Here is a 115343-nt window from a genome sequence, read left to right as displayed (position 1 = left end):
CCAGAACCTGCAATAACGCATCGTGAACTTCCGGAGTGACATCCGCTTTATGGCCATCTTCGATTTTCGCGACCAGTTCGTCCGGCTGGAACAAAGCGTCACGTTGTTGGTTCACATCAAACTGTTCGAGACGAATATCCGCAATCCGGTTGGTCAGATCTTCAGTGTCTTCGGCAGACGGCAGGTTTTGTTGCTGCTGTTGGTAAAGAATACGCGACAACAACAAGCTGCCTTTCAGAACGGCGATCTGCTCTTTGAGGTTACGTTCAGATTGCAGAGCGCGATCCAGTGTATTTTTAATGCGAATGCTCGAAGGTACCATTTCATTGGCATGCTGAGTGGCGTCAATCAGACGCTGACTCAGCTGATGATTGATGTCTAATTCCTGTTTAACCAACGGGTTTTGCTGAATTTTAACGGTATCTTCAGAGTCTATGGCGTCCTGCGCGGTCTGCTGCGTCAGTGTTAAACGCTTGCTGCTTGACGCTTTCTGCAAGAGTTGCAGCGTGATTTCCATTTGATTGATATGCGCATTGGTGTAGTCACGTTGTTTTTGCAGCGCATCTTGCAAAATAGTGTTGCCTTTCAGGCTTTCGCTCTGCTGTTGAAGCTGTGCGTTCAACAAAGCCTGTTGCGCAAGTAACAACGTTTGCTGGCTTGGGCGTAAATCTGCGGCCCCCGGCGTTACGCCATTAAGGCGGTTGCGAATCGTTTCAAGCTGAGCCGATGCCGCATTCATCGCGTTTTGTACGCGTTCAGGTTGCGTTTGCAATGAAATCAGCTGGCTGTTCCAGGTCGCTAAATCGCTTTGCGCGTTCTGCAAATTCGTCACCAACTCACTGAGGCGAGTTTCAAGCTGGCGCAGACTCAGCGCTTCAATTTCAGCCTCTTCATTGGCCGCATTAACCTGTTGGCTCTTAATCTCATTGAGTGCATCAGTAGCTTTGCGCAGCACTTTCGGCGCTTCAACTATCTGCTGATGGAGTTTTTCCGCTTCATCCTTGAGCCGGTCAATTTTATCCAGCACCTCAAGAGTTTCATTGAGATCTTGTTGGGTGAGTTTGTCATTTGGAGACAGCGTCTTTTGCTTATTCAGGGCAGACAGCTGATTTTGAATTTCATCGCGGCTCGGCAGATCGCTACCATTTTTTTGCGCCCAGACTGGCTGTGCCAGCACGCAAAGCAGGCTAACGAATGCAATAAGAAAAAAACGTGCGGATAGGCGACGTGAATAGAGTGAACACAAGAGTTGCGGCATAGTTTGACAGTGTTTGAGAACAGGCCGAAGGATGGCGAGTTAAAGACGAAATATGAGCCGCAAGATTAGCACGTCTTTTCGGAAAAACCTTGGTCAACTGTGTTCGGAATTACCCTAATAAGCATATTTTTATTGTGGAATGGATCTCATGGTTGGGCAGGTTTGAAACATTTCCAACAGAATTGCGACGTAGTCTTCGGCCTGGCCATGGAGATCAAAACTATCTGGCGCAACCAGCCAGTTTTCAATCAGCCCGGTAATGTAACTACGCAGTAAGATAACGGCGTGGGGAAGGCGCAAGTTTTTCGGTAACATCTCAGCATCAATACAACGCTGTAAACTGCTCTCAATTCTCTCGTTTCCTTCCATATAAAGTTCGCGTCTGGCTTGCTGTAAAACCGCAAGTTCTCCAACAAATTCACATTTATGGAAAATGATTTCGGTCATCAAACGACGGCGTTCATCAACAACAGTTGCTTGTAATATGTAAATTAATAACTCTCTTACAACAGAAAGTGGATCGTCAGGAAATTTTGCCCGATACTCAGTTTCTAAATCGCCAATACTGGACTCAGTTAGCTCCCAGATTTCATTAAACAAATCCGACTTATTTTTGAAATGCCAGTAGATTGCACCACGGGTTACACCAGCTGCTTTTGCGATATCTGCCAGTGAAGTTGCGGAAACTCCGTGTTGTGAAAACAAGCGGATTGCAACATCCAGAAGGTGTTGGCGAGTTTCCAGTGCTTGTTGTTTGGTTTTTCGTGCCATAAGTGGGTGAAACAACGGTAGTTAGATTTACATACATTTGTGAATGTATGTACCATAGCACGACGATAATATAAACGCAGCAATGGGTTTGTGGACATTTGATCCATTGAACAACTTTGAAATCGGACACTCGAGGTTTACATATGAACAAAAACAGAGGGTTTACGCCTCTGGCGGCCATTCTGATGCTCTCAGGCAGCTTAGTACTTACAGGATGTAATGACAAAGAGACAAAACAGAGTGCGCCGCATACCCCAGAAGTGGGTGTGGTAACTCTGAAAAGTGCTCCTTTGCAGATAACTACAGAGCTTCCTGGCCGTACAAGCGCTTATCGTATTGCAGAAGTTCGCCCACAAGTCAGTGGCATCATCCTGAAACGTAACTTCGAAGAAGGAAGTGAAATCAAGGCTGGCGTGTCTCTGTACCAAATCGATCCTGCAACATACCAGGCAGCATATGACAGCGCCAAAGGCGACCTCGCTAAAGCACAAGCAAGTGCAAACATCGCTCAACTGACGCTTAAACGTTATCAAAAACTGTTGGGTACTAAGTACATCAGTCAACAAGATTACGACACTGCACTTGCCGATTCACAACAGGCAAACGCATCTGTTGTGGCTGCTAAAGCCGCCGTTGAAACTGCTCGCATTAACCTTGCGTATACCAAAGTGACATCACCTATTAGTGGTCGCATTGGTAAGTCTTCTGTTACTGAAGGCGCTCTGGTGACTAGTGGACAGGCCTCTGCACTGGCGACAGTACAACAGCTCGACCCTATTTATGTCGATGTGACCCAATCCAGCAACGATTTCTTGCGCCTTAAGCAAGAGCTGGCGGAAGGCAAACTGAAACAAGAAAACGGTAAAGCAAAAGTCAAATTAGTGACCAACGACGGTATCACTTTCCCGCAGGAAGGCTCTTTAGAGTTTTCTGACGTGACGGTTGACCAGACCACCGGTTCTATCACTTTGCGAGCTATCTTCCCGAACCCAGATAAAACGTTATTGCCGGGCATGTTTGTTCGCGCGCAACTGGAAGAAGGTACCAATCCAAACGCACTGTTAGTTCCACAACAAGGTGTAACTCGTACACCGCGTGGTGATGCTTCAGCAATGGTCATTGGTAAAGAAGACAAAGTGGAAGTACGCAATATCACCGCAACTCAAGCTATCGGCGACAAATGGCTGGTAACCAGTGGGTTGAAGGATGGTGATCGCGTTATTGTGACCGGTTTGCAAAAAGTGAAACCCGGTGTTCAGGTGAAAGCGCAGGAAGTGGCGGCAGAAAATAAAGGCCAGGATCAAGCAGCCGCTGGCGCACAGTCTGAACAAACGAAGTCTTAACTTAAACAGGAGCCGTTAAGACATGGCTAAGTTTTTTATCGATCGCCCGATTTTTGCCTGGGTAATCGCCATCATTATTATGTTGGCGGGCGGGCTTGCGATCATGAAATTACCGATCGCGCAATATCCAACCATTGCGCCACCGGCAATTTCGATCTCAGCAAACTATCCAGGTGCAGATGCAAAAACGGTACAGGATACCGTTACACAGGTTATCGAACAGAACATGAACGGTATCGACAACCTGCTGTACATGTCCTCATCCAGTGATTCCTCTGGTTCTGTCACCATAACCATTACCTTTGATTCTGGTACTGACGCGGATATCGCGCAGGTACAGGTTCAGAACAAACTGCAACTTGCAATGCCACTGCTTCCTCAAGAAGTACAGCAGCAAGGTGTTAGTGTTGAGAAGTCTTCAAGTAGCTTCCTGATGGTTCTCGGTATGATCAACACCGATGGTTCCATGACACAGGAAGATATTTCGGACTACGTTGGCGCAACCATTAAAGACCCGATCAGCCGTACTCGTGGTGTCGGTGATGTTCAGCTGTTTGGTGCTCAGTACGCGATGCGTATCTGGATGGATCCGAACAAACTGAACAATTACCAACTCACGCCGGTTGATGTCATCGCAGCTATCAAAGCGCAGAACGCCCAGGTAGCAGCAGGTCAGTTAGGTGGTACTCCACCAGTTAAAGGCCAGCAACTTAACGCCTCTATCATTGCTCAGACCCGTTTAAAATCTGCCGATGAGTTCAGCAAAATTCTGCTGAAAGTGAATCAGGATGGCTCACGTGTTCTGCTTAAAGATGTGGCAAAAGTTGAGCTGGGTGGCGAGAACTACAACGTTGTCGCACGTTACAACGGCCAACCTGCATCTGGTTTAGGTATCAAACTGGCAACCGGTGCTAACGCCCTGGATACCGCCAATGCGGTCCGTGCTACTGTGGAAAAACTACAACCGTTCTTCCCTGCGGGTCTGAAAGTTGTATATCCATATGACACCACGCCATTCGTTAAAATCTCTATCAAAGAGGTAGTAAAAACCCTCGTTGAAGCAATCGTGCTGGTGTTCCTGGTAATGTATCTGTTCTTGCAGAACTTCCGCGCCACACTGATTCCAACGATTGCCGTACCAGTAGTATTGCTGGGTACCTTCGCTATCCTTGCCATATTTGGCTATTCGATAAACACCCTTACGATGTTCGGGATGGTGCTTGCGATAGGCCTGTTGGTAGATGATGCGATCGTAGTTGTAGAGAACGTTGAGCGTGTCATGGCGGAAGAAGGATTGCCGCCGAAAGAAGCCACACGCAAATCAATGGAGCAGATACAGGGCGCTCTGGTCGGTATCGCCATGGTTCTGTCAGCGGTATTTATACCGATGGCGTTCTTCGGCGGTTCCACAGGTGCAATCTATCGTCAGTTCTCTATTACTATCGTATCGGCGATGGTGCTCTCCGTACTGGTGGCATTGATTTTGACACCTGCACTGTGCGCCACCCTGCTTAAGCCAATCAATAAAGGCGACCACCACGAGAAGAAAGGCTTCTTCGGCTGGTTTAACAATATGTTCGACAAGAGCACGCATCATTATACCGATAGTGTCGGTAACATCTTGCGTAGCACCGGTCGTTACTTAGTGCTTTATCTGCTGATTGTTGTTGGCATGGCCTTCCTGTTTATTCGTCTGCCAAGTTCCTTCTTGCCAGATGAAGACCAGGGCGTGTTCCTGACCATGGCGCAATTGCCTGCAGGTGCGACGCAAGAACGTACACAAGCCGTTCTTGATGATGTGACCAAGTACTACCTCGAAAAAGAGAAAGACAACGTTAACTCCGTATTTACCGTTAACGGCTTTGGCTTCTCGGGACAGGGGCAGAACACCGGTCTGGCATTCGTATCCTTGAAAGACTGGGATGAGCGTCCAGGTGAAGAGAACAAGGTTCCAGCTATTGCTGGTCGCGCAAGCGCCGAATTCTCGAAAATCAAAGATGCCATTGTGTTCGCATTTAACCTGCCAGCGATCGTTGAACTGGGTACGGCAACGGGCTTCGACTTCCAGTTGATTGACCAGGCAAACCTTGGACACGAAAAACTGACTCAGGCGCGTAATCAATTGTTTGGTGAAGTCGCTAAACACCCTGACCTATTGGTGGGTGTGCGTCCAAACGGTCTGGAAGATACACCTCAGTTCAAAATTGATATTGACCAGGAAAAAGCCCAAGCATTGGGTGTTTCTATCAGCGATATCAACACCACACTTGGTGCTGCATGGGGTGGTAGTTACGTGAACGACTTCATCGACCGTGGTCGTGTGAAGAAGGTTTACCTGATGGCTGATGCGCCATTCCGTATGCTGCCAAGCGATATCAACAACTGGTATGTTCGCGGCTCTACCGGGCAAATGGTGCCATTCTCAGCGTTCTCTTCGGCGCACTGGGAATACGGCTCACCGCGTCTGGAACGTTACAACGGCTTACCTTCCATGGAAATCCTTGGTCAGGCAGCTCCGGGTAAGAGTACCGGTGAAGCGATGGATCTCATGGAACAACTGGCCAGCAAACTGCCAACCGGTATCGGTTATGACTGGACGGGTATGTCATATCAGGAACGTCTGTCTGGTAACCAGGCCCCTGCCCTGTATGCCATCTCCCTGATCGTGGTGTTCCTGTGTCTGGCTGCACTGTATGAGAGCTGGTCGATTCCATTCTCGGTCATGCTGGTTGTTCCACTTGGTGTTGTCGGTGCACTACTTGCCGCAACATTCCGTGGCCTAACCAACGACGTGTACTTCCAGGTAGGCCTGCTGACAACCATTGGCTTGTCGGCGAAGAACGCGATACTTATCGTAGAATTCGCCAAAGACCTGATGGATAAAGAAGGCAAAGGCTTGATTGAAGCCACACTGGAAGCTGTTCGTATGCGTCTGCGTCCGATTCTGATGACATCACTGGCGTTTATCCTCGGGGTAATGCCACTGGTAATCAGCTCCGGTGCAGGCTCCGGTGCACAGAACGCCGTAGGTACAGGGGTAATGGGCGGGATGGTTACTGCAACAGTCCTGGCTATCTTCTTCGTACCTGTGTTCTTCGTGGTAGTTCGTCGTCGCTTCAGCCGTAAATCTGAAGATATCGAACACACTCACGCGGTTGAGCACCACAAGTAGGTCTAAATCTGCAATTAAAAGGCCGCGCAAGCGGCCTTTTTTATATCCGCCGCCCTTATTTGTCATATTAATAAATAACGATAGTTGCTGGCTTTTTCTACGATAGGTTTCGAAATGTTGCAATAAAAAACCGATTGCACTTGAATATGATGACAAGATATTTCTTAAATTCACTGGCACATGAGGTATGAAGGCTCATACTAATATATTAGGATTATTCTCAATTGATTCCTTATTTACACCCCGTCTTAGGTTCATTGCTGCAACACAAAATTAACCTATTGAATATAAACTGCTTTCTTAAACATTCACTTAAGTTAATTTATCAGACAATGCTTTTAAAATAAGTGAAAGTCTTAATAAACATTACGTTAGAGTAAACAGCTTTGCTGTAAATGTAATTTTTCGTAATAGTGAAAGGAAATCTACTGCGGATTGATTTATAGTTAAAGCATATGGAATAATCGTTGTAATTGATTCCCACCTCATCCAGGTGTGTCCACCCCAAGGCGTTTTGTTTATCAAATTTTCTTCGATAAAAAAGGGGCTGCATTATGGACGAATACTCACCAAAACGGCATGATATCGCACAGCTTAAATTTCTCTGCGAAAACCTGTATCATGACTGCCTTACCAACCTTGGCGAGAGTAATCATGGTTGGGTTAATGATCCTACTTCGGCCATTAACTTGCAGTTGAATGAATTGATTGAGCATATTGCTGCTTTCGCACTTAATTACAAAATTAAGTACGATGATGAGAGTAAATTGATTGAACAAATTGACGAATATTTAGACGATACATTTATGCTGTTCAGTAACTATGGCATCAATGCCCAAGACTTGCAGAAATGGCGTAAGTCCGGGAATCGGTTATTCAGATGTTTCGTCACCGAGAGTCGTGCGAACCCAGTAAGCCTCTCCTTTTAGAACTATTACAAGATGTAATAAGGTGATTTTATGACTACAAAACCATTAACTAAGACTGATTATTTGATGCGCTTGCGACGCTGCCAAACTATTGACACATTAGAACGCGTAATCGAAAAGAATAAATACGAATTACCAGATAATGAATTGGCTGTATTTTATTCAGCAGCAGACCACCGTCTGGCTGAACTAACCATGAATAAGCTTTACGATAAAATACCACCATCTGTATGGAAATTTATCCGCTAATCCCCCTTAACTGTTATTACCTTTTGGTTTCAGACTGACATGCTTTTGTAATCAGCCACAATGGATTCAGAAACTCATTTAGTCACTTAATAGAGTGCTAAATAGATATTTATCCGGGCCGTTCAGCTTTCGAGATGCAAGCTGCTATCGCTCTTTCTGTAAGGCTTACTACATTGTGTCCGTCGTTCCTCTTAATTTGTGATTGTTAATAGCACACCCGGTCATGTGATTACCGTCACAAAAAGGAACTTTAGCAAAATTAATTACAAACTAATCGCTTAGGGTAACGGGTGTCCTGTCTATTTTAAAAGGCATCACCATGAGTGAAGAAAAACAGAAAATGATTGCAGGTGAACTTTATCGCCCTGCTGACCAACAGCTTCGAGATGACCGTGTAAAAGCGCGCCATTTGATTCACCGTTTTAATCACACAGCTCCAGATGAAAAGGCTATTCGTAGTGAACTGCTCGAACAACTATTAGGCCAAAGTCTGGATGCCTATATTGAACCATCGTTTCGTTGTGATTACGGCTACAATATTTTCCTCGGCAAAAACTTCTATGCCAATTTTGACTGTGTGATTCTCGACGTTTGTCCTGTCCACATCGGTGAAAATTGTATGCTGGCCCCCGGTGTTCATATTTATACTGCGACTCATCCGCTGGATGCCGAAACGCGCAACAGTGGTGTTGAGTTCGGTAAACCTGTCACGATTGGCAATAATGTCTGGGTTGGTGGGCGTGCGGTTATCAACCCAGGTGTGACTATTGGCGATAATGTAGTGATAGGTGCCGGATCCGTCGTCACAAAAGATATTCCGGCGAATTCGGTAGTTGCTGGAAACCCGGCCAGGCTAATCAAAATGGTGCCTGACACGCCACATTAACTGTTATGGTTTTTTATGGCGAAACTGTTACTTTTTTACCCTTGCAGGGCTTCTTAAAATAACAGTTCTCTGCCTGTCGCGTTCCCGTTCAGAAGGCCATCATGACTGAAATTCAGCGTCTGCTCACCGATACAATTGAACAACTCAATGCGGAAGAAAAACGCGACAATCGCCCGCGTTTTAGCATCAGCTTTATTCGCAAGCATCCGGGGTTATTTGTCGGCATGTGGATAGGTTGGTTCGCAACACTATGGGTCATGCTTGAGTCGGATACTCTGGCGGGATCTGTTTGGCTATTGGTCGTGTTGTTTGCGCTGCTAAACGGCTTTTTCTTTTTTGATGTGAATCCCCGGTATCGCTATGACGATATTGATGTGCTGGATTTACGCGTTTGCTACAACGGTGAGTGGTACAACACGCGTAACGTTCCACACACATTAATCGATAAAATCCTGCATTCCCCAGGTGTTGACGAACAACAAAAATCGCTACTGCATAAGATGGTTGCCACGAAAGGCGAACTCTCGTTTTACGATATTTTCTCTATTGGACGTCCGTAACGTTCACAATTTATAAAAGCCAAGGGGCAAAGCGCCCCTTGTCTTAACGCCGCTTCTTCCCGCCCTGCACCGCTTTAAAACGCGGGTTACTTTTGCAAATCACATACAGCCGACCTTTACGCTTCACAATCTGGCAATCTGGATGGCGCTGCTTAGCACTACGTAATGAATTCAAAACCTGCATCTTTTACTCTCCCTTGCCAAAAAAACGACCGAAACGCTGCTGGAAACGAGCCGGACTGCCTTCATTGGTGAATGTTTTTTGTTTACCGGTGTAATGCGGATGAGAGGCTGATGAAACTTCCAGTGTGATATAGGGATATGTCACACCCTCAAGCTCGATTTCCCGGTCGGTCTTGATAGTCGAACCCACTTTAAAGAACTCATTGGCGGTAGTGTCGTGGAACACCACTGTTCGATAGAAAGGATGGATGTCACGTTTCATTTTCTTTTCCAGGATACGTTATAACATAACAATAAAGTAAAATATGAATGAAAAAAAAGCAAGCCTGTTTGCCACCAAACCTTAACAACCGTTGATTGCTAAATTCTGCAAAAGCTTAGAACCCCGCAAGGCAATAACTTAGAAGATAACAATATTGGGCGGCGTGGCGCAGTTGCGGCAATGTCATTTCCACGAACAACACATCAATCCAGAAGGGATAAACCATGAGTCAGCGCTGTCGTTGTGAAAATTATTGTTGGGTTAAAAAATCAAAACGTGACGGGAAAACATCTGAATTACGTGGAGTGAAAAATGAGCAAAACAACGACCCAGGCATTGCCAATACTCGATCTCTTAGCCCTTGATGGCACCGACACCGATCGCGCAGCCTTTCTTGAACAACTACGCCATGCCGCTCGTGACATCGGCTTCTTTTATCTAATAAATCATGGTATCAGCCCGGAACTGCAACAAGCCGTTCAGGATGAAGCTCAGCTGTTTTTCTCTTTACCTGATACAGAAAAACAGAAAGTCGCGATGATTCACTCCCCTCATTTTCGTGGTTACAACCGCGCTGCCAGCGAATTAACGCGTGGTAAACCTGACTGGCGTGAACAATTTGATATTGGCGCTGAACGCCCGGTACTTTCAGTCAGCCCATCACAACCAGGCTGGCTGCGTCTGCAAGGACCCAACCTTTGGCCTGAATCATTACCCACTCTCAGGCCGACTTTATTACAATTTCAGCGCGAAATGACCGCTGTGGCATTGAAATTATTACGCACTTTTGCATTAGCATTGCAGTTACCGGCTAACAGCTTTGATGACCTGTATGGCAACAAACCCAACGAGCATATCAAGCTGATTCGCTATCCCGGCCAACAGGCTACCGATAGCAATCAGGGTGTTGGCGCTCACAAGGATTCCGGCTTCCTTAGCTTCCTGCTACAAGACAGGCAGCAAGGTTTACAGGTTGAAGTCACCCCTAATAACTGGATAGATGCAGCCCCTTTACCCGGCAGCTTTGTGGTGAATATTGGTGAGTTGCTTGAACTGGCGACCAACGGCTATTTGCGTGCCACGGTCCATCGAGTGGTGTCGCCTCCGCCGGGGCAGGAACGCCAGTCCATCGCATTTTTCCTCGGCGCACAGTTAGATGCCGTGGTTCCGGTTTACACATTACCTCCTGAGCTTGCAAGCCAGGCCCATGGCCCGGAAAGCGATCCTCACAACCCGTTACTGCGTGATGTTGGCTGGAACTACCTGAAAGGCCGCCTGCGCTCTCATCCCGACGTGGCGGAACGTTATTACCCGGATGTCTTGCGTAGCAGCACTGAACTCATCGCTTAAATATTGAAGGAAACCACCATGAAATATGCCTCTTTTAAACTGGCAGGGATTGCGCTGTCTTTGACTCTGGCTTTTAGCGCTCAGGCAGCAGATACCTTACGCATTGCAGCAGATGCTGTGCCACACGCAGAAATCCTGGCCTTTGTGCAGAAACTCGATCCTAATTTAAAGCTTAAAGTCATTGAGCTTAGTAACGGCGTAAACGCCAACGAACTGTTGGCCAACGGAGATGTGGACGCCAACTACTTCCAGCATGTTCCGTATTTACGCGACCAGGAGAAAGCGTTAGGTAAAAAATTCACCGTTGCTGCCACTGTTCACATCGAGCCATTGGGGATTTATTCACATAAATATAAAGACCTGAAATCCGTTCCCGAGAATGCCACCATCGCCTTACCCAATAACGTTACCAACCTAAGTCGGGCACTCTATCTTTTGCAGGACAAAGGATTGATCACGCTGAAACCTGAATTTAAAGATGCTGCGCAAAACCAGGCGACACCGCGCGATATCGCAAGCAATCCTAAGAAGCTTAAGATTATTGAAATCGAAGCGCCGCAACTGCCGCGTTCGCTTGATGATGTCGATTTAGCCGTGATTAATGGTAACTACGCATTGGAAGCCGGTTTAACACCCTCAAAAGATGCGCTGGGGTTGGAAAGTGCCACTCATAACCCGTATGCCAATATTCTGGTCACTAATCCAAATCTGGCAAACGATCCACGTATCAAGGAGCTGGCGAAAGATCTTCAATCACCACAGGTTGCTGATTTTATTCGCAAGCAGTTTAACGGCTCAGTGATCCCGGTTGCTACGCCACAGTCATGATAACCCTTGAGCGGCTGAGCAAGGTGTATGCCGGAGGAGGCCAACCGGCACTGGATGATGTCTCACTGACTGTGCCCGACGGCGCAATCTACGGCATTCTCGGGCGCAGTGGCGCAGGGAAAAGCACCTTGATTCGCTGCCTTAATTTGCTGGAGCGGCCCACATCGGGCCGCATTCTGATGCAAGGTATCGATATCACTACTCTCAATAACCGAGAGTTGCGGGTACATCGTCAACGCACCGGAATGGTATTCCAGCACTTCAACCTGATTCATGCGCGAAATGTGGCGGACAACATCGCCGTACCGTTAGAAATTGCGGGTCTTCCCCGTGAAGAACGACAAACACGCATCACGGAACTACTCGAGTTAGTCGGCCTTAGCGATAAAGCACAGGCTTTTCCTTCACAACTTTCCGGTGGGCAAAAACAACGTGTGGGAATTGCTCGTGCACTGGCTGCCCATCCTGATGTTCTGCTGTGTGATGAAGCGACCAGCGCATTAGATAGTGAAACCACCGCGTCCGTATTGGCACTGCTGAAGGATATTAACCATAAACTCGGCGTCACCATTGTACTGATAACCCATCAACTGGAAGTGGTAAAAGCTATCTGTGACCACGCGGCATTGCTGGAACACGGCAAGCTTATAGAAAGCGGTTCGCTGTCTGAATTGCTGGTCATCCCCAGATCTCGTCTGCGTCAGGCTTTGCTCCCTGGAGATGCTGCGGAACAGGCATTCTTACGCCGTATTGGTATAACAAGGAGTCTATTATGCGAAGTCGCCTAGAATGGGGGGATTTATGGCCATTACTGCTCGATGGTTCGCTGGATACACTGTACATGGTAAGCCTTGCGGCATTGTTTACCGTGCTTATTGGATTGCCGTTGGGGGTACTGTTATTCCTCACTCGTCGTGATGGCGTATTACCCGCTCCGCTATTCAATCAGGTCATTGGCAGTGTCGTGAATGTCGGGCGTTCACTGCCGTTTATTGTGCTGTTAATTGCGCTGATTCCTTTTACCCGCATAATTATCGGCACTACGTTAGGCAGCACAGCCGCAGTGGTTCCGATAACTATTGGTGCCTTCCCCTTCTTTGCGCGTGTAGTAGAAAACGCGTTAGATGAGGTCGATAAAGGTCGTATTGAGGCCATTTTATCCATGGGAGGAAATGTCTGGCATATCATCACCAAAGTGCTGCTCCCCGAAGCGCTGCCTGCGCTACTGGCAGGGATCACTCTTACTATCGTAATGCTCATTGGTTTTTCGTCGATGGCGGGTGTAATTGGTGGTGGCGGTCTGGGAGATCTGGCGATTCGCTACGGTTACCAGCGGTTTAACGACCAGGTCATGGTTGGCACCGTTGTCATTCTGGTCGCGATGGTGCAATTGGTACAAAGTATTGGAGATCGTCTGGTGCGCCGCCTGGCGCACCGACGTTAAGCTTTAGGATGATTGCTCAGCGAGATAAACGTTGGGCAATCAAACGTAACTCTTCAGCTATTTTTTGAATATCGCGATGTTCTTCAACCTGAGGCCCGGTTGAGTTCCGCACCACCAGTTTGGCTGGCAAGATTGATGATGAACGAAGTGTTTCGTTATCGCTCGCACTCAGAATACGTCGCACCGCCTCCCTACCCTGCAAATCTAAATCCAACGAAACCGTCGTCAGAGCCGGATAGAAAAAAGAGCTTTCATAAGTATCGTCATAACCGATAACCGACTTATGCCCGGGGATCGACAATTGATTCTGGTGAAAAGCACTAAGCACGCCAAGCGCCATCTGGTCATTCGCGACCAGCACCGCACTAAAGTTGGGGGTTTCACGTAACATTTGCAGCGCGCCAACATAACCACTTTGCGCATCCCAATTACCATGAATGACACTCACCGGTTTTAAACTGTAACCCTGGAGAGTTTCAAGCCAGCTCTTCAGACGTAGATTCGCCGAAACCGACGCCTTTGGCCCTGCCAGTAATGCAATGTCCCGATGCCCTAATTCATAGAGGTATTTAACGCTCGCTCGGGTGCCATCTGCTGGGTTAAACGAAACGTTAAACACGGAGCTGTAGGGGTCAACATCCAGAAATAAACAAATGACATCTTCATTCTCTGCCGCGATTCTCTCTGCCTCATCAGTCTCCAGGGGGACGTTGATAATCACCTTATCTACCCGCTGAGACTTGAGTTCATTGATGGAGTTTTGAATGCTTTGTTTTACGCTCTCATCAATCATGGAAATCAGCACCTGATAACCTTCAATATTGGCATAGTTTTTTACCGCCGCCGCGACTTGCGAAGGCGCGTGTAGTGCCAATGAAGTGGTGACCAGCCCCACTGTCATACTTTGCTTGCCAACTAACTGTTGCGCAACACGGTTAGGTACGTATCGCAACTGCTCTATGGATTGTTCAACCTTGCGGCGCGTAGCCTCCGAAACATTGGCTGATTTATTCAGCACTCTTGAAACAGTCTGGTAAGAAACCCCTGCATGGCGGGCAACATCTTCTAAAGTGGCGCTTTTCGACTTCATAGTCAGGTTCCCAGTAAGTGTTCTTCAATGATTGTATCAGGGCAATAAATTAAATGACTAATCGCCCAATTCGACCTCTCACCCGACAAAACAATTGTACTACGATCACATATCAAAAACTGGTGAGCCCCGTCACTTATTGTTACAAATAACGCTGATTTATTTGCACTAAATCACAATAAACCAACTAACCAATTGCTTGAAATTATGTTTAGGCATTTTATTGCACCCGTTATGTGAACGTAATACAAAACTATAAAGGGGATAACATGAAAACCAGCTTACGCACTTTGTCCGTCGCGTTAGCCGTTGCGCTGACTTCACCATCTGTATTTGCAATCGAAAAAATTGACTTCCACGGCTATCTGCGTTCTGGCGTAGGTGTATCAAGCGATGGAGGGCTGCAAGAATGGCAAAAGAACAAAGTAGGTCGCCTTGGTAACGAAGCGGACACATATGGCGAGCTGGAGTTAGGTTCTGAGGTTTATAAAAAAGATGATGTTAGTTTCTACCTCGACAGCATGATCAGCATGGTGTCCGACGGTTCTAACGATAGCGAAACCACCTTTAATGACGATGCACAATTCGGCCTGCGCCAGCTAAACCTGCAAATTAAAGGTCTCGTTCCCGGTGATAAGAATGCGGTTATCTGGGGCGGTAAGCGTTACTACCAACGCCACGACTTACATATCATTGACACCAAATACTGGAACATTTCTGGTTCTGGTGCAGGTATTGAAAACTATACCGTTGGCCCTGGTGCTGTATCGCTTGCCTGGATTCGTGGCGATGCCAACGATGTTGATTACCGTGTTGACGGTGACAATGACGTAAATATCAACTACATCGACTTGCGTTATGCAGGCCTGAAACCATGGGCAGGTTCGTGGGTCGAAGTGGGTATTGACTACGCAATGCCTAATTCTACTGATAAACAAAAAGAAGAGTACGGCGGTTTATATGATGCCGACAATGGTGTCATGCTTACTGGCGAAATTAGCCAGGATATGTTTGGCGGCTACAATAAGACCGTTCTGCAATACGCTAATAAGGGACTAGCCCAGAATATGGTTTCTCAAGGGGGCGGTTGGTATGACATGTGGAATATGACCAACGATGCAAAAGGCTATCGTGTTATTAACACAGGTCTTATCCCTATTACTGACAAATTCTCTATCAACCATGTTTTGACCTGGGGTTCTGCCGATAATATTACACAGTACACCGACGATACTAGTCTGTTCTCGCTTGTAGGCCGTGCTCAATATCAATTTACGCAATATGTTCGTGCAATTGGCGAAGTAGGTGGTTTCTACCAAAAAGACAATTACAAAGACGGTTCTAACTATAAGCAAAGCGGTGAGAAATATACCATTGCTTTAGGTTTAGCTGATGGCCCAGACTTCATGTCTCGTCCAGAACTACGTGTATTTGCATCTTATTTAAATGATTCAGAAAATGGCAAGCCATTCAACGACCGTACTGCTAGCGATACCTGGAACTTCGGTGTGCAGGTCGAAGCATGGTGGTAATGCCATTACTCATATTGCAGTAAATAGTATCAGGGTTGTATCTCCAAAGATCATTGACGAATTTATTACCCATTATTGCCACTCGTCACTTAGTGCATAATATTATTTATGCTTTGGCTAAACTTTGTGATAACCACCAAAAGTGGTTATCACTTTTTATTTTAAATGGTTATTTTTACGACTTAGAAAAATGCTCATCCATTATCTTTCGTAAATTATCAGACTGCTTACCAAATATTGCATGAACTTCCTTCCCTAATATCACCACACCTAGCGCACCTGTTTTCTGTAATGCATCAGTATTCACTTTCGATAAATCATCTACAGTGACACGCAGGCGAGTAATACAAGCATCAATATTTTTAATATTCGGTTTCCCACCAAAATATTGAAGTAATAACTCAGCTTGCTGCTCCTCATCTTCAGTTAATGACGCTACTGGTTTGGGGTGGGAAAAATAATGCATAAACGATTTCAGGCTGATCATAACATCCACCTTGAGTAAGTTAATTTAGGGTATAAAAATGCCCACTCGGATGAGTGGGCGGATAAAGCTATCGACCTCAGGCGAGGCGACGGTTTAGAACACGGCTTCCCCATGGTGCAAGAGTTAAGTTTCCCTGGACGGTTTGCTTACCGACCATATCGAGGAACTCTGCAGGCAGTGTCACCGACTGCTCCAGGGCACTGTAATTCTGTACGACAATAAACTCGCTCTCGCCATCGGTACGGCGATGGGCAGTCACCCCTTGCGGGAATGTACAATCCAGGGCTCGAGGCAAATTGAGTTCGTTTACAATGTTGTTAAAGAAATCGCGCTGGAAGGCTGCATCATTACGAGATGCCACATACCAGGCTTTACCTTTGCCGACATGATTCACTGTCACCGCCGGATAACCCGCATAGAAATCATCACGATAGTGAGCTAAAACCTGGGCGCCTTCTGAATGAATCAATTCACACAGATGGCGCACCTGATATGGCCCTTGTAGGCCTGCATTATTTCCGCTCAATCCCTGGACAATGTTGCTTTCGCCATCAGCCAGACAGTCAATTTCCTCGGCCCAAATACCCAATAATGGGCGTAGTGGGCCAGGGAATCCGCCGAGGTGACATAAATCAGTCTCATTCACCACACCGCTCCAGTAGGTGGCAACAAACTGCCCACCTTGCTCGACAAAACGAGTCGCTTTTTCGGCAAAACCTTCGCGTACCATATACAGCATCGGCGCAATAACCAGTTTATAACCAGAAAGATCGCAATCAGCGTTAATCACATCAACAGCAATACCCTGCTCCCAGAATGGACGGTAATGATCGACGACCGTCTTTTCATATTCCATGCCACAGTTGCGCGGGCCTTGCGCATCATCCATTGCCCAACGGCTTTCCCAGTCGAAAATAATTGCGACTTGTGCTTCAACACGGCTCCCCGTCACCGGTGCCATTTGTTCCAGAATACGTCCAAGCTCGCTAACTTCACGCCCTACACGGGTGTCAATATGTCCGACATGGTCCACGATAGCGCCATGGAATTTTTCGACCGAACCGCGGCTTTTACGCCACTGGAAATACTGTACGGAATCAGCACCGTGCGCCACAGCCTGTAACGAGGAGAGAATGTGCATACCCGGTTTCTTCAACTTGCTGGTAGGCTGCCAGTTGGTAGCACTCGGCGTAGACTCCATCAGGACAAATGGTTTGCCTTGTTTAAGGGTGCGCATCAAGTCGTGATACATCGCGGTGTAACACGCCAGTTGTGTTTCATCTTCTTCACGATGCCACATCGGGTAACTGTCCCAGGAGATAAAATCAATCGCCTGAGCCAGCTTCCAATAATCGTAATCGTAGAAATACTCCATAAAGTTGGTAGTGGTCGGCAATTCAGGATTAGCCGCCTTTAGCGGTTTAGCCTCCTCGGTGCAGAACTCGGTGACTTGAGCGGTATTAAAACGACGCCAGTCGAGATTCAGACCATGAATCGACACTTCCCCTTGCGGAGCAGGAGACTCAATTTGCGACCAATCCGTATAAGTATGGCTCCAGAAGGTACTCCACCAGGCTTCATTAAGTTTTTCAAGAGTCTGATAACGGTCCTGTAGCCACAAACGGAATTTTTGCTGGCAGCGGTCACAATGGCACTCGCCACCATATTCATTAGAAATATGCCAGCCAATAACCGCGGGATGATGAGCATAACGCTCTGCCAGTTGCTGGTTGATCTGTTGCACTTTTTTGCGATACACCGGCGAAGTCATACAGTGGTTGTGTCGCCCACCGTGTAACGCAGGAACTCGGTCACGCCCGACACGCAATACCTGCGGATATTTTTGCGACATCCACGCAGGACGGGCTCCGCTTGGTGTTGCTATAAAAACATGAATTCCCGCGGCATAAAGCTTTTCAACTATTTCATCAAGCCAGGCGAAGTCATATAACCCTTCATGAGGTTCAAGTTTCGCCCAGCTAAATATCCCCACAGACATAACATTGCATTTCGCTTGTTTCATCATGGAAATATCTTTATCAATAATGCCCGGATAATTCTCCCATTGTTCCGGATTATAATCAGCGCCATGCAATAACGCAGGAAGCTTTGCGCTCAGCGGTGGAAATTTAGACATAAAAAATCCTTAAATAAAAAATATATAGGGCCGCACTGAATGGCGAAACTAATTAAAAACTTTCACAGAAGGTAAGACTTTTCCTTTACAGTCGAATAGCGCCTGATTTTCGCGAGCATTGCCCGTTTTCCATTTATCATGGGTATATTCCATACCGGCAGGCGTGGCCCAGGTATTTCCAGGCACGGCAATCCAGGTCGGTTCCCAATAAAATACGCCCTTCCCTTTTCCTTGAGGAACATCAATAACGCTTTGCATCAGATCATGAATAAAGTTTGCTTGCCCCTGAACGGTGCCAGGATATCCCCCATCCTTTTCTTCTTTCTCTGTAAAACTATTTTCCGCGTTATCACAATTCTCCAGGGTATAAGCGTAAGCAGCTTCAACTACGATGACATCTTTTTGATAACGTTGACTGATATCGTCCATATTGGCTTTTAAGGCGCTAATTGGCCCATTCCAATAGGTGTACATCGACAGGCCGATAATATCGAACGGGACATTACGTTTGGTTATTTCATCAAACCACCAATGGAAGGTGTCATTTTTAGTACCCTCGGCCAAATGCAGCATGATTTTTACATCTGTTGGCGATGCCAGGTTCTCACGCAAGCCGCTAATTGCTGCATTTAAAAGCCCCGCCAGACGGTCAAACTCGCCTCCACCTTGCCCCCAGCTTTTCCCTTCCGGCCACAACATACCGCCATTAATTTCATTACCGATTTGCACCATTTCTGGTAATACACCCTCTTTTTTGAAGGTGGCAATCGTGTCACGCGTGTAGTCATGAATCGCCGTTTTAAGCTGGTCGTAATTCATGTTCTGCCATGCTTTAGGCTTGAATTGTTTACCCGGATCGGTCCAGAAGTCGCTGTAATGGAAATCAAGTAGTACCTTCATTCCCTGTGCTTTTGCGCGCTTAGCCAATTCAAGAGTGGTAGCCAGGTCGTTGCTTCCGCCACCAAAAGTCTGCCCGGTACTGTCTTTCGGATCGACCCACAGACGTAGACGAACATAGTTCACGCCATTGTGTTTCAGGATAGCAATCGGATCTTGTTGAACATTTTGTTCATTATAGAACTTGCCCCCCTGACGCTCGACCTCAGCGAGTGTCGAAATATCAGCACCTTTAATAAAATCTGCCGGTGCATTTTTTAAAGGTGCAATTGTGATGGAATCAGCTGCGTGAGCCACATTCATCATGCCAAGTGATAAACAAACAGCCAGTAAAGCGGGTTTAAACATTTTCATCGTCTTATCCCTTAGTACTTCCTGAGGTCAGCCCGGAAACAAAGTATTTCTGCAATGCCAGGTAGAGAATCGCTACTGGCACGGCAATTAATACCGCTCCTGCTGCGTAAGTGGTGTAACTCGCGCCCATTTTTTGGGCGACCAGGTTATACAAACCAATTGGCAACGTATATTTATCAGGGGTGCGCAGAATGGTGCTCGACAAAATAAAATCGCCCAGCGGACCGGTGAAAGAGAACAGCGCAACCACCGCAATTATCGGTTTTGAAAGCGGCATAATAATTTCGATAAAGATACGGAAATTGCTTGCCCCATCCATGCGTGCAGACTCATCGAGATCTTTTGGAATCGCATCGAGATACCCTTTCATCAGATAAGTATTCATCGGAATCATGCCGGCCACATAAATTAAGACCAGCGCCAGGTGGCTGTTAATCAATCCCAATAACTGTGACAGCACAAAGATGGCAATCAATGCAGAAAACTGTGGGATCATTTGTAGCAACAGGAACAACATCAACCCATTCTGGCGCCCTTTAAAACGAAAGCGTGAGAATGCATACGCCGTAAAACTGACGCTAATTAAGGTAAAGAACATGGTCAGGAAACTGATTTTCATCGAGTTCCAATACCACGTCATATAATTAACCTGGCCATTAAACAGGTCGGCATAATGTTGGAATGATAAGTTCTCAGGAATTATTGACGTACTGAGCAAACTGTTACCCGCATTCAATGACGCCCCAACTGTCCAGATCAGAGGGTAAATAATGATTACCGAGACAAAAATAATAACTAACCAGGAAAGTGATAAACGAATCCACTTCTCTTGTTTAATACTTTGTGACTTAGCCATGTTCTCGTTCCTTATGCCATATCATCATTTTTAAATGATTTCGTTGCACGGAATTGCCACAACGCCAGGCCAACTACAAAAATGGAAAGCAAAATAGTGATGGTTGCTGCTATCGCATATTGTGAAGAGGACATGGTCAATTTATAAATCCATGAGACTAATATGTCTGTGCCACCGGCATTTGACCCCGCTACGGCTGGGCCACCGTTATTAAACAAGTAGATGATATTGAAGTTATTAAAGTTAAAGGTGTATTGGGTAATAATAATTGGCGCAATTGAATACAGTACCAATGGCAGTGTAATCGTGCGTAATTTAGTCCAGGTACTCGCGCCATCCATGGTGGCTGCTTCATACAAATCATCAGGAATCGCCTGTAATACTCCCGTCGTCATCGCAAAGACAAAGGGGAAACCAAGCCATGTTTGCATCATTATCAACGCCGTTTTCGTCCAGAACGGGTCTGTCATCCAGGCTTTTGGCGCTATGCCAAAGAAAGCCAGAATCGCGTTATTGATGACACCGAATGAGTCGTTAAACATCCCGGCAAAAACCAGTATTGTCACAAAGCCGGGTACTGCCCATGGCAGAATGAAAATAGTACGAATCAGCGGTTTAAAACGGAGATCTTTTTGGTTGACCAAAATCGCCAACATGACCCCGACCGTACATTGCAAAGTCGTAGCCAAAAGTGTCCACACTACAGTCCATTGCAATACATCAAAGAACGTGGAACGCCAGATAGACAGGGTGAAAATATTGACGAAGTTTTTAAATCCAACCCAGTCAACCAGCTTCGCTGGTGGCGTGTGATATAAGTTGTAGTTGGTAAAAGCAATAGAAAAGCCGAACAGAATCGGGAAAATCACAGCGAATACCAGCAGGATAAATCCTGGGGTAATCATCAAATAGGGAAAGCCCTCGCTTAACAGCAATTGGTACTGTTTACGTACGCTATTAAGAGGAATGCCAGCATCGCGTTTCTTCCCATTAATCCAGGCATCGCGGAATGATAAATAATAAATTGCCACTCCAAATCCGATAATCAACACACTGATTATCCCTTCGGCTAGCAGGAAAATTGAGTTATCACGCGGAACTTGTTCGCCCAGGGTATATAAACCCCACAGCCCTTCTTTTAGAAAATCATAAAACACACCAATAAAGCTGCTTATCAGAACGAGAAAGATAAGCCCCTTGACCCATTGGCGATGATAAAACTGACCAAAACCAGGTACGATTGCGCATAACACCGCGCTAATGGCATGGCGACCAGACTGTTTCGTTACCGCTACGTTATCGCCGGAACTGATAATCACACACTGCTCCTTTTTCCAACACTCTTGAGACTGCCCACCTGGCGTTGATTTTCATAACCAGTTTGAACCCAGCCCCTTGTCACATTTGACCTGAATTCAAACTGACTGTGTTTACCCTGCGGGTTACTGATTGCTGGCCTGCATTGCTTCAATTTGCATATTGATTTGCTTAACTGCATTGTCGAGCGCGGCTTTCGGCTGTTGCTTGCCGGTTACGCTAAGTTCCAGCGCGGCATTAGCAGGGCCCCACACTTCACCCATTTCAGGAATTCCCGGCATGGCTGAAGCACGGCTTGCCTGGATAGCGACAGCACTGGCTTTCTCGTCGTTTTTAATCACAGGGTCATCAATCATCGCAGTCAGCGCTGGGATCTCTTTCGTAACCTGATAGCGAGTTTTCACATACTGTGGCTGGTTGATGAATTCAATAAATTGCTGAGCCAGCGCTTTATCTTTGCTCCAGGTTGAAACCACATAGCCTTTAACACCAAGGAAGGAACTCATCTCTTTACCATTAGGAAGCAGTGGCAAAGGTGCAACACCATAATTAACGCCTGCGGCTTCATAAGGCTGGAATGCCCAAGGTCCGTTAATGACCGCCGCAGCTTTTTTCTCGGTAAACAGTGAGTCGATAGCATTGAGGCCGTTATCACCAAGGATCCCTGTCGGGAATAAGCCATCGGCATAGAATTTCTTCAGATAAGTTACCGCTTCAACAGCACCTGGTGTATTCAGACCTACGTCATCCGCTTTCAGGCCACCCTTATCGTTTTTGCCAAAGATATATCCGCCCATTGGCGCGATAACACCCCAGCTGTAATAAATTTGATCAAACTTAGCGAGCAGACCGTACTTGTTTTCTGCACGCTGCTTTTTAGAAAATTCAGCATATTCATCAAGCGTGGCGAGAGGTTTTGGCAACAGGTCTTTGTTGTAAATCATTACCAGAGTTTCTACCGCTTTTGGTAAGCCATAGAGTGTGTTGTCCATGGTGAAGGCAGCAATAGACGTTTTGGTGAAGGAGTCGGTTATCGCCGGAGCAACGCTTAAAGGTGCGACCAGGCCTTGCACCACTGCACCACCTAACTGGTCGTTAGGAATCACGAGTACATCAGGGCCAATTCCAGCCGGGCCATCCAGACGTAGTTTCTCAATCTGCTGAGCAAAAGGCGTTTCCAGCACGTTAACTTTAACCTGATGCTGTTTTTCAAAATCCGCGATGGCTTCTTTGATACCAGCCGATTTCTTAATGTCTTCCCAGACTGTTAGCTGCTGAGTCGCAGCATGGGCAGCCATGCTGGCAAATTGGGTTACCGCTAATGCAGTTAAAACAAGTGCAGTGATTTTATTGGTTTTCATTATCGCTCCTTGTGAAGGTATAACATTTTTATGTTTAATTTTCTAAATCAAACGAACCCACGACGTACTGAAATCTTGATTGGTGGCGCTTGTAGTACATTCACACCAGTTATCTTACAATGTTATACGCTACGCTTTGATGCCTGTTAACTCTATAAAAATCTCCCTATTGTGTGATCATGATTGCAGAAATGAAATCCAGCGATAGGGGCATAAATAGAGCGAAGTTATAGTCTTTACACGCTTTTTCATCATCACGCATACTTACTGTGAATTGTTATACGTAATACATAAAATCAAAAACACGTCCTGTAAAACCATGTGATGACCCATGACTGACAATTTTCGAGGATGACCGGATGTCCAGTATTAGACTGAGAAACGTGACCAAACGCTTTGGTAAAACCGAAACACTCCACAACATCAATCTTGATATTGAAGACGGAGAATTTGCGGTATTCGTCGGCCCCTCTGGTTGTGGGAAATCAACGCTATTGCGCATGATTGCAGGGCTTGAGGAGATAAGCGGGGGCGAGGTGTTGATTGGTGATGAAGTGATGAACGATGTCGCTCCTTCCCATCGCGGGGTGGCGATGGTATTCCAGTCTTATGCACTTTATCCACACATGACTGTGGCCGAAAACATGGGCTACGGGTTAAAAGTTAATAAAGTACCGAAAGAGCAGATTCGCCATCAGGTAGAGATGGTTGCGAAAACCTTGCAGCTTTCGCATCTATTGGATCGCAAACCTAAACAATTATCCGGTGGCCAACGTCAGCGTGTCGCAATTGGACGCGCCATCGTTCGTAACCCGCGCGTATTCATGTTTGATGAACCGCTTTCTAACCTCGACGCCGAACTGCGTGTAGATATGCGTCTGCATATCGCCAAGCTCCATCAGGAAATGAAAACAACGATGGTCTATGTCACCCACGACCAGGTCGAAGCGATGACACTGGCCGATAAAATTGTGGTGATGAACTACGGAAAAGTTGAGCAAATGGGCTCACCGATGGCGCTTTATTACAACCCGGTAAACAAGTTTGTCGCAGGCTTTATTGGTTCACCTAAGATGAACTTCCTGCCAGCGAAAGTTGAGAGCTGGCAGCCTGATGCATTAATGGTGACCGTCGATGATCACCACTGCCTGACGCTTGCCGTTCGCACTGCGCCGTTGCAGGCGGGAGAATCCATCACATTGGGTTTACGTCCTGAACATCTCAACGTGGCAGGCGCAGAAGAGACGTCGCAAACGCTGGACTTCCATTGTGAAGTGGTAGAGCGACTGGGGAACAATACCTATCTGTTTGGTCAGTGCCATGGTCATGATGGCTTTAAAATGTTGCTACCCGGTGATGTTCATTTCAGCCCATACCAGAAGCTTAAGCTGAACTTTGAGGCGGGACATTGCATGGTGTTTAACGAGGAAGGAATGCGGATTAGTAAAGAAACGCCTGTGCCTCACGAATAACTGGCAACTGATTTAAACCAACGGGGGCAAATGTCCCCCTTTTTATTCCTTATTCATCGAAAATATAACTACCTGAGACACTCACTTTCACAGCTTATCCCACCATCGAGGCAGGAAAACATAACATCGCCTATGCATGTGAGATAGACTGTTCTCTTCTATCAAAAACCATTATAAAAACTCACTTCTTAACTGGGTCTTAAAGAATGACATCCCGAAAGCTCATCAGCCTGGTAAGCGGTGTACTTATTTTGGCAGTTTTGCTACCTATTTTGTTAAGCATTTATCTTGCTCATCGTAATGCCGAACACGCATTTCACGATGAATTAGGTGACTTTGCCGATCATGCATTGCTACGCACCGGCACAGTCATCGACCAGGCTGTTTCTGCGATTAATGATATTAACCGCTTTAATGACAATACCTGTTCGCAAGCACACGCAGAAGCCATGCATCGAATCGCTCTTGAATATCGCTATGTGCAAGAAGTGATGTTTCAGGAAGATGAGCATATTTTGTGTACTTCACTTGAGTCTATTACTCATGCTGCGACATTAGGTAAGCCAGACCGTCAGGGCATTCATGGTTATAACGCATGGTATACCACTCCACCGATACCCGATTTTCAGCGCAAAATGGTCTATATAGGTAAGGACCCCCATCTTGCTTTAATTGACCCAATGTCATTTATTGATGTTCTCCCCTTTGGCAATTACACATTAAATATTGCAATGATTGGGCTGCATAATAATCAGCTTATTGCCAGCAACAGCCGATATATCCCTGAAACATGGCATGAAGCACTGGAACAAGGTACGGACGAATTTCAAAGCAACAACAATTTCTATGTGATACGCCGGGATAATAATCTTGGCCTGGCCATGATTGCCTGGGCGTCAATGGAACCCCTGACGACCGCATGGTATCAGCAATTGTTTATCTGGTTACCAGTGGGGTTAATCATAAGCCTCGCCGCAGGTGGAGTCTTAATTCGTATTTTGCGTCGGTTGTTATCGCCTCGTAACAGGCTGATGGATGCTATCAAAAACAATGAATTTAGCGTGGTTTATCAACCTATTGTTCATCTTCAAAGCGGCGAGATTGTCGGTGCGGAAGCCTTAATTCGTTGGCAGCAACAAGATGGCTCAATGTTAAACCCGGATGTGTTTATCCCACTGGCGGAGCAAACAGGGTTGATAACACAATTAACAGAGCAGGTCATTAAGCGTATATTTCATGAGCTGGGCGATTGGTTAAGCAAGCATCCTCATCATCATGTTTCTGTGAACATGGGGGTTCAGGATGCACGTAGCCTGCATATTCTTGATTTCACTCGCCCGTACCTGGCACGTTATTCAGTTCATCCAAAACAAATAGCATTTGAGATTACTGAACGTGGTTTTTCTGACCCGAAAATTACAGCACCTATTATTGCGCAATATCGAAAAGCCGGGCATGCCATCTATATTGATGATTTTGGAACCGGTTATTCCAGCCTGAGTTATTTACAAGACCTCGATGTTGATATCCTTAAAATAGATAAATCATTCGTTGATGCCCTGGAATATAAAAATGTCACTCCGCATATTATTGAAATGGCAAAGGCTCTGGGTATTTTGATGGTGGCCGAAGGCATTGAAACCCCTTGCCAGGCGGCATGGTTGCGCAAACAGGGTGTGCAGTACGGACAGGGCTGGTTCTTCAGTAAAGCCCTGTCTAAAAAAGAATTTATCGAGTGGGTAGCAAGCTCTTATGCCAGGAAATCAAAAATCCCCTGAAACTACTACTTCACACCAAGACGTTTCGCCAGGCGGTGTAAATTAGCGACATCCAGCTGCAGTTGCCGGGCACTCGCAGCCCAATTACCCGCATTAGCCTCCAGCGTGCTGATAATAATCTGCCGCTGGAAATCATCAGTCGCCGCACGCAAGTTATCGATCCCCGCCATTTGAGCAACAGGCGTACTGGCAGGTTTAACCTCAGTATCCGTCAATTGAAAATGCTGCGGCTCCAGCCAGATTTCGCCATCTGGTTTACCCGAGCGCGCAAGCACTGTAGCGCGATAAAGAGCATGCTCCAGCTCGCGAATATTTCCGGGCCAGTCGTATCGACGCAGTAATTCACGAGCGCCATCCGTCAAGGCGACCTGTTTCAATCCCATTTTTACGCGGCTTTGCTCGCAGAAAAACCCAGCTAATAGCGTGATATCATCGCCCCGTTCACGTAGCGGTGGCACATGCAGTGGAAAAACGCTCAGGCGGTGAAACAGATCGGCCCGAAACTCACCCGCCAGTACATGCTGCTTTAAGTCACGATTGGTCGCTGCCAGCACCCGCACATTTACCCTTTGGCTGCTGTCATCGCCCACCCGCTGAATATCGCCGTACTGTAAAACCCGCAGCAGTTTGGATTGCAGCGTTAAAGGCAATTCCCCTATTTCATCCAAAAATAGTGTGCCGTTATCAGCCATTTCAAATTTGCCGGTTCGGTGGTGAATCGCGCCGGTAAAAGCCCCTTTAACGTGGCCGAACAGTTCACTCTCCGCCACGCTTTCCGGTAAAGCGGCGCAGTTCAGGTAAACCAGCGGATTTGCGGCACGTGCCGAACCACTGTGAATTGCACGCGCCACCAGCTCTTTACCGACCCCGGTTTCCCCGGTGATAAGCACATTCAGATCGGAACCCGCAACGATCTCTATCTCTTTCTTGAGCTGCATTATTCCCGCAGACAACCCGACCATTTCGCCGCTACCTGTCTTGGCCATGATGGGAGCTGCGGTCACCGCAGATGTTTGATTCTCAAGCTGTTCCATTAACAAAGCGTTATTGAGTGCCCCCGCAGCTAATACGCTGATTAAACGCAGTTCTTCATCACTGAAATGGTCGAACTGCGCGGGATCCATGCCATCCACCGTGAGCGCGCCGATCAGGTTCTGATCGGCAAACAATGGCAGGCCCAGACACGCATGGACTTTCAGATCGGTGTGATCGGGAATCAGGCCATCGTAAGGATCGGGCAATTCACTTTCTGCCGGGAACCGCACCACGTCACCCGCACGGGCAATGGCTTCCAGGCGCGGGTGTTCGTCGAGATCAAAACGCCGCCCTAGCACATCGGCCGCCAGGCCATCAATTGCCAGCGGGCGAAACTGACGTGATTCATAACGCAGTAATGCCGTGGCGTCACTGCCTAAAAGCTGCCGCAGTGTACGAATCAAACGAGCAAAACGATCCTGATGGGAAATACCGCTTTGCAGGTCGATAGCGATATTGGCAAGAGAGGTAATTGAAAGGCTCATAAAAAGCTCCAGAAACAGATGCAATAACTGTAGCTTTTGATAGTCAAAAAGACAATCACATTGTTAAATTGACACTATTCAACACTGTCTTTTTGACTATCAAAATTAATCATTATTTATAAAAATCATTATAAATCAATTAAATAAAAAGTTGGCACACCGTTTGTATTATGTCAGGTACGAGCATCATTTTTTAATTTCTTCTTGAGGTACTGACAAATGGCTATTTTAGTTAAAAACAACATTCAATGGGTTGGTCAACGTGACTGGGAAGTACGTGATTTTCACGGTACCGAATACAAAACATTGCGCGGCAGCAGCTACAATAGCTATTTGATTCAGGAAGAAAAAAACGTGCTGATCGATACTGTCGATCACAAATTTAGCCGCGAATTCGTTCAGAACCTGGCGCGTGAAATCGATTTGAGCAAGATTGATTACATTATCATCAACCACGCAGAAGAAGATCACGCAGGTGCGCTGTCCGAACTGATGTCCCATATTCCGAACACGCCCATTTACTGCACCGCGAATGGCGTGGATTCAATCAATGGTCACCACCATCATCCAGAATGGAACTTCAATGTGGTGAAAACCGGTGACAGCCTGGATATCGGTAACGGTAAACAGTTAATCTTCGTTGAAACGCCAATGCTGCACTGGCCAGACAGCATGATGACTTACATGACCGGCGATGCGGTACTGTTCAGTAACGATGCTTTCGGCCAGCACTACTGCGACGAACACCTGTTTAATGATGAAGTCGATCAGGGTGAGTTGTTCGAGCAGTGCCAACGCTATTACGCCAACATTCTGACGCCGTTCAGCCGCCTGGTAACACCAAAAATTACCGAAATCCTCGGCTTCAATCTGCCTGTGGATATGATTGCCACTTCCCATGGTGTGGTATGGCGTGACAACCCAACGCAAATCGTTGAGCTGTATCTGAAATGGGCGGCGGATTATCAGGAAGATCGCATCACGATTTTCTACGACACCATGTCCAACAACACACGCATGATGGCAGATGCTATCGCACAGGGCATCACCGAAGTTGACCCACGCGTAGCGGTGAAAATCTTTAACGTCGCTCGCAGCGATAAAAACGAAGTTCTGACCAATGTATTCCGTTCTAAAGGCGTTCTGGTTGGTACCTCCACAATGAATAACGTGATGATGCCGAAAATTGCGGGTCTGGTTGAAGAGATGACCGGCCTGCGTTTTCGCAACAAACACGGTAGCGCGTTTGGTTCCCACGGCTGGAGCGGCGGCGCGGTGGATCGTTTGTCTACACGTTTGCAAGATGCTGGTTTTGAAATGTCCCTGAGCCTGAAAGCTAAATGGCGTCCGGATGGCGAAGCGCTGGAAATCTGCCGTGCACACGGTCGTGAAATAGCTCGCCAATGGGCTCTTACTCCACTGCCCGTTGCGACGACTGAAGCAGCTGCACCTCAGGAAACCGTTGCAGAAGTCAAAACCTGCACTGATTTAGGCCCAAGCATGCAGTGCAGCGTTTGCCAGTGGATCTACGATCCGCAAACCGGTGAACCAATGCAAGATGTTGCACCTGGCACACCATGGAGCGACGTACCTGATAACTTCCTGTGCCCGGAATGCTCACTCGGTAAAGACGTATTTGACGTGTTGGCTACGGAGGCAAAATGAATCATGGCATTGTAATCATTGGCTCGGGCTTCGCCGCCCGCCAACTGGTCAAAAACATCCGTAAACATGATGCACAGGTACCTGTGCGCATGATTGCCGCAGACAGCATGGATGAGTACAACAAACCCGATCTCAGCCACGTTATCAGTTTGAATCAACGCGCAGAGGATCTCACCCGGCAGCGTGCCGGGGAGTTTGCTGAACAATTTAATCTGACGCTAAACACCAATACATGGGTGTCGGACATCGACCCACGTGAACGCATAGTTAAATGTGGCAGTCAGCAGTTTTCATACGACAAACTGGTACTGGCAACGGGCTCAAGCGCCCTGCTTCCGCCAATACCAGGCAAAGAGCTGATGCTGACGCTAAACAGCCAGCAGGAGTACCTGGCATGCGAATCGTCACTGCGCGATGCACAGCGCGTGATGATTTTAGGTGGCGGCCTGATTGGTACAGAATTGGCGATGGATTTTTGCCGTGCGGGTAAACAGGTGATTGTGGTGGATAACTCCGCAAGCCTACTCGCCTCACTGATGCCTGCTGAAGTGAGTAGTCGCCTTCAGCACCGCCTGAATCAAATGGGTGTGGAACTGTTATTTAACCAGCGTCTGGAGTCCCTCAGCAAAACGCCACAGGGCATCAGCGCAGCATTAAGCAACGGGAGAATTGTCGGTGTTGATGCGGTTGTAGCTGCCATCGGACTGCGCCCTAATATCAGTCTTGCGCAGCATGCCGGGATTGCAGTAAGCCGGGGTATTCAGGTTAACCGCCAGTTGCAGACATCGGACGCGAATATATACGCTCTGGGCGACTGTGCAGAAATTGACGGTAAAGTGCTGCCATTCCTGCAACCGATTCAGTTTAGTGCCATGACGCTTGCTAAAAATCTGCTCGGTGCCGCCGATGGTCTTGCGCTTCCGGCAATGCTGGTCAAGGTGAAAACACCTGAACTGCCATTGCATCTGGCGGGCGAAACGCAGCGCACGGATTTAAGCTGGCAAATCACCGCAGATCCGCAGGGTCTGATTGCCAAAGGTTTTGATGAGGCACAGCAGTTGCGCGCGTTTATTGTTAGTGAAGCGCATATGAAACTGGCATTTGGTTTACTGCGGGAATTAGTACTGTAGATTTTGAATCAATCACCCTCACCCTAACCTTCTCCTGCTAACCCTCAGGGAGCGGGTCGGGGTGAGGGTGACCTTATCAGTAGTCTAATCATTCATCCAGAATTGGCGCAAAGCCACCATAGATCATACGTTTGCCATCAAATGGCATCGACTCGCCAAACTCTTTCATCCTTGGGTCAGACATCATCTTCGCATTCGCGGCATCCCGCACTTCTTTAGATGGGTACTCAATCCAGCTAAACACCACTTCTTCGCTCTCCTGGGCTTTCACCGCCATGCGAAAATCAGTGAGTTTGCCGTCAGGCACATCATCAGCCCAACACTCTACGACGCGTATCGCACCAAACTCTTTAAATAACGGTGCCGCTTTTGCGGCTAACTGCTTATATGCTTCTTTATTGTCTGCGGGTACCGCAACAACGAAACCATCAACGTAACTCATTGTGAACCTCCACGGTGTGGGGAATACGGGCAGATAATTTCCACCCGTGATGATTACGATTGATAAGTTTAGTCGTTAAGAATGGATACTACCCGCTCATAATTTGAGCAGCATCTCATATTGGGTAATGGGATCCTGCCTGTAGCCACTGCTCAAATAAAGTGGTGCCAGCTGCTCAGGGATAGCTGTAGCGGTATATAACCCAGGGAAACGTTCACGCAGTAACGTAAGCAATTTTTTCGCCTGACCTTTACCACGCGCTAGCGGGTCAACATAGAGCATACGGAGTCTGTGCTGCGGGGTTGTGGCAACCATTGCGTATGCAATGTCGTTCAGAACGTAGGCTTTACCCGGTAATTTATAGAGCGTTTCAGGTGCGCTTAACCACGGCAAATTCAGGCTGTCATCCGTCATCATTTTTTTCGCCATCACCAGCGGGTCGATTTCCTGCAATTCGCCGGTTTCTGTAAATTGCGGCGACTGAGTAGTACCAAACCCGACCAATGTCTGCTGGCGAACAAAACCCATACGTTCATACAGTGACACCCCACTCTCGTTGCCAACAATAACTTCCAGCCAAAAGTTACGGTCACCGCGCTCGCGCGCACCATCAATTAATTCCTGCATGAATAGTTTGCCAAACCCCTGCCCACGCAATTCCGGGCGAATGGCGAATGCAGCAAGGCGACAACTTTGCCCACGGCGTGTGATTAGCGCCAGTGCTTTTGGCTCACCATTGTGCGTCCAGACTTTGCTGTCATTGAAACTGATATCTTCAGCGCTAAAACGTGAAGCAAAAGTTTCACCATCAATGGTGAAAGGGACCAGATATCCTTCAAAACAGTGGGAAAGAATTTCAGCCAACTGATGGCTACTCCAGTGCGCCGCCGCGTTGCTGATAACCTTGCTATTCATCGCTACCTCATCCAATGGGGGTTTGGCTTCAACATTAGGGCACGATCGTCGGTTCAACCAGGTTTTTTTGTGCATGCTTTTGAATGCGGAACCACGGCAAACAGAGCTGAATCAGCGGGCCAATTGCCAGCGCGTAGAGCACCGTACCTACGCCAAATGTGCCTCCCATCAGCCAGCCTGCCAGTAAAACCGTTAGCTCAATTGAGGTTCGCACACTACGTACAGACCAGCCAGTACGGGCGTTGATTCCGGTCATCAAGCCATCACGCGGGCCAGAGCCAAAACCCGCACCGATATACATTCCGGTAGCAATGGCATTCACCAAAATAGCAGCAAATAGTAAGAAACTTCGTGCCACCAATGATTCAACCGGCGGCATTATTGCTAACGCGGCATCAGCGGCAAGTCCCAAAACAACCACGTTGCTTATCGTGCCAAGACCTGGTTTCTGGCGCAGTGGAATCCACAGCAGCAGTACCAACGCACCGACCAAAATCATCACCATGCCAATATTGAGGGAGAAGATCTGAGCAATGCCTAAGTGGAATACGTTCCAGGGATCAGCACCTAAATTGGCACGTACGAACATAGCCGTGGAAACGCCGTACAATACCAGCCCGATATACAGTTGCAGCAATCGACGAGCGATCATTATCTTCACCTCAGAGATCTTTTGTGGCTTTACTATTATGGAAAATGGTTACTATATTAAGGTCCAGTTAATACAAAGTGGATTGCTATGGCACAGCGCAGAACGGGTTCAGTATCTCTGGTAAAACTGCTGGGGAATTGGCATCAGGATTTACCGCGTACTCCGGTGTATCGGCAACTGGCGGATGGATTACGGTTATTGATTCTGGATGGACGCTTACCGCTGGATAGCCGACTGCCGGGGGAACGTGAGTTGGCAGCTGCACTGCGCGTAAGCCGCACAACGGTCGCCACTGCGCTGGCACAATTACGTGATGAGGGATATCTGGCAAGCCGCCAGGGTTCCGGTTCCGTCACAATGTTGCCGGAAGGCAAGCAAACCGTTTCGCCACTCCCCGGGCGTGCCACAACCCTGGATCTTTCAACTGCAGCACTTTCCGCCGGGCCGGAAATTCACCAGGCCTATGCTAACGCGCTGATTGCATTACCTGAACACTTGAGTAGCACCGGTTACAATCAACAAGGTTTAGCTGAATTACGTCATGTCATTGCACAACGTTATGTCGAGCGTGGACTGCCAACAAATGCCGATCAGATTATGATAGTTAATGGTGCGCTTAGTGGTTTTGGCCTGGTTTTGCGCCTGCTGACAGGCCCAGGCGATCGCGTAGTTCTTGATCACCCCACCTACCCTATGGCACTCACAGCCATTAAAGGCGCTTCATGCCGGGCCGTTCCCGTAAGCCTGACCGAACATGGCTGGGATACCGATGGGTTCGCGGCAACCATTGCACAAACCTCACCCCGTCTCGCCTATTTACTTGCCGATTTTCATAACCCAACCGGGCACTGCATGGATGTTGCAACACGTTCAGCCATTGCTGATATTGCCGCAAGGACACGTACCACCATAGTGGTCGATGAAACCATGGTAGACCTGTGGTATGACAATCCACCACCGCCTCCACTAGCCGCTTTCGACGAAGCGGATCGGGTTATCACGCTGGGCTCTGCCGGGAAAAGTTTCTGGGGAGGCTTACGATTGGGTTGGATTCGCGCCAGCTCGCGCACCATTGCTTCGTTGATTCAAATTCGCGACTCGTTGGATTTAGGCTCGCCAATACTCGAACAGCTCGCCGCCATCAATCTGTTTAATGAGGCCGAAAACTTCCAGCCGCAACGCCGCGAAATGCTACGTCAGCAACGTGATGCCTGCTCGGAGATCGTTAAAGAATTATTCCCGGACTGGAAAATGACGGTCATACCGCAAGGCGGTTTATCCTGGTGGATTGAACTACCAAAACCACTGGCGACGGTTTTTGCAGCAAGCGCAGAGGCTATCGGTATCCGTATTGGCGCAGGGCCACGCTTCGGCGTTGACGGGGCGTTTGAGCGTTATTTACGGCTACCGTTCACACTTGAACCTGCACAAATGCGTGCCGCACTTGAACGATTACAGCCTATTTGGGAGCACCTGACACAAACAGGAAGTTATTCAGGCAGAGGGATTGTGGTTTAGAAAGTATGTGGTTGTGTATGAGTAAAACGTTTGGGAGGATTTAAGGCTGAATCTTTGATACCCAGAATTGGGTGGGGGCCCTGCCAGCTACATCCCGGCACACACGTCATCTGCTGCGGCTGCTTCCTTCCGGACCTGACCGAATTCACAAATTAGTGTTGCGGGAGAACCAACAGGGCCCCCATTGAGAGCGCTAGTTACCTAACGCGCTGGCGCATTATCCATGTTGCCCTATGCAATTGCAAGCAAGGAGCGGTCAGGTGTTGCTTTCTTGCGCAGCCTCCGTTTTTCTTTTCAGTTTAGCCTACGCCGATTATCCTTAGCGGCATCCTGCTATGGAGTTTTCTATGGATAATCACGACTCATTCCCACAACGCGTTTACCAGATTATCGCCGCTATTCCAGAAGGGTTTGTCACAACATACGGTGACGTAGCACGCCTGGCGGGTTCACCACGTGCCGCAAGGCAAGTGGGGGGCGTTCTCAAACGTTTGCCCGAAGGCAGCAAGTTACCCTGGCATCGCGTGGTCAATCGGCATGGGCAGATTTCCCTCACTGGCCCGGATCTGCAACGCCAACGGCAAGCCCTGCTTTCAGAAGGCATCATGGTTTCTGGAGATGGGTATATTGATATGGAACGTTATCGCTGGAATGACTAAAAAGCGCCTCCGCAGAGGCGCATTCGATCAAAACTGCGTCGGCGCAGGAACCGCTGAAGAAGGGTTTACCTGAGTCGGTGAAGTTAATGGCACTGTTGTTGCCGCTCCGCCACTAGTCTGAACTGGGACCGCCGTTTGCTGAACAGGAACCAGCGTCAGATCCACTTTTGTCCCACCCTGATTCACTGCCGGCTGAATGGTATCGGTGATAAACATCAGTTTATCGTTCACGGTGATGGCCGCACTCAGGATAACGCGCGCGTTTGGCTGTATATCAGCCGGGTTAAACGGCAGCACAAAACTGAACGGAGACTGTTTCCCTTCGGTACGCACCGCTTTTTGCGCCAGCACTTTTGACGGAGCATCCGCCAAAGAGGCATCAGATAACGTTACAGTGAGTACTGCATCAGGCGGCAATGCGACTTTCTGACGAATCCAGACCGTACCAGAAACGTTAGGCTGTTTAATATCAGACTGAGCCGTTGCCGCTGCGGATGAGGTCGTTGCAGCAGGTGCAGGCGTTGGGATATCGGCACTTTTCTGCGCGCATCCCGCCATCGCAACCGCAATGGCTAAACCACTTAACGTGTGCACAAGTTTCATTGATTTGTTCTCCTTATTATCAATGCACCCGCAAGCCTGAGGCCTACGAGTAATGAGTGGTTAAACATGCTTATCACGCTAAGTGTGGCACATATAACTGATTTTTGCCCAAAACCGAAACAGATCATCAGGTCGGGCCACTACGTGGAGAATGTTGGAAACCTGTTATAATCAGGCCAATTGCACGATTTAAATTTCTTTTATTGAGGACCTTTTATGAGTCAGGCGCTCAGCAATTTGTTGGCATTACTCAATCTGGAAAAGATTGAAGAAGGTATTTTTCGTGGCCAGAGCGAGGACTTAGGTTTACGTCAGGTGTTTGGTGGGCAAGTCGTTGGCCAGGCGTTATATGCCGCTAAAGAAACCGTACCACTTGACCGCCTGGTGCACTCATTCCACAGCTACTTTCTGCGTCCAGGCGATAGCCAAAAACCGATTGTGTATGACGTTGAAACGCTGCGCGACGGCAATAGCTTCAGCGCCCGTCGGGTGGCGGCAATTCAGAATGGCAAACCGATTTTCTACATGACAGCCTCTTTCCAGGCGCCAGAAACAGGCTTTGAGCATCAAAAAACCATGCCTGCGGCCCCCGCCCCGGAAAACCTGAAATCAGAAACTGAAATCGCCATGGCGTTTGAAAAGCTGTTGCCTCAGACGCTCAAAGAGAAGTTTCTGTGTGAAAAGCCGCTGGAGATTCGCCCGGTGGTGTTCCATAACCCAATGCAAGGCCACGTTGATGAGCCGGTGCGCCAGGTGTGGATGCGGGCCAATGGTCAGATGCCAGCCGATTTGCGCGTACATCAGTATTTGTTGGGCTATGCCTCAGACTTCAACTTCCTGCCGGTCGCGCTTCAGCCTCACGGCGTAGGCTTCCTGGAGCCGGGCATGCAGGTTGCCACCATCGATCACTCAATGTGGTTCCACCGTCCGTTCGATATGAATGACTGGCTGCTGTACAGCGTGGAAAGCACTTCGGCCTCCAGCGCGCGTGGTTTTGTGCGTGGAGAGTTTTATTCCCGTGACGGTGTTTTAGTTGCGTCGACGGTGCAAGAAGGGGTGATGCGTAAGCGCAGCTAACCTGCCGTTTAAAAGCAAAAAGGCGGTGCACATGCTCCGCCTTTTTTATTATTGAATGATTTATGCGTTGTAAGCATTTTCGCCGTGGCTGTTAACGTCCAGACCTTCGCGCTCATGCTCTTCAGGTACACGCAGGCCCACAGTCAGATCGGCAACTTTGAAGCCGATGAATGCGACTACCGCAGACCACAGAATCGTCACACCGATACTTTCTAACTGCACCAGCAGTTGATGACCCATAGTCACGCCTTCTGCGTAACCCACACCGCCAAGAGATGGCGCGGCGAAGATACCCGTCATGATGCAACCAACGATACCGCACACGCCATGGACACCGAACACATCACAAGGGTCATCTACACGCAGCCATTTTTTCAGCAGCGTCACGCCCCATAAGCCAGCCAGACCTGCAACGATACCGATAATCAATGCACCGCCGACACCAACATAACCACACGCTGGAGTGATACCAACCAGTCCTGCGATAGCACCGGAACACGCACCCAGCAAAGACGGTTTGCCGCGCAATGCCCACTCACCAAATACCCAACCGAGAACGGCTGCCGCTGTTGCAACAACAGTGTTCACAAAGGCCAATGCAGCAATTTCGTTAGCAGCACTTGCAGAGCCTGCGTTGAAGCCAAACCAGCCGAAATAGAGAATTGCTGTGCCGGTAAATACCATCGGCAGGTTGTGCGGTTTGAACGCCTCTTTACCGTAACCGACACGCTTGCCAATCAGGTACGCACCCACCAGGCCTGCTACGGCGGCGTTAATGTGCACCACTGTGCCGCCTGCAAAGTCCATTGCGCCATGCGTCGCCAGCAGACCACCACCCCATACCATATGTGCAATCGGCAGGTATGAAAGCGTCAGCCAAATTACGACAAAGATAAGTACAGCCGAGAAGCGAATACGTTCAGCCAGTGCGCCAACAATCAGGCCAACAGTGATACAGGCGAAGGAGCCCTGGAACGCAACATGAATATATTGGTAGAAAGAGCCTGTCAGCGCAGTGAGCTGAATGTTCTTCAACATTACCCAATCGAAGTTACCGAAGAAGTTACCACCGGCACCAAAGGTTAATGAGTAACCGTAAACTACCCACAGCACACAAACCAAGGCAAACGTAACCGTAATCTGAGTCAGCATTGACAGCACGTTTTTAGAGCGAATCAGGCCGCCGTAAAACAGTGCCAGTCCCGGAATTGTCATAAACAGCACCAATGCGGTGCTAATCATCATAAAGGCGTTATCTGCTTTATCGACCACAGCCGGTGCCGCAAGGGCAATTGATGGCGCTAGTGCCAGGGCTACAACGCCTAAGATAGAGGCTAATTTTTTCATTTTTTCCATCCCTTCACGAGTGGCAAGACGATTACAGTGCAGCTTCGTCGGCTTCGCCGGTACGAATGCGGACGACCCGTTGCAACTCAGCAACGAAAATTTTGCCATCGCCAATCTTGCCGGTATAGGCAGCTTTGCTAATGACATCAATAACTTCATCGAGTTGATCATCGGCAATTGCCACATCAATTTTCACTTTAGGCAGGAAATTGACGCTGTACTCAGCACCGCGGTACAACTCTGCATGACCCTTTTGGCGACCAAAGCCTTTCACTTCAGTCACGGTCAGCCCTTGAATACCGATTGAAGACAGCGCTTCGCGAACGTCTTCGAGTTTGAACGGTTTGATAACCACGGTAACCAGCTTCATAGATCCCCTCCAGTCAGAATTGGGTAATTGCCTCTGCGATACGAATTAGATAAAGCAAAGGCCATGCCAAATTTGAAAAACAGCTATTTTCAGCGCGTTAAACCGCGCCAAATGGGGATTTTCAGGAGAGAAATTACGATGACTGGGATTAAGAAAGTTCTTAGAGAATAAAAACGCACCACTTTAGTGCATGGTGCGTTTCGCTTCTGCACCAATGGTGATAACCATTGGTTTTATGCGTGATTTTGGTGCATCACGCGGTTGTGGGTTCTTCACGCGTGGCGGCGGCTAATTCTTCACCAGCCAGTTGCAGTTGATACATCTGCCAGTAACGTCCTTGCGAAGCTAACAGCTCGCCATGAGTGCCTCGTTCAACAGCCTGCCCGCGGTGCAGCACCAGAATCGTGTCGGCATCGGTAATAGTCGATAAGCGGTGCGCGATAACGACAAGCGTGGTGTGCTCACGGACGGCTGCCAGTGCTTGTTGGATTGCCTGCTCGGTGCCAGAGTCGATATTTGCCGTTGCTTCATCAAGGATCAGAATCTGCGGCGCATCCACCAGCACTCGCGCCAGCGCCAGTAACTGTTTCTGGCCAACGGACAAATTATTACCCTGCTCGCCCAGTCGTGTATGAATTCCATCAGTCATGGTGCGAGCCAATTGTGCAAGTTGCACCGTTTCCAGCGCTTGCCAGACGGCATCTTCGCTGATGTCACGTCCAAGCGTAACGTTGGCAAAGAAGGAGTCCGCCAGCACTACCGGGTCTTGCTGAACCATCGCAACCCCATGACGCAGCACGCTGTGGCTTAAGGTATCCAGCGGGCGACCATCAAGGCGGATTTCACCGTTGGTGAGCGGGTAATAGCCCATCAGCAAGTTGGCAAGCGTGCTTTTCCCGCTGCCCGTGTGACCAACTAATGCAACGAAACTGCGCGCCGGGACATCCAGATTAATATTTTCCAGCACAAGGCGGTCGCCGCGATAGGCAAACGACACGTTATCGACTTCAATATGGCCACTTTCGAGTGGGCGATTGTCGTTACCATAATCCTGGCGCTTGCCATCCATTAGCTCGAACACGCGCTCACCCGCCACCACCGCCTGTTGCAGCATGGATTGTTGGGTCGTGAGTTCGATTAACGGCTCGTTAAGACGCCCCAGATAGTTGATAAATGCGTACAAAACACCAACTTCAATAGTGCCAACCGAGGTAAAACCAAACAGCATCAGCAAGCCGCACAGCACCATGGCAGAGAACAAGCTCAATAACGGGCGCAGTAAAAAGCCATCCAGGCGTAGTGTTTGCATACGTGCCATATAGTGCGACCGGCTCGCTGCATTCATACGCTCACCAAAACGGGCCTGCTGGCGGAACTGCTGGATAACACTCATGCCATTAATGACTTCGTTAAAGCCATCGTTGATATCAGCCAGGTAACTGCGCACGCGGCGCACAATCGGCGTGCTGTAACGCTGATAAATAAACATCACAATAATCACAGCCGGGAAGATGCAAACCGCCACCGACGCCATGCGCCAGTCGAGACTGAACATCGCCACCAGCATCGCACCAATTAATGCCGCGCTGCGTAATACCGTGGCAACGACCGTTACGTAGAGATCACGGATCACTTCGGTATCGTTGGTGACTCGCGAAATGAGTTGCCCCACCGGTTGGGTATCAAAAGTGCTCAGTGGCTGGCGCAGTGCAGCGTCCATTACATCGGTACGTAATTTTTGCACTACGCCAACGGCGGCCTGGTTAAACAGCAATGCCTGCCAGTAGTGCAGGCCAGCGGCGGAAATTGACAGCAGCAAATACGCAGTTGCAAGCCCTGCCACTGCGGCAACCGGCAAGCGATGTTCAGACACCATATTATCAATGAAGTAACTCACAAGAATTGGGCCAGTCACTTCAGCAGCCGCCGCAATCCACAGCATGACAACCGCACCAGCCAGTGGTTTACGCCACGGGGAGCCATAAGCCAGCAGGCGTTTTATGGTCGGCCATTGCTGTATTGATTTACGCATTGGCGGCCTCCTCGTCTGCCGTTGTTTCTGGCGCATCATCTAACGCCGCTTCCAGCTGTTGATAACGATACATGTCGCGATACCAGCCAGGTTGACCCACCAGCGCATCGTGATTGCCGCGCTGTGCAACATGGCCGTGTTGCATCACCAGGATTTCACTGGCTTCTGTCAGGGCTGACAACCGGTGCGCACTGATGATCACGGTGCGGTTTTCACCCCACTGGCGCAGGTTATGAAGAATTTGGTGTTCTGTACGCCCGTCAACAGCAGAAAGCGCGTCATCAAGAATCAAGATCTCCGCATCAAGTAATAATGCGCGGGCAATCGAAATACGCTGCTTCTGGCCGCCAGATAGCATTACACCGCGCTCGCCCACTTCGGTTTCATAACCTTGCGGCAGGCGCAAAATATCGTCATGTACGCTGGCAAGTCTTGCGACGTGTTCGATCTCTTCCTGCGTAGCATCCGGTTTACCCAGCGCAATATTGCTGGCGACTGTGTCAGAAAACAGGAACGGCGTCTGGTTAACGACCGCCAGGCGGCTACGCCAGGAGTCGAGCCGCATTTGCACCAGCGGAATACCGTGGAAACAAATCTCGCCCTGGTCGATATCAAAATGGCGCTGGATCAGAGACAAAATGGTACTTTTCCCGGCACCGGTCGGCCCACAAAGGCCAAGCATTTCACCTGGCTTTAGCGTAAAGGAAACGTTTTCAAGAGTCGGTCGCGCCGTTTGCGGATAGTGGAACGCCTGAATATTAGCCTCCACCGAGCCGCGCCCGGCAGGCGCTTCTTGCTCGCCATCTTTTACTGACGGCGCTTCAGCGAGCATGCTGCGAATACGGCTGTAGGCCGCACTACCACGCTCAACAATATTGAACATCCACGCCAGCGCCAGCATCGGCCATATCATCAGGCCGAGATACATCACAAAGCTTGTGAGTTGTCCAAGCGTCAGCGTCCCCTGAATCACCATCCAACTGCCGCCGCCAATGGCGAGCAAGTTAGCCGTGCCGATGGTGATATAAATCGTCGGGTCAAAACGGGCATCGACTCGCGCCACGCGCATGTTTTTCGCTCCGGCATCTTTAGCTTCGGCAGCAAACAACGCAGACTGGCGATCTTCCAAACCAAACGCTTTGATCATACGGATGCTGGATAAACTTTCCTGGGTGCGGTCATTAAGCGTGGAAAATGCAGCCTGCGCCAGTTTGAAGCGCTGGTGCAACTGATCACCATAGCGTTTGATAACCAATGCCATGACCGGCATCGGCAATAGCGCGAGTAACGTCAGCTCCCAGCTGATTTGCGTCGACATTACAATCAACACCGCGCAGCCCATTACCAGCGAATCCACCAGAGTTAATACGCCCTCGCCTGCGGCGAAAACCACCCGATCGACGTCGTTTGTTGCCCGCGCCATTAAATCTCCGGTGCGGTGACGCAGATAAAATTCGGGGTGCTGGCGGCTTAACTGGCGATAGTAGTCTTCGCGCAGTTCGACAGCCAACTGATAAGACGCACCAAAAAGCAGCACGCGCCAGACGTAGCGCAGGATATAGACCGCCACCGCGATAACAATCATCAAGCCAATCCATATCAGCACATCTTTTCCTGAGAGGCGCTGCTGGGTGACACCATCGACAATAATGCCCACGACTTTCGGCGGCACCAGTTGCAGGATGGCAATGATAATAAGCAAGGCAACCGCCCCGAGATAGCGTCGCCACTCGCGGGTGAAGTACCAGCTTAATTGAGCAAATAATCGCACGCAGTCAGATTCCTGAAGTACTGTCTGCCTGGCAGGCAGAAAAATGAAAAACTAATGGCGCTGAGGGCTTAACGCTCTAATGGCAAAGCCGTGGTGTATTTTATCTGTTCCATGGCAAAACTCGAAGTGACATCACTTAAACCGGGAATACCGTTCACCAGCCGTTTGTAAAAATCATCGTATCGTTTCATGTCTTCTACCTGCACTCGCATCAGGTAGTCGTATTCGCCCGCCATTCGCCAGAAGCCCAGCACTTCGGGCATTTCTTCAACGACGGAGACAAATTTACAATACCACTCGCTGCTGTGATGCTGGGTTTTGATAAGCACGAAAGCTGTCAGCCCCAGGCCGAGTTTTTCCGGATCTAACAGCGCCACTTTCGCCCGAATCACCCCGTCGTCTTCAAGACGTTTCAGGCGTTTCCAGCAGGGTGTGGTGGTCAGATTAACGGCATCAGCGAGAGCCTGCAAAGAGAGGGTGCAGTCATTTTGCAGCAAGGATAACAGCTTGCGGTCAATTTTATCTAACATGACGACCTCGGAGAGAAATATTTTCTCCATTGAATGCCACGCGAAGGCTAAAAGGCAACTTTTTTATCTTTCTTTTGCATTAATCTAAGCACAAATAGACAAACCGGATATCACCATGACCAGCACCTGGGTAAACCACGCCATTAGCGAAATTAACGCCGATTACCAACGCTCTGCCGATACGCATTTAATTCGCCTGTCGCTGCCTGGTTTCCCCGGCATTCAGCTCTACCTGAAAGATGAAAGCACGCATCCAACGGGCAGCCTGAAACATCGCCTCGCCCGATCGCTGTTCCTTTACGGTTTGTGTAACGGCTGGATTAAAGAAGGCACCACGATTATTGAAGCCTCCTCGGGCTCAACAGCCGTTTCGGAAGCGTATTTTGCTCGCCTGCTGGGTCTGCCGTTTATCGCCGTTATGCCAGCTTGCACGGCTAAACGTAAAGTGGAGCAAATTGAGTTTTACGGTGGTCGCTGTCATTTTGTGGAGAGCGCGTGTGAAATCTACGCGGCATCCGAAATGCTGGAGCGTGAGTTGAATGGCCATTATATGGACCAGTTCACTTACGCAGAACGTGCAACCGATTGGCGCGGTAATAACAATATTGCCGACAGTATTTTCCGCCAAATGGAGCATGAGCCTCACCCGGTTCCGGATTATATTGTCATGAGTGCGGGTACAGGCGGCACCTCTGCCACCATCGGGCGTTACTTACGCTACCAGGGTCACCCAACAAAACTGACCGTAGTCGACCCGCAAAACTCTGTGTTTATGGATTACTGGCAGAATCGTGATTGCAGCTTGCGCAGCGCCGTTGGCAGCAAAATTGAAGGGATTGGTCGTCCACGCTGCGAGCCATCGTTTATCCCGGATGTTATTGACGAAATGATGCGTGTGCCGGATGCTGCAAGCATTGCCACTATGCAGTGGCTGGAAACGATTCTTGGCCGAAAAGTCGGCGCCTCTACCGGAACCAATATGTGGGGCGTTTTACAGCTTGCCGAACGTATGCGTGCTGAAGGGCGCACGGGTTCGATTGTGACGCTGCTTTGTGACAGCGGTGAACGCTATCTGGAAACCTATTACAACGCAGATTGGGTGAAAGCGAATATCGGTGATTTACAGCCAGCCCAAGCAGAAATCGAGCAATTATTAACTGGGCATCCCTCTAAATAATTCGATGTAATTGAGAAATGCCGGGAAAAAAAGAGGCCGGATATTTAATCCGGCCAGCTGAAAAGTCTCGTCATTCGGGGGAATAGGTGAGATTTGGTGTATCCAGCCAATGATTCAAATAATGAGAAACAGCCTGTTTATTGCAGTGACCAATAACAGGTAAATGCGGTAAATCTTCTTTCAGTTGCGCCATCGCGTTGCCCATGATCAAACCATGCCCCACGCTTGAGAGCATTTCGCGGTCATTCATCGCGTCACCAAATGCCATACAATCTTTCATTGTTAAACCAAGATGCTGACTCAATACACCGAGCGCAGAACCTTTGTTGCAGCCAATCGGTAACACTTCCAGGCAATCTACTGCTGAGAAACATAAAAATGCCCGCCCATCTAAAGCCTCGTCCAGTTGGACTTTTAAACGAACAAGATCGTCATGAGGGGCGCAGAAACAAATTTTGGTGACTTCATCGGACGGAATGCGCTTAACGTCGACAATTTTCGGGCTAAAACCGCTATAAACGTGTGCATTCAGCATTTCGCCGACTTCATACTGGGTTAGCCACCCGGTGTCATTAAACACATGCAGACTCGCCTGAGTATCCCATTGCCCGTGGATAACCATTTCCGCCGCCTCAGGTGACAGATCCTGGCGATGCAGAAGATCGCCTTGCGTTGAGTGAATACGCGTGCCGTTGCCGGTAATCAAAAACGCTTCAAGGGAGAGCTTGCTCAGCACATGACGCATTTCCAGCACATGGCGGCCAGTAGCAAACGCGAGGGTTATCTGACGTTCATCCCGCAGCCGGTTAAGGGTATGCACGGTTTCTTCACCCAAAAGATGATTGGGCATTAACAACGTGCCATCCATATCAAATGCAGCCAGACGAGCCATGTTTACTCCGGTTTGTGACGACTAAAACACAGTTGGCAGTATCACCTGGCATATACGGAACTAATAGTGAATACTTTCATGAAATTGTTCCGGGTTTAAACCAATGCGCCTGTTAAACCGATTAAACCAATTTCAACGCCTGTGGCAGCCCTCGGCAGGAGAACCGCAGCAAGTTACGGTAGCGGAGCTCGCCGCACGCTGCTTTTGCAGTGATCGCCATGTGCGAACATTACTTAATCAACTTGAAGATGCGGGTTGGCTGACATGGCGTGCGCAGTCGGGGCGAGGGAAACGCGGCACCCTGACTTTTCTGGTGACACCAGAAAGTGTTCGTTCCGGAATGATGGAGCAAGTACTGCACAAAGGACAGCATCAGAATGCCCTTGAGCTTGCGCAAATCGCCCCTGAACAGTTGCGCCAATTGCTGCAACCATTCCTCGGAGGGCAATGGCAAAACGATACGCCGACTTTACGTATTCCCTACTATCGCCCATTAGAACCATTGCAGCCAGGATTCTTGCCAGGTCGTGCCGAGCAGCACCTTGCGGGCCAGGTCTTTGCCGGACTTACCCGTTTCACCTCGCAAAGCGCGGCACCCCAACCCGATCTTGCTCACCACTGGCAAGTCTCTGAAGATGGCCTGAGCTGGTACTTTTTCATTCGTTCCACTTTGCACTGGCATAATGGCGAGCCGGTGGAAACCATACAGTTACAGCAACGATTGATGATGCTGCTGACACTTCCGGCTATGCGACGTTTATTTATCAGCGTGAAGAGCATTGAACTTGCCCATGCGCAATGCATCCGTTTCATATTGCATACTCCCGATTACTGGCTGGCGCATCGGCTGGCAAGTTATTGCAGCCGCCTGGCACATCCGGAAGATACACAAATGGGCTGTGGGCCATTTCGGATTAGCAGCTTTAAAGAGAATCTGGTGCGTATCGAGAGTTTTGAGTACTACCACCTCAGCCATCCACTGCTCAAAGCCGTAGAGTTCTGGATTACCCCGCAATTGTTTGACACCGAACTAGGAACCAGTTGCCGTCATCCGGTGCAGATCGCCATTGGTCAGCAAGACGAGTTGGTTCATTTACGGCCTGTCAGCAATAGTATTAGCCTTGGGTTTTGCTATCTGGCGGTAAAACAAAACAGCAATCTAACATCGGAGCAGGCACGCTTCCTGATGCAAATCATTCAGCAGCAGCAGTTGATTGAAAGCCTTCCGGTCGATGAATCACTGATCACCCCAAGTAGCGAGATGATCCCTGGATGGAAACTCCCTGAATGGCCATTGTCCGAAGCGATAACGCTGCCACCGCAATTAACGTTGATTTATCATTTGCCTGTTGAGTTGCATGTCATGGCGCAACAGCTTAAAACGCATCTGGCGGATTTAGGTTGCGAGCTCACACTGATATTTCATGATGCGAAAAACTGGGCAGGATGTGAGGCGTTGGCTGAGGCCGATTTAATGATGGGCGACCGTCTGATTGGCGAGGCTCCGGTCTACACGCTGGAGCAGTGGTTACGCAGCGATGTACTGTGGCCCGCGGTTCTTACTGAAAGTCAGTACACCCATTTGCAGGCAACACTCGATAGTGTGCAAATCCACCCGGATGAACACGCCCGCAGCACCGGTTTGCAGGAAGTGTTCAGCGCGTTAATGCGTGATGCGATAGTCTCGCCACTGTTTAATTACCGCTACCAGATCAGCGCGCCGCCGGGTGTTAATGGTATCGAGCTTAATGCATGGGGTTGGTTCGATTTCACCCAGGCATGGTTACCGCCACCGACGATGGTGTGAAGAAGCTGGGCAGCTATCTGCCCACGAGTTACCATAGATTTTTAGCTGTTTAACAGGATTACTCATGAAACGTGCAGTTGTCGTCTTTAGTGGTGGCCAGGATTCCACAACCTGCCTGATTCAGGCATTACAGCAGTATGATGAAGTCCACTGTGTAACATTTGATTATGGCCAGCGCCACCGTGCTGAGATTGACGTTGCTCGTGAACTGGCGCTGAAACTGGGTGCACGTGCGCATAAAGTGTTGGATGTCACGCTATTGAATGAACTGGCTGTCAGCAGCCTGACGCGCGATAGCATTCCGGTGCCGGGGTACAGTCCGGAAGAAAAAGGTATCCCAAGCACTTTTGTTCCAGGCCGCAATATTCTGTTCCTGACGCTGACGGCGATTTACGCATATCAGGTTGAAGCCGAAGCGGTGATCACCGGTGTTTGTGAAACTGACTTCTCCGGTTACCCGGACTGCCGAGATGAATTTGTAAAAGCCCTGAACCATGCCGTTAGCCTTGGTATGGCTCGAGATATTCGTTTCGAAACACCGCTGATGTGGCTCGATAAAGCAGAAACATGGGCGTTAGCGGACTACTGGCAGCAACTGGATCTGGTAAGGAGCGAAACGCTGACCTGCTATAACGGCATTAAAGGCGACGGCTGTGGCGAATGTGCCGCATGCAACCTGCGTGCTAACGGTATTAACCATTACCTGGCGGATAAACCAGGAGTAATGGCAGCCATGAAAAAGAAAACCAGCCTGAAGTAATGTTTCGCGGAGCAGATGATAAATCTGCTTCGCAATGGTGGATGTCACTCCGCTAATCCCCCCTACAAAACCCGGTTCGTAGGTCGGATTAGCGGTGCGACATCCGACATTTGCCAGAAATGAGGGAATTATTCCATCATCTGCACTAACTTCTCGCGCAACTCCCCTTCCAACGGCACTGATTTCTGGGTTTTTAAATCAATGCACACGAATGTCAGCAGTGCGTCTGCGACCACTTCGCCTTCTGGCTCAAGCTTAACCACCTGGCTCAACACGCCACTTTTTCCGTTAAGTTGCTGCAAGGTGCTTTCAATACGCAAAAGATCGCCCAACACCGCCGGGCGACGATAATTGATGTTGATATTCACCACGATGAACGCAATGTTGTGCTCGGTCATCCATTGGAATCCTGCCGCATTTTCCAGCCCTTCCCAGCGGGCTTCTTCGAGAAACTCAAGGTAGCGGGCATTGTTAACATGTTGATAGAAATCAAGATGGTAACCCCGAACTTTGATTTGTGTTTGCATAGCGCTAAAACCCTTTCACTGTAGTTTTAATATTCAGGTGAGGTAACAGGCCACACCAAACTGGTATGACCTGTGATTTAGCATAGCAAACTTTCCCAGCTGCGCGAGCAAGGAGCACTAAGCGTTAAAGCTTAATGTGAGACAGATTACGTTCTACCAATGCACTGCCAATCCCGGGTACCTCTTGCAATTGCTCCAGTGCCTTGAATGGGCCGTACTCTTCCCGGTAACTCACAATCGATTGTGCTTTTTTCAGGCCAACACCATTCATTGCCTGTGCCAAAGCTTCTGCGCTCGCCGTGTTAATACTTACCACGCCATCATCAGCGTCGCTCGATTTAGCGGTAGCAACAGGGGTGACTGGGGTTTTATCGCTGTGCTGTTGAGCCTGAGCTGTATCATTTTTGACAGCAACTGGGGCCGCCAGAGCCTGAGTGCAGATGCTCGTACCAATAAATGCCACGGCAATGCACATTGCTTGTATTCCACTTTTGAATCCTGTTTTCATGCTGTTCCTCCTTGTGTGTTGACAGCGAAGCCACCTTATCGAGGAAAAAAAACAGCTACAAATGGCAATCTTCAAATATGGAAAAGGCCGCGAAAGCGGCCTTTAAATGTTGCATAGTGTTGCAGTTAACTGCGAGAAACCTCGAGGTTAATTACTGCTGTTCGATGCTGTCACCCATCTTAATTTTCGCTTCTTTGCGCAGGTTGGTCATCAGCGCTTCGAAAGTGATCTGGGCATTGTTCTGGGTGATACCCTGAACCATCGCTTTTTTCTGTTCTGCCGGCATGTCACCAGGCTTAACTTGATCCAGAGCTAACAGAACCACATTACCCTGCATGTCATTTGCCACGCCGTAGGCTGGCTTATCTTTGGCCGGTAATGGCAGATTGAATGCGGCCTGGCTAATTGGGTCCTGGCCAGTACGGGTCAGCGTTTTCGCTTCACCGAAGCTCAAGCCAGCGGCTTTCATAGCTTCATCGCCTTTACCCAACTTCAGCGCATTCAGGAGCTTGTCAGCATCCAGCTTAGCTTGTTGCTCAGCTTTCTGATGTTTAACCTGCGCGATAACCTGTTCACGAACTTCAGCTAACGGTTTGATAGCTTCAGCTTTGTGCTCAGCGATACGAATAACAAACGCGCGGTCACCATCAACAGTAATGATGTCGGAGTTCATACCCGGAGCGCCGTTCGCACCGACCAGACCACCATTAAAAATAGCGTCTGAAACAGGTTTGAAGTTCAGCGCTGCAGGTAAGTTGTCGTGACCAAACCAACCGGTCTCAACAGCTTTAACACCAGCAACTTTCTCAGCACTTGCCAGAGATTCGTTATCATTGCTTGCCGCATCGCTAACTTTCTGCTGCAACGCGTAGTAAGCATCGACCGCTTTCTCTTGCTTCACTTTCGCAGCAATGGCTTCTTTCACTTCTGCCAATGGTTTAGTTTGCGCAGACTGAATGTCATCAAGACGAACGACCAGGAAGCCAACTGAAGATTTGATAACACCAGAAAGCTGGCCTTTGTCTTTCAGACCGGCATTTTTCAGCTCATCAGGCGTTGTGCCAGGCTCAAGCCAACCCATGTCACCGCCGTTGCGGGCAGAGATAATATCAGCCGATTTTTCTTTTGCCAGAGCAGCAAAATCACCGCCTTTGCTCAGCTCATCAAGAATCGCTTTAGCTTCGACTTCAGTTTTAGTCTGAATCACGCTGTAACGGTTACGTTGAGGCTGAGTGAACTCGTCCTGATGCTGGTCGTAGTAAGCCTGAATATCTGTATCTGCTACTTCAACATTCTGAGAAGCTGCATCAAGCATGATGTAGCTTACTTTGAACTGCTCAGGGGCAATGTAGTTGTTTTTGTTCTGCTCGTAGCTGGAGTTGATTTCCTGCTCGGAAACTTCCTGCTTCGCAGCCAGTGCGTTTACATCAATTGTGGCTTCACGAACCACACGTTGTTGCGACACCAGTGCTGCCAACTCGTCAGTTTCACCCGCCAGCATGAAATCAGTACCCACAACAGCATTAATCAGCTGCTGAGTGGTCAGTTGATTACGCAATGCCTGGGCGTATTGATCCGCAGTCATACCCATATTGCTAATAATGGCGGTATAACGCGCGTTATCAAATTTGCCGTTGTTCTGGAATGCAGGTTCTTTAAAGATGGCTTGTTTAATTTGTTCGTCGCTAATACCAAGACCAAGATGTTTGGCGTATTGGTCCATTAACGCTTCATCAATCATGCGCGACAGCACCTGTTGACGCATCTGCTTCATGTAGCCTTCGTTACCGGCTAGCACAGAGAACTGTTCGCCAAGCTGTTGCTGCTGGCGGTTACGCTCACTGGCAACAGCATTTTCAAACTGACCACGGCTAATTTCCTGGCCATTCACTTTTGCGGCGTAGTTGGCACTACCGCCAATCAGGTAGCCACTCACGCCAGTCAAAATGAATGACACGATAATGATCCCGAAAATTATCTTGATTACGAGGCTGTTTGCCGCCGTACGTAAATTGTCCATCATGGTGTAACAACACTCCACTGTAGTGTGAATGGTAAACCCAGCGCAGTCGCTAAATGGGCATCCCTGAATATGCGTACTGCTGTGCCGCTGCGTGCAAGCGGGTATTGTGACAAGAAAACGGGTTCAAATCATCAAACATGCGCAAAATTAGCCATCAGGCATAAAAAAAGGCACATCTAACGATGCGCCCTGACCTAACTTTACTAGCCTTGCCCTATATACCCATCATTCTTCAAGCTATTGGAGCATTGGCTGTATTCACTTACCCGAATCACTTACTGAAGTAAACTCATCGGGATAAGCTCCCTGGCCGCCTACCTGCAACTCGAATGCTACGGGTATTAGCTAGCGATAAATCAGTTAACAGCTTCTTTCAGCGCTTTACCAGCACGGAAACCTGGTACTTTTGCAGCTGCGATGGTGATTTCTTTACCTGTTTGTGGGTTACGGCCGGTACGGGCAGCACGTTCACGAACAGCAAAAGTTCCAAAGCCAACCAGTGCCACGTCTTCCCCAGATTGCAGAGATTCGGTAACAGAAGCAATCACAGCGTCTAATGCACGTCCAGCCGCAGCTTTAGAAATATCAGCACCTGCGGCAATTTTGTCTATCAGTTGAGATTTATTCACTCTTCTCTTCCTCTCTTTATAATTTATATCGCACCAGTATCCTTCAAAGGGCGACCGCGCAGCAGTTATATCAGGCCTGTCATGCCCTTACAACACCCGTTGTTAATGGCATGCATCACCAACGATCTAAAGTAGCGATACAAAAAAAAGCTGGCAAGTGACAATTCACCAGCCAGCTCTTATTTTATTTACCGAATATGCGTCAGGTCACTATTTTGCGGTCACAACCTGCATTCCGTAAGGCTCGTTCTGCAATGCAAGAGTCAAAACTTCCTCGATGCGCTTCACCGGATGGATATCCAGATCGGCAAGAACGTTGTCCGGAATTTCTTCCAAATCGCGTTTATTTTCATCCGGAATCAGAACAGTTTTGATACCACCACGATGCGCCGCCAGCAGTTTTTCTTTCAAACCACCGATTGGCAGAACCTGGCCACGCAGCGTGATTTCACCGGTCATCGCCACATCTGCACGAACCGGATTGCCCGTCAGACACGAAACCAGCGCGGTACACATTGCAATACCCGCACTCGGGCCATCTTTCGGCGTCGCACCTTCTGGCACGTGAACGTGGATGTCGCGTTTCTCGTAGAAATCAGCGTTGATGCCCAATTTCTCTGCACGCGCGCGCACTACGGTCAACGCTGCCTGGATGGATTCCTGCATAACTTCACCCAGAGAACCGGTGTAAGTCAGTTTGCCTTTACCCGGCACACAAGCAGTTTCAATCGTTAGCAGGTCGCCGCCAACTTCGGTCCACGCAAGGCCGGTTACCTGGCCCACACGGTTTTCGCTGTCTGCACGGCCGTAGTCAAAGCGCTGCACGCCAAGGAAATCTTTCAGGTTGTCGCCGTCGATTTCGATGTGCTTGAGCGTTTTATCCAGCAGCAGTTGTTTAACCGCTTTACGGCACAGTTTGGAAATTTCACGCTCCAGGCTACGCACGCCCGCTTCACGGGTGTAGTAACGAATGATGCCGGTAATCGCGCTATCGTGAACCGTAATTTCGCCTTTTTTCAGCGCGTTACGTTCAATTTGCTTCGTCAACAGGTGCTGTTTAGCAATATTCAGCTTTTCGTCTTCGGTATAACCGGACAGACGAATCACTTCCATACGGTCCAACAGCGGAGCCGGAATGTTCATGGAGTTAGATGTTGCCACGAACATCACATCGCTGAGATCGTAATCGACTTCCAGATAGTGGTCGTTAAACGCCACGTTCTGTTCTGGATCAAGCACTTCCAGAAGTGCAGAAGCCGGATCGCCGCGCATGTCAGAAGACATTTTGTCGATTTCATCCAACAGGAATAATGGGTTTTTAACCCCCACTTTCGCCATTTTCTGAATCAACTTGCCTGGCATGGAACCGATATAAGTACGACGGTGACCACGAATTTCAGCTTCATCACGCACGCCGCCTAATGCCATACGCACGTATTTACGCCCAGTCGCGCGGGCGATGGACTGACCCAGTGAAGTTTTACCCACCCCTGGAGGCCCAACCAGGCACAATATTGGCCCTTTGAGCTTGTTAACACGACTCTGCACTGCGAGGTATTCCAGGATACGATCTTTCACGCGCTCAAGGCCGTAATGATCGGTATCGAGGACTTCCTGCGCCTGACGCAGATCTTTTTTCACTTTGCTGCGCGCATTCCACGGCACCTGCACCATCCAATCGATGTAGCCACGAACCACGGTTGCTTCCGCAGACATTGGTGACATCATTTTCAGTTTTTGCAGTTCCGCTTCAGTTTTTTCACGCGCTTCTTTCGGCATTTTAGCCGCATCGATTTTGCGTTTTAGCGCTTCGTTTTCATCTGGCGTGTCGTCCATTTCGCCGAGTTCTTTCTGAATGGCCTTCATTTGCTCATTCAGATAGTACTCACGCTGGCTCTTTTCCATCTGCTTTTTAACGCGGTTGCGAATACGTTTCTCAACCTGCAGCAGATCGATTTCCGACTCCATCATTGCCATCAGATATTCAAGACGTTCGTTAATATCGGACATCTCGAGAACGGACTGTTTATCAGTCAGTTTCAATGGCATATGTGCAGCAATGGTGTCAGCCAGACGAGCAGGATCGTCAATGCTGTTCAGCGATGTCAGCACTTCTGGCGGGATTTTTTTGTTCAGTTTGATATAGCCTTCAAACTGACCAATTGCGGTGCGCACCAGCACTTCCTGTTCGCGCTCTTCGATAGCTGGCGAATTCAGGTACTCAGCCTGAGCTGAGAAATGGTCACCGTTGTCAGAAAGCGTGGTGATACGCGCACGCTGTAAACCCTCAACCAGCACTTTTACCGTGCCGTCTGGCAGTTTCAGCATTTGCAAAATGGATGCGACGGTTCCCACTGAGAACAGGTCATTTACACCCGGCTCATCTGTCGAGGCTTCTTTCTGCGCCACCAGCATGATTTTTTTATCATGATCCATGGCCGCTTCCAGGCAACGAATGGATTTTTCTCGCCCGACAAACAGTGGAATTACCATGTGCGGATAAACCACCACATCGCGCAATGGCAATACGGGGATTTCAATGCGTTCAGAACGCTCAGGATTCATAGAGCTCTCTCTTAGTTAAGGTCCGCCTGGTGATGGGGCGATGTCCTCTGTTTATACCTTAAATCTTTCAATTTGCAGGAAGGCGTAAACCACGCACCTGCACTTGAAGGATGACAGGAATCATGGCATCACCAACAAGTAATTCAGTATATGGGGATGTTTCCCGAGCATTCAATGCCAGGAATGAAGGAAAAGCAAAAGGGGGATATAAATCCCCCTTTTTAGACTAACTGACTGGTTATTTTGGCGAATTATTCACCGGATGCTTGTTGCGCTTCCGGCTTGCCATAAATTAATAATGGCTTGCTTTGACCGTCGATGACGGATTCGTCAATCACCACTTTCTCAACGTCTTCCATAGAAGGAAGATCGTACATGGTATCGAGCAATGCGCCTTCTACGATGGAACGCAGACCACGAGCACCGGTTTTACGTGCCATTGCTTTCTTAGCAATGGCATCCAGCGCTTCGTCACGGAATTCCAGATCCACGCCTTCCAGATTGAACAACGCCTGGTACTGCTTGGTCAGGGCGTTCTTCGGCTCTTTCAGGATCTGGATCAGTGCTTCTTCGCTCAGCTCAGTCAGCGTAGCAACCACTGGCAGACGGCCGATAAACTCAGGGATCAGACCAAATTTGATCAAATCTTCTGGCTCAACCTGGCCTAACAACTGCCCTTCGGTCGCCTTTTGAGATTTACCTTTTACAGTCGCGCCAAAGCCAATGCCTGAACCGGTTTCAACGCGGTTAGCAATAACTTTATCCAGCCCTGCGAATGCACCGCCACAGATAAACAGAATCTTGGAGGTATCAACCTGCAGGAACTCTTGCTGTGGATGCTTACGGCCACCCTGAGGTGGAACCGCCGCAACGGTACCTTCGATAAGTTTCAGCAACGCCTGCTGCACACCTTCACCAGACACATCACGAGTGATGGACGGGTTATCAGATTTGCGGGAGATTTTGTCGATCTCATCGATATACACGATACCGCGCTGTGCTTTCTGCACATCGTAATCACATTTCTGCAGCAGTTTCTGGATGATGTTTTCGACATCTTCACCCACGTAACCGGCTTCGGTTAACGTTGTGGCATCAGCCATAGTGAACGGAACATCCAGTAAACGTGCCAGGGTTTCAGCCAGCAGGGTTTTCCCGCTACCCGTCGGCCCGATGAGCAGAATGTTACTTTTGCCCAGTTCGATGCCGTTGGTGCTGTCGCCATTACGCAGACGTTTGTAGTGGTTGTAAACCGCAACCGCCAGGACTTTTTTAGCCTGTTCCTGACCGATGACGTAATCATCGAGATGGTGACGGATTTCATGCGGAGTCGGCAGCGCACTACGTTCGCGGTGCGGAGCGACTTCTTTAATCTCTTCGCGAATAATGTCGTTACATAAGTCGACACACTCATCGCAGATATACACTGACGGCCCGGCAATCAGTTTACGCACTTCATGCTGGCTTTTGCCGCAAAAAGAGCAGTACAGCAGTTTGCCTGAACCGTCTTTGCGCTTATCTGTCATCGGTAAAACCTCTTTTTTGTTTCTGTGCACCGAACAGGACGGCGCAAGTGCCATTCTACGGCGCAGCCAATCGTAAGCGCGCTATGAGCCGTTGCTATAACAATAATAGTATACGGCTCACTATTTTCGGGCATTAGCTACGGTGAGTCAGGATTGAGTCAACTAACCCATACTCTACCGCTTCACTTGCTGCGAGGAAACGGTCACGCTCGGTGTCTCTCTCTATTTCTTCAAGAGATTTGCCCGTGTGTTGCGCCATAAGTTCATTCATACGAGCTTTCACTTTCAGGATTTCACGGGCATGGATTTCGATATCCGTCGCCTGGCCCTGATAACCGCCCAGCGGCTGGTGAATCATGACTCGTGAGTTCGGCAAGCAGAAGCGCTTACCCTTCGCCCCAGCGGTCAGCAGGAATGCCCCCATAGAACAGGCTTGTCCCATACAGATGGTGCTGACATCTGGTTTAATAAATTGCATCGTATCGTAGATAGACATACCAGCGGTAATCACACCACCTGGTGAGTTGATGTAGAGATAGATGTCTTTTTCTGGGTTTTCTGCTTCCAGGAACAACATCTGCGCTACGATCAGATTAGCCATATGGTCTTCGACCTGGCCCGTCATAAAGATGACACGTTCCTTAAGCAGACGGGAATAGATATCGTATGAACGCTCGCCACGCGATGTCTGTTCAACAACCATCGGCACCAGGGCCATATGGGGTGCAAATTGATCTCTTTCGCCACTGTATGACATTTCCGTCTCCTGGAATAATTAAGCCTTCGATACCTGCAGCACTGATTCTACTTGAGGTGCCAGAAGAAGACTACGCTCCTGCTTACACCTATTACCTTATTCGGACGGATTATCAGTCAGGGATCCATTTTCGAGCCATGCCCTTATTTATGGGGATAAGCTTGCCCTGTTTCAAGCATAACAACCTTTTCTTGTTACGCTAACCCTGAAACTGCGTTTTATTGATGGGTTTTCAGGGAGTCACTGATAAAAAAAGCCCGCCACCAGTAGGTGACGGGCTTGATGCAGCAATATTTTGGCGATGATGCCAAAAATTATGCTTACGCTTGCTGGTTCATCAGTTCGCTAAAGTTAGTGGCTTTCTCAGTCACTTTCGCTTTAGACAGAACAGCTTCAACAGCTTGTTCTTCCAGAGCAACATTACGCATGTTGTCCATCAGTTCTTTGTTTTTGCCGTAGAATTCTACAACTTCAGCCGGATCTTCGTAGGCAGATGCCATTTCTTCGATCAGACCTTTAACGCGTTCTTCATCAGCTTTCAGCTCATGGGTACGAATGACTTCGCCCAGCAGCAGGCCAACAACTACACGACGTTTAGCTTGTTCTTCGAACAGTTCACGTGGCAGTTCCAGCGCTTGTTTCTCGTTGCCACCAAAACGCTGAGCAGCCTGGCGACGCAGAACGTCGATTTCGCTGTCGATCAGTGCAGCTGGAACGTCGATGTTGTTCGCATTAACCAGACCGTCGATTGCCTGAGACTTGATGCGGTTACGCACAGCGCCTTTCAGCTCACGATCCATGTTTTTACGAACTTCGGTGCGCAGACCTGCAACAGAACCATCTTCAACGCCGAAACGCTTGATGAATTCTTCAGTAAATTCTGGCAGTTCACGCTCTTCAACTTTCTTCAGAACGATGTCGAACTTAGCCGCTTTACCTTTCAGGTTTTCAGCGTGGTAATCTTCCGGGAAGGTCACTTCGATAGTGAATTCTTCGCCCGCTTTGTGACCAACCAGACCGTCTTCAAAACCAGGGATCATACGACCCTGGCCCATTGCCAGTACGAAGTCAGACGCTTTGCCGCCTTCGAATACTTCGCCGTCTACAGAACCGGTGAAGTCGAGAGTTACGCGGTCTTCTGCAGTTGCAGCAGCGTCTGAATCTTTCCAGGTCGCCTGCTGTTTACGCAGGGTGTCCAGCATTGCATCAACGTCTTCGTCAGTCACTTCAACAACCGGTTTTTCAACTTCGATTGCTTCCAGACCCTGCAGCTCAACTTCTGGGTACACTTCAAACTCAACCGCGTAGGTGAAGTCTTCGCCCAGTTTGTATTCGCCTGGAACGTAGTTCGGTGCGCCAGCTGGATTGATTTTTTCTTTGATGATCGCTTCAACAAAGTTGCGGCTCATCAATTCGCCCAACACGTCCTGGCGAACAGAAGCGCCATAGCGTTGTGCGATAACAGTCATCGGCACTTTTCCTTTACGGAAACCGTCGATACGGGCTTTCTTTGCCACGTTGACCAGCTCGCTTTTTACAGCGGTTTCGATGCTGTCTGCAGCGATAGTAATCGTGAGACGGCGGCCAAGGCCCTGAGTGGTTTCAACTGAAACTTGCATCTTGTTACCTCAAAAAATCACAGTGCTCGGTCAACTCTGGAAGCGCTCATTTGCACTCCGCAGAACCGGGATGCCTTCTGTATCAGAATCACATTCCCTGTCGTCAGAATCGTCCCGAAGACATTCCGAAAAATAAGACGCAGCATTATAGCGGCATCACCAAGGTGAGTCGAGAACGGCAACACAGTGTTGCTGCGGCCCTTTTCACAGTTCTTTTGGATTTTTTGCCCAAGCCCTGGAATAACGAGGGCTATCTCAGACAAAACAAAACGGCCCGCAGGCCGTTTTATAAAACACGATTCATATACCGCAACATAAAGGAAAAGTTCCCTCAGTTGCAAGTCTGAAGGTTAACTTCAGGCGATTGACCCTGCTCCACGGCAAGGTGGGGAGGCGAGAATAGTGTCATGCAACCCCTCCCATTCCTTAATGGTGTAGGTATGCAGCGCCAGCGCATGCACAGTTGACGAGAGTTCTGCACTCAAAGTGCCATAAATCATACGATGACGATTTAAAAAACGCTCACCGACAAAACGATCGCTGACCAGAACCACTTTGAAATGACTCTCTGAACCTGCCGGGACATTGTGACGATAGCTTTCATCCGCGACTTCCAGGATCACGGGTTCAAACGCTGCCCTTAATTTTGATTCTATTTGCTCGCGCATCATCATGAACTTTCTCCTCGACTACGTAGAGATGCCACTCATCCCTTTAAATGTTAGCCGCTTTTAGCCGTTTTAATAACGGAATTACAACAATTATTTAGCTTTCGTCTGATTTTCTTAGCCAAGCCCCTGTAGATTAATGTGATTACGGCACTAATCGAGGGCAAAGTGGTCAGATAGCTTTGCAACCGCTCAGAAAAAGCGCAACGCGATGAAATTACGTGCGTTAACTACTTCCCCTGGGCAACCGCAGTGTTATGATGGCGTGATTTTTTATCTGCCTGCCCCTTGAGTACATTGAGATAGCGAACATGTTAAAAAAACTATTATTCCCGTTGGTCGCCGTATTTATGCTGGCCAGCTGTGCAACACCACCAACTACCATTGATGTTTCTCCAACCATTAGCCTGCCTCAGCAAGATCCGAGCTTGATGGGTGTGACTGTCAGCATCAACGGTGCAGATCAACGTAAAGACCAGGCTCTGGCGAAAGTCACTCGTGATAACCAACTGGTTACGCTGACTCCATCCCGTGACCTGCGCTTCTTGCTGCAAGAAGTGCTGGAAAAACAGATGACTGCGCGTGGTTACATGGTTGGGCCAAACAGCCCGGTTGATCTGCAAATCATCGTAAACCAGTTGTTTGCTGACGTGTCTCAGGGCAGCGTGCGCTACAACATCGCCACTAAAGCTGACATCGTGATCATTGCGACCGCAAAAAATGGCAACAAGATGACCAAAAACTACCGTTCTAGCTATAACGTAGAAGGGGCGTTCCAGGCTACCAACAAGAATATCGCCAACGCGGTGAACTCCGTATTGACTGATACCATTGCTGATATGGCTCAGGACACCAGCGTTCACGACTTTATTAAGCAGAACGCTCGTTAATCAATACCCCACCAGCCCGCGTCATGCGGGCTGGATGTAGAGCAAAGTATGCCCAATCACTATCTGCGTCTCTTCCAGCAACCTAAGTCAGCCATTCTTTTGATTTTAGGTTTTGCATCCGGTCTTCCACTCGCCCTCACCTCCGGCACGCTACAAGCATGGATGACGGTCGAGAACATCGATCTTAAAACCATTGGTTTCTTCTCGCTCGTTGGGCAAGCCTATGTGTTTAAGTTTCTGTGGTCGCCGGTTATGGACAGATATACGCCGCCGCTGCTTGGACGGCGTCGTGGTTGGTTGCTGATCACCCAAATTCTGTTGTTGGTTGCTATTGCAGGCATGGGTTTTCTTGAACCCGGCTCGCAGTTACGTTGGATGGCAGCATTGGCTGTAGTGATTGCTTTCTGCTCGGCCTCTCAAGATATCGTCTTTGACGCGTGGAAAACGGATGTTCTTCCAGCTGAAGAACGCGGCACGGGTGCAGCAATCAGCGTGTTGGGCTATCGACTGGCGATGCTGGTATCGGGTGGTTTAGCGCTCTGGCTTGCGGATAGATACCTTGGCTGGCAGGGCATGTACTGGTTGATGGCCGCACTGATGCTGCCTTGTATCATCGCTACATTGCTTGCCCCAGAGCCCACTGATGCAATTCCGGTCCCAAAAAGCCTTGAACAAGCAGTGGTCGCTCCACTGCGTGATTTCTTTGGCCGCAACAATGCATGGCTTATTCTGCTGCTGATTGTGTTGTACAAACTCGGGGATGCATTTGCCATGAGTCTGACAACCACATTTTTGATCCGCGGCGTAGGTTTTGATGCCGGTGAAGTCGGTGTGGTGAATAAAACACTGGGGTTGATTGCCACAATCGTTGGCGCACTCTACGGCGGCATTTTAATGCAGCGCCTGTCACTGTTCCGCGCATTGCTGATCTTTGGCATTTTGCAGGGTGTCTCTAATGCTGGTTACTGGCTTCTGTCGATTACCGATAAGAGCATGTTCAGCATGGCAGCCGCCGTCTTCTTCGAAAACCTCTGCGGTGGCATGGGTACAGCGGCATTTGTCGCGCTTTTAATGACACTGTGTAATAAATCGTTTTCTGCCACTCAGTTTGCGCTGCTTTCAGCCTTATCCGCAGTAGGCCGCGTTTATGTTGGTCCGATTGCCGGCTGGTTTGTTGAAGCGCAAGGCTGGCCCACGTTTTACTTATTCTCTGTTATTGCCGCAGTTCCAGGCATTCTGTTGCTTCTGGTTTGCAAAACAACGCTGGAATACACCCAGAATAACGATAGTTTCATTCCGCGAAGCGAATTTTCTTCCGCTTATCGTATAGCTCTGCAGGCATTGATGTTAGGTTGTGCTCTGTTGGCGGTATGGTTGGTGGTATTAATTACCAATGCGACGGGCCTGACAAACTGGGCGTTCAACATTCAATTCCTGGAGTGGGGAGCGTTATTTGCAGTTGGTGGCGTTTTACTCGGAGGGATACTTGATTATCTGGCGTTGCGAAAATCAGCTTTAGTGTAAAATTCGTCAGATTAATAAAAATAATAAATTTCGCTCAGTAACTATATCGTTCAATTAACATGCAAATATTTATGCGATGAATTATTTGACGAATGCAAGCCTGTTTTTTTGCATTATTAGCACGAAAATTATTTTCTCCGCACCTTTAACCGATTCAGCCAGTTGGTAAATTAATTTACAGCTCACTCCGTTTGTTAATTGATGCCATTTTGTTAAATTTATGTTTAACAAAATGATTGGTTATACCAATTAACCTTCACTATTTATAGCAACATAGGTTTTCGTTATAACCCAGCGTGGTCGCGGGCTATCTCGATATTTTACAGTTTGTTGCATTCTATGTGACATTGTCGGCAGAACCCGGTAACACCACACTGACACTACGCCATTCATGTTTACAGTAATGTAACCTTCCCGTAAAATGCCTCCACACTTTAAACGACAATTAGAGCTCCCCGGAATTGAGGTCGTTAAATGAGACTCAGGAAATACAATAAAAGTTTGGGATGGTTGGCATTAATTACAGGCACGTTTTTACTTAGTGGCTGTGATTCTGCGCTTCTGGACCCCAAAGGACAAATTGGACTGGAACAACGTTCGTTGATACTGACAGCTATCGGGCTGATGTTGATAGTCGTAATACCCGCTATCGCAATGGCTATCGGTTTTGCCTGGAAGTATCGTGCTTCAAACAAAAACGCCAAATACAGCCCCAACTGGTCGCACTCCAACAAAGTTGAAGCTGTAGTCTGGACGATTCCTATCCTTATCGTCATCTTCCTCGCGGTACTAACCTGGAAAACCACGCACGCTCTTGAGCCAAGCAAACCGCTTGTTCACGATGCGAAGCCGGTGACCATCGAAGTTATCGCTATGGACTGGAAATGGTTCTTCATCTACCCAGAGCAAGGTATTGCTACGGTGAATGAAATCGCCTTCCCAGCCAATACCCCGGTGGAATTCAAAATCACTTCTAACTCAGTGATGAACTCCTTCTTTATTCCGCGCCTGGGCAGCCAAATCTACGCAATGGCAGGCATGCAAACCAAATTGCACCTGATTGCTGATGAAGCGGGCACCTACGACGGTATTTCGTCTAACTACAGTGGTAAAGGTTTCTCTGGGATGAAGTTTAAGGCAATCGCCACCCCAGATATGGACACCTTTAACCAATGGGTTGCTAAAGCTAAACAATCTCCAGAAGTCATGAACGATATGGCGACTTACGAGAAACTGGCACAGCCTAGCGAATACAACAAAGTCGAATACTTCTCCGCTGTTAAACCTGATTTGTTTAAAGACGTTATTAACAAATTCATGGGGCACGGGAAGAGCATGGACATGACCCAACCTGAAGGCGAGCACGCAGCGCATGAAGGAATGGAAGGCATGGACATGAGTCACGCGGAAACCTCTCACTAAGGGGCCGAGGAATAATACGATGTTCGGAAAACTTACACTGGATGCAGTCCCATATCATGAACCCATTATCATGGTTACGGTGGCAGCAATTATCGTCGGGGGACTGGCGCTAGTTGCAGCTATCACTTACTTCGGTAAGTGGGAATATTTATGGAAAGAGTGGTTCACCTCAGTTGACCACAAACGCCTCGGCATAATGTACGTGATTGTCGCAATCGTCATGCTTCTGCGTGGCTTTGCTGATGCCATCATGATGCGTAGCCAGCAAGTTCTGGCTTCCGCCGGAGAAGCAGGCTTCCTGCCACCTCATCACTACGACCAGATCTTTACCGCCCACGGCGTAATCATGATCTTCTTCGTGGCGATGCCATTTGTTATCGGCCTGATGAACGTTGTCGTGCCGTTGCAGATTGGTGCGCGTGACGTTGCCTTCCCATTCCTGAACAACCTGAGCTTCTGGTTCACCGTTGTAGGTGTGGTGCTGGTTAACCTGTCTCTTGGGGTTGGTGAATTCGCTCAAACCGGCTGGGTGGCTTATCCGCCGCTATCGGGCATAGAGTACAGTCCGGGGGTCGGCGTCGATTACTGGATATGGGCACTACAACTCTCGGGTATCGGTACGACATTAACGGGTATTAACTTCTTCGTTACTATCCTGAATATGCGTACACCTGGCATGACTATGTTCAAAATGCCGGTGTTTACCTGGGCTTCACTGTGTACCAACGTACTGATTATTGCGGCATTCCCAATCTTCACCGTGACCGTCGCACTGTTAACCCTTGACCGCTACCTTGGCACCCATTTCTTTACCAATGATATGGGTGGCAACATGATGATGTATATCAACCTCATCTGGGCATGGGGCCACCCGGAAGTTTATATCCTGGTGCTGCCGGTGTTTGGTGTGTTCTCAGAAGTGGTTGCGACATTCTCGAAAAAACGCCTGTTCGGTTACACCTCTCTGGTGTGGGCGACCATCGCGATTACGGTACTGTCGTTCATCGTTTGGCTGCACCACTTCTTCACCATGGGTAGCGGCGCGAACGTAAACGCCTTCTTTGGTATCGCCACCATGATCATCGCCATCCCGACCGGGGTGAAGATCTTCAACTGGCTGTTCACCATGTATCAAGGCCGTATCGTGTTCAACTCCGCGATGCTGTGGACCATTGGCTTCGTTGTCACCTTCTCTATCGGTGGCATGACCGGTGTTCTGTTAGCCGTTCCGGGCGCTGACTTCGTACTGCACAACAGCCTGTTCCTGATTGCCCACTTCCATAACGTAATTATCGGTGGTGTGGTGTTCGGTTGCTTCGCTGGTCTGACTTACTGGTGGCCAAAAGCTTTCGGCTTCACGCTGAACGAAACCTGGGGCAAACGCGCATTCTGGTTCTGGATCATCGGCTTCTTTGTCGCATTTATGCCGCTGTACGTGCTGGGCTTCATGGGTATGACTCGTCGCCTGAGCCAACAGATTGATCCGCAGTTCCACACTCTGCTGGTTGTTGCAGCTTGTGGTGCAGCGCTGATTGCGCTGGGCATCCTGTGCCAGTTGATTCAGTTCTATGTCTCAATCCGTGACCGTGAGCAGAACCGAGACCTGACAGGTGACCCGTGGGGTGGCCGTACGCTGGAGTGGTCAACGTCTTCCCCTCCTCCGTTCTACAACTTTGCCCACCTGCCGCACGTTCATGAGCGTGATGCATTCTGGGAAATGAAAGAGAAAGGTGAAGCGTACAAACAGCCAACGCATTATGAAGAAATTCATATGCCACGTAATAGCGCAGCGGGCATCGTTATTGCCGCGTTCGCTACCGTGTTTGGTTTCGCGATGATCTGGCACATCTGGTGGATGGCGATTGTTGGCTTTGCCGGCATCATCATCACCTGGATTGCAAAAAGCTTCGACGAAGATGTGGATTACTACGTTCCGGTTGCGGAAGTTGAAAAACTGGAAAACCAGCACTTCGATGAAATTACCAAAGCAGGGCTGAAAAATGTCAACTGAAACTCTCACTCACGCTAACGCCCACGCCGCGGAGCATGGGCATCACGATGCAGGAACCAATAAGGTCTTTGGTTTCTGGATCTACCTGATGAGCGACTGCATTCTGTTCTGTTGCTTGTTTGCTACCTATGCCGTTCTGGTGAACGGCACTGCCGGCGGCCCGGCAGGGAAAGACATTTTCGAACTGCCATTTGTGCTGGTTGAAACTGCCCTGCTGTTGTTCAGCTCCATCACCTACGGCATGGCGATCATCTCCATGAACAAAGGTAACAAGAGCCAGGTTATCTCCTGGCTTGCGCTGACCTTCCTGTTTGGTGCGGGCTTCGTCGCGATGGAAATCTATGAATTCCATCATCTGATCAAAGAAGGTTTCGGCCCGGATCGTAGCGGCTTCCTGTCAGGCTTCTTTGCCCTGGTTGGTACGCACGGTCTGCACGTAACTTCTGGTCTGGTCTGGATGGCGCTGATGATGTTCCACGTTTACCGTCGCGGCTTGACCAGCACTAACCGTACTCGCCTGATGTGCCTGAGCTTGTTCTGGCACTTCCTGGATGTGGTATGGATTTGCGTATTCTCGGTTGTTTATCTGATGGGGGCGATGTAATGAGTCATTCAAACGAACACGCTGGCGCCCACCACGGTAGCGTTAAAACCTATATGACTGGTTTTATCCTGTCTATCATCCTGACGGCAATCCCGTTCTGGATGGTTATGACAGGAACAGCGTCCCACGCAGTAATTCTTGGCGTGGTACTGGTGAGTGCTGTAGTACAGATTTTAGTTCACCTGGTGTGCTTCCTGCACATGAACACCTCTTCTGAGGAACGTTGGAACCTGGTGGCCTTTGCCTTTACTGCGCTGATAATAGCCATTCTGGTGGTCGGCTCTATCTGGATTATGTGGAACCTCAACCAGAACATGATGGTTCACTAAGAGCAGCCTATATGATGAAGCGGTACCTACAAGTCACTAAACCAGGAATTATTTTCGGCAATTTAATTTCTGTTATTGGCGGATTTTTACTGGCCTCAAAGGGCAGTATTGATTATTCCCTGTTTATCTCCACCCTTGTCGGGGTGTCGTTGGTCGTTGCTTCGGGTTGTGTTTATAACAACTTCATTGACCGCGATATTGACCGCAAGATGGAGAGAACCAAGAACAGGGTTTTGGTCAAAGGCTTGATTACGCCGAAAACCTCGCTGGTATACGCCACCTTGTTGGGTATTGCTGGCTTCATGCTGCTGTGGTTTGGTGCTAACCCGCTGGCCATGTGGTTAGGCGTGATGGGCTTTGTGGTTTATGTCGGCGTTTATAGCCTGTACATGAAACGCCACTCCGTCTATGGCACGCTAATTGGCAGCCTGTCAGGTGCCGCACCGCCAGTCATTGGTTACTGTGCTGTGACCAATGAATTTGATGCCGGTGCTTTAATCCTGCTGGCTATCTTTAGCCTGTGGCAGATGCCGCACTCGTATGCGATTGCCATCTTCCGCTTTAAAGATTACCAGGCGGCTAACATTCCTGTGTTGCCAGTGGTTAAAGGGATTTCGGTCGCGAAAAACCACATTACGGTTTATATCATCGCTTTTGCCGTCGCAACGTTGATGCTGTCGCTGGGTGGTTATGCTGGATGGAAATATCTGGTCGTTGCCGCCGCAGTCAGTGTCTGGTGGTTGGGCATGGCATTACGTGGTTATAAAGTGGAGGACGATAAAGTCTGGGCGCGCAAATTGTTCGTCTTTTCAATCGTTGCTATCACCTCATTAAGCGTGATGATGTCGGTCGATTTCATGGTGCCAAATTCACAAAATCTTATGACTTACGTCTGGTAAGTCATGAACCTCATAAAAGGGCGCAATTGCGCCCTTTTTTATTAGTGCCATCAAGCATTCCGCATTGTAATATTTATTAAACAACCAGCCATTTACCCTCCCCTTCCCACGCACTACACTAAGGCCTGCTTTTTATCTGAGGTGGTAATGAACGATTACAAAATGACGCCTGTCGAGTTACGTGCGACGTGGGGTTTAGGCACGGTATTTTCACTACGCATGCTCGGCATGTTTATGGTGCTACCGGTTCTTACTACTTACGGAATGGCGCTACAAGGTGCAAGCCAGGCACTGATTGGTATTGCCATCGGCATTTATGGCCTTGCTCAGGCGGTCTTCCAGATTCCATTTGGCCTGCTATCCGATCGTATTGGCCGTAAACCGCTAATTATCGGCGGCTTGCTGATTTTCGTGCTCGGTAGCGTGATTGCTGCTCTTTCAGATTCTATCTGGGGCGTGATTCTTGGCCGGGCATTGCAAGGTTCTGGCGCAATTGCTGCGGCCGTAATGGCCCTGCTTTCTGATTTAACTCGTGAACAGAATCGTACCAAAGCCATGGCCTTTATCGGCGTGAGCTTCGGCATCACCTTTGCCATCGCTATGGTACTTGGCCCCATCATCACCCATAACCTCGGTTTAAATGCGCTGTTCTGGATGATTGCGGTATTGGCAAGTTGCGGCATTTTAATCACCCTATGGGTGGTGCCAAATACTAAAAGCCATGTGTTGAACCGCGAGTCCGGCATGGTGAAAGGCTGCTTTAGCAAAGTGCTGGCAGAGCCAAAACTACTCAAGCTGAACTTCGGCATCATGTGCCTGCACATCATGCTGATGTCGACATTTGTCGCTCTTCCCGGCCAGCTTGAACAAGCCGGTTTCCCGGCGGCTGAGCACTGGAAAGTTTACCTTTGCACTATGTTGATTGCTTTTGCTTCGGTGGTGCCATTTATCATCTATGCAGAAGTAAAACGCCGTATGAAACGCGTGTTTGTGGGCTGTGTGGCACTTTTGCTGATTGCTGAAATTGTGCTGTGGGGTTCCGGTCCGCATTTCTGGGAATTAGTGCTGGGTGTTCAGCTCTTCTTCCTGGCGTTTAACCTGATGGAAGCCATTTTACCGTCACTGATCAGCAAAGAATCTCCGGCAGGCTACAAAGGCACGGCGATGGGGATTTATTCCACCAGCCAGTTTTTAGGCGTAGCCATTGGCGGTTCTCTGGGCGGATGGATTGACGGGTTGTTTGATTCGCAGACGGTATTCCTGATGGGCGCATTGCTGGCAATGGTGTGGCTACTGGTGAGCAGCACGATGACCGAGCCGCCGTATGTAGCAAGCCTGCGAATTGAATTACCGGAAGATGTGGCCGCAGATGAATCACTGAAACAGCGTTTGCTGGCTCAACATGGCGTGAGTGAGGTGAATATTATCGCGCAGGAACGCAGCGCCTACGTGAAGATAGATAGTAAGCTAACGAATCGCTTTGAGATTGAACAGTTGGTGAAAGGGGCATAAAGCCCCTTTAAAAATCAGTCGCGGAAGTTTTTAAACTGGAACGGCTGCCCCAAATCACCACCACGAACCAGCGCCATTGCGGCCTGTAAATCGTCGCGAGATTTGCCGGTGACGCGCAACTCTTCGCCTTGAATCTGCACCTGAACTTTTGCTTTGCTGTCTTTAATCAGCTTCACAATCTTCTTGGCAATGGCAGATTCGATGCCCTGCTTAAGTTTCGCTTCAACGCTCCAGGTTTTACCGCTGTGCACGAACTCTTCCGGCACATCAATTGAAGCGCCTTCAATACCGCGCTTAAGCAGCTTGGCACGAAGAATATCCAACAGTTGGTTGACCTGGAAGTCAGACTCGCTGGCAACTTTGATGGACTGATTTTTCTCATTCAGTTCAAATGTTGCTGGCACATTGCGGAAGTCAAAACGAGTAGCAACCTCACGTTCCGCGTTTTCAATCGCGTTACGCACTTCCTGGATATCAATTTCAGACACAATGTCAAAAGATGGCATGCTTTCTTCTCCCTCTCTTTTTGTTGCGTTGCATAATACCTGCTGGGCCGCGCAAAACAACCCGTTAAAGCAGGAGAGAGCCCTGTATAATATAGATTAAGCAAAACATCTGCTGCCAGGAGGCAAAATGAAAATCACCGTGCTAGGTTGCGGTGCGCTCGGCCAACTCTGGCTGGCATCGCTTTTTAAGCAGAGACATGAAGTTCAAGGATGGCTGCGCGTGCCGCAACCTTTTTGCCATGTCAATCTGGTCGAAACTGATGGAAGCGTGTTCAACCAAACGCTTATCGCCAACGATCCTGATTTTCTCGCCAGCAGCGAATTATTGCTGGTGACACTAAAAGCATGGCAGGTTTCTGACGCCGTGAAAGCACTGGCGGGTAAACTTCCAACTAACTGCCCTATTCTGCTGCTACATAATGGCATGGGCACTCTCGAAGAGTTAGGGGCATTGCACCAGCCACTCTTATCAGGCGCTACCACGCATGCTGCGCGGCGCGATAACAACATCATTATTCACGTCGCCAATGGCATCACACATATTGGGCCTGGGAACGCTGCGGGCAACGATTTTAGCTTTCTTGCAGATATGCTGCACCACGCGTTACCTGAGATTGCCTGGCACGACAACATTCTTGCGGCGAACTGGAAAAAGCTGGCAGTGAACTGTGTGATAAACCCACTTACTGCACTCTACAATTGCCCGAACGGTAAGCTGCGCCATCATCAGAGTGAAGTTAATGAGATATGCCATGAGGTTGCCAGGGTGATGGAACGCGAAGGTCACCACACTACGGCCGAAGACTTGATTTATTATGTCGGCAAAGTTATCGAAAGCACGGCAGAAAACATCTCGTCGATGCTTCAGGATGTGCGGGTCGAACGCCACACCGAGATTGATTACATTACTGGTTATTTACTGCAACGCGCGCGCGCCCATGGCCTTTCAGTGCCGGTGAACAGCCGCTTGTATGAGCAAATAAAGCGTAAGGAGAATGAATATGAGCGCTCGAGCACTGGTTTGTCTGGCTCCTGGGACTGAAGAGACTGAAGCCGTCACCACTATCGATCTTCTGGTCCGTGGCGGTATTAGCGTTACCACAGCAAGCGTTGCCAGCGATGGAGATCTGACGATTACCTGTTCGCGTGGGGTAAAACTGCTGGCCGACGCGCCGCTGGTTGAAGTCGCAGACGGTGAGTACGATATCATCGTATTACCAGGCGGCTTAAAAGGTGCGGAATGTTTTCGCGACAGCCCACTGCTGGTTGAAACCGTGCGTCAATTCCATCTTTCGGGGCGTATCGTCGCCGCTATTTGTGCTGCAGCCGGTACGGTATTGGTTCCGCATGAACTTTTCCCCATCGCCAATATGACAGGCTTCCCAGGGCTGAAAGAGACGATTCCAGAAGCTCAATGGCAAGATAAACGTATGGTCTGGGACCCGCGTTTTAACCTGTTGACCAGCCAGGGGCCCGGCACAGCCATGGATTTTGCTCTGAAGATAATCCATCTGCTGGTAGGGAAAGAAAAAGCCGCTGAAGTAGCGGCTCAGGTTGTATTGCCTCCAGGCATTTTCGATTATCGAGTCTAAGCAGCAAGCGCCCTAAAACCAGGGCGCTCCACTCATGACGTTGCCATAAAACAACATCCGGCCTGCAAGTTCACCCGATAAAATTATCCCCACCAGCAACATCCCTGCAAATAAAGGGATTTTTCTACTGCCTGCGCGAGATAATAACCAGACACTCACGACAACGCTTGCCAGCAACTGCCACCAGAACAGGACACTGCCGGCATCCGCGCCGGGAATATGGTATCGCATCCACAGAGCCAGAATGATCAACGCGATTCCCAGCAACAACCCCGCTTTAATCGTTGCCGGGAGATTTTGCTGAACATAATTTGCCATGACATTGATACTGGCAAATCCAAGCAATAGTGCGGAGCCAAAGAAGGCAAACGGCGTGGCGAGGGTGTTCCACAATGGGTGTAGTGTCATCTGGTAATAGATCTGAGAGCTGACCAGGATCGCGCCAATACCCAGCAAACAAACACACCAGTTGGCGACTTTCATCCATACAGAGTCATTCGCAAACCAGCACATTAAAAGCCACAGCGTCAGCCCCCCATTAAGCAAAATAAAGGCGACAACTTCACGACTAAGCCATGAACGCCCAAGGCCTGCAAAAGCCCGATAAGCGCCTAATGGCGACCCCAAATGAGCCAAAGAAGCACAGGAGCCGATTATGGTTATCAGCCAAAAGACCAATGCAATTTTACGCACAGTCGGTGTATCAAAAACTCTATTTTTTCCAGATTGACAAAGAGTTAAAGCGATTACACCGCCTATTCCCCATTGCGCCAGAACCGTAAAGAATACGAGTGGTAATTCATAAATTTCCATATAAACCCCTTACTCATCCGCAGGAATGATCACGATATTTGGCCCACTGATCCGATGGTCTGGCAGGTGATAACGTTTTTCCAGCCGTTCCCAGGGAGTTTGATACTCCGCTCGTAGTGCAGAAATTTCACCAAAACGCAGTACACCTGCTGGGCATGACTCAACACAACGGGGCAATAACCCTTCATCTAGCCTCTCGGCACAAAGATTACATTTACTCGTTTTGCCTTCATTGGGATCAAACACGGGTGCGTTATAGGGACAAGCCATAATGCACATACGGCAACCAATACAGCGATCGTGATCCTGTACTACGATGCCATCAGGACGTTTATGGTAGGTATTTGCCGGGCAAACTTTCATGCATTGTGGATCGTCACAGTGGTTACAGGACATCGTAATAAATGCCTGACTGTTTGGATCATCCGTACGGCATTCCCTTACACGTCGCCAAAGTACACCCAGAGGTGTTTCGTTTTCTGATTTACACGCCATGCTGCAAGTTTTGCAGCCATAGCAATTTTTCATATCGATGAGAAAACCATATTGTTTAGCCATAGTTACGCCTCCCTTCTCACATCAACCAAGGTGCTGTTACAGCAATGTCCGTTGCTTAATGGTTCCACATGATCATTCGTCACATGACTACTACTGCCGCCCTGTTGCTCCCACCAACCGTTATCTAACGACACCACACCCCGCTTAATATGGCTGGTCACATCCGCAATTGCCCGATGTTCACCGCGATGGTTATAAACAACCACCCATTCGCCAGCGCTGATATTGCGCGAACGCGCATCATCTGGATGAATCATTACGTTTGGACGGTTGCGTTGCACCTCGAGGATCCATTCATTCATACCGTGGCTTGAATGAACGCTGCGGGCCAACTTGCGTTGCACCGCCATGAGAGGGTATTTTTTCGCAAGCTCAGGAGAACCTTTTACTGACTCAGCAACCTGTTTCCAGGTGACCACCGGTGAAAAGTTTTTCTTTTGCCACTCTTCTATAAACAGATTTGCTTTGCCGGTACTGGTGCGGAACTGCCCGTCTTTGAATGGAATCCAATCGCCCTGTGTGGGGCGAACGGGCCCTTGAGCCAGCATCTCTCGAGTAATACCAGAACCTTCAAGGCAGGCATCAATGTAGTGCTCTATTGGCTGGTTAAACACCTCACCAAACCCAAAGCGCTCTGCAAGTTGGGCAAAAATCCAATAGTCAGGTTTTGCTTCACCCGGCGGTTCCACGGCCTTTTCCATCAATTGCACATAATGACTACGTACACCGGCCATCAGGCTCACGTCTTCAAAAATAGTCGTTACCGGAAGCACCAGATCCGCATACAGCGCCGAAGAAGTCATTAGGTTGTCCGCAACCACAACAAAAGGAACGCTTTTGAAGGCTTCACGAACCTGGTTGGTATTCGGGAGTTGAGTCATGGCTCCCATCGTCATGTTCCACCAGAACTTAACAGGATGAGGTTTTTGCTGGACAACCCATTCCCCAATTTTCGACACAGGGATTGGCGCGATCTTTTTGGCATTTGGTGCAGGTGGAATAATCGGGGAAAACTTAGCCATCTGCCTTGCACCACCAGCATCGCAAACACCAGCGCCCCGTTTACCGATATTCCCGGTAAGCAATGCCAGATAGAATTGGCTCGCAGCCACATAAGTTCCAAATTCAGTGCGCTGCGCACCCGACATATTCTGGATAATCATCGAAGGTGTTGTGCTGGCGTAATCACGTGCAAGGCGCAATACCGTCTGTTCAGGAATATCAGTTTCTTCAGTTACCCTTTGGACATTCCAGGGCTCTGCTTCTTGTTTTATCTGGTCAAGAACGGTTGTAAACGCGCTGCCTACTGGCAATTCGTTGCTAAAAAGAGCGGGCAGAACGCCTGGTAAGTCATGGCGCACAACGCTCTGACTATGGGTATCGAAGACCAGATAGCTATCCGGATCTTCAGCTTTTTCACGCAATAATTTTTGCTGCGCATCTACCAGATAAACAGCGCCGGTATGTGCCCTCAAAAATTCAGCGTCATAACGCTTTTCATCAATGATGATTTTGATCATCCCCAAAGCCAAAGCGATATCCGTACCTGGAACAATAGGGACCCACTCATCAGCTTTTGCAGCCGTTTCATTAAAACGAGGATCAATAACCACCATGCGTGCGCCATTGCGCTGGGCCTGACTGTAATTTTTGAAATAAGCATGCATGGTGACTGCTGGATTATTCCCCCAGCAAAGAATATAACGGCTGTCGGCTATCGTATCGCGTGTATCGGCATAGCGAAGACCCAGCATTGGTATCATCGCCGCAGTCACCGCTGCACAACAAAGAGACCCAGCCTGTTTGGTTGATCCTCCCAGATAATCGAAAAAGGCTTTCCCCATATCATTCTTGATGGAGTCCATATTCCCGGCATGGGTGGTGATTAAAAGCCCTTCATTGCCATGATCCGTAATCGTGTCACGAATCTTGTTTTCGATAAGATCGAGAGCTTCATCCCAACTGATCGGTTTAAAAATCCCTTTGCCTTTCTCACCTGTCCGCAAAAGTGGCTGGGTCAGACGTAGCGGGTGATATACCCATTTGGTACGGCTAATACCGCGCAGGCAACATTTCACATTGAAATCTTTGCTTGCCTCAATTTTGATCAGCCGGTCTTGCCAGACAAAGGCCGTCAAATTGCAATGTAAGCACTCCATTGCACAGGTGGAACGGTAGGTCTTGTAATCCGAGAGTTTCAGGCGCACCCGTGGCAATGGCTCACCATTTGCCTGGCGTAGACCCAACATGCAGGGTGTAAGCGAAGCCAACCCAACAACTCCCATCCCTTTAAGTAACATTCTTCGTTGTAATCGATATTTGCTCAACGCTTCCATGAAATACCTCCTGTTTTAATCACCATTAGTGAATCACGGTAAACCAATGGTGAACTTGAGAAAGGTCAACGATCGTTTAATCCCGTAATCAGGGTTTAAGGAGTGTGAAGTCGGATCGATAACAGGGGGTTTAGTGATAAACTCAGCGAGGATTGAGGACGGGATATACCATGCCAGAAACGACACAAGGCGTTAATTCAGTTGATATTGCAGTCTCCATTATGGAGTACATCGCCACGCAGCATGGCCGGGCGAGAGCCACGGATGTAGCAGCAGGCTGCGGCTTATCAAAAAGCCGTCTGCATAAGTATCTTGTTTCACTTTGCCGGACGGGAATGTTGTTTCAGGATGGCAGTGGGCAGTACTGCCTGGGTGACACGATTGTGCGGCTCGCAAGTAGTGCGGCAACGCATACTGATCCCCTCTCTTTGATCAACAACTTGCTGTGCGAGTTTCGCGATCGGATGAATCTCTCAACGGGTATGGTCATTGCTCAATCGGGCAATCTTGTTCTACGCCACTATCACCGCAGTTTTCGAAATGTCGAAATTGATTTTCGTGATAATACGCCAATCCCAATTCACTTAAGTGCTGCCGGGCAAGTGTATATGTGCTTTGGCAATTACACGCCAGCGAATGAGCGAGAGCAGCAATTAATTGAAGAGACAACAAAACTGGGATATGCCGTACGCTATAAACCTGCGCAGGGAATTCCGGGCGCGCAATCAATCGCCTGCCCGATACCGGACCGTAAAGGCAATCTATTGGCTATTGGTGTCACAATGGGGTTCTTTGAAAAGGAAGATATTCCAAATATTGCGCGGGAATTAAAACAGGCACTATCAACGCTGAAATTGTGAAAGGGTCTTCCTGAGAGAAAGACCCTTATCAAATAACTTAAGCGCGATAAACCTTAACGTTGTTAAAGCCTTGTTCACGCAGATACAGCGCCTGCAAACGGCTCATCACACCACGATCGCACCACAGCAAATAGTTTTTGCTCTGGTCCAAATCGCCGAATGCGGTGCTCAGTTTATAGAATGGCAGTGATGCCACTTCCACGCCTTCTGGCTTAAATGGCTTATCGTCCTGTTCGTCGATAGAACGAATGTCCAGCAGCACGTCATTCGGGCCAAATGCGTCAACGGTTTCAACTTCTGTCACCACTTCTTTGGTCTGATTGGCGATTTCGCGAATATCAATGTTCGTCGCTTCTTCAACCACGCGATCCAGAATAGAGAAATCAAAGTTGGCTTCTTCGGCTTCAATCTTCGCTTTTACCGCTTTCACGGTTGGGCTTTTCGAGATCACGCCGCAGTATTCCGGCATGGTACGCGCAAAGTCAGCAGTACCAATTTCACGCGCAAGATCGATGATGTGCTCTTTATCGTGAGAGATAAGCGGACGCAGAATCAGCGTATCGGAAACGTTGTCGATCAAACGCAGGTTAGTCAGCGTCTGGCTGGAAACCTGGCCCAGTGCTTCGCCGGTTACCAGCGCCTGCACGCCGTAACGCTCTGCGACTTTAGAAGCGGCACGCACGAACATACGTTTGAGCACCACGCCCATCTGGCCATCTTCGACTTTTTCAAGAATCTCGCCAACGACCGGCTCAAAGTTGATCGCAACGAAACGCACGCGGTGGGAGCTACCAAAGCGGTTCCACAGATAGTGAGCAACTTGTTTAACGCCGATTTCGTGCGCGGCACCACCGAGGTTAAAGAAGCAGTAATGCACGCGGCAACCACGGCGCATCAGCATATAGCTGGAAACACCGGAGTCGAAGCCGCCGGAAATCAAAGACAGCACATCTTCCTGGGTGCCAATCGGGAAACCACCAATACCTTCATAGCGGCCTTTTACCAGCAGCAGACGGTCATTTTCAATTTCCAGGTTAACTGTAACTTCTGGCTTGGTCAGTTTTACGCGTGCTGATTCAATGTGTTGATTCAGGCCGCCACCGACATAACGCTCAACTTCAATCGAGCTAAACTCATGTTTACCACGACGTTTCACACGCACGCAGAAGGTTTTGCCTTCCAGTTGATCGCGATAAAGCTCCAGCGCCTGCTCGAAGATATTGTGCAAATCGGTAAACGGCACATCTTCAACTTCCAGAATATGGTGAATACCGGGAATGCGGGTCAACGCTTCACGAATGGCGATACGCTGATTTTCATCTTTAGCGCGAACTTCAATGTTGTCCCAGTGGCGAACAACCGCCAGATCTTCATCGTAGTGTTTTAAAACGTTGCGAATGTTCCCGGTGAGCATCTTAATAAAGCGTATGCGCACAGATTGACTCTTGATGGTGATTTCCGGGAACAATTTAATGATAAACTTCATGGCGGCTTAGATTCGTTGATGAGCCAGGCATGACTAATCATGCGGGCTGGAAGACTTAAAGAACTGCAACGGCGAGTTGCCGCTGCATCCGAGGCGCGCAAGTATATCACTAACCTCTGCTAACCAACATGCTCATGGTTACTTGCTTGTCAGTTTCCGCTACCATTGCAGAGTCGCAAAAATTATTAGAGTCAGACATTCACTATGCCGAAAAAAACCGAAGTCCCGGCCAGTTTTGAAACTGCGCTTGTGGAGCTTGAGCAGATTGTTACTCGTCTGGAGAGCGGAGATTTAGCGCTCGAAGAGGCGTTAAATGAATTTGAGCGTGGAGTGCAGCTTGCACGCCAGGGTCAGGTGAAACTGCAGCAAGCAGAACAACGCGTACAAATCCTGCTAAGCGATAGCGAAGACGCCCCACTCAAGCCTTTTACCCCGGATAACGAGTAAATGGATTTTAACCATCAGTTGCAGGCCCACGCCGAGCGGGCCAACGATGCGCTGCTGCGTTTTCTGGCACCGCTACCGTTTCAGAACACTCCTCTGGTTGAGGCTATGCACTATGGCGCACTATTTGGTGGCAAGAGACTGCGTCCTTTCCTGGTCTACGCGACCGGGGAAATGTTCGGCATAGCGCAAGAGACGCTGGATGCACCTGCTGCGGCAATCGAATGCATCCATGCTTATTCATTGATTCATGATGATTTGCCGGCCATGGACGACGACGATCTGCGTCGTGGGCAACCAACTTGCCACATCAAATTCGGTGAAGCGAGCGCCATTTTGGCCGGAGATGCCCTACAAACACTGGCATTTTCTATACTCAGTGATGCACCAATGGCTGGCGTCGCTATTGCTGACCGACTCGCGATGGTGAAAGAACTGGCTACAGCCAGTGGCGTTGCCGGAATGTGTGGCGGCCAGGCACTGGATCTGGAAGCAGAAGGCAAGCATGTGGATCTGCAAAGCCTTGAGCGCATTCATCGCCACAAAACAGGGGCGTTAATTCGCGCTTCTGTTCGTCTGGGCGCGCTGAGCGCAGGTGATGCGGGCCGTGCTGCCCTGCCGTTGCTTGACCGTTATGCTGAAAGCATCGGCCTGGCATTCCAGGTTCAGGACGATATCCTCGACGTTATTGGTGATACCGCTACACTGGGTAAACGCCAGGGCGCCGACCAGCAACTGGGTAAAAGTACCTATCCGGCCTTGTTGGGGCTTGAAAATGCCAAAGCTAAAGCCTGGGATCTCTACCAGGATTCTCTCAGGGCGCTGGAAGGCCTGGCTCGCCAGTCGTTAGACACTACCGCACTGGAAGCGTTAGCGAGCTATATAATCCAACGTGATAAATAATTAATAACACCACGATGAGTTTCTAATGAGTTTTGATATTGCCAAATACCCGACCCTCGCACTGGTGGAATCAGCCCCTGAGCTACGCCTGTTGCCAAAAGAGAGCTTACCGAAACTTTGTGATGAGCTGCGTCGTTACCTGCTCGATAGCGTAAGCCGTTCCAGCGGGCATTTTGCCTCTGGCCTTGGCACGGTAGAACTGACCGTGGCGCTCCACTATGTGTATAACACTCCGTTTGACCAGTTAATCTGGGATGTCGGTCATCAGGCTTATCCGCATAAAATCATTACTGGCCGTCGTGACAAAATTGGCACAATCCGCCAGAAAGGCGGCTTACACCCCTTCCCGTGGCGCGCCGAAAGCGAATATGACGTATTGAGCGTGGGCCACTCGTCGACCTCAATCAGCGCGGGAATCGGTATTGCTGTTGCCGCAGGAAAAGAGGGCAAAGACCGCCGCACAGTTTGCGTGATTGGCGATGGCGCAATTACCGCAGGTATGGCGTTTGAAGCGATGAACCATGCCGGTGACATTCGCCCAAATATGCTCGTCATTCTCAACGACAACGAAATGTCGATTTCCGAGAATGTCGGTGCGTTGAACAATCATCTTGCACAATTGCTTTCCGGGAAACTTTATTCTTCGCTGCGTGAAGGCGGGAAAAAAGTGTTCTCTGGCGTACCGCCGATTAAAGAACTGCTCAAACGTACCGAAGAGCACCTGAAAGGTATGGTGGTGCCGGGTACGTTGTTTGAAGAGTTAGGCTTTAACTATATTGGCCCGGTTGATGGACACGATGTTGTCGGCCTGGTCAATACACTTAAGAACATGCGTGACCTGAACGGCCCGCAGTTCCTGCACATCATGACTAAAAAAGGTCGTGGTTATGCGCCTGCTGAAAAAGACCCGATTAGCTTCCATGCGGTGCCAAAATTTGACCCGCAAAGCGGCACACTGCCGAAAGCTGCGGGTGGCCTGCCAAGCTATTCGAAAATCTTTGGTAACTGGCTATGCGAAACCGCAGCCAAAGACGACAAACTCATGGCCGTTACGCCTGCGATGCGCGAAGGCTCGGGCATGGTGGAGTTTTCACGCCAGTATCCATCACAGTATTTTGATGTCGCCATTGCTGAACAGCACGCCGTGACGTTTGCGGCAGGTCTTGCCATTGGCGGTTACAAACCGGTTGTCGCCATTTACTCAACCTTCCTGCAACGTGCGTACGATCAGGTGATTCACGATGTGGCTATCCAGAAGCTGCCGGTGTTATTTGCCATCGACCGTGCGGGGATTGTTGGCGCTGACGGGCAAACCCACCAGGGCGCGTTCGACATCTCCTTCCTGCGATGCATTCCTGAAATGGTCATCATGACGCCAAGTGATGAGAACGAATGCCGCCAGATGCTGCACACCGGTTATCACTACAACGCAGGCCCATCTGCGGTGCGTTATCCGCGTGGGAATGGTACTGGTGCTGAGTTGCAACCCCTGGAATTGCTGCCAATCGGTAAAGGCGTGAAGAAACGTGAAGGTGAGAAAATCGCACTGCTGAACTTCGGCACTCTGTTGCCAGAAGCCCAAGCGGTTGCGCAATCACTTAACGCCACGCTGGTTGATATGCGTTTTGTGAAACCACTCGATGAAGCCTTAATTCTGGAACTGGCAGCCAGTCATGAATCGCTGGTGACGATTGAAGAAAATGCGGTCATTGGTGGTGCTGGCAGCGGCGTCAATGAAGTGCTGATGGCTAATCGTAAAGTGGTTCCGGTGCTCAATATCGGCCTGCCTGATTACTTTATTCCGCAAGGCACTCAGGAAGAAGCGCGCGCCGCCATCGGCCTGGATGTTCAGGGCATGGAAACCCGGATTCGCGACTGGCTTAAATAATCCCCCTCCTCCACTCCTGCTATGCTTATAACCGATTCTTACTTCTCTAAATAATTCGAGTTGCAGGAAGGCGGCAAAAGAGAGAATCCCCAGGAGCTTACTAAAGTAAGTGACTGGGGTGAACGAATGCAGCCAACACTCCTGAGGCTCGAAGTATGACGAGTAAAATTATGCAGGAGTGGAACCATGCACTACAACACGTTAGGAAAAACAGACCTCAAAGTTTCCCGCGTTTGCCTGGGTTGTATGACTTTTGGCGAGCCAGACCGCGGCAAACACGCCTGGACGCTCCCTGAAGAGAGCAGTCGCCTCATCATCAAACACGCCATCGATAACGGCATTAATTTCTTTGATACCGCCAATAGCTATTCCGACGGTAGCAGCGAAGAGATTGTCGGGCGCGCACTTAAAGACTTCATGCGCCGCGAAGATTATGTACTGGCCACTAAGGTGTACCATCAGGTTGGCGATCTTGCCGAAGGCTTATCGCGTGCACAGATTTTGCGTTCGATTGATGACAGCCTGCGACGCCTGGGAACGGATTATGTCGATCTGCTGCAAATCCACCGTTGGGACTACAACACGCCCATTGAGGAAACGCTTGAAGCGCTAAACGACGTGGTGAAAGCGGGGAAAGCCCGCTATATCGGCGCATCGTCCATGCACAGTTCCCAGTTTGCACAAGCGCTGGCATTACAGGATCAACATGGTTGGGCGCGTTTCGTCACCATGCAAGATCACTACAATCTGATCTACCGCGAAGAAGAACTCGATATGCTGCCGCTTTGCTACGAACAGGGGATCGCCGTGATCCCATGGAGCCCGCTGGCGCGCGGTAAGTTGACTCGCCCATGGGGTGATACCACCGCGCGATCGGTGTCTGATGAGTTCGGTAAAACGCTCTACGAAGGGAGTCGGGATAACGATGCGATGATTGCAGAACGCCTGGCGAATGTCGCGGATGATAAAGGCGTGTCACGCGCTCAGGTCGCGCTGGCATGGCTGTTAAGCAAGCCTGGCGTTGCCGCGCCGATTATTGGCGTTTCCCGCGAACATCAACTGGATGATTTGCTCGGAGCAGTGGATTTAACGCTAAAACCTGAAGAGATTGCCGAGCTGGAAACGGTATATGAACCGCATGAAAAGGTAGGATTTAAGTAACTATTAATGCCCTCACACTCTCCAGAGGGAGTGCGTGAGGGTTGTTTTAAATCAGAACAAACCAATCGGCCAGTGGTGACCAATCACATAGATTATTCCCGCGGAGAACACCCCGGCGACAATGTCATCCACCATGATCCCCATGCCACCATGCACATTGCGGTCAAACCAACGAATTGGCCATGGCTTCCAGATATCGAGAATTCGGAATACCAAAAAGCCTGCGGCAACCCAACGCCAATCGTTGATTGGCAGTGCCATCAGAGTAATCCACATGCCGATGAATTCATCCCACACAATGCTGCCGTGGTCATGAACTCCCATATCACGTGCGGTCTGGTGGCACAGATAAACACCGATACAAATACCGAGCATGATGACCATGGAATAGAGCTGCCATGGCAAAAATGTCATTACATACCAGAATGGGATCGCTGCAAGCGACCCCGCGGTACCGGGCATTATTGGGCTTAAGCCGCTGCCAAAACCAGTGGCAAGCAAATGCCATGGATTGCTGAGTTTGAGACGGCTTTTAGCCACATCTTTAGCACGAGGCAAAGTGATCGTATCCTTTTAAATCCAGCTTAACCGGTTTGCCATTTTGCAAGAACTGCAGCCCTTCAGAATCAGGCGCAACCTGGCCGATGCAGGTAAATGGAATCCCAAGATTACCAATAGCCACATCCAGGGCACCACGATTGAGTTCCGGCACGGTAAAGCACAGCTCGTAATCTTCTCCGCCAGAAAGCGCCCATTGCAACGCAAGTTCATCGCTAACGTTAGCTTTCAACGCAGTCGAATATGGCAGAGCATCGAGATCAATGCGCGCTCCACACTCACTCGCTTTAAGGATATGACCCAAATCAGAGATTAGCCCGTCAGAGAGATCAATTGCACTGCTGGCAAGATCACGTAAGGCCTGCCCGTGCAGCACGCGAGGAGTTGGGCGCAAATGGCGTTGAGTAAGATATTCAGCCTGTGCCGAATCTTTAACGACTAAACGATCTTGCAGTATGGCAAGGCCTGCGGCGCTATCACCTGGCGTACCCGTGACATAAATCCAGTCACCAGGGCGAGCTCCGCTACGTTTTAGCGCACGCCCCACCGGCACCAGGCCGTGAATACCAAGCGTCATTGCGAGCGGGCCACGGGTGGTATCACCGCCGATGAGCTGCATATCGTAGTATTCGAGTTGTTCAAACAAACTATCGCTGAAGGCTTCAAGCCAGCTTTCATCGACTTCAGGAAGGGTAATAGCCAGCGTCAACCAGGCTGGATCGGCGCCCATAGCAGCCAAATCGCTTAGATTAACTGCCAGAGCTTTGTAGCCCAAATCGCGAGGATTAATATCCGGCAGGAAGTGGATGCCTGAGACTAGCGTATCGGTGCTTATCGCTAAAAGTTGCTTCTCGGCTACCGTCAGCAAGGCACAATCATCGCCGATTCCGGTTTCCACATCGCGACGGGAACTGCTTACGCGATCAAAATAACGGGCAATTAAGGAAAACTCACCGCATGCCATTCGTTACGCCTCTGAATATACCCGTCATTCTGCAAGCTGCAGGGGTCTTAGCTGCAACTCGAATGCTAACGGATATAGAATAAAAAAAGGCCGGGTATTCAGTATTCTTTAGGCTACAGCGTTGTTAGCTGTAGCTCAAAAACTCATGAATAATCACCGGCCAGAAGATTACTTTTTGCGGGGACGAATCTGTGGAGCAGCTTTATCAAGCACACCATTTACGAACTTGTGGCTGTCTTCGGCACCGAAGGTTTTCGCAAGATCAATGGCTTCGTTGATTGCCACTTTGTATGGCACGTCATCACGTTTAGCCAATTCAAACAGTGCAATACGCAGAACCGCTTTTTCTACCTGACCCAGCTCTTCGAGCTGGCGAGACAGGTAAGGCTTCATTAGCCCATCCAGATACGCGCTGTTAGTAGCCACCCCGACCAACAGTTCGCGGAAGTAGTTAACGTCAACGTCTTTGACGTCCTGTTCAGCCAGGAACTGGTATTCGACATCAGCGATGTCATTTCGAGATAACTGCCAGGAGTATAGCGCCTGAACGGCACACTCACGGGCACGGCGACGAGCAGCAGGTTTCACAGATTTCCCCTTACAAAAAATCAGGCCTTGATGGCTTTCAATACATTAATCATTTCAAGCGCGGTCAGTGCAGCTTCTGCACCCTTGTTACCGGCTTTTGTGCCAGCGCGTTCGATGGCTTGTTCAATACTTTCGGTGGTCAGCACGCCAAAGGCGACTGGAATACCACTTTCCTGCGCAACATGTGCCAGGCCATTGCTGGCACCACCAGCAACATATTCAAAGTGAGCTGTACCGCCACGGATAACCGTGCCCAGCGCAATCACCGCGTCATAATTACCGGTTTTCGCCAGTGCATCTGCCGCCAATGGCAACTCATAAGCACCCGGAACCCAGACCACGGTGATATTTTCATCTTTAACCTGGCCGATACGTTTCAGGGCGTCAAGCGCACCATCCAGCAGGCTGTCATTGATGAAGTTGTTAAAACGCGCGATGGTGATGGCGACGCGAGCGTCTGGAGTAGCAACGGCTGCTTCAATGATGTTCATATTCTTCCTTTACGGTTCTGTTTAGCCCCGTTAGGGGGGCGGATTTTATCATAATCTTTTCGCGGCTGCTTACGTTTTACTAACGTGCGATACGCTGCGTCAAATGCAGGCATAAATCAGGGCCGACCTGACGGACTTCGCTAAAGCTAAATTCGGGCGCATCGGCTAATTTTTCAAGCCCCGGCAGGTTACATAAGCCACGCGCCTCGTTACCTAATAATTTCGGTGCTACATACACAATCAACTCATCAACCAGACCGGCTTGCAGTAGCGCGCCACCAAGTGTTGCGCCCGCCTCCACCCAAATGGAATTCACCTGACGTTTGCCAAGTAACATCATCATAACGACCAAATCGAGATGGCCGTTATGCTCTGGCACGATAAATTGCTCAACACCGTCAGGCCATATTTGCTCATCGGCTTTACAACGTGCAAGCCAGGTTTCACCTGCCTGAGCGATAATTTTGTGTTGCGGCGTCACGCGATTTTCTCGGTCGAGAATAATGCGCGTTGGCTGGCGTAAGTTTTCCTGGGCGTAAACTGCCTGAGTCGCGCTGCCTAATTCGTTCCAACGCACAGTGAAAGATGGATCATCAGCCAACACCGTTGCACTGCTGCTTAGAATAGCTGCACTTTGCGCACGCAGGCGCTGCACATCCCGGCGTGATTCAGGTGAAGTGATCCACTGACTTTCACCACTGGCCATCGCGGTACGGCCATCGAGCGATGCACCCAGCTTGAGTTGAATATACGGGAAACCGGTACGCATGCGCTTCAGGAAGCCCCGGTTAATGACCTCGGCTTCGTTCATCATCAAACCATGGCTCACATCAATGCCAGCCTGTTGCAAACGGTATAAACCACGCCCGGCAACTTGTGGATTTGGGTCTTGCATCGCGGCAACCACACGCGAAACACCAGCCGCAATTAACGCATCACAGCACGGTGGTGTGCGACCATGGTGACTACAAGGCTCTAATGTGACATACGCTGTAGCACCTTGTGCTTTGTCACCAGCCATGCGCAACGCATGAACTTCTGCATGAGGCTCACCGGCACGAAAGTGGAAACCCTCACCAACAATTTCGCCATCTTTGGCAATCACGCAGCCAACATTCGGGTTCGGCATGGTGGTGAAACGCCCGCGCTTTGCCAATTGCAAAGCACGAGCCATAAATTTTTCATCAAGCGACATCAGCATTAATCCTGTAAACGGGCAATTTCTTCGCCAAATTCGCGGATATCTTCAAAGCTGCGGTAAACCGAAGCAAAGCGGATATATGCCACTTTATCGAGTTTTTTCAGTTGCTCCATCACCAGATTGCCGATCATTTTGCTTGGCACTTCACGTTCACCGGTACCACGCAGATGAGATTTAATATGGTTTACCGCTGTTTCTACATCGTCAGAGCTTACCGGGCGTTTTTCCAGTGCTTTTAGAATACCGCTACGTAGTTTGTCTTCATTAAACGGTTCGCGAACATCATTACTTTTCACGACGCGTGGCATCACCAACTCCGCCACTTCAAAAGTCGTAAAACGCTCATGACAAACCAGGCACTGACGGCGACGACGCACGGATGACCCTTCGCCGACAAGCCGGGAATCAATCACTTTGGTGTCTACTGCGAAACAGAATGGGCAATGCATGGCGCGTCCTGAAGGATTATTCAAATGAACAATAGTTTACCGCGAAGTAGCGGGAGTACAAAGGTAACGCCACCTCATCCCAACAAATATGACTTTTCATTAGCGACAAGCTACGCTTAATTCAGGAAAGAACCTCAAGGAAAAATTAGCGATGACAAAGAGTTACCTAAGAATTCTCCTGGTTACCAGCCTGGTGAGCCTCAGTGCCTGCGCACAACAAACTGAAGTGCGCCAAATGAAAAGCGAAGTGGGTTCTTTAAATAAAGAAATGACCCAGCTCACTGATCAGACCGTGAAACTGACGCAACAAAATGCACTGAACGCTAAATCAACGACTGGTGTCTATTTGTTACCCGGTTCTAAAACTCCGGCGCGCCTGAATAGTCAGTTAGGCAATCTGCAAATGTCGCTGAGCAGCATTACCCCGGAAGCAAATGGCACCCGTGTGATGCTCATGATCAAAGGTGAGTCCAACGATCCGCTGCCTGCTTTTACCGGCAAAGTAGAATGGGGGGAAATACAGGGCACCACGGATAACTACCAGGAAGTGAACGTTCAGTCGCAACAATTCAATGCGCCTGCGAGCGTATTAGCACCGAGCGATGTCAGTATTCCGTTAGTGCTTTCAGGGCTTTCGCCTGACCAATTAGGTTTTGTGAGAATTCACGATATACAACCCGTCGATCCTTCCCTGGCGCTACCAGTCCAGTAATAAACAACTACCCTCGCGTTTGTGGGGGTAACCCTCAGTAACATCTGCGTTTTTTGTTACAACTCAACGAATGAAACCCGATCAACTCCTTTCTCTCTGATAAATAAATCTAGTGATCTTAATCACATATATTTGTAACAACGGGCCATCTATTTGCTTAAATTCACGAAGCAGGTAGAATCTCGCCCGTTTTTAATGTGCGCAATTGAGAACGCAATCGATTACGCACTTGTCGATAATGTGAAATGAAACATATTTTTGTGAGCAGGGATTTCTATAATAGGCGCGTCAATAAGAACCAAGTGAATGGTTGATGACCTTAGGTGATAAAACACCTCCTGCCCTCACGGGATTCATGTAAAAACAGTGGCATATAAAATGAAAAAAATTATTTTGGCGGCTAGCACCGTCCTGGCGCTTTCAAGCTCTTTCGCGGCTCACGCCGAAGAAACAAAAAACACTGAATACCTTTCTGATTGGTGGCACCAAAGCGTTAACGTTGTAGGCAGCTACCACACCCGTTTCGGGCCACAAATCCGTAACGATACCTATCTGGAATATGAAGCTTTCGCTAAGAAAGATTGGTTCGACTTCTATGGTTACATGGATGCGCCAGTATTCTTCGGTGGTAACACTGATGCGAAAGGTATCTGGAACCACGGTTCTCCGCTGTTTATGGAAATTGAACCACGTTTCTCTATCGACAAGCTGACTGGCACTGACCTGAGCTTCGGTCCGTTCAAAGAGTGGTATGTTGCAAACAACTATATCTACGATATGGGTCGCAACAAAGATGGCCGTCAGAGCACCTGGTACATGGGTCTGGGTACCGACATCGATACTGGCCTGCCAATGAGCCTGTCCATGAACGTGTATGCAAAATACCAGTGGCAGAACTATGGCGCATCCAACGAAAACGAGTGGGATGGCTACCGTTTCAAAGTGAAATACTTTGTGCCGATTACTTCCCTGTGGGGCGGTAACCTGAGCTACATCGGTTTCACAAACTTTGACTGGGGTTCAGATCTGGGCGACGACAATTTCCTTGATCAGAATGGCAAACAAGCTCGCACCAGTAACTCTATCGCTTCCAGCCATGTTCTTTCTCTGAACTATGATCACTTCCATTATGCAGTTGTTGCCCGTTACTGGCACAACGGTGGCCAGTGGAACGATGATGCAGATCTTAGCTTTATGAATGAGAACGTGCGCTCCACTGGTTGGGGTGGTTACTTAGTGGTTGGTTACAACTTCTAATCGCTGTCTGAATCTTTAAAAAGCCGATCCGCTATTTGCCGATCGGCTTTTTTGTTTCTGGAAGACAGCCTTCATTTTGCTGTAACTGAATGAAATGATTCAGAGAACGATCGGGGCGTTCAGAGAAATTCCGCCCTGCTGGTGTGACTGACAAACAGCGATCCACGCGAAAACTACGGTAATCCTCGCGCACCTCACACCAGGCTACCAGTAACCAAACATCTCCCCAGAAAGTCAGCCCTAGTGGATGTATATTTCGGCTCGACACTCGGCCCTGTTCATCCTCATAACTGATATGAAGCACCTGTAACTGTCCGATAGCAGAATGAAAAACGTCAAACCAGGTTTTAACCTGCGGGTATTTATTAAAATCCGGTGAAAGAATACGAGACCGTTCAGCAACTACTCGTCGCTGTGGGGTCAAAATTCCCAGCAGTTTTTCCTCCGCAGTTCCTGCTGCCTGTGCAAGCGTTTCACCACTCCAGGTTTGCACCAAACGTATCGCAGCAACCAGGGCTTCCACTTCCATTGGCGTTAGCATCAGCGGCGGTAAATCGTAACCTGGCAGCAAACGATAGCCACACCCTGCCTCACCTTCAATGGGAACACCGGAAAGTGAAAGATCACGGATATCGCGATAGATAGTGCGCTCAGAAACCTCGAGGCGTTCGGCAAGTAACGCTGCCGTGGAAATACGACGCCCACGCAGGATCTGGACGATTTGAAAAAGGCGGTCTGCTCTTCGGCTCATGGCGTTATTTCGAAAAAGTAATGCCTGCCAGAATTTCCGACAGGCGTTCGTCATTCAGTATATACCGGGACTCAAACGGGTTGGTGTAACCCGACACGATTGCCTTCACTGTCGATGATCAGTGCAAAAGTACCAATATCATCAGGAAGCTCTTGCGGGCCAAAGACACATTCCCCTCCGGAACTAGCCACTCGCTCAAGCATCGCGCTCAAGTCAGATGCATGCAGGTAAACCACCGAACCTTGCGCCGAAGGTTTGAACGCATCAGATTTTAACAACGCTCCACCGGGATTAGGTTTGGTATGCGGGAAAATAGCCATTTCCATACCGGGCATCGTTTCACGATGAAGCTTAGTTGCAAAAACCGCCTCGTAAAAAGCCGCCGCGCGTTCCAGATCTTGTACCGGAATTTCAAACCAATTGATGATGGTGTCCATTTGTTTACTCCTCAGTGATAGGGTTCATTAAGGAGTCTAACCAGACCCTCCTGACAGCATACTGTCAGGAGACTTTTATACCGTCGAAAAAAAAACCGCAGCACAATGGCCGCGGTTTTCGATATCAGCAAATGCCCTGATTATTAAGGCAGAATCGACGGTTGATCCGCACCTTCTTTCTCTACTTTCTGCTGCAACATGTGCTCACGCTTCATGCCCAGTTTCAACGCCAGTGCTGACGCCACGTAGATAGAAGAAACAGTACCGATAGAAACACCGATAAGCATGGTCAGTGAGAAGCCTTTCAGCATCGCACCACCAAACAGATACAACATCAGAATCACAACCAACGTAGTACCGGATGTAATCAACGTACGATGCAGAGTCTGCGTCAAAGAAACGTTGAAGATTTCGTAAGGCGTTCCGCGACGAATCTTGCGGAAGTTTTCACGAATACGGTCAGATACGACGATACTGTCATTCAGTGAGTAGCCGATAACCGACATCAACGATGCGACGATGGTCAGGTCTATCTCAATATGGAATAGCGACAGTACACCCAGAGTAATGATCACGTCGTGCATCAGCGCGATAACCACACCGGCAGCCAGACGCCACTCAAAGCGGAATCCAACATATACCAGGATGGAAAGCAGCGCGGCCAGCAGTGCCAGAGCACCGTTTTGAGCAAGATCGGCACCCACACTTGGGCCTACGAACTCAATACGTTTTACACCTGCATTCTGGCTAGTCGCTTCGTTAATGACGCTAACGACTTTGCTCCCTAACACCTGCCCACCGGTTTCCCCTTTGGCAGGTGGCATACGTACCATAATGTCGCGGCTGCTACCGAAGTTCTGCACCAGCGGATCAGCAAAGCCCGCCTTCTGCAACGCTTCACGCATCTGGTCTAAATCCGCTGGTTTTTCCAGCGAGATTTCGATAACCGTACCACCGGTGAAATCCAGACCCCAGTTAAAACCTTTCACGCCGATAATGACGAGAGAAAGGATTAGCAAGAACCCGGAGATACCGAAAGCCCAGAAATCCCAGCGCATAAAGTCATGGACTCTACGGCCGTAGTTCAATTGTTCAACAGTATATTCCTGTGCCACAACGCACTCCTCAGATAGACAGCTTGTTGATGCGTTTGCCGCCGTACAACAGGTTTACGATGGCACGGGTACCGACGATTGCGGTAAACATGGACGTCGCCACACCAATACCGGTTGTGATCGCAAAGCCTTTAATTGCCCCGGTGCCTACGGCATACAGGATGATGACCTTGATAAGCGTCGTAATGTTGGCATCGAAAATAGAGCTGAACGCGCCCTGGTAGCCCTCGTGGATAGCCTGTTGTACCGAACGTCCGTTACTAAGTTCTTCCTTAATACGTTCGTTTATCAGTACGTTGGCATCGACGGCGACGGCAAGGGTTAGCACGATCCCCGCAATCCCCGGCATGGTGAGCGTTGCCCCCGGCAGAAGGGACATAATCCCCACAATCATCACCAGGTTAACCAACAGTGCAGAGGTCGCAATCAGGCCAAACTTCTTATAGAAGAACAGCATAAAGATGATTGAAACAGCCAGACCTGCCAGACACGCTTCAAGACCTTGCTTGATGTTTTCCATACCCAGAGTTGGGCCGATGGTACGTTCTTCAACAATCTGAATTGGCGCAATCAATGCACCCGCACGCAGCAGTAGAGAAAGCTGGCGAGCTTCATTTGGATTGCTAATACCGGTGATACGGAAGCTGTTACCCAGACGTGACTGAATGTTCGCCACGTTAATAACTTCTTCTTGTTTCGCCAGAATTGCACGACCAGTGGAATCTTTCTTACCGCTGTCTTTGTACTCCACAAATAGGGTTGCCATCGGTTTACCGATGTTGTCCTTGGTGAAGTTAGACATGATGTTACCACCAGCGCTATCAAGTGAAATATTCACCTGAGCCTGATTGTATTCATCCATGCTGGAAGTGGAGTCAGTGATATGGTCACCGGTCAGAATCACACGCTTGTACAGGACAACCGGTTGACCTTCACGGGTCTGTTTCACTTCGGAATCACCCGGCACACGGCCAGAAGCCGCAGCGGAAGCATCCACGTTAGTGTTGACCAGTCGGAATTCAAGCGTTGCAGTCGCGCCAAGAATCTCTTTCGCACGCGCAGTATCCTGAATACCAGGTAGTTCAACAACAATGCGATCCGCACCCTGACGCTGTACCAATGGCTCAGCAACGCCCAGTTGGTTTACACGGTTACGCAGGATATTGATGTTCTGTTGAACGGCATACTCACGCGCTTCACTCAGGCGAGCATCTGTCATTACAGCACGCATTGCGTTGCTGCCTTGAGCAGAAAGCACCAAATCACGATGGCGTGGAGTTAAATAGGAGATAGCGTCATCACGCGTTTTGCTGTCACGGAAAACAACATTGACACCATAGTTATCGGCTTTACGCACGTTAGTGTACGCAATGCTCTTATCGCGCAAGTCAGTGCGCAGGTTATCAATAATTTGTTCCTGCAACTTGCTCAGAGCGGTATCCATGTCGACTTCCATCAGGAAGTGCACGCCACCACGCAGATCAAGACCGAGTTTCATCGGTTCTGCGGAAATAGCGGATAACCAGCGAGGAGTCGCCGCAGCTAAGTTAAGCGCCACAACGTATTTATCGCCAAGGACGCTCATCAGCGCCTCGCGAGCACGAAGCTGCGTATCAGTGGTGTCAAAGCGTGCAAGAATCGCACCCTCTTCCAGGGCCACAGACTTAGCGGGGATTTTTTCTGCGTTTAAGGTGTTCTGGACCTGGATCAGCGTTTGCTCACTGGCGGCGACGCCGCGCGCGCCAGTGATCTGAACTGCCGGATCCTCACCATATAGGTTGGGAAGTGCGTATAGCAGACCGACGATAAACACGACGATCAGCATGATGTACTTCCACAAAGGATAGCGGTTTAGCACGGTAGTTCCCTTAGGGAAAAACGAATATTACAGCGCCTTCATAGTGCCTTTCGGCAGAACGGCAGCTACGAAATCACGCTTGATAACCACTTCAGTGGTGTCGTTTAACGCAATAGAGATATAGCCAGTTTCAGCTACTTTCACTACGCGACCAACCAGACCACCGGTAGTCAGCACTTCATCCCCTTTAGAGATGGAGTCCATCAGCTTTTTATGCTCTTTGGTACGTTTTTGCTGTGGGCGCAGGATCATGAAATAGAAGATCAGACCAAAAACCACCAGCATAAGAATCAAAGAGTACGGGCTACCCTGCGCCGGAGCACCTGTTGCAGCAACCGCATCAGAAATGATAAAGCTCATTAAAAATCCCTCATTATTAAATTAATCAACATTCAAAGGTGGAACTGGTTTACCGGTTCGCTCGTAAAAATCACTCACGAAGTGCTCTAATTTACCCTCTTCAATGGCCTTGCGTAAACCAGCCATTAAACGCTGGTAATAGCGCAAGTTATGAATAGTGTTGAGCCGTGCGCCGAGTATTTCGTTGCAACGGTCAAGATGATGCAAGTAGGCACGTGAATAATTGCGACACGTATAGCAATCACACTCTGCATCCAGCGGCGAAACATCATCTTTATGCTTCGCATTACGGATTTTCACCACGCCATCGGTGACGAAAAGATGACCATTACGTGCATTACGGGTTGGCATCACGCAGTCGAACATATCAATACCGCGACGAACACCTTCAACCAGGTCTTCCGGTTTCCCTACGCCCATCAGGTAACGTGGCTTGTCAGCAGGGATTTGCGGGCAAACATGTTCCAGAATACGGTGCATGTCTTCCTTCGGCTCACCTACAGCCAGGCCGCCGACAGCGTAGCCATCAAAGCCAATCTCTACCAGACCTTTTACCGAGATATCTCGTAAATCTTCGTAAACACTGCCCTGAATAATGCCGAACAACGCATTTTTATTCTCAAGAGAATCAAAGCGATCGCGACTACGCTGTGCCCAACGCAGAGACATCTCCATTGAACGCTTAGCGTAATCCCAGTCAGCTGGATATGGCGTACATTCATCAAAGATCATCACGATATCGGAGCCGAGATCGTATTGAATTTCCATCGATTTTTCTGGATCGAGGAAAATTGCATCGCCGTTGATTGGGTTGCGGAAGTGCACACCCGCTTCAGTAATCTTACGGATGTCACCAAGGCTAAAGACCTGGAAACCGCCGGAGTCAGTCAGAATTGGGCCTTTCCACTGCATAAAGTCATGTAAGTCGCCGTGCAACTTCATGATCTCCTGGCCAGGACGCAGCCACAGGTGGAAAGTGTTACCCAAAATAATTTGCGCGCCAGTGGCTTCAACTTCTTCCGGGGTCATCCCTTTTACGGTGCCGTAAGTGCCAACAGGCATGAACGCAGGCGTTTCTACAACGCCACGGTCGAACACCAGGCGACCACGACGAGCGCGTCCGTCGGTAGTATCTAATTCAAATTTCACATTTCCTCCAGCATCAGAGAAACAGTCTGATGGTTAAGACAAAACGCCGTCGGAGTAACCGGCGGCGTAGAATTTAGTGATTAAGCGCCTGGGCGCTCATCAATAGCCTGCGGATTGTACGTGATGAACATGGCATCCCCGTAACTAAAAAAGCGATATTCGGAACTTACGGCTTCTTTATAGGCGTTCATGGTGTTTTTATAACCAGCAAACGCAGAAACCAGCATGATCAGAGTCGATTCCGGCAGGTGGAAATTGGTCACCAGCGCATCAATCACTTTGTATTGATAACCTGGGTAGATAAAAATTTGTGTGTCGCCAAAGAAAGGTTCAATCAGATCGTTTTTTGCTGCCTGAGCCGCGCTTTCTAACGAACGAACTGATGTCGTGCCAACCGCAATAACGCGATTACCACGTGCTTTACAGGCTAATACGGCATCAACGACATCTTGAGGCACTTCCGCATATTCGGAATGCATGATGTGATCTTCGATGCTATCAACGCGCACTGGCTGGAATGTCCCGGCTCCTACGTGCAGCGTCACAAACGCCTGCTCAATACCCTTGTTGCGCAGCGCTTCCAGCAACGGCTCATCAAAGTGCAAACCCGCCGTCGGAGCCGCAACCGCACCTGGTTTCTGGCTATAGACCGTCTGGTATAGCTCGCGGTCAGACTCTTCATCCGGACGGTCAATATACGGTGGCAACGGCATATGGCCGATACTGTTTAAAATATCGAGCACGCTGCGTTCGTCTTCGAATTGCACTTCGAACAGCGCATCGTGGCGCGCAACCATAGTCGCATGTACGCTTTCATCATCGCCCAACAGCAATTCGGCACCCGGTTTAGGGGCCTTAGAAGCGCGGATATGGGCAAGGATGCGTTTGTCATCAAGCATGCGCTCAACCAGCACTTCAATTTTGCCGCCGCTCGCTTTGCGGCCAAAAAGGCGCGCCGGGATTACACGGGTATTGTTAAAGACCAGCAAATCTCCAGGGTTGAGCTTATCGAGCAGATCGGTGAAAGTGCCATGCGTTAAATTACCCGTCGGCCCTTCCAGCGACAGCAAACGACACCCACTACGCTGTGCTTGTGGATAATGAGCAATCAAGGATTCTGGTAATTCAAAGGAAAAATCGGCAACGCGCATGGTTTAGAACTCAAGACTTAAAAAGTGGCGCTACAGTCTAGTGCCAGGGGACTTTCCCTGCAAGGAATAAGCCGCCCTTACGCTATTTACGAATAAGGTTACTATGAATTTTCTCGCCCATTTACATCTCGCAAGCCTTTCTGATAGCTCACTCTTGGGTAATTTGCTGGCTGATTTCGTACGTGGCAACCCGGATGAAAGTTTTCCAGGCGATGTGGTGGCTGGCATCCGAATGCACCGCCGTGTGGATGTTCTGACCGATGGTTTACCGGAAGTGGCAATTGCACGTCAATGGTTCCGCCCTGAAACGCGCCGTGTCGCACCGATTACGCTGGATGTCATGTGGGATCATTTCATTTCACGCCATTGGCAAACGCTAAGTCCGGATCTCCCGCTGGCAGAGTTTATCTCCAGTGCCCGTGCCAATATTGAACCGTTCTTAGCGGATACCCCACCGCGCTTTATCAATCTGAATCAATATCTGTGGGAAGAGCGCTGGATGGAGCGTTATAGCGATATGGCATTTATTGCTAATGTTCTCAATGGTATGGCTAGCCGTAGACCAAAACTTGATGCTTTGCGAGCTTCCTGGCAAGATCTTGATGCTCACTATGATGCGCTTGAAGAGCTGTTCTGGCAGTTCTACCCACGCATGATGAATCTAGCCGAACAAAAGAATTTGTAAGCGATCGCAGCCTTACGATTAAATTCTTGCCCTTTTGTAAAAAAGGGCTATTTTGGATCGCTGCCGTGCGAATATTCATTTTTTGATAGGTAAATCCTATCTGATTAATTGGCGCAGCATGCTTGAGTTAGAGGGATTGCCGCCCCTATACTCCCCCCCGTTGCGTTAACACTCACTTTAACAAAATTAACAGGAGTACATATGGTCCTGGTTACTCGTCCAGCCCCTGACTTTACAGCTGCAGCCGTTCTCGGTAGTGGCGAAATCGTTGAGAACTTCAACTTCAAAGCACACACCAATGGTAAAACCACCGTTGTGTTCTTCTGGCCAATGGACTTCACTTTCGTTTGTCCGTCTGAACTGATTGCGTTCGACAAGCGTTACGAAGAATTCCAGAAACGTGGCGTAGAAGTCGTTGGTGTATCTTTTGACTCCCAGTTCGTTCACAACGCATGGCGTAAAACCCCTGTTGAAAATGGCGGCATCGGCGAAGTGAAATACGCGATGGTTGCTGACATTAAGCGTGAAATTCAGAAAGCTTATGGCATCGAACATCCAGACGCAGGCGTTGCTCTGCGTGGTTCTTTCCTGATCGACAAAAACGGCATCGTGCGTCACCAGGTTGTTAACGACCTGCCGCTGGGCCGTAACGTTGATGAAATGCTGCGTATGGTTGATGCGCTGCAATTCCACGAAGAGCACGGCGAAGTGTGCCCAGCTCAGTGGGAAAAAGGTAAAGAAGGCATGAACGCGTCTCCAGACGGCGTTGCTAAATACCTGAGCGAAAACGTTTCTAGCCTGTAATCGCTAAACGTTTTTGACGAAAAAGGCCGCGCAAGCGGCCTTTTTTAATGGTTTAAATCTACTCAAAACGCAAAACAAGAGCACCCCAAAACACCCCAGAATGCCCCTTCGTCAGAAACCGGTATCGCCGATGTACGCGCCGCATCATGCTGGTGACCATGCACGTTACAACCCCCACAACACTGATGAACCTGCGCAGCCATGCCCACTTTCGCGGCTATTGGCGGATCGCTTCGATAATGTCCGGGGACATTTGCCACGGGTGACCATTCAGGCACGACCGGAATTGCCGGCGGTCCCAGTGACGTAAACACACCGGCTGCGTAAACCACTTTACCATCCACCAGTGTCATCAATGATTCAATGCCTTTGATTTCCTCTTCCGTCACGCTGAAAAAGTCTTTCGACAGCACGACTAAATCCGCCAGTTGCCCGGTTTGAATTCGACCCTTTTTGCCCTGCTCACTGGAAAACCACGCACTGCCCGCCGTCCACAATTCCAGCGCAACATCACGCGATAGCCGGTTATTGTCGTCATACATTTGCATGCCACCCACGGTACGCCCTGAAACTAGCCAGTAGAGCGCGGTCCACGGGTTGTAGCTGGCAACTCGTGTCGCATCTGTGCCTAACCCAACAGGCAATTCAGCACAGAGCATTTTCGCGACGGGTGGCGTCTGCTTAACCGCCTGTGCTCCGTAGCGTGCGGCATAATATTCCCCTTGAAACGCCATACGGTGCTGCACAGCAATCCCACCGCCCAACGCTTTAACTCGCTCGATATTTTTCTCGGTAATCGTTTCTGCATGATCGAAAAACCAATGCAAACCATTAAACGGAATATCACGATCCACCTTTTCGAAGACGTCCAACATCCGACTGATGGACTCGTTATAGGTCGCATGTAAACGGAATGGCCAACGATGTTCTACTAAATGGCGTACCACACGTTCCAGCTCTTGCTCCATACCTTCTGGTAAATCCGGACGTGGTTGCAAAAAGTCTTCAAAATCGGCGGCAGAAAAGACCAGCATTTCTCCGGCTCCATTGGCGCGATAGAAATCCGTTCCCTGCCCCGGTTTCAGCATATCGGTCCACTTTTCAAAATCTTCCAGTTCATGCTGCGGGCGCTGGGTAAACAGGTTATAGGCAATGCGTACCGTCATCTGCTGTTGCGCGTGAAGCTGGTCGATAATCTGGTAGTCCTCCGGGTAATTCTGGAAACCACCACCAGCATCAATGGCGCTGGTTACACCTAAGCGGTTGAGTTCTCGCATAAACTGACGTGTCGAGTTTACCTGCATTTCCAGCGGTAATTTCGGCCCTTTAGCCAGTGTTGAATAGAGGATCATTGCATTCGGTTTGGCGATAAGCATCCCCGTTGGATTGCCATGGCGGTCACGCATGATTTCACCGCCCGGCGGATTAGGCGTCTCTTTGGTGTAGCCCACCGCTCTAAGCGCCGCCTGATTTAGCAGTGCGCGGTCATAAAGATGCAGCACAAAAACGGGCGTATCTGGAGCTGCCTCATTGAGTTCTTCAAGCGTTGGCATACGGCGCTCAGCAAACTGAAACTCCGTCCACCCTCCAACCACACGCACCCACTGCGGCGAAGGGGTACGCAAGGCCTGCTCTTTTAGCATCCGTAGTGCATCCGCAAGTGATGGCACACCTTCCCAACGTAGCTCCAGGTTGTAATTGAGCCCACCACGAATAAGGTGCAAATGTGAGTCATTAAGGCCTGGTATTACCGTATGGCCTTTAAGATCAATTCGCTGTGTTTCCCCACTCGCAAAGCTCATCACCCACGACTCATTCCCTACTGCGATAATTTTGCCGTCTTTGATTGCCACCGCTTCGGCCAGCGGTGCTTCGCTATCAAGGGTATGAAATTGACCGTTAGTGAGAATTAATGAAGCAGATTGCGACATAACCTGTTCTCCTCAGTGGAACGTTATTTTTTCAACCAGCCTGCAAACAGGCGCGTCATGATTGGCATCCATAACCACACCACCAACGCCACCACTAACGCGTCATTGATGAGATGTAATAAAAGCGAACCATGCAGCGAAGGAAAAACCAGGGCTGTGATACGTGGCACCACGTTAGTGCTTGGGAAAATGACGGCCAGCGTTATCAGGAATTGCTTCCACTGAGCCGGGCGTTTGATCGTCGGTGTTTCCGGGGTGAACCAAAATGCGTTTTCGGTGCGTACTTCCAGATGGTCGTCCTGGCTGAGGATCGGTTTGATCTCCTCGACCAACGCTTCACGCTCGGCCGATTTCGTCCAGGCGGTGAGATTTTCCAGTGTATCGAAGCGAATAACGATGTTGTACACGTCATTCCCGGCCGTTGGGCGAATGACATGCACGCCACGATGCCCCGGATAACGTGCCGCAGCGGGCATGATTTTCGCCAGCCACTCTTCATAACGCGCAGCCTGGCCAGCTTTCAGGGCGTGGGTAATCACTAGCGTGACAGTATTGTTGTCAGCCATGGGCTATTCCTGATGCAAAGAAAATAGAAGGCAGGGAAATGCCTGCCGCAATGAATCAGGCTTTCCGCTCTGGCGCGCCATGAACCATGGTGTAAGCGTAATCCACGCCAATGCCATACGCGCCACAGTGCTCTCGCACTAGATCCATTACTGCGTCGTATGTATCACGCCGCGCCCAGTCACGTTGATATTCAAGCAATACTTGTTGCCAGGTCACTGGAACCGCTCCCGCCTGCACCATGCGATCAATCGAGCGTTCGTGCGCATCGACAGAAGTCCCGCCCGAAGTATCAGTTACCACATAAACTTCAAACCCTTCTTCCAACGCCATTAGCGCCGGGAATGTCAGGCATACCTCCGTCCACAGCGCAGAGATAATCAGCTTCTTGCGCCCGGTCGCTTTCACCGCGGCAACAAAAGCGGCATCTTCCCAGGAGTTCATTGAGGTACGTTCTATTGGGGTTATTTCGGGATGAACAGCCAGAAGTTCGGGCCAGATGTAACCGCTGAAGCTTTTCGTTTCGACCGAGGTGAAAATGGTGGGAACGTTAAAAATCTTGCCCGCTTTTGCTAATGCCACCGTGTTGTTTTTCAACGTTTGCCGGTCGATATTCGCCACGCCAAAAGACATCTGCGGTTGGTGGTCGATAAAAATCAGCGTGGAGTTAGTGGGGTCGATCAGTTCACGTATAGACATAGTGTTTCCTCAGAATCAATGGGCCCGGAGGGCATGAGAGCTGGAAATATCTAGCCTGAATGGTAGTGATGAAGGGGGACGAGAAATAAGAATAGCACCTGTTTCCCCCCTCGCCTGACGAAAAGGGAAACCGGTTACAGAATCAGAGACTTTGCCAGAGAGAAACGGAAACTTCAGGTAGTGACAATCGGTGATTATCCAGCTGCGCTTCACCTTCTCGTTGTGTCCAGGTTATGCCGTTTAGCAGCGGATTCCACGGCAACGTGACATCAATTTGTTCGCCACGGTTAATCGCCACCAGCACGCGTTCGTTTTGATAAACACGCGCAAATACCACCACATCAGCGTTCGCATAAATCACCTGGCAACCGCCATGGCGCAAAGCACGGCTCTTATGGCGCAACTTTCCTAAACGCTGGTAAAGCGCCAGCAAATCCAGATCTTGCCGATCAGGATCCCACGGGAATGGTTTTCGGCAGAACGGGTCGTTATTACCATCCAGGCCGACTTCATCACCGTAATAAACACAAGGCACGCCCGGCCAGCAATAAAGCCACACCACTGCCAGAGGCAAACGAGCAATATCCTTTCCAAGTATCGACTTGAAACGTGCAGTGTCATGGCTATCAAGCTGGTTAAACATGCGCAATTGCTGCTGCTGAGAAAGCCCCGCACGATATTCATCCATCCAGGCCATACATGTTTGTGCGTCGATATGCTGCGGATCGTAGGAAATATCGGTGTTAGCTAGGAACCCCCACAGCGGGAAGGTGAAGCCACGGTAGTTCATTGCCGCATCTTCAGTGTCATTCTGTAGCCACTGCCGCGCATCACCAAAATGTTCGCCCAATATATAGGCATCTGGATTGGTCTCTTTTGCAGCCCTGGTAATACCCGTGACATGCAGGAAGTTATTCCGCGCCCCACCTGCCTCACCGAGCATATGCACCACATCAAGCCGCCAGCCGTCGATCCCCCACGGCTCACGTAACCAGTGGCGCACAATACTGTCTTCTCCCTGGTAAACCTCATCAACCAACAAGGAAGACTGGTAATCCAGTTTTGGCAAGCTGGAATAGCCAAGCCAGTCGAGCGCATGCCCCTGCTGGTTATAGCTGTAAAAATCACGCCATGGAGATTGTGGATTGTGGCTCGCTCCTTCTCCATGAGTTTGCTGCCTGTCAAACCACTGATGCGTATCACCACTGTGGTTAAACACCCCATCGAGCATCAGGCGCATACCGTATTTCTGAGTATTTTTACGCAGACGTAAAAAGGCGTGATCGCCGCCGAACTGCACGTCTACATGGCGATAATCCTGAGTATCGTATTTATGTACGCTCGGTGCGGTGAAGATCGGATTGAGATAGAGCGCGGTGACGCCCAGCCTTTTCAGATATGGCAGTTTTTCACTAATACCATCCAGATCGCCGCCGTAAAATGTCGATCCTCCAGCATCCCCACTCAGCGGATCGTCCCAATTGCGCAAAATAATGTCGCGTTTTGCCGCATGGTGATAATAAACCTGATCCTGCTCTGGAGTGCGTTGCTCACTACGCGCAAAACGATCGGGGAAAATCTGATAGAAGATCTGATCCTGCACCCACTGCGGGCCATCATCGGGCAGATCAACGGCAAATTGCTCAAGTCTTGCAGGCGGAATTGACCTCAAACCTTGTGGTGTTAACCAGCGCTGTTTGTCCAACCACAGTAGCTTGAAGCTGTAGCGTCGACGCGGCTGCCCTTCGGTGAGATCAATCACACCGCGCCATGCCACCACACCCTCTTCGGGAGCCACTTTTTGGCGCGTCATCGGTATTGAGGTTTCTTCATTATCCTTTTCGTAACGCAGAACTACACGCTGCGGTAAATCATCGCCAGAGACCCACAGCGTGATATACAACTTGTCTTTACGTGTTTGTATGAAAGGGGGCACCGGAAGGTGCCAGGCATTCAACATAATCGTATCCCCAGAAAATTTATTGCCGCCACCTTGCCACAGCGTAGCTGGCTATCACTCATCGTTGCTATTTTTATTGGGGGATGAAAGCGGGGGATGAGAAATTGAGCCGTTTGCTTAATAAGTTAGCCCTACCTATAGTGAGAATATTCTCACTGTACAGGAGGCTGCTATGTCTATCGTCCGAAATATTACCCTGCTTCTTTGTGTGACCTGGACTGCCAACTCTCTGGCAGATTCGACGTATGAAGCTCTACAGTTTGGAAAATATAAACAACAAATTGTCAGTGACCTGAAGAGGACTTGTCACCCGCAGAAGAAGGTTTCTGATGAGGTTTGGGCGAATAAAATCCTCTCTAATGAGGATAATAAAGGGTATATCCGTGAGGCGAGAATTGCGCTTGAGCGCAGCAACGAGAAAAACTACTGGGATGCGATAAGTAAAGTGGAATGCCCGGAGATGTAAATAATAAGGTGGACGTCGCTGACGCTAGTCCACCTTACTGCTGCGATTAAATCCCGCTGTTACTCTCGCTTGCAGCCAGGATTTGACGGCGTTTGAATATCCAACCCACCAACAGCAAAACTATCCACACACAGCCAACATACAGCGAAATGCGGGTGTCCGGGTGCCAGCCGATAAGCGCGATAATAAAGACCAGGAACACCAGCCCAACAGCTGTGGTCGCAACACCACCAGGCACCGGGAATTTCAGCGCCTTTGTCTGTTCAGGAGAGAGTTTGCGACGGAAAGCGATCTGTGAAAGCAGAATCATTATCCATACCCACACCGTGGCAAATGTTGCCAACGACGCGATCACCAGGAAGACGTTTTCTGGAATTAAGTAGTTAAGCACCACAGCCAGTAACAGCGCACAGCACATCACTAATACCGTGACCCACGGAATACCGTTACGGGAGGTTTTGGCGAACACTTTCGGCGCACTGCCTTGTTCTGCCATACCGTGCAGCATACGACCCACACCAAACACATCACTGTTAATGGCTGAAAGCGAGGCAGTGATAACAACAAAGTTCAGAATGCCTGCCGCAGCCGTTATCCCCATATGCTGGAAAGTCAGCACGAACGGGCTACCTTCCGTCCCAACCTGGTTCCACGGGTAAATCGACATGATGACAAACAGCGTGCCTACATAGAACACCAGAATCCGTAAAGGAACAGAGTTGATCGCACGGGGAATCGACTTCTGCGGGTCTTTCGCTTCACCGGCAGTAATGCCAATGATTTCAATACCACCGTAAGCAAACATCACCATCTGCAACGACATAATCATGCCTATCCAGCCATTGCTGAAGAAGCCGCCATTGCTCCATAAGTTATGAATACCTGTTGGCTGGCCGCCGTTACCAATCCCCCACACGATAATGCCGATGCCGGCAGCAATCATGATGATGATGGTGGCAACCTTGAAGAACGAGAACCAGAACTCCAGTTCACCGAACACCTTCACGCTCATCAGGTTAATGGCGCAGATTATCAGCACTACGCTCAATACCCAGACCCAATGCGGCACTGCCGGGAACCATAGCCCCATATAGATACCGAAGGCGGTAACATCCGCAATCGCCACAATCAGGATCTCAAAACAGTAGGTCCAGCCAGTGATATACCCGGCTAATGGGCCAAGGTTATCTTGCGCATAGCGGGAGAATGAACTGGCTGAAGGGTTATGAACCGACATCTCGCCGAGTGCACGCATAATGATATATGCCGCCACCCCGCCAATGATGTAAGCCAGCAATACACTTGGGCCAGCCATTTTGATTGCGTCTGCCGAGCCATAAAACAGCCCGGTGCCAATTGCCGAGCCCAACGCCATAAAGCGTATGTGCCGGGTACTCAAGCCGCGCTTGAGTTTATTAGCGTTTTCCATTGATTCCATACCTGCTTAACAATAAAAAAACCACGGAGCTAAGCCCCGTGGTTGAACATAATTCTAATTTTTAGTGGGCGGCGGATGCCACCTGTCGCCCTGCGGCGCGGTCCCATACGATGGCAATCACCACCATAATAATGGTCGGAATCAGCCATGCCAGGCCTTGATCGGATAACGGAAGGCGCGAAGTCCACTCCGGTAGAATGTTACTGATTGCCGATGCTTTAAGCCCATCAATAATGCCAAAGAAGGTACTGATGATCATCGCCGGAGCGATAACGCGAGTTGAATTATGCCACCACGGACGGGTGAAGCTCAGCACCACCAGCGCAATACACGGTGGGTAAATCGCCGTCAGCACGGGAATCGAAATCTGAATCAAATGGCTCAAACCAAGGTTTGACACCACCATCGAGAACAATCCAAGGATAAACACCAGCGAACGGTAAGACAGTGGTAAGTACTGGCTGAAAAATTCAGCACACGCACAAGTCAGGCCAATCGCCGTTACCATACATGCAAGGAAAATCAGTGCGGCAAGAAAGAAGCTACCGGCACCACCGAAGGTGTGAGCAACATAAGCATGAAGAATCGCCGCACCGTTCGCATTCTGGTCAGCAACCAGCGTTGCGCTGTCTGAACCCAGGCGGAACAGTGCTAAGTAAATCAGCGTTAAGCCGACACCTGCAATCAGGCCAGCCCAGATGGTATAGCGAGTCAGCAGACGAGATTCTGTAACGCCACGCGAGCGCGCTGCGTTAACAATGACAATCCCGAAGACCAAAGATGCCAGCGTGTCCATGGTCAGATAACCATTGACGAAGCCGTTTGAAAACGCTGCATGTTGGTACGCTTCAGTCGCGGTGCTGATACCCCCAGCAGGCCACAGAATCGCACCGACTGACAACGCCAATAGCGCGACAATTTTTACCGGAGCCAGCACATGGCCGACGGTATCGAGCAATTTTCCCGGATACAAAGAGATGGCCATAACAATGGCAAAATAAACCAGGCTGTAGATAAACAGCGCAAGTTCACTGCTGCCAACCAGTGGCGCAATCCCGACTTCGAAGGAGACGGTCGCTGTACGTGGTGTCGCAAACAGTGGACCAACGGCAAGGTAACAAACAGTGGCTAATATGACACCAGCACGACGGCCAATCGGTGAGCTCAAACTATCAATACCACCCCCTACGCGGGCGATGGCGACAATGGTCAGAACTGGCAGGCCGACCGCAGTGACCAGGAAGCCAAGTGAGGCAATCCAGACATGCTCGCCAGCCTGTAAACCCACCATAGGTGGGAAAATGATATTGCCTGCTCCAACAAACAGCGCAAAGGTCATAAAGCCCAGTGCGAGGATGTCACGAGATTTCAAATGATGGGTCATAAAATATTTGCAGCCTGTGGATGTGTGGTGTTGAAAGTTTTGAAAATATTCAAATTTTATACCTTTAAACTCGGCATAAAAGCGGCAATCAGTAGTTACGACAGCGGAAAATCCTTTCCGGGATCGGTGGAGAAGAATAGTTGTTTGAATTACCACTCAAATCCAGTCGGTCTACTAATTACAGGGCCGCAATTAAAACGCTTATAGCGAATGAAGGCAAGAAGGGATCCCAAAACCAGATTGATATCCTTAAATTAGCCAGTAATTTAGAGGATAAGTTTATTCATAAGAAAACATCATGGTTGTTTGTGCGGTCAAATTATAGCCAACTGAGTATTATTGATTTACATCTGAGCAAAAAAAACGCAGGCCAGAAAACTGGCCTGCGGAAAGTTATTTTGACACCATTTGAGTAAGCTACTCTGTCTGAACCACTTTTTCGCTCACGATAAGACGCTCAGGCAGTACAAAGGAAAATGTTGTTCCTTTACCCAACTGGCTTTCAATGTGCAAGCGTGCGTCATGGTGGCTCAAAGCATGTTTCACTATCGCAAGTCCCAGCCCGCTACCACCGGTTTGCCGTGAACGCGCTTTATCTACGCGGTAAAAACGCTCAGTCAGGCGCGGAATATGTTCAGCTGAAATGCCAGGCCCCGTATCTTCAACACTAAAACACGCACCACCTGCAATCCGTTTCCAGCTCACCGTAATATATGTGCCCTCTGGCGTATGGTTCACCGCGTTGTAAACGAGGTTCGAAATCGCACTGCGCAATTGTTCTTCATTACCAAACACTTTCAGGGTTGAGTCGATATCAAACTCTAACGTCTGTCTTTGATGGCTGAGAGTCTGCGCTTCGCGCTCCACCACACGCAACATCAGTGGGACATCAATCTTTTCATTGAGCACCATCGCCGGGGCTGCTTCAATTTTTGACAGTGTCAGAAGTTGCTTAACCAGGCCTTCCATTCGTGAAGTTTGTTCACGCATGGTACCTAGCGCTTTGTCCCGCAATGGCCCTTCAAGAGCCTGATCCTGCATCATTTCCAGGTAACCTTGCAGTACCGTCAATGGTGTCCGCAGTTCATGGCTGACGTTGGCAAAAAAGTTACGGCGCGCCCCTTCAAGCTGGTGCATCTGAGTCACATCACGCGCCACCAACAGCCACTGTTCGTCGCTGTATGGCATTACGCGAAATTCCAGATGACGGCCATTATTGAGCACTAGTGTCAGTGGGCGGGAAAAATCTTTTTGTGACAAATAGCGGGTAAATTCCGGGTATCGCAGCAAATTAAGTATGTTCTGCCCGTTATCGTCCGGCCAGCGCAGCCCTAATAACTGTTGAGCAAGGCCATTACACCAAAAAATCGTCCCTTCTTCGGTGGTCAGCACAACTGCATCGGGCAATGATTCTGCACCGCTACGAAAGCGCTTAATCAGGTTACCTAACTCTTTGCGGCGTTTTTTATTACGCAACTGCATCTGGTGAAGGCCGTAGAGCAACGGATCCCAACTCCCCCGCCCCGGTGGAGGCGTCATGCTGCGATCAACCCACAACCACCACGACAGACGCAACAAATTCCAGAAATGCCAAACCAGCAGCCCTGTGACCGCCAGTAATAAAAACCAGGGTAAATGGCCAAAAATAAGGCCTAAAATGACGGCCGGTATACAACAGAGCACCAGCTCCAGTACCAACCTTTTCCATGACAACCGTTCCAGCACGCGTCACTCTCCTGATAAGGAATTAAAAGCGGGTTGAGAACCGATAACCCGTACCGCGTACTGTTTGTACCATTCTGTCATGTCCACTGTGTTCGAGTGCTTTGCGTAACCGCCTAATATGTACGTCCACCGTTCGGTCTTCGACATAAACATTGGTGCCCCACACATGGTTAAGCAATTGCTCACGGCTATACACCCGCTCCGGGTGCGTCATAAAGAAGTGTAATAACTTAAACTCGGTTGGCCCCATATCCAGTGGGTTTTCGCCAGTCATTACCCGGTGCGATGATGGGTCCAGACTCAGCCCTTGCATCTCAATCACCTCTTCCACCGCCATTGGCGAGATACGACGCATCACAGCTTTAATTCGCGCCACCAGCTCCTTCGGGGAAAACGGCTTAGTAATATAATCATCGGCCCCGACTTCCAGGCCGCGCACGCGATCTTCTTCTTCCCCACGCGCCGTCAGCATCATCACCGGTATTTCACGGGTTAATGCTTCACGTTTCAGGTGCTTGATAAACTGAATCCCCGAACCACCCGGCAACATCCAATCCAGCAATATCAGGTCAGGAAAGGGTTCAATAAGCAGATTCACTGCACTGTCATAATCTTCCGCTTCTACAGGTTGAAAACCGTTTTGCTCGAGCACAAAGCTCACCATTTCACGGATTGGAGCTTCATCTTCTACGACTAAAATACGCTTCGCCATGATTCGCCCTGCTCAAGGAATAATTATTGTTGTTTCAATGCGGCGCCATTATGCGTCAGATTTATGACAGATTTATGAAAAACATGACTGCCAGATGACCCATCACTTTGAATTATGACACTGAGTTATGCCGTTATTCGGTATCCGCTTTATAATCGCGGCTACGCTTTTGAACCACGGGACAAGTAATGCGCATTATTCACACATCAGACTGGCATCTGGGTCAAAATTTTTATACCAAAAACCGCGGTCCTGAGCACCAGGCGTTTCTTGAATGGTTGCTGAAAGCCGCAGTCGAGCATGATGTGGATGCCATAATTGTCGCGGGCGATATTTTTGATACCGGCTCGCCACCAAGCTATGCGCGTGAACTATATAACCGCTTTGTGGTGCAGCTTCAGGCGACGGGGTGTTCTCTTGTGGTGCTGGCGGGAAACCATGACTCCGTCGCGACGCTTAACGAATCTCGTGAACTGATGGCCTGCCTGAATACATATGTTATTGCCAGTGCTCGCCATGATACCAGCCAGCAAGCTATTGTTCTAAAATCCAAAAGTGGTCAACCCGGTGCGATTCTCTGCCCTATTCCATTTTTGCGCCCACGCGATATTCAAAGCAGCCAGGCGGGCTTGTCTGGCCATGAAAAACAGCGTTCATTAATGGAAGCCATCAGCGAGCATTATAAACAGTGTTATAGCGCGGCCTGCGATTTACGCGCTGATGCAAAGCTGCCAATCATCGCGACCGGGCACTTAACAACAGTCGGCGTAACAAAAAGTGATGCGGTGCGCGACATTTATATTGGCACGCTTGATGCCTTCCCGGCGCAACACTTCCCGCAGGCGGATTACATCGCGCTGGGCCATATTCACCGTGCGCAATTAATTGGCGGCACTGAACATATCCGTTATAGCGGTTCACCTATTCCATTAAGTTTTGATGAAACCGGCAAGAGCAAAAGCGTTTATCTGGTGGAATTTGCCGAAGGCAAACTGTATGAAGTCACCGCGCTGAATGTCCCCGTCAGCCAGCCGCTGGCGGTGATCAAAGGCTCACTTAGCGAAATAGAACAACAGCTGACACAGTGGCGCGATGCCCCCGCAGAGCCCAAAGTGTGGCTGGATATTGAAATCTCCACCGATGAATATCTGCATGATATGCAGCGTCATATTCAGCAGCTCACTGAAACATTGCCCGTTGAAGTGGTGTTGCTGCGCCGCAGCCGCGAACAGCGTGAACGCGTTATCGCCCAGCAGCACAAAGAAACCCTGAGTGAACTGACGGTGGAAGAAGTTTTTGAGCGCCGCCTGATTCAGGAAGAGACCACGGAAGAACGCGCGCAACGCTTACGCAACCTGTTTGCCCAGACGGTGGCAAGCCTGCATGACGCGGAGGAACAGGCATGAAAATTCTCAGCCTGCGGTTAAAAAACCTCAACTCCCTGAAAGGGGAATGGAAAATTGATTTCACCAGCGAACCCTTCGCCAGCAACGGCTTGTTTGCGATTACCGGGCCAACCGGTGCCGGGAAAACCACGCTGCTCGATGCGATCTGCCTCGCGCTCTATCATAAAACTCCGCGCCTCAATACCGTCTCCCAGTCGCAGAATGACCTGATGACACGCGACACCGCCGAATGTCTGGCGGAAGTGGAGTTTGAAGTCAAAGGCGTGGCATATCGCGCATTCTGGAGCCAGAACCGTGCGCGCAATGCGGTAAACGGCAATCTGCAAGCTCCAAGAGTTGAACTGGCCGAAGTCGCCAGCGGCAAAATAGTTGCCGATAAGGTCAAAGATAAGCTCGATCTTACCGCCAAGCTAACCGGGCTGGATTACGACCGTTTTACCCGCTCGATGATGCTTTCCCAGGGCCAGTTCGCCGCGTTTTTAAACGCCGATGCTAATGACCGCGCCTCACTGCTGGAAGAACTCACCGGCACCGAAATCTACGGCACCGTTTCTGCGGCGGTGTTCGAAAATCATAAGAATGTGCGCAGCCAGCTTGAAAACCTGCAAGCCCAGGCCGCAGGTGTCGCGCTGTTAAGCGAAGAGCAGCGTCAGCAGCTTTCCGAGAGTTTGCAGGCACTCACTACAGAAGAAAAAACACGGCTAGCAGAACAGCTCAAACTCCAGCAGCACCAACAATGGCTAAGCCAACTTGCACAGCTTACGCAAAACCATGCGCAATCCGAGCTGGCGCGCAATACGGCCGCACGAGCCATCGAAGAAGCGGCACCTTTATTAGAAAAACTAACGCGCGCACAGCCAGCGGAGAAACTGCGCCCTGACTGGCAACGCCTGCAAGAACTCCAGGCTACGCTGCAAAAAACCCGCCTCCAGACAGAAGAAGTGAATACTCGCTTACGTCAGGCAATGGTGCGCCGCCAGCAGACAAGGCTTGCGGCAGCTAGCCAGGCAGCAAAACTGACGCAGGAAAACACCCAGCTCCAGGAGTGGCTAAAAACGCACGACAGTTATCGTCTGTGGGGAGCGGAATTAGCGGGCTGGCGCATGGCTTTCAGCCAGCAACAGCGCGACACCTCTCAGCTCCAGACGTTGCAGCGCGATATCGAAGCTAACCAGAAAAAACTCGGACTGCTGCCGGTTGTTGAGTTGTCTCTTAATGCAGATGAAGTGAGCGCTCATTTACAAGCGACGATAGCCGCTCGCCCTCTGCGCCAACAGCTCGCCACGCTAAAGCCGCAGCTTTCCTCACTTCTCAAGCGCAAAACGCAGCAGCAGCAAGATATCGCCGTGCTTGAAAAACTGATCGCTCAGGGTGATGCGGAACTGGCACTCAAGCGCCAGCAATATAAAGAACGCCGCCAGCACGAAAGCGATCTGGAAAAAGTGTGCGAGCTGGAAAGACGAATTGTCAGCCTCGAAGCGGAACGCGCCCATTTGCAGCCCGATGAACCCTGCCCGCTGTGTGGCTCCACGCAGCATCCGGCGGTGGCGGATTATCAGGCGATAAAACCGGGTGAAAATCAGCAGCGGCTTGCAACGCTGAAACTTGAAGTGGCAAGCCTTGCGGAAGCGGGCTTTGCGATGAAGGGCCAGCTTGATACCCAACGCAAGCAACGTGAACACCTGATTGCCGCAGCCACGGCGCTGGATGAAGAAGAAACCGCGCTTCGTGCGCGCTGGCAACAATTGTGCGCCAGCTTGCAACTTGCACTGGCGCCAGAAGACGATCTCCAGAACTGGCTGGAAAGCGAAGAACAACGCGAGCAGCAATTGCATCAGCTCACCCAGCGCATCGCCGTGGAAGAGCAACTTGCGCAGGCGCGAGTTCAGCACGACAAACTCGCCGCAGAGATAACATCCCAGCGTGAAGCATTAAACGCCGCGCTCGAAAATGTCGCTTTACAGCATCCGGCGAGTGGCGAAGAAAATAGCTGGCTTGCGGAGCGCCAACAGGAATCACAGCACTGGCAGCAGCGCCACGAACAGCTTCCACACTTGCAGCAGCAATTGACCACGCTGGAAAACATACTCAACGCTTTGATTGACGACGGCAGCGAGCCCGCACCGTTATCCGAAAGCGTACAAATTTCGGCGCTACAAAGCTGGCATAACCTGCACAGCGATTGCATCGCACTGGAAAGCCAGTGGCAGACGTTGCAACAGCAACTCCAGCAGGAAGAAACCCGCCTTGCTCAGGCAAACGAGCAGTTCCTGACTGCGCTTGCCGCAAGCCCCTTTGCCGATGTGGAATCATTCCAGGCGGCGTTGTTAAGTGAAAGCGAGCGCCAGCAGCTCGAGCAGAAAAAACAGCAACTTGAGCAACAGCATCAGCAGCAAACCGTTCTTTTCCAGCAGGCAGAAAAAGCGCTGACAGAACACCTTGCAGCTCGCCCGGAAACACTGGCGGCGGAGGCGGAACTGAGTTTATTGCAGGAACAACTGGCGCACTGCAATCAGCAACTACGTGAAAACACCACGCAGCAAGGGCAAATTCAGCAACAGCTACGCCATGACGAGGAAAACCGCCAGCGCCAGCAAGGGCTGATGCAGGCGATAGTTGAGTGCCAGCAGCAAGTTGAAGACTGGGGTTATCTCAATGCGCTAATTGGCTCAAAAGAAGGCGATAAATTCCGTAAGTTTGCCCAGGGGCTGACGCTCGACAATCTGGTGTGGCTGGCGAACAACCAGCTCAACCGTCTGCATGGCCGCTATCTGCTGCAACGCAAAGACAGCGAAGCGCTGGAGTTGCAGGTAGTAGATACCTGGCAGGCCGATGCGGTGCGTGACACGCGTACACTTTCTGGTGGCGAGAGCTTCCTGGTCAGCCTCGCGCTGGCACTGGCGCTCTCCGATCTGGTGAGCCATAAAACGCGTATCGACTCGCTGTTCCTTGATGAAGGCTTTGGCACGCTGGATGCCGAAACGCTGGATACCGCGCTGGACGCACTCGACACGCTTAACGCCAGCGGTAAAACCATCGGCGTGATAAGCCATGTCGAGGCGATGAAAGAACGGATCCCGGTGCAGATTAAGGTGAAGAAAATTAACGGCCTGGGCGTGAGTCGCCTGGCGAAGGAGTTTGCTGTCGGTTGATTTTTGCGGATGACGCTGCGCTTATCAAATCTACGGGCGCAGCGTCATCCACCGGCTTTTATTTCTCTAATGGCCACAACCATGCAGCACCACGTACGCCGCTGGAATCACCATGTACCGCTTTACGAATTGGGGTTTCGCACTCGCCACCAAATACCCATGGTTTCACTAGCTGCGGCACCGTTTTGTACAAGCGTTCGTTGTTGCTCATCCCACCGCCCAATACAATCACATCGGGGTCAAGAATATTGACGATGTGCGCCAGTGATTTTGCGAGGCGCATTTCGTAACGCGCGATCGCCAGCTCAGCAACAGGATCTTGTTGATCGACTAAATGCATGATCTCATTGCCTTTGAGCTGTTTTCCGCTCAAACGATAGTAATCCGTGCCGAAGCCGGTACCGGAAATAAAGGTTTCGATGCACCCTTGTTTGCCACAGTAGCAAAGCACTTCCTCGCGAAAACGCAGCTCGTCTTCGTCCATCCACGGCAATGGGTTGTGTCCCCACTCGCCCGCAGTACCGTTGCCACCAATCAGGCTGCGGCCATTAATGGCAATACCTGAGCCACATCCGGTTCCGATGATCACCGCAAAGACAATCGCAGCCCCTGCTGCTGCACCATCTATAGCTTCGGAAACCGCGAGGCAGTTAGCATCGTTTGCCAAACGCACTTCACGGCTTAGCGCATCGCATAAGTCTTTATCGAAAGGTTGGCCATTGAGCCAGGTTGAGTTGGCATTTTTTACCACACGGGTATAGGGCGAAATGGAGCCTGGGATACCAATGCCAACCGTTCCTTTCTCACCCGTGGCCTCCTCAGCCAGGCGTACCAATTCAACAATAGTGCCAATGGTTTGCTGATAGTCATTTTTCGGTGTTGGCAGGCGATGACGGAAAAGTTGTTTACCATCATCCGCCAGTGCGATCACTTCTGTTTTTGTCCCACCTAAGTCGATACCAATGCGCACAGCGATGCCCTCATTTAATTAGTGTTATCAACAGAATAGAAGTGCGGCCCCGTAAAGGCAATGAAACACAGCGGCTGATTCGCTATCATGCCCGCTGCGTTTAACTGACAGTCCGGGAAATAATCATGCTGTGGTTCAAAAATTTAATGGTTTACCGTTTAAGCCGTGACATCACGCTTTCAGCGGATGAGATGGAAAAACAGTTGGCCGCGTTTACTTTCACCCCATGCGGTAGCCAGGATATGGCGAAGACCGGCTGGGTGTCACCGATGGGTTCGCACAGCGATGCATTAACCCATGTCGCTAACGGGCAGATTGTGATTTGCGCCCGTAAAGAAGAAAAAATCCTCCCGGCCCCGGTGATTAAACAAGAACTGGAAGCGAAAATCAGCCGACTTGAAGCCGAACAAGCACGTAAGCTGAAAAAGACCGAGAAAGATTCTCTGAAAGATGAAGTGCTGCACTCTTTACTGCCACGTGCATTCAGCCGTTTCAATCAAACAATGATGTGGATCGATACCGTAAACGGTTTGATCATGGTCGATTGTGCCAGTGCTAAAAAAGCTGAAGATACGCTGGCACTACTGCGTAAAAGTCTCGGTTCGCTGCCCGTTGTGCCACTGGCGCTGGAAACCCCTATCGAGCTGACGTTGACTGAGTGGGTGCGTTCTGGCGACGTGCCTCCAGGCTTTGCGCTGATGGATGAAGCCGAGCTTAAAGCTATTCTCGAAGGTGGCGGCGTGATTCGCTGCAAGCAGCAGGATCTGGTTTGCGATGAGATTGCAGCTCATATCGAAGCCGACAAAGTGGTAACGAAACTGGCCCTCGACTGGCAAGAACGTATTCAGTTTTTGATTGCTGATGACGGTTCGATTAAGCGCCTGAAGTTTGCGGATACACTGCGCGAGCAGAATGATGATATTGAGCGCGAAGATTTTGGTGGGCGTTTTGATGCCGATTTTATTCTGATGACCGGCGAGTTAGCGGCGTTGATTAAAAATCTGGTTGAAGCGTTAGGTGGCGAAGCTCAGCGCTAAAAGCTGTTCCCTCTTCCCGAAAGGAAGAGGGAAACAACATTATTTGTCAGCCAGGTAACGGCAAAGATAAGAAGTAGGCTCAGCGACTTGTAAATGGAATTCGCTGTGTCCAGGGACATGGAACACGGTGCCCGCAGCATAAGTTTTCCACTCGGTTTCACCCGGCAGTAAAACGTGTAATGCACCACTGATGACTGTCATTTCTTCTGGTTGTGCAGTACCGAAAGTGTATTCACCTTCAACCATTACCCCAACACTCGCGCGGCCAGTGCTGCTGCTTGTAAAACCAATAGATTTCACTTTACCGGAAAAGTACTCATTACTTTGAAGCATGACCAGGCCCTTTTTAAAATAGTTGAAAAAACAATATAGAGGGGAACTTGAGAGCCTGTCACGCAAATTATTACCTGCCGTTAAGCGAGCAATTCTGAGGCTAAACGCGCTATCAACACGTTCGATAACAATACCGGGACATCTAAGGATTTTTGCAACAAATCGCGATGTTTTTGGTGGAATCCAAGACAGTCCAGCACCAAAACATCTGCACCACTGTCTACGAGTTTTTTCCCTGCATCGATGAGATCTTGCTCAGTTCCATGAACAGGGTTAGCCAGTTCATACAGCGGTTCAATGGGGAGTAACTCCCATTTTTTGTTCTGGTATTTCATCATTTCGGGAACGGGCAGAATGATACCGACCTGATGCCCATCGACAATTGAGGCCACCAGCGGCGGGATAATTCGCTCAGGCTCCAGCAAGATGCCTTTACGCACCGAAAGATTGGCTAAGCGGTGTGTGCTCATCAATAAAATGACATCGAAACCCTGGTTATCCAGCACCTCAATAACACTTTGCAACGCTTGTTCTACTTTCTGCTTCCCCACGTAAGCCAAAACGTTCCCGGTTAACAGCGTCAGAAGTTGTTCTTCACCGGGTGACGGTGAAAATTCTTCCATCACTTCGTCATATGAAAGATTACCTAACAGACTGAAAGTTTTGATTTGCTCTTCAGAAATATGGTCTGTGAGTAGCGGCAGTATTTCACTGACCGGGACAACGCCGATGGTGAGAATCGCCAATGTTTGTTTCATGTTTCGTTCCGCCCTTGCCCAATATCAGTCCTTCGCTGCTGCACTGGTATCTTTCCTGTGAATGATACTCTGCTGAAGGTCGCTCAATAATTAACCACAAAGCGTAGCAGCATAATTGCAGAGCATCTGCCGGAATATTCAACGAAACGTTAATGACACCTATACAACATCATGATAATGAATTGTTAACAACCAGATTAAACGAAAGGTGTGATGAATGACCAGGTCATTGAGTTCACTCGAAAAAGAAGGGGGTAATCATGGCATCCATGCCGAGGTATTACGTTTTTTGCGGATCTTCATAACGCCGCTTCGCATCCAGCGCTTCTTGTTCTGTTTCGTGTTCACTAATCAGCGTATCAGGATGTGGATGGTCGGCACGGAGTTGATACCAGGTCACTGTTTGGTCTGTTGAACCTTTTTCAACTGCAACAACACGCGCTTCCCGAGGATATGGAGGATTGCTCGCCATCGCTCTTCCTTTGGTAATGAATGAGCGTTAAGTATAGTGAAGAATTAGCTGGCATGAGCCTTTTGCAGCGCAGCGAGTACTGCTTCGACTATCTCGGTTGGGGGACGAGTGGCATCAATCACATGATGTGCAGCCTCGTTGTACAGCGCTTCACGCGCCGCGAGAACATCAACGATTTCGTCAGTAATGGGTCTGCCAGTCAGTGTTGGCCGTTGGCCCTCTTCAGGGAAGGCTTCTAAACGTGAAGCAAGGATTTGCGCCGGTGCACGTAAATAGATAACCACACCATGCTCACGCATAAACTGACGATTACTTTCCGCCAGAACCATACCGCCGCCAGTGGCGATGACCGTATTGGGGGCGGTAACACTTTTCAATGCACCGGATTCACGACGACGAAAACCGTCCCATCCTTCTTGCGCCACAATATCGGCAACACTCATCTTCGTGCTGGTTAAAAGGTAATGGTCGGTATCAACAAAGTTACAGCCCAATGCCTGCGCTAATGCAACACCGACGGTTGTTTTGCCACAACCTCGCGCGCCGACTAAATAAATGGGTTGAGTCATCGGTGGCTAATCCTTAGAAGTCCGCCAAAGGTTGTCATCATACCAGCAAGCTAGTACGTGGAATAGAATTACATCGGTATTAAGCGCTTTTTGAACGACCAGCGACAAGCAGCCATTTTTCCAGTTCATTGGCAAACATCTGGCGGTCGCGCTGATTAAGACTATCAGGCCCACCAGTTTGCACTCCACTGGCTCTTAATGTATCCATAAAATCGCGCATCGTCAGGCGCTCACGGATAGTAGCAGGAGTGTAAAGTTCACCGCGAGGATTAAGAGCAATCGCCCCCTTTTCCAGCACATCCGCTGCGAGCGGTATATCAGCAGTGACCACTAAGTCACCTTTTTCACAACGGCGCACAATTTCGTTGTCAGCCACATCAAAACCCGTGGCGACTTGCAGGGTACGAATAAAGCGCGAAGGCGGGGTTTTCAGCCCCTGATTGGCTACCAGAGTTACCACAATTTGCGCGCGCTCAGCAGCACGAAACAGCACTTCTTTTATAACTTTTGGACACGCATCAGCATCCACCCAAATTTGCATGACGACTCCTGGTTGTCAGTGGGAATGGGGCGATCTTGCCGTGGTTTTACGTCAATCGCCAACTTTATCTTTGCTTGTTGTTTCGCCTGAACGTAGCGTGAGCGCCAGAAAGCACGGTAAGCTATGCTCATCACACAACTCAAAAGATGGAGTGAGACTTTGGATAAGAAAATTGGATTTATTGGTTGCGGCAACATGGGAAAAGCCATCCTGGGTGGACTGATAGCTAGTGGACAGGTACTTCCAGGTAATATCTGGGTCTACACACCGTCACCCGATAAAGTGGAAGCCTTGCGCGACCAGTACGGTATTAATGCGGCGCAAAGTGCACAGGAAGTGGCGCAGATCGCCGATATCGTTTTCGGCGCAGTAAAGCCCAATGTGATGCTAAAAGTGTTGGGTGAAGTTAATTCCAGCCTGAATAAAGATACCGTGGTGATTTCAATTGCCGCAGGCGTTACGCTGGATTCTTTGGCTAAAGCCCTGGGCCATGACCGCAAAATTATCCGCGCAATGCCTAACACACCAGCATTAGTCAATGCAGGCATGACCTCGATTACGCCAAACGCTCTGGTTACTTCAGAAGATATCGCCGATGCGGTAAATATCTTCCGCAGCTTCGGGCTTGCAGAAGTCGTCTCTGAAAACATGATCCACCCAGTCGTTGGCGTCAGTGGTTCAGCCCCGGCTTATGTCTTTATGTTTATCGAAGCTATGGCTGATGCCGCAGTGCTGGGTGGAATGCCGCGCAAG

At 49.4% G+C, this 115343-nt stretch carries 108 protein-coding genes and 1 other RNA gene (2 of these 109 cut by a window edge); 45 read left to right on the top strand and 64 right to left on the bottom strand.

What is annotated here, in order from left to right; all coding sequences use genetic code 11:
* Both mscK and acrR read right to left on the bottom strand, forming a co-directional pair.
* Positions 1-1258: the start of a mechanosensitive channel MscK gene (gene mscK, locus M979_RS00855; protein ID WP_034458075.1), read on the bottom strand. The gene continues 2123 nt to the left of window position 1, outside the view; the window shows 1258 of its 3381 coding nt (coding positions 1-1258); its start codon is at positions 1256-1258; the stop codon falls past the left edge of the window.
* A gap of 129 nt (positions 1259-1387) precedes the next feature.
* The gene (gene acrR, locus M979_RS00850; RefSeq protein ID WP_034458073.1) at positions 1388-2029 is read right to left on the bottom strand and encodes a multidrug efflux transporter transcriptional repressor AcrR; all 642 of its coding nucleotides are present in this window, start codon (positions 2027-2029) and stop codon (positions 1388-1390) included.
* Positions 2030-2172: 143 nt separating this feature from the next.
* Here acrR and acrA point away from each other — a divergent pair, with 143 nt between their 5' ends.
* The 6 genes from acrA (at position 2173) to M979_RS00820 (ending at position 9168) form a co-directional block, all read left to right on the top strand.
* A complete protein-coding gene (gene acrA, locus M979_RS00845) occupies positions 2173-3372 on the top strand; it encodes a multidrug efflux RND transporter periplasmic adaptor subunit AcrA (protein WP_034458072.1) in 1200 nt (399 codons plus the stop codon).
* 22 nt (positions 3373-3394) lie between these two features.
* A complete protein-coding gene (acrB, locus tag M979_RS00840; RefSeq protein WP_034458070.1) occupies positions 3395-6544 on the top strand; it encodes a multidrug efflux RND transporter permease subunit AcrB in 3150 nt (1049 codons plus the stop codon).
* A gap of 554 nt (positions 6545-7098) precedes the next feature.
* Positions 7099-7473 carry an Hha toxicity modulator TomB gene (gene tomB / locus M979_RS00835; RefSeq protein WP_034458068.1) on the top strand — a complete coding sequence of 125 codons (375 nt, stop codon included), beginning with the start codon at positions 7099-7101 and terminating at the stop codon, positions 7471-7473.
* A 30-nt stretch (positions 7474-7503) separates the two neighbouring features.
* Complete coding sequence (locus M979_RS00830; protein ID WP_034458066.1) at positions 7504-7722, top strand: HHA domain-containing protein; 219 nt, start codon at positions 7504-7506, stop codon at positions 7720-7722.
* 319 nt (positions 7723-8041) lie between these two features.
* The gene (gene maa / locus M979_RS00825; protein ID WP_064553106.1) at positions 8042-8608 is read left to right on the top strand and encodes a maltose O-acetyltransferase; all 567 of its coding nucleotides are present in this window, start codon (positions 8042-8044) and stop codon (positions 8606-8608) included.
* 101 nt (positions 8609-8709) lie between these two features.
* Entirely contained in the window at positions 8710-9168 is a 459-nt protein-coding gene (locus tag M979_RS00820; protein ID WP_064553104.1) for a YlaC family protein, read from the top strand.
* Between the two features lie 43 nt (positions 9169-9211).
* Here the strand turns inward: M979_RS00820 and ykgO are convergent, their stop codons facing one another.
* On the bottom strand, positions 9212-9352 hold the full coding sequence (ykgO, locus tag M979_RS00815) for a type B 50S ribosomal protein L36 (RefSeq protein ID WP_034458060.1): 141 nt from the start codon (positions 9350-9352) through the stop codon (positions 9212-9214).
* A 3-nt stretch (positions 9353-9355) separates the two neighbouring features.
* Positions 9356-9613, bottom strand: a complete 258-nt coding sequence (locus M979_RS00810) for a type B 50S ribosomal protein L31 (protein WP_034458058.1) — start codon at positions 9611-9613, stop codon at positions 9356-9358.
* Positions 9614-9925: 312 nt separating this feature from the next.
* On the opposite strand from M979_RS00810, the gene M979_RS00805 reads away from it, so the two are divergent.
* Genes M979_RS00805 through M979_RS00790 form a run of 4 tightly spaced genes read left to right on the top strand, consistent with a single transcriptional unit; the run spans position 9926 to position 13235 of the window.
* Positions 9926-10963, top strand: coding sequence for an isopenicillin N synthase family dioxygenase (locus M979_RS00805; RefSeq protein ID WP_034459990.1), 1038 nt, complete (start codon positions 9926-9928; stop codon positions 10961-10963).
* Between the two features lie 18 nt (positions 10964-10981).
* A complete protein-coding gene (locus tag M979_RS00800) occupies positions 10982-11791 on the top strand; it encodes a MetQ/NlpA family ABC transporter substrate-binding protein (protein ID WP_034458056.1) in 810 nt (269 codons plus the stop codon).
* Positions 11788-12579 carry a methionine ABC transporter ATP-binding protein gene (locus M979_RS00795; RefSeq protein WP_074388612.1) on the top strand — a complete coding sequence of 264 codons (792 nt, stop codon included), beginning with the start codon at positions 11788-11790 and terminating at the stop codon, positions 12577-12579. Before M979_RS00800 ends, M979_RS00795 begins: the two co-directional genes overlap by 4 nt.
* Positions 12564-13235: a methionine ABC transporter permease gene (locus M979_RS00790; protein WP_064553102.1), complete on the top strand. Its 672-nt coding sequence runs from the start codon at positions 12564-12566 to the stop codon at positions 13233-13235. The genes M979_RS00795 and M979_RS00790 overlap by 16 nt, the downstream gene beginning before the upstream one ends.
* A gap of 16 nt (positions 13236-13251) precedes the next feature.
* On the opposite strand, the gene M979_RS00785 is transcribed toward M979_RS00790, so the two are convergent.
* Positions 13252-14325 carry a LacI family DNA-binding transcriptional regulator gene (locus M979_RS00785; RefSeq protein ID WP_034458052.1) on the bottom strand — a complete coding sequence of 358 codons (1074 nt, stop codon included), beginning with the start codon at positions 14323-14325 and terminating at the stop codon, positions 13252-13254.
* A 269-nt stretch (positions 14326-14594) separates the two neighbouring features.
* Between M979_RS00785 and M979_RS00780 the strand changes: the two genes are divergently transcribed.
* Positions 14595-15857, top strand: a complete 1263-nt coding sequence (locus M979_RS00780; RefSeq protein WP_034458050.1) for a maltoporin — start codon at positions 14595-14597, stop codon at positions 15855-15857.
* Positions 15858-16032: 175 nt separating this feature from the next.
* Here the strand turns inward: M979_RS00780 and M979_RS00775 are convergent, their stop codons facing one another.
* The 6 genes from M979_RS00775 to M979_RS00750 form a co-directional block, all read right to left on the bottom strand.
* Positions 16033-16344 carry a PTS sugar transporter subunit IIB gene (locus M979_RS00775; RefSeq protein ID WP_064553100.1) on the bottom strand — a complete coding sequence of 104 codons (312 nt, stop codon included), beginning with the start codon at positions 16342-16344 and terminating at the stop codon, positions 16033-16035.
* Positions 16345-16420: 76 nt separating this feature from the next.
* Positions 16421-18481 carry a beta-galactosidase gene (locus tag M979_RS00770; RefSeq protein ID WP_064553098.1) on the bottom strand — a complete coding sequence of 687 codons (2061 nt, stop codon included), beginning with the start codon at positions 18479-18481 and terminating at the stop codon, positions 16421-16423.
* Positions 18482-18529: 48 nt separating this feature from the next.
* A complete protein-coding gene (locus M979_RS00765) occupies positions 18530-19732 on the bottom strand; it encodes a glycoside hydrolase family 53 protein (RefSeq protein WP_064553096.1) in 1203 nt (400 codons plus the stop codon).
* Positions 19733-19736: 4 nt separating this feature from the next.
* Complete coding sequence (locus M979_RS00760; RefSeq protein ID WP_034458043.1) at positions 19737-20588, bottom strand: sugar ABC transporter permease; 852 nt, start codon at positions 20586-20588, stop codon at positions 19737-19739.
* An 11-nt stretch (positions 20589-20599) separates the two neighbouring features.
* Positions 20600-21907 (bottom strand): carbohydrate ABC transporter permease, encoded by a 1308-nt coding sequence (locus tag M979_RS00755; protein WP_034458041.1) that lies wholly within the window; start codon positions 21905-21907, stop codon positions 20600-20602.
* A gap of 123 nt (positions 21908-22030) precedes the next feature.
* Positions 22031-23266, bottom strand: a complete 1236-nt coding sequence (locus M979_RS00750) for an extracellular solute-binding protein (protein ID WP_034458039.1) — start codon at positions 23264-23266, stop codon at positions 22031-22033.
* A 359-nt stretch (positions 23267-23625) separates the two neighbouring features.
* Here M979_RS00750 and M979_RS00745 point away from each other — a divergent pair, with 359 nt between their 5' ends.
* Positions 23626-24738, top strand: a complete 1113-nt coding sequence (locus M979_RS00745) for an ABC transporter ATP-binding protein (protein ID WP_064553094.1) — start codon at positions 23626-23628, stop codon at positions 24736-24738.
* 206 nt (positions 24739-24944) lie between these two features.
* Positions 24945-26516: an EAL domain-containing protein gene (locus M979_RS00740; protein ID WP_064553092.1), complete on the top strand. Its 1572-nt coding sequence runs from the start codon at positions 24945-24947 to the stop codon at positions 26514-26516.
* 5 nt (positions 26517-26521) lie between these two features.
* Here M979_RS00740 and norR read toward each other — a convergent pair whose 3' ends face one another.
* Complete coding sequence (gene norR, locus M979_RS00735; RefSeq protein WP_064553090.1) at positions 26522-28036, bottom strand: nitric oxide reductase transcriptional regulator NorR; 1515 nt, start codon at positions 28034-28036, stop codon at positions 26522-26524.
* 219 nt (positions 28037-28255) lie between these two features.
* Here norR and norV point away from each other — a divergent pair, with 219 nt between their 5' ends.
* Positions 28256-29701 carry an anaerobic nitric oxide reductase flavorubredoxin gene (gene norV / locus M979_RS00730; RefSeq protein WP_064553087.1) on the top strand — a complete coding sequence of 482 codons (1446 nt, stop codon included), beginning with the start codon at positions 28256-28258 and terminating at the stop codon, positions 29699-29701.
* Entirely contained in the window at positions 29698-30831 is a 1134-nt protein-coding gene (norW, locus tag M979_RS00725; RefSeq protein ID WP_064553085.1) for an NADH:flavorubredoxin reductase NorW, read from the top strand. Before norV ends, norW begins: the two co-directional genes overlap by 4 nt.
* Before the next feature lie 88 nt (positions 30832-30919).
* On the opposite strand, the gene M979_RS00720 is transcribed toward norW, so the two are convergent.
* The 3 genes from M979_RS00720 to yczE all read right to left on the bottom strand — a co-directional run bounded on the left by M979_RS00720 (position 30920) and on the right by yczE (position 32837).
* The gene (locus M979_RS00720; protein ID WP_034458030.1) at positions 30920-31273 is read right to left on the bottom strand and encodes a DUF1428 domain-containing protein; all 354 of its coding nucleotides are present in this window, start codon (positions 31271-31273) and stop codon (positions 30920-30922) included.
* 96 nt (positions 31274-31369) lie between these two features.
* Positions 31370-32188 (bottom strand): GNAT family N-acetyltransferase, encoded by an 819-nt coding sequence (locus tag M979_RS00715; RefSeq protein ID WP_064553084.1) that lies wholly within the window; start codon positions 32186-32188, stop codon positions 31370-31372.
* Between the two features lie 34 nt (positions 32189-32222).
* Complete coding sequence (yczE, locus tag M979_RS00710; protein WP_064553175.1) at positions 32223-32837, bottom strand: membrane protein YczE; 615 nt, start codon at positions 32835-32837, stop codon at positions 32223-32225.
* Positions 32838-32927: 90 nt separating this feature from the next.
* On the opposite strand from yczE, the gene yczR reads away from it, so the two are divergent.
* Positions 32928-34358 carry a MocR-like transcription factor YczR gene (gene yczR / locus M979_RS00705; RefSeq protein WP_064553082.1) on the top strand — a complete coding sequence of 477 codons (1431 nt, stop codon included), beginning with the start codon at positions 32928-32930 and terminating at the stop codon, positions 34356-34358.
* Between the two features lie 78 nt (positions 34359-34436).
* On the opposite strand, the gene ffs is transcribed toward yczR, so the two are convergent.
* Positions 34437-34533, bottom strand: an RNA gene (gene ffs / locus M979_RS00700) — signal recognition particle sRNA small type.
* 172 nt (positions 34534-34705) lie between these two features.
* Between ffs and M979_RS00695 the strand changes: the two genes are divergently transcribed.
* Entirely contained in the window at positions 34706-35017 is a 312-nt protein-coding gene (locus tag M979_RS00695; RefSeq protein WP_064553080.1) for an MGMT family protein, read from the top strand.
* Positions 35018-35044: 27 nt separating this feature from the next.
* Here M979_RS00695 and M979_RS00690 read toward each other — a convergent pair whose 3' ends face one another.
* Positions 35045-35620, bottom strand: coding sequence for a YbaY family lipoprotein (locus M979_RS00690; protein ID WP_064553077.1), 576 nt, complete (start codon positions 35618-35620; stop codon positions 35045-35047).
* Between the two features lie 216 nt (positions 35621-35836).
* Between M979_RS00690 and tesB the strand changes: the two genes are divergently transcribed.
* Entirely contained in the window at positions 35837-36697 is an 861-nt protein-coding gene (gene tesB / locus M979_RS00685) for an acyl-CoA thioesterase II (protein WP_034458021.1), read from the top strand.
* Between the two features lie 60 nt (positions 36698-36757).
* On the opposite strand, the gene amtB is transcribed toward tesB, so the two are convergent.
* From amtB to M979_RS00660, 5 genes are all read right to left on the bottom strand, one after another.
* A complete protein-coding gene (gene amtB, locus M979_RS00680; protein ID WP_034458019.1) occupies positions 36758-38044 on the bottom strand; it encodes an ammonium transporter AmtB in 1287 nt (428 codons plus the stop codon).
* A 31-nt stretch (positions 38045-38075) separates the two neighbouring features.
* Entirely contained in the window at positions 38076-38414 is a 339-nt protein-coding gene (glnK, locus tag M979_RS00675; RefSeq protein ID WP_034458018.1) for a P-II family nitrogen regulator, read from the bottom strand.
* Between the two features lie 253 nt (positions 38415-38667).
* Entirely contained in the window at positions 38668-40446 is a 1779-nt protein-coding gene (locus tag M979_RS00670) for a SmdB family multidrug efflux ABC transporter permease/ATP-binding protein (protein WP_064553076.1), read from the bottom strand.
* Complete coding sequence (locus M979_RS00665; RefSeq protein ID WP_034458015.1) at positions 40439-42217, bottom strand: SmdA family multidrug ABC transporter permease/ATP-binding protein; 1779 nt, start codon at positions 42215-42217, stop codon at positions 40439-40441. Before M979_RS00665 ends, M979_RS00670 begins: the two co-directional genes overlap by 8 nt.
* Positions 42218-42285: 68 nt before the next feature.
* A complete protein-coding gene (locus M979_RS00660; RefSeq protein WP_034458013.1) occupies positions 42286-42747 on the bottom strand; it encodes an Lrp/AsnC family transcriptional regulator in 462 nt (153 codons plus the stop codon).
* Between the two features lie 115 nt (positions 42748-42862).
* Here M979_RS00660 and M979_RS00655 point away from each other — a divergent pair, with 115 nt between their 5' ends.
* Complete coding sequence (locus tag M979_RS00655) at positions 42863-43924, top strand: PLP-dependent cysteine synthase family protein (RefSeq protein WP_064553073.1); 1062 nt, start codon at positions 42863-42865, stop codon at positions 43922-43924.
* A 70-nt stretch (positions 43925-43994) separates the two neighbouring features.
* Here M979_RS00655 and cof read toward each other — a convergent pair whose 3' ends face one another.
* Positions 43995-44816, bottom strand: a complete 822-nt coding sequence (cof, locus tag M979_RS00650) for an HMP-PP phosphatase (RefSeq protein WP_064553072.1) — start codon at positions 44814-44816, stop codon at positions 43995-43997.
* A gap of 103 nt (positions 44817-44919) precedes the next feature.
* On the opposite strand from cof, the gene M979_RS00645 reads away from it, so the two are divergent.
* Complete coding sequence (locus M979_RS00645; RefSeq protein ID WP_064553070.1) at positions 44920-46623, top strand: SgrR family transcriptional regulator; 1704 nt, start codon at positions 44920-44922, stop codon at positions 46621-46623.
* 64 nt (positions 46624-46687) lie between these two features.
* Positions 46688-47383, top strand: coding sequence for a 7-cyano-7-deazaguanine synthase QueC (gene queC / locus M979_RS00640; RefSeq protein WP_034458006.1), 696 nt, complete (start codon positions 46688-46690; stop codon positions 47381-47383).
* A 128-nt stretch (positions 47384-47511) separates the two neighbouring features.
* Here queC and M979_RS00635 read toward each other — a convergent pair whose 3' ends face one another.
* The 9 genes from M979_RS00635 to bolA all read right to left on the bottom strand — a co-directional run bounded on the left by M979_RS00635 (position 47512) and on the right by bolA (position 58211).
* On the bottom strand, positions 47512-47910 hold the full coding sequence (locus M979_RS00635) for a YbgC/FadM family acyl-CoA thioesterase (RefSeq protein ID WP_034458004.1): 399 nt from the start codon (positions 47908-47910) through the stop codon (positions 47512-47514).
* A 124-nt stretch (positions 47911-48034) separates the two neighbouring features.
* The gene (locus tag M979_RS00630; RefSeq protein ID WP_034458002.1) at positions 48035-48418 is read right to left on the bottom strand and encodes a ComEA family DNA-binding protein; all 384 of its coding nucleotides are present in this window, start codon (positions 48416-48418) and stop codon (positions 48035-48037) included.
* A gap of 151 nt (positions 48419-48569) precedes the next feature.
* A complete protein-coding gene (gene ppiD, locus M979_RS00625; protein WP_064553068.1) occupies positions 48570-50441 on the bottom strand; it encodes a peptidylprolyl isomerase in 1872 nt (623 codons plus the stop codon).
* Positions 50442-50797: 356 nt separating this feature from the next.
* Positions 50798-51070, bottom strand: coding sequence for a nucleoid-associated protein HU-beta (gene hupB / locus M979_RS00620; protein ID WP_034457998.1), 273 nt, complete (start codon positions 51068-51070; stop codon positions 50798-50800).
* A gap of 210 nt (positions 51071-51280) precedes the next feature.
* Positions 51281-53635: an endopeptidase La gene (lon, locus tag M979_RS00615; RefSeq protein WP_034457996.1), complete on the bottom strand. Its 2355-nt coding sequence runs from the start codon at positions 53633-53635 to the stop codon at positions 51281-51283.
* Between the two features lie 251 nt (positions 53636-53886).
* Positions 53887-55161: an ATP-dependent protease ATP-binding subunit ClpX gene (gene clpX / locus M979_RS00610; RefSeq protein ID WP_034457994.1), complete on the bottom strand. Its 1275-nt coding sequence runs from the start codon at positions 55159-55161 to the stop codon at positions 53887-53889.
* 133 nt (positions 55162-55294) lie between these two features.
* Positions 55295-55918 (bottom strand): ATP-dependent Clp endopeptidase proteolytic subunit ClpP, encoded by a 624-nt coding sequence (gene clpP, locus M979_RS00605; RefSeq protein WP_034457992.1) that lies wholly within the window; start codon positions 55916-55918, stop codon positions 55295-55297.
* A 320-nt stretch (positions 55919-56238) separates the two neighbouring features.
* A complete protein-coding gene (gene tig, locus M979_RS00600; RefSeq protein ID WP_064553066.1) occupies positions 56239-57537 on the bottom strand; it encodes a trigger factor in 1299 nt (432 codons plus the stop codon).
* Positions 57538-57893: 356 nt separating this feature from the next.
* Positions 57894-58211 (bottom strand): transcriptional regulator BolA, encoded by a 318-nt coding sequence (gene bolA / locus M979_RS00595; RefSeq protein ID WP_034457988.1) that lies wholly within the window; start codon positions 58209-58211, stop codon positions 57894-57896.
* Between the two features lie 305 nt (positions 58212-58516).
* Between bolA and M979_RS00590 the strand changes: the two genes are divergently transcribed.
* The 8 genes from M979_RS00590 to M979_RS00555 all read left to right on the top strand — a co-directional run bounded on the left by M979_RS00590 (position 58517) and on the right by M979_RS00555 (position 67396).
* A complete protein-coding gene (locus M979_RS00590) occupies positions 58517-59095 on the top strand; it encodes a lipoprotein (RefSeq protein ID WP_034457986.1) in 579 nt (192 codons plus the stop codon).
* A gap of 48 nt (positions 59096-59143) precedes the next feature.
* A complete protein-coding gene (gene ampG, locus M979_RS00585) occupies positions 59144-60619 on the top strand; it encodes a muropeptide MFS transporter AmpG (protein WP_064553064.1) in 1476 nt (491 codons plus the stop codon).
* 474 nt (positions 60620-61093) lie between these two features.
* Complete coding sequence (cyoA, locus tag M979_RS00580; RefSeq protein WP_064553062.1) at positions 61094-62041, top strand: cytochrome o ubiquinol oxidase subunit II; 948 nt, start codon at positions 61094-61096, stop codon at positions 62039-62041.
* A 19-nt stretch (positions 62042-62060) separates the two neighbouring features.
* Positions 62061-64052, top strand: a complete 1992-nt coding sequence (cyoB, locus tag M979_RS00575) for a cytochrome o ubiquinol oxidase subunit I (protein WP_034457980.1) — start codon at positions 62061-62063, stop codon at positions 64050-64052.
* Positions 64042-64656: a cytochrome o ubiquinol oxidase subunit III gene (locus M979_RS00570; RefSeq protein WP_034457977.1), complete on the top strand. Its 615-nt coding sequence runs from the start codon at positions 64042-64044 to the stop codon at positions 64654-64656. The genes cyoB and M979_RS00570 overlap by 11 nt, the downstream gene beginning before the upstream one ends.
* Positions 64656-64985: a cytochrome o ubiquinol oxidase subunit IV gene (locus tag M979_RS00565; protein WP_034457975.1), complete on the top strand. Its 330-nt coding sequence runs from the start codon at positions 64656-64658 to the stop codon at positions 64983-64985. Before M979_RS00570 ends, M979_RS00565 begins: the two co-directional genes overlap by 1 nt.
* 11 nt (positions 64986-64996) lie before the next feature.
* Complete coding sequence (cyoE, locus tag M979_RS00560) at positions 64997-65884, top strand: heme o synthase (RefSeq protein WP_064553060.1); 888 nt, start codon at positions 64997-64999, stop codon at positions 65882-65884.
* A 147-nt stretch (positions 65885-66031) separates the two neighbouring features.
* Positions 66032-67396 (top strand): MFS transporter, encoded by a 1365-nt coding sequence (locus M979_RS00555; protein WP_064553058.1) that lies wholly within the window; start codon positions 66032-66034, stop codon positions 67394-67396.
* A 14-nt stretch (positions 67397-67410) separates the two neighbouring features.
* Here the strand turns inward: M979_RS00555 and M979_RS00550 are convergent, their stop codons facing one another.
* Positions 67411-67902: a YajQ family cyclic di-GMP-binding protein gene (locus M979_RS00550; RefSeq protein WP_034457969.1), complete on the bottom strand. Its 492-nt coding sequence runs from the start codon at positions 67900-67902 to the stop codon at positions 67411-67413.
* Between the two features lie 127 nt (positions 67903-68029).
* Between M979_RS00550 and panE the strand changes: the two genes are divergently transcribed.
* Both panE and yajL read left to right on the top strand, forming a co-directional pair.
* On the top strand, positions 68030-68944 hold the full coding sequence (gene panE, locus M979_RS00545) for a 2-dehydropantoate 2-reductase (RefSeq protein ID WP_064553056.1): 915 nt from the start codon (positions 68030-68032) through the stop codon (positions 68942-68944).
* Positions 68904-69494, top strand: coding sequence for a protein deglycase YajL (gene yajL, locus M979_RS00540; protein ID WP_034457966.1), 591 nt, complete (start codon positions 68904-68906; stop codon positions 69492-69494). Before panE ends, yajL begins: the two co-directional genes overlap by 41 nt.
* Before the next feature lie 12 nt (positions 69495-69506).
* Here the strand turns inward: yajL and M979_RS00535 are convergent, their stop codons facing one another.
* Genes M979_RS00535 through M979_RS00525 form a run of 3 tightly spaced genes read right to left on the bottom strand, consistent with a single transcriptional unit; the run spans position 69507 to position 73201 of the window.
* Positions 69507-70307, bottom strand: coding sequence for a dimethyl sulfoxide reductase anchor subunit family protein (locus M979_RS00535; RefSeq protein ID WP_064553055.1), 801 nt, complete (start codon positions 70305-70307; stop codon positions 69507-69509).
* Between the two features lie 9 nt (positions 70308-70316).
* A complete protein-coding gene (locus tag M979_RS00530) occupies positions 70317-70865 on the bottom strand; it encodes a 4Fe-4S dicluster domain-containing protein (protein WP_064553053.1) in 549 nt (182 codons plus the stop codon).
* 2 nt (positions 70866-70867) lie between these two features.
* Complete coding sequence (locus M979_RS00525; protein ID WP_064553051.1) at positions 70868-73201, bottom strand: molybdopterin-containing oxidoreductase family protein; 2334 nt, start codon at positions 73199-73201, stop codon at positions 70868-70870.
* Between the two features lie 170 nt (positions 73202-73371).
* Between M979_RS00525 and M979_RS00520 the strand changes: the two genes are divergently transcribed.
* Positions 73372-74061, top strand: a complete 690-nt coding sequence (locus M979_RS00520; protein ID WP_064553049.1) for an IclR family transcriptional regulator — start codon at positions 73372-73374, stop codon at positions 74059-74061.
* A 37-nt stretch (positions 74062-74098) separates the two neighbouring features.
* Here M979_RS00520 and thiI read toward each other — a convergent pair whose 3' ends face one another.
* Complete coding sequence (gene thiI, locus M979_RS00515) at positions 74099-75547, bottom strand: tRNA uracil 4-sulfurtransferase ThiI (protein ID WP_034457957.1); 1449 nt, start codon at positions 75545-75547, stop codon at positions 74099-74101.
* Positions 75548-75751: 204 nt separating this feature from the next.
* On the opposite strand from thiI, the gene xseB reads away from it, so the two are divergent.
* The 4 genes from xseB to M979_RS00495 all read left to right on the top strand — a co-directional run bounded on the left by xseB (position 75752) and on the right by M979_RS00495 (position 79943).
* Positions 75752-75994 (top strand): exodeoxyribonuclease VII small subunit, encoded by a 243-nt coding sequence (gene xseB, locus M979_RS00510; protein ID WP_034457955.1) that lies wholly within the window; start codon positions 75752-75754, stop codon positions 75992-75994.
* Positions 75995-76894, top strand: a complete 900-nt coding sequence (ispA, locus tag M979_RS00505) for a (2E,6E)-farnesyl diphosphate synthase (protein ID WP_064553047.1) — start codon at positions 75995-75997, stop codon at positions 76892-76894.
* Between the two features lie 25 nt (positions 76895-76919).
* The gene (gene dxs, locus M979_RS00500) at positions 76920-78782 is read left to right on the top strand and encodes a 1-deoxy-D-xylulose-5-phosphate synthase (RefSeq protein WP_064553045.1); all 1863 of its coding nucleotides are present in this window, start codon (positions 76920-76922) and stop codon (positions 78780-78782) included.
* 186 nt (positions 78783-78968) lie between these two features.
* A complete protein-coding gene (locus tag M979_RS00495; protein ID WP_064553043.1) occupies positions 78969-79943 on the top strand; it encodes an aldo/keto reductase in 975 nt (324 codons plus the stop codon).
* A gap of 51 nt (positions 79944-79994) precedes the next feature.
* Here M979_RS00495 and pgpA read toward each other — a convergent pair whose 3' ends face one another.
* From pgpA to nrdR, 6 genes are all read right to left on the bottom strand, one after another.
* Positions 79995-80501, bottom strand: a complete 507-nt coding sequence (pgpA, locus tag M979_RS00490) for a phosphatidylglycerophosphatase A (RefSeq protein ID WP_034457947.1) — start codon at positions 80499-80501, stop codon at positions 79995-79997.
* Positions 80488-81465: a thiamine-phosphate kinase gene (gene thiL, locus M979_RS00485; RefSeq protein ID WP_064553041.1), complete on the bottom strand. Its 978-nt coding sequence runs from the start codon at positions 81463-81465 to the stop codon at positions 80488-80490. The genes pgpA and thiL overlap by 14 nt, the downstream gene beginning before the upstream one ends.
* A gap of 168 nt (positions 81466-81633) precedes the next feature.
* On the bottom strand, positions 81634-82053 hold the full coding sequence (gene nusB / locus M979_RS00480) for a transcription antitermination factor NusB (RefSeq protein ID WP_034457944.1): 420 nt from the start codon (positions 82051-82053) through the stop codon (positions 81634-81636).
* A 20-nt stretch (positions 82054-82073) separates the two neighbouring features.
* On the bottom strand, positions 82074-82544 hold the full coding sequence (gene ribH, locus M979_RS00475; RefSeq protein WP_034457942.1) for a 6,7-dimethyl-8-ribityllumazine synthase: 471 nt from the start codon (positions 82542-82544) through the stop codon (positions 82074-82076).
* A 79-nt stretch (positions 82545-82623) separates the two neighbouring features.
* On the bottom strand, positions 82624-83739 hold the full coding sequence (gene ribD, locus M979_RS00470; protein WP_064553173.1) for a bifunctional diaminohydroxyphosphoribosylaminopyrimidine deaminase/5-amino-6-(5-phosphoribosylamino)uracil reductase RibD: 1116 nt from the start codon (positions 83737-83739) through the stop codon (positions 82624-82626).
* Positions 83740-83744: 5 nt separating this feature from the next.
* Complete coding sequence (gene nrdR, locus M979_RS00465; RefSeq protein WP_034457940.1) at positions 83745-84194, bottom strand: transcriptional regulator NrdR; 450 nt, start codon at positions 84192-84194, stop codon at positions 83745-83747.
* A gap of 151 nt (positions 84195-84345) precedes the next feature.
* On the opposite strand from nrdR, the gene M979_RS00460 reads away from it, so the two are divergent.
* Positions 84346-84906 (top strand): SadB/YajI family lipoprotein, encoded by a 561-nt coding sequence (locus M979_RS00460; protein WP_064553039.1) that lies wholly within the window; start codon positions 84346-84348, stop codon positions 84904-84906.
* A 378-nt stretch (positions 84907-85284) separates the two neighbouring features.
* Positions 85285-86163: a nucleoside-specific channel-forming protein Tsx gene (locus tag M979_RS00455; RefSeq protein ID WP_034457936.1), complete on the top strand. Its 879-nt coding sequence runs from the start codon at positions 85285-85287 to the stop codon at positions 86161-86163.
* Between the two features lie 31 nt (positions 86164-86194).
* Here the strand turns inward: M979_RS00455 and M979_RS00450 are convergent, their stop codons facing one another.
* The 7 genes from M979_RS00450 to queA form a co-directional block, all read right to left on the bottom strand.
* A complete protein-coding gene (locus tag M979_RS00450) occupies positions 86195-86914 on the bottom strand; it encodes a helix-turn-helix transcriptional regulator (protein ID WP_064553171.1) in 720 nt (239 codons plus the stop codon).
* A gap of 71 nt (positions 86915-86985) precedes the next feature.
* On the bottom strand, positions 86986-87351 hold the full coding sequence (locus M979_RS00445; RefSeq protein ID WP_064553037.1) for a VOC family protein: 366 nt from the start codon (positions 87349-87351) through the stop codon (positions 86986-86988).
* Between the two features lie 143 nt (positions 87352-87494).
* Positions 87495-88466, bottom strand: coding sequence for a protein translocase subunit SecF (gene secF, locus M979_RS00440; RefSeq protein WP_034457932.1), 972 nt, complete (start codon positions 88464-88466; stop codon positions 87495-87497).
* Between the two features lie 10 nt (positions 88467-88476).
* Positions 88477-90324, bottom strand: a complete 1848-nt coding sequence (gene secD / locus M979_RS00435; RefSeq protein ID WP_072009442.1) for a protein translocase subunit SecD — start codon at positions 90322-90324, stop codon at positions 88477-88479.
* Between the two features lie 27 nt (positions 90325-90351).
* The gene (yajC, locus tag M979_RS00430; protein WP_034457929.1) at positions 90352-90684 is read right to left on the bottom strand and encodes a preprotein translocase subunit YajC; all 333 of its coding nucleotides are present in this window, start codon (positions 90682-90684) and stop codon (positions 90352-90354) included.
* Between the two features lie 21 nt (positions 90685-90705).
* Positions 90706-91833, bottom strand: a complete 1128-nt coding sequence (gene tgt, locus M979_RS00425; protein WP_034457927.1) for a tRNA guanosine(34) transglycosylase Tgt — start codon at positions 91831-91833, stop codon at positions 90706-90708.
* Positions 91834-91913: 80 nt separating this feature from the next.
* Complete coding sequence (queA, locus tag M979_RS00420) at positions 91914-92984, bottom strand: tRNA preQ1(34) S-adenosylmethionine ribosyltransferase-isomerase QueA (protein WP_064553035.1); 1071 nt, start codon at positions 92982-92984, stop codon at positions 91914-91916.
* A 103-nt stretch (positions 92985-93087) separates the two neighbouring features.
* On the opposite strand from queA, the gene acpH reads away from it, so the two are divergent.
* Positions 93088-93669: an ACP phosphodiesterase gene (gene acpH / locus M979_RS00415; protein WP_064553033.1), complete on the top strand. Its 582-nt coding sequence runs from the start codon at positions 93088-93090 to the stop codon at positions 93667-93669.
* A gap of 201 nt (positions 93670-93870) precedes the next feature.
* Complete coding sequence (locus M979_RS00410; protein ID WP_064553031.1) at positions 93871-94473, top strand: peroxiredoxin C; 603 nt, start codon at positions 93871-93873, stop codon at positions 94471-94473.
* A gap of 62 nt (positions 94474-94535) precedes the next feature.
* Here M979_RS00410 and M979_RS00405 read toward each other — a convergent pair whose 3' ends face one another.
* The 4 genes from M979_RS00405 to malZ all read right to left on the bottom strand — a co-directional run bounded on the left by M979_RS00405 (position 94536) and on the right by malZ (position 99627).
* Positions 94536-96404: an amidohydrolase gene (locus M979_RS00405; protein WP_064553029.1), complete on the bottom strand. Its 1869-nt coding sequence runs from the start codon at positions 96402-96404 to the stop codon at positions 94536-94538.
* 23 nt (positions 96405-96427) lie between these two features.
* Positions 96428-96970 (bottom strand): antibiotic biosynthesis monooxygenase, encoded by a 543-nt coding sequence (locus tag M979_RS00400; RefSeq protein ID WP_034457919.1) that lies wholly within the window; start codon positions 96968-96970, stop codon positions 96428-96430.
* Between the two features lie 55 nt (positions 96971-97025).
* Positions 97026-97667, bottom strand: coding sequence for a hydrolase (locus tag M979_RS00395; protein ID WP_064553027.1), 642 nt, complete (start codon positions 97665-97667; stop codon positions 97026-97028).
* Between the two features lie 142 nt (positions 97668-97809).
* A complete protein-coding gene (gene malZ / locus M979_RS00390; protein WP_064553025.1) occupies positions 97810-99627 on the bottom strand; it encodes a maltodextrin glucosidase in 1818 nt (605 codons plus the stop codon).
* A 172-nt stretch (positions 99628-99799) separates the two neighbouring features.
* Between malZ and M979_RS00385 the strand changes: the two genes are divergently transcribed.
* Positions 99800-100093 (top strand): YicS family protein, encoded by a 294-nt coding sequence (locus tag M979_RS00385; RefSeq protein WP_064553023.1) that lies wholly within the window; start codon positions 99800-99802, stop codon positions 100091-100093.
* A 46-nt stretch (positions 100094-100139) separates the two neighbouring features.
* On the opposite strand, the gene proY is transcribed toward M979_RS00385, so the two are convergent.
* The 4 genes from proY to phoB all read right to left on the bottom strand — a co-directional run bounded on the left by proY (position 100140) and on the right by phoB (position 105352).
* Positions 100140-101522 carry a proline-specific permease ProY gene (gene proY, locus M979_RS00380; RefSeq protein WP_034457912.1) on the bottom strand — a complete coding sequence of 461 codons (1383 nt, stop codon included), beginning with the start codon at positions 101520-101522 and terminating at the stop codon, positions 100140-100142.
* A 70-nt stretch (positions 101523-101592) separates the two neighbouring features.
* The gene (brnQ, locus tag M979_RS00375) at positions 101593-102915 is read right to left on the bottom strand and encodes a branched-chain amino acid transporter carrier protein BrnQ (protein WP_064553020.1); all 1323 of its coding nucleotides are present in this window, start codon (positions 102913-102915) and stop codon (positions 101593-101595) included.
* Between the two features lie 417 nt (positions 102916-103332).
* Positions 103333-104640 (bottom strand): phosphate regulon sensor histidine kinase PhoR, encoded by a 1308-nt coding sequence (gene phoR, locus M979_RS00365; protein WP_064553018.1) that lies wholly within the window; start codon positions 104638-104640, stop codon positions 103333-103335.
* A 22-nt stretch (positions 104641-104662) separates the two neighbouring features.
* On the bottom strand, positions 104663-105352 hold the full coding sequence (gene phoB, locus M979_RS00360; RefSeq protein WP_034457904.1) for a phosphate response regulator transcription factor PhoB: 690 nt from the start codon (positions 105350-105352) through the stop codon (positions 104663-104665).
* Between the two features lie 188 nt (positions 105353-105540).
* On the opposite strand from phoB, the gene sbcD reads away from it, so the two are divergent.
* Together sbcD and sbcC are read left to right on the top strand one after the other, a co-directional pair.
* Positions 105541-106758 (top strand): exonuclease subunit SbcD, encoded by a 1218-nt coding sequence (gene sbcD / locus M979_RS00355; protein WP_064553016.1) that lies wholly within the window; start codon positions 105541-105543, stop codon positions 106756-106758.
* The gene (sbcC, locus tag M979_RS00350; RefSeq protein ID WP_064553014.1) at positions 106755-109910 is read left to right on the top strand and encodes an exonuclease subunit SbcC; all 3156 of its coding nucleotides are present in this window, start codon (positions 106755-106757) and stop codon (positions 109908-109910) included. Before sbcD ends, sbcC begins: the two co-directional genes overlap by 4 nt.
* 58 nt (positions 109911-109968) lie before the next feature.
* On the opposite strand, the gene mak is transcribed toward sbcC, so the two are convergent.
* Entirely contained in the window at positions 109969-110880 is a 912-nt protein-coding gene (mak, locus tag M979_RS00345) for a fructokinase (protein ID WP_064553013.1), read from the bottom strand.
* A 125-nt stretch (positions 110881-111005) separates the two neighbouring features.
* On the opposite strand from mak, the gene rdgC reads away from it, so the two are divergent.
* Entirely contained in the window at positions 111006-111917 is a 912-nt protein-coding gene (gene rdgC / locus M979_RS00340) for a recombination-associated protein RdgC (RefSeq protein WP_034457896.1), read from the top strand.
* A 39-nt stretch (positions 111918-111956) separates the two neighbouring features.
* Here rdgC and ppnP read toward each other — a convergent pair whose 3' ends face one another.
* The 5 genes from ppnP to M979_RS00315 all read right to left on the bottom strand — a co-directional run bounded on the left by ppnP (position 111957) and on the right by M979_RS00315 (position 114590).
* Positions 111957-112250, bottom strand: coding sequence for a pyrimidine/purine nucleoside phosphorylase (gene ppnP, locus M979_RS00335; protein ID WP_034457894.1), 294 nt, complete (start codon positions 112248-112250; stop codon positions 111957-111959).
* 80 nt (positions 112251-112330) lie between these two features.
* Entirely contained in the window at positions 112331-113008 is a 678-nt protein-coding gene (locus M979_RS00330) for an AroM family protein (protein ID WP_034457893.1), read from the bottom strand.
* 280 nt (positions 113009-113288) lie between these two features.
* Entirely contained in the window at positions 113289-113480 is a 192-nt protein-coding gene (locus M979_RS00325; protein WP_034457891.1) for a YaiA family protein, read from the bottom strand.
* A gap of 44 nt (positions 113481-113524) precedes the next feature.
* Entirely contained in the window at positions 113525-114049 is a 525-nt protein-coding gene (gene aroL, locus M979_RS00320; RefSeq protein WP_034457889.1) for a shikimate kinase AroL, read from the bottom strand.
* Positions 114050-114128: 79 nt separating this feature from the next.
* Positions 114129-114590: a YaiI/YqxD family protein gene (locus M979_RS00315; RefSeq protein ID WP_064553011.1), complete on the bottom strand. Its 462-nt coding sequence runs from the start codon at positions 114588-114590 to the stop codon at positions 114129-114131.
* Between the two features lie 159 nt (positions 114591-114749).
* On the opposite strand from M979_RS00315, the gene proC reads away from it, so the two are divergent.
* Positions 114750-115343, top strand: partial view of a pyrroline-5-carboxylate reductase gene (proC, locus tag M979_RS00310; protein WP_034457886.1) — the 5' portion only. Its footprint extends 216 nt past the window's final position; the window shows 594 of its 810 coding nt (coding positions 1-594); its start codon is at positions 114750-114752; its stop codon lies off the right edge, out of view.

Source organism: Buttiauxella noackiae ATCC 51607, from assembly GCF_001654865.1.
GTDB classification, from domain to species: Bacteria; Pseudomonadota; Gammaproteobacteria; order Enterobacterales; family Enterobacteriaceae; genus Buttiauxella; species Buttiauxella noackiae.
This window is presented reverse-complemented; position numbering and strand designations above follow the sequence as displayed.

Coding starts and splice junctions, on each gene's coding strand:
- acrR (WP_034458073.1), bottom strand. CDS start 2,029: ATGGCACGAAAAACCAAACAACAAGCACTGGAAACTCGCCAACACCTT.
- acrA (WP_034458072.1), top strand. CDS start 2,173: ATGAACAAAAACAGAGGGTTTACGCCTCTGGCGGCCATTCTGATGCTC.
- acrB (WP_034458070.1), top strand. CDS start 3,395: ATGGCTAAGTTTTTTATCGATCGCCCGATTTTTGCCTGGGTAATCGCC.
- tomB (WP_034458068.1), top strand. CDS start 7,099: ATGGACGAATACTCACCAAAACGGCATGATATCGCACAGCTTAAATTT.
- M979_RS00830 (WP_034458066.1), top strand. CDS start 7,504: ATGACTACAAAACCATTAACTAAGACTGATTATTTGATGCGCTTGCGA.
- maa (WP_064553106.1), top strand. CDS start 8,042: ATGAGTGAAGAAAAACAGAAAATGATTGCAGGTGAACTTTATCGCCCT.
- M979_RS00820 (WP_064553104.1), top strand. CDS start 8,710: ATGACTGAAATTCAGCGTCTGCTCACCGATACAATTGAACAACTCAAT.
- ykgO (WP_034458060.1), bottom strand. CDS start 9,352: ATGCAGGTTTTGAATTCATTACGTAGTGCTAAGCAGCGCCATCCAGAT.
- M979_RS00810 (WP_034458058.1), bottom strand. CDS start 9,613: ATGAAACGTGACATCCATCCTTTCTATCGAACAGTGGTGTTCCACGAC.
- M979_RS00805 (WP_034459990.1), top strand. CDS start 9,926: ATGAGCAAAACAACGACCCAGGCATTGCCAATACTCGATCTCTTAGCC.
- M979_RS00800 (WP_034458056.1), top strand. CDS start 10,982: ATGAAATATGCCTCTTTTAAACTGGCAGGGATTGCGCTGTCTTTGACT.
- M979_RS00795 (WP_074388612.1), top strand. CDS start 11,788: ATGATAACCCTTGAGCGGCTGAGCAAGGTGTATGCCGGAGGAGGCCAA.
- M979_RS00790 (WP_064553102.1), top strand. CDS start 12,564: ATGCGAAGTCGCCTAGAATGGGGGGATTTATGGCCATTACTGCTCGAT.
- M979_RS00785 (WP_034458052.1), bottom strand. CDS start 14,325: ATGAAGTCGAAAAGCGCCACTTTAGAAGATGTTGCCCGCCATGCAGGG.
- M979_RS00780 (WP_034458050.1), top strand. CDS start 14,595: ATGAAAACCAGCTTACGCACTTTGTCCGTCGCGTTAGCCGTTGCGCTG.
- M979_RS00775 (WP_064553100.1), bottom strand. CDS start 16,344: ATGATCAGCCTGAAATCGTTTATGCATTATTTTTCCCACCCCAAACCA.
- M979_RS00770 (WP_064553098.1), bottom strand. CDS start 18,481: ATGTCTAAATTTCCACCGCTGAGCGCAAAGCTTCCTGCGTTATTGCAT.
- M979_RS00765 (WP_064553096.1), bottom strand. CDS start 19,732: ATGAAAATGTTTAAACCCGCTTTACTGGCTGTTTGTTTATCACTTGGC.
- M979_RS00760 (WP_034458043.1), bottom strand. CDS start 20,588: ATGGCTAAGTCACAAAGTATTAAACAAGAGAAGTGGATTCGTTTATCA.
- M979_RS00750 (WP_034458039.1), bottom strand. CDS start 23,266: ATGAAAACCAATAAAATCACTGCACTTGTTTTAACTGCATTAGCGGTA.
- M979_RS00745 (WP_064553094.1), top strand. CDS start 23,626: ATGTCCAGTATTAGACTGAGAAACGTGACCAAACGCTTTGGTAAAACC.
- M979_RS00740 (WP_064553092.1), top strand. CDS start 24,945: ATGACATCCCGAAAGCTCATCAGCCTGGTAAGCGGTGTACTTATTTTG.
- norR (WP_064553090.1), bottom strand. CDS start 28,036: ATGAGCCTTTCAATTACCTCTCTTGCCAATATCGCTATCGACCTGCAA.
- norV (WP_064553087.1), top strand. CDS start 28,256: ATGGCTATTTTAGTTAAAAACAACATTCAATGGGTTGGTCAACGTGAC.
- norW (WP_064553085.1), top strand. CDS start 29,698: ATGAATCATGGCATTGTAATCATTGGCTCGGGCTTCGCCGCCCGCCAA.
- M979_RS00720 (WP_034458030.1), bottom strand. CDS start 31,273: ATGAGTTACGTTGATGGTTTCGTTGTTGCGGTACCCGCAGACAATAAA.
- M979_RS00715 (WP_064553084.1), bottom strand. CDS start 32,188: ATGAATAGCAAGGTTATCAGCAACGCGGCGGCGCACTGGAGTAGCCAT.
- yczR (WP_064553082.1), top strand. CDS start 32,928: ATGGCACAGCGCAGAACGGGTTCAGTATCTCTGGTAAAACTGCTGGGG.
- M979_RS00695 (WP_064553080.1), top strand. CDS start 34,706: ATGGATAATCACGACTCATTCCCACAACGCGTTTACCAGATTATCGCC.
- M979_RS00690 (WP_064553077.1), bottom strand. CDS start 35,620: ATGAAACTTGTGCACACGTTAAGTGGTTTAGCCATTGCGGTTGCGATG.
- tesB (WP_034458021.1), top strand. CDS start 35,837: ATGAGTCAGGCGCTCAGCAATTTGTTGGCATTACTCAATCTGGAAAAG.
- amtB (WP_034458019.1), bottom strand. CDS start 38,044: ATGAAAAAATTAGCCTCTATCTTAGGCGTTGTAGCCCTGGCACTAGCG.
- glnK (WP_034458018.1), bottom strand. CDS start 38,414: ATGAAGCTGGTTACCGTGGTTATCAAACCGTTCAAACTCGAAGACGTT.
- M979_RS00670 (WP_064553076.1), bottom strand. CDS start 40,446: ATGCGTAAATCAATACAGCAATGGCCGACCATAAAACGCCTGCTGGCT.
- M979_RS00660 (WP_034458013.1), bottom strand. CDS start 42,747: ATGTTAGATAAAATTGACCGCAAGCTGTTATCCTTGCTGCAAAATGAC.
- M979_RS00655 (WP_064553073.1), top strand. CDS start 42,863: ATGACCAGCACCTGGGTAAACCACGCCATTAGCGAAATTAACGCCGAT.
- cof (WP_064553072.1), bottom strand. CDS start 44,816: ATGGCTCGTCTGGCTGCATTTGATATGGATGGCACGTTGTTAATGCCC.
- M979_RS00645 (WP_064553070.1), top strand. CDS start 44,920: ATGCGCCTGTTAAACCGATTAAACCAATTTCAACGCCTGTGGCAGCCC.
- queC (WP_034458006.1), top strand. CDS start 46,688: ATGAAACGTGCAGTTGTCGTCTTTAGTGGTGGCCAGGATTCCACAACC.
- M979_RS00635 (WP_034458004.1), bottom strand. CDS start 47,910: ATGCAAACACAAATCAAAGTTCGGGGTTACCATCTTGATTTCTATCAA.
- M979_RS00630 (WP_034458002.1), bottom strand. CDS start 48,418: ATGAAAACAGGATTCAAAAGTGGAATACAAGCAATGTGCATTGCCGTG.
- ppiD (WP_064553068.1), bottom strand. CDS start 50,441: ATGATGGACAATTTACGTACGGCGGCAAACAGCCTCGTAATCAAGATA.
- lon (WP_034457996.1), bottom strand. CDS start 53,635: ATGAATCCTGAGCGTTCTGAACGCATTGAAATCCCCGTATTGCCATTG.
- clpX (WP_034457994.1), bottom strand. CDS start 55,161: ATGACAGATAAGCGCAAAGACGGTTCAGGCAAACTGCTGTACTGCTCT.
- clpP (WP_034457992.1), bottom strand. CDS start 55,918: ATGTCATACAGTGGCGAAAGAGATCAATTTGCACCCCATATGGCCCTG.
- tig (WP_064553066.1), bottom strand. CDS start 57,537: ATGCAAGTTTCAGTTGAAACCACTCAGGGCCTTGGCCGCCGTCTCACG.
- bolA (WP_034457988.1), bottom strand. CDS start 58,211: ATGATGATGCGCGAGCAAATAGAATCAAAATTAAGGGCAGCGTTTGAA.
- M979_RS00590 (WP_034457986.1), top strand. CDS start 58,517: ATGTTAAAAAAACTATTATTCCCGTTGGTCGCCGTATTTATGCTGGCC.
- ampG (WP_064553064.1), top strand. CDS start 59,144: ATGCCCAATCACTATCTGCGTCTCTTCCAGCAACCTAAGTCAGCCATT.
- cyoA (WP_064553062.1), top strand. CDS start 61,094: ATGAGACTCAGGAAATACAATAAAAGTTTGGGATGGTTGGCATTAATT.
- cyoB (WP_034457980.1), top strand. CDS start 62,061: ATGTTCGGAAAACTTACACTGGATGCAGTCCCATATCATGAACCCATT.
- M979_RS00570 (WP_034457977.1), top strand. CDS start 64,042: ATGTCAACTGAAACTCTCACTCACGCTAACGCCCACGCCGCGGAGCAT.
- M979_RS00565 (WP_034457975.1), top strand. CDS start 64,656: ATGAGTCATTCAAACGAACACGCTGGCGCCCACCACGGTAGCGTTAAA.
- cyoE (WP_064553060.1), top strand. CDS start 64,997: ATGATGAAGCGGTACCTACAAGTCACTAAACCAGGAATTATTTTCGGC.
- M979_RS00555 (WP_064553058.1), top strand. CDS start 66,032: ATGAACGATTACAAAATGACGCCTGTCGAGTTACGTGCGACGTGGGGT.
- M979_RS00550 (WP_034457969.1), bottom strand. CDS start 67,902: ATGCCATCTTTTGACATTGTGTCTGAAATTGATATCCAGGAAGTGCGT.
- panE (WP_064553056.1), top strand. CDS start 68,030: ATGAAAATCACCGTGCTAGGTTGCGGTGCGCTCGGCCAACTCTGGCTG.
- yajL (WP_034457966.1), top strand. CDS start 68,904: ATGAGCGCTCGAGCACTGGTTTGTCTGGCTCCTGGGACTGAAGAGACT.
- M979_RS00535 (WP_064553055.1), bottom strand. CDS start 70,307: ATGGAAATTTATGAATTACCACTCGTATTCTTTACGGTTCTGGCGCAA.
- M979_RS00530 (WP_064553053.1), bottom strand. CDS start 70,865: ATGGCTAAACAATATGGTTTTCTCATCGATATGAAAAATTGCTATGGC.
- M979_RS00525 (WP_064553051.1), bottom strand. CDS start 73,201: ATGGAAGCGTTGAGCAAATATCGATTACAACGAAGAATGTTACTTAAA.
- M979_RS00520 (WP_064553049.1), top strand. CDS start 73,372: ATGCCAGAAACGACACAAGGCGTTAATTCAGTTGATATTGCAGTCTCC.
- thiI (WP_034457957.1), bottom strand. CDS start 75,547: ATGAAGTTTATCATTAAATTGTTCCCGGAAATCACCATCAAGAGTCAA.
- xseB (WP_034457955.1), top strand. CDS start 75,752: ATGCCGAAAAAAACCGAAGTCCCGGCCAGTTTTGAAACTGCGCTTGTG.
- ispA (WP_064553047.1), top strand. CDS start 75,995: ATGGATTTTAACCATCAGTTGCAGGCCCACGCCGAGCGGGCCAACGAT.
- dxs (WP_064553045.1), top strand. CDS start 76,920: ATGAGTTTTGATATTGCCAAATACCCGACCCTCGCACTGGTGGAATCA.
- M979_RS00495 (WP_064553043.1), top strand. CDS start 78,969: ATGCACTACAACACGTTAGGAAAAACAGACCTCAAAGTTTCCCGCGTT.
- thiL (WP_064553041.1), bottom strand. CDS start 81,465: ATGGCATGCGGTGAGTTTTCCTTAATTGCCCGTTATTTTGATCGCGTA.
- ribH (WP_034457942.1), bottom strand. CDS start 82,544: ATGAACATCATTGAAGCAGCCGTTGCTACTCCAGACGCTCGCGTCGCC.
- ribD (WP_064553173.1), bottom strand. CDS start 83,739: ATGTCGCTTGATGAAAAATTTATGGCTCGTGCTTTGCAATTGGCAAAG.
- nrdR (WP_034457940.1), bottom strand. CDS start 84,194: ATGCATTGCCCATTCTGTTTCGCAGTAGACACCAAAGTGATTGATTCC.
- M979_RS00460 (WP_064553039.1), top strand. CDS start 84,346: ATGACAAAGAGTTACCTAAGAATTCTCCTGGTTACCAGCCTGGTGAGC.
- M979_RS00455 (WP_034457936.1), top strand. CDS start 85,285: ATGAAAAAAATTATTTTGGCGGCTAGCACCGTCCTGGCGCTTTCAAGC.
- M979_RS00450 (WP_064553171.1), bottom strand. CDS start 86,914: ATGAGCCGAAGAGCAGACCGCCTTTTTCAAATCGTCCAGATCCTGCGT.
- M979_RS00445 (WP_064553037.1), bottom strand. CDS start 87,351: ATGGACACCATCATCAATTGGTTTGAAATTCCGGTACAAGATCTGGAA.
- yajC (WP_034457929.1), bottom strand. CDS start 90,684: ATGAGCTTTATCATTTCTGATGCGGTTGCTGCAACAGGTGCTCCGGCG.
- queA (WP_064553035.1), bottom strand. CDS start 92,984: ATGCGCGTTGCCGATTTTTCCTTTGAATTACCAGAATCCTTGATTGCT.
- acpH (WP_064553033.1), top strand. CDS start 93,088: ATGAATTTTCTCGCCCATTTACATCTCGCAAGCCTTTCTGATAGCTCA.
- M979_RS00410 (WP_064553031.1), top strand. CDS start 93,871: ATGGTCCTGGTTACTCGTCCAGCCCCTGACTTTACAGCTGCAGCCGTT.
- M979_RS00405 (WP_064553029.1), bottom strand. CDS start 96,404: ATGTCGCAATCTGCTTCATTAATTCTCACTAACGGTCAATTTCATACC.
- M979_RS00400 (WP_034457919.1), bottom strand. CDS start 96,970: ATGGCTGACAACAATACTGTCACGCTAGTGATTACCCACGCCCTGAAA.
- M979_RS00395 (WP_064553027.1), bottom strand. CDS start 97,667: ATGTCTATACGTGAACTGATCGACCCCACTAACTCCACGCTGATTTTT.
- malZ (WP_064553025.1), bottom strand. CDS start 99,627: ATGTTGAATGCCTGGCACCTTCCGGTGCCCCCTTTCATACAAACACGT.
- M979_RS00385 (WP_064553023.1), top strand. CDS start 99,800: ATGTCTATCGTCCGAAATATTACCCTGCTTCTTTGTGTGACCTGGACT.
- proY (WP_034457912.1), bottom strand. CDS start 101,522: ATGGAAAACGCTAATAAACTCAAGCGCGGCTTGAGTACCCGGCACATA.
- brnQ (WP_064553020.1), bottom strand. CDS start 102,915: ATGACCCATCATTTGAAATCTCGTGACATCCTCGCACTGGGCTTTATG.
- phoB (WP_034457904.1), bottom strand. CDS start 105,352: ATGGCGAAGCGTATTTTAGTCGTAGAAGATGAAGCTCCAATCCGTGAA.
- sbcD (WP_064553016.1), top strand. CDS start 105,541: ATGCGCATTATTCACACATCAGACTGGCATCTGGGTCAAAATTTTTAT.
- sbcC (WP_064553014.1), top strand. CDS start 106,755: ATGAAAATTCTCAGCCTGCGGTTAAAAAACCTCAACTCCCTGAAAGGG.
- rdgC (WP_034457896.1), top strand. CDS start 111,006: ATGCTGTGGTTCAAAAATTTAATGGTTTACCGTTTAAGCCGTGACATC.
- ppnP (WP_034457894.1), bottom strand. CDS start 112,250: ATGCTTCAAAGTAATGAGTACTTTTCCGGTAAAGTGAAATCTATTGGT.
- M979_RS00330 (WP_034457893.1), bottom strand. CDS start 113,008: ATGAAACAAACATTGGCGATTCTCACCATCGGCGTTGTCCCGGTCAGT.
- M979_RS00325 (WP_034457891.1), bottom strand. CDS start 113,480: ATGGCGAGCAATCCTCCATATCCTCGGGAAGCGCGTGTTGTTGCAGTT.
- aroL (WP_034457889.1), bottom strand. CDS start 114,049: ATGACTCAACCCATTTATTTAGTCGGCGCGCGAGGTTGTGGCAAAACA.
- M979_RS00315 (WP_064553011.1), bottom strand. CDS start 114,590: ATGCAAATTTGGGTGGATGCTGATGCGTGTCCAAAAGTTATAAAAGAA.